This is a genomic window from Micromonospora sp. D93 (genome assembly GCF_018070365.1).
In the GTDB taxonomy this organism is placed as follows: Bacteria; Actinomycetota; Actinomycetes; order Mycobacteriales; family Micromonosporaceae; genus Micromonospora; species Micromonospora ureilytica.
Map to the genome: position 1 here is coordinate 1 of NZ_JAGPXW010000012.1, position 114,198 is coordinate 114,198.

The 114,198-nt window shown below is 71.4% G+C and carries 106 protein-coding genes, 2 tRNA genes and 1 pseudogene; 47 read left to right on the forward strand and 62 right to left on the reverse strand.

Translation table 11 applies throughout. The features are described from left to right. Positions 1–10: 10 nt before the first annotated feature. Positions 11–571, reverse strand: coding sequence for a TetR/AcrR family transcriptional regulator (locus KBX71_RS15645; RefSeq protein WP_210818781.1), 561 nt, complete (start codon positions 569–571; stop codon positions 11–13). 83 nt (positions 572–654) lie between these two features. On the opposite strand from KBX71_RS15645, the gene KBX71_RS15650 reads away from it, so the two are divergent. The 4 genes from KBX71_RS15650 to KBX71_RS15665 are packed head-to-tail and all read left to right on the forward strand — an operon-like array spanning position 655 to position 5,411. Beyond that, the gene (locus KBX71_RS15650; RefSeq protein ID WP_210818783.1) at positions 655–1,101 is read left to right on the forward strand and encodes a DoxX family protein; all 447 of its coding nucleotides are present in this window, start codon (positions 655–657) and stop codon (positions 1,099–1,101) included. 25 nt (positions 1,102–1,126) lie between these two features. Next, positions 1,127–1,609, forward strand: coding sequence for a MarR family winged helix-turn-helix transcriptional regulator (locus tag KBX71_RS15655; RefSeq protein ID WP_124823088.1), 483 nt, complete (start codon positions 1,127–1,129; stop codon positions 1,607–1,609). After that, entirely contained in the window at positions 1,603–3,336 is a 1,734-nt protein-coding gene (locus KBX71_RS15660) for an ABC transporter ATP-binding protein (protein ID WP_210818785.1), read from the forward strand. Before KBX71_RS15655 ends, KBX71_RS15660 begins: the two co-directional genes overlap by 7 nt. Beyond that, complete coding sequence (locus tag KBX71_RS15665) at positions 3,333–5,411, forward strand: ABC transporter ATP-binding protein (RefSeq protein WP_374102604.1); 2,079 nt, start codon at positions 3,333–3,335, stop codon at positions 5,409–5,411. The genes KBX71_RS15660 and KBX71_RS15665 overlap by 4 nt, the downstream gene beginning before the upstream one ends. Before the next feature lie 39 nt (positions 5,412–5,450). Here the strand turns inward: KBX71_RS15665 and thrS are convergent, their stop codons facing one another. Further along, complete coding sequence (gene thrS, locus KBX71_RS15670) at positions 5,451–6,668, reverse strand: threonine--tRNA ligase (RefSeq protein ID WP_210818787.1); 1,218 nt, start codon at positions 6,666–6,668, stop codon at positions 5,451–5,453. Positions 6,669–7,176: 508 nt separating this feature from the next. On the opposite strand from thrS, the gene KBX71_RS15675 reads away from it, so the two are divergent. From KBX71_RS15675 to KBX71_RS15690, 3 genes are all read left to right on the forward strand, one after another. Next, entirely contained in the window at positions 7,177–7,803 is a 627-nt protein-coding gene (locus KBX71_RS15675) for a DedA family protein (RefSeq protein WP_210818789.1), read from the forward strand. A gap of 44 nt (positions 7,804–7,847) precedes the next feature. Next, the gene (locus KBX71_RS33735; protein WP_247683548.1) at positions 7,848–8,546 is read left to right on the forward strand and encodes a type II toxin-antitoxin system RelE/ParE family toxin; all 699 of its coding nucleotides are present in this window, start codon (positions 7,848–7,850) and stop codon (positions 8,544–8,546) included. A gap of 152 nt (positions 8,547–8,698) precedes the next feature. Next, the gene (locus KBX71_RS15690; protein ID WP_210818791.1) at positions 8,699–9,319 is read left to right on the forward strand and encodes a DUF998 domain-containing protein; all 621 of its coding nucleotides are present in this window, start codon (positions 8,699–8,701) and stop codon (positions 9,317–9,319) included. Here KBX71_RS15690 and KBX71_RS15695 read toward each other — a convergent pair. Then, on the reverse strand, positions 9,297–10,700 hold the full coding sequence (locus KBX71_RS15695; protein ID WP_124823081.1) for an NAD(P)H-quinone dehydrogenase: 1,404 nt from the start codon (positions 10,698–10,700) through the stop codon (positions 9,297–9,299). The genes KBX71_RS15690 and KBX71_RS15695 overlap by 23 nt on opposite strands. A gap of 106 nt (positions 10,701–10,806) precedes the next feature. On the opposite strand from KBX71_RS15695, the gene KBX71_RS15700 reads away from it, so the two are divergent. After that, on the forward strand, positions 10,807–11,262 hold the full coding sequence (locus tag KBX71_RS15700) for a gamma-glutamylcyclotransferase (protein WP_124823080.1): 456 nt from the start codon (positions 10,807–10,809) through the stop codon (positions 11,260–11,262). Between the two features lie 75 nt (positions 11,263–11,337). Here KBX71_RS15700 and KBX71_RS15705 read toward each other — a convergent pair whose 3' ends face one another. The 4 genes from KBX71_RS15705 to KBX71_RS15720 all read right to left on the reverse strand — a co-directional run bounded on the left by KBX71_RS15705 (position 11,338) and on the right by KBX71_RS15720 (position 14,825). Then, the gene (locus KBX71_RS15705) at positions 11,338–12,297 is read right to left on the reverse strand and encodes a GNAT family N-acetyltransferase (protein ID WP_210818799.1); all 960 of its coding nucleotides are present in this window, start codon (positions 12,295–12,297) and stop codon (positions 11,338–11,340) included. Positions 12,298–12,365: 68 nt separating this feature from the next. Continuing rightward, entirely contained in the window at positions 12,366–13,100 is a 735-nt protein-coding gene (locus tag KBX71_RS15710) for a hypothetical protein (protein WP_210818801.1), read from the reverse strand. Between the two features lie 104 nt (positions 13,101–13,204). Beyond that, positions 13,205–14,188, reverse strand: coding sequence for a hypothetical protein (locus KBX71_RS15715; RefSeq protein WP_210818803.1), 984 nt, complete (start codon positions 14,186–14,188; stop codon positions 13,205–13,207). Between the two features lie 4 nt (positions 14,189–14,192). Then, complete coding sequence (locus KBX71_RS15720) at positions 14,193–14,825, reverse strand: MBL fold metallo-hydrolase (protein WP_210818804.1); 633 nt, start codon at positions 14,823–14,825, stop codon at positions 14,193–14,195. Between the two features lie 93 nt (positions 14,826–14,918). On the opposite strand from KBX71_RS15720, the gene KBX71_RS15725 reads away from it, so the two are divergent. Continuing rightward, the gene (locus KBX71_RS15725; protein ID WP_210818805.1) at positions 14,919–15,878 is read left to right on the forward strand and encodes a DUF4349 domain-containing protein; all 960 of its coding nucleotides are present in this window, start codon (positions 14,919–14,921) and stop codon (positions 15,876–15,878) included. Here KBX71_RS15725 and KBX71_RS15730 read toward each other — a convergent pair. Continuing rightward, complete coding sequence (locus KBX71_RS15730) at positions 15,835–17,094, reverse strand: amidohydrolase (RefSeq protein ID WP_124822621.1); 1,260 nt, start codon at positions 17,092–17,094, stop codon at positions 15,835–15,837. The genes KBX71_RS15725 and KBX71_RS15730 overlap by 44 nt on opposite strands. A gap of 483 nt (positions 17,095–17,577) precedes the next feature. After that, a complete protein-coding gene (locus tag KBX71_RS15735) occupies positions 17,578–19,161 on the reverse strand; it encodes a methylmalonyl-CoA mutase (RefSeq protein ID WP_210818806.1) in 1,584 nt (527 codons plus the stop codon). Between the two features lie 206 nt (positions 19,162–19,367). On the opposite strand from KBX71_RS15735, the gene KBX71_RS15740 reads away from it, so the two are divergent. After that, positions 19,368–21,437, forward strand: a complete 2,070-nt coding sequence (locus KBX71_RS15740; RefSeq protein WP_210818807.1) for a serine/threonine-protein kinase — start codon at positions 19,368–19,370, stop codon at positions 21,435–21,437. A 48-nt stretch (positions 21,438–21,485) separates the two neighbouring features. Further along, positions 21,486–23,204 (forward strand): phospho-sugar mutase, encoded by a 1,719-nt coding sequence (locus tag KBX71_RS15745; RefSeq protein WP_210818808.1) that lies wholly within the window; start codon positions 21,486–21,488, stop codon positions 23,202–23,204. 4 nt (positions 23,205–23,208) lie between these two features. Here the strand turns inward: KBX71_RS15745 and KBX71_RS15750 are convergent, their stop codons facing one another. Continuing rightward, on the reverse strand, positions 23,209–23,886 hold the full coding sequence (locus KBX71_RS15750; protein WP_210818809.1) for a GPP34 family phosphoprotein: 678 nt from the start codon (positions 23,884–23,886) through the stop codon (positions 23,209–23,211). A 74-nt stretch (positions 23,887–23,960) separates the two neighbouring features. Next, positions 23,961–24,593 (reverse strand): uracil phosphoribosyltransferase, encoded by a 633-nt coding sequence (upp, locus tag KBX71_RS15755; protein ID WP_124822626.1) that lies wholly within the window; start codon positions 24,591–24,593, stop codon positions 23,961–23,963. A gap of 133 nt (positions 24,594–24,726) precedes the next feature. On the opposite strand from upp, the gene deoC reads away from it, so the two are divergent. From deoC to KBX71_RS15805, 10 genes are all read left to right on the forward strand, one after another. Beyond that, complete coding sequence (gene deoC, locus KBX71_RS15760; RefSeq protein WP_124822627.1) at positions 24,727–25,686, forward strand: deoxyribose-phosphate aldolase; 960 nt, start codon at positions 24,727–24,729, stop codon at positions 25,684–25,686. Between the two features lie 6 nt (positions 25,687–25,692). Beyond that, positions 25,693–27,123: an aldehyde dehydrogenase family protein gene (locus KBX71_RS15765; RefSeq protein ID WP_210818810.1), complete on the forward strand. Its 1,431-nt coding sequence runs from the start codon at positions 25,693–25,695 to the stop codon at positions 27,121–27,123. Continuing rightward, complete coding sequence (locus tag KBX71_RS15770) at positions 27,116–27,940, forward strand: aldehyde dehydrogenase family protein (RefSeq protein ID WP_210818811.1); 825 nt, start codon at positions 27,116–27,118, stop codon at positions 27,938–27,940. The genes KBX71_RS15765 and KBX71_RS15770 overlap by 8 nt, the downstream gene beginning before the upstream one ends. A gap of 314 nt (positions 27,941–28,254) precedes the next feature. Further along, positions 28,255–28,728, forward strand: a complete 474-nt coding sequence (locus KBX71_RS15775; protein ID WP_210818812.1) for a BlaI/MecI/CopY family transcriptional regulator — start codon at positions 28,255–28,257, stop codon at positions 28,726–28,728. Between the two features lie 10 nt (positions 28,729–28,738). Then, positions 28,739–29,644, forward strand: a complete 906-nt coding sequence (locus KBX71_RS15780; protein WP_210818813.1) for a M56 family metallopeptidase — start codon at positions 28,739–28,741, stop codon at positions 29,642–29,644. A 503-nt stretch (positions 29,645–30,147) separates the two neighbouring features. Beyond that, positions 30,148–31,401, forward strand: a complete 1,254-nt coding sequence (locus KBX71_RS15785; RefSeq protein WP_210818814.1) for a cytochrome ubiquinol oxidase subunit I — start codon at positions 30,148–30,150, stop codon at positions 31,399–31,401. A 10-nt stretch (positions 31,402–31,411) separates the two neighbouring features. Next, on the forward strand, positions 31,412–32,419 hold the full coding sequence (locus KBX71_RS15790) for a cytochrome d ubiquinol oxidase subunit II (RefSeq protein ID WP_210818815.1): 1,008 nt from the start codon (positions 31,412–31,414) through the stop codon (positions 32,417–32,419). Then, entirely contained in the window at positions 32,416–34,092 is a 1,677-nt protein-coding gene (gene cydD, locus KBX71_RS15795; protein WP_210818816.1) for a thiol reductant ABC exporter subunit CydD, read from the forward strand. Before KBX71_RS15790 ends, cydD begins: the two co-directional genes overlap by 4 nt. Next, on the forward strand, positions 34,089–35,879 hold the full coding sequence (cydC, locus tag KBX71_RS15800) for a thiol reductant ABC exporter subunit CydC (RefSeq protein ID WP_210818817.1): 1,791 nt from the start codon (positions 34,089–34,091) through the stop codon (positions 35,877–35,879). Before cydD ends, cydC begins: the two co-directional genes overlap by 4 nt. Positions 35,880–35,947: 68 nt before the next feature. Further along, the gene (locus tag KBX71_RS15805; protein WP_124815225.1) at positions 35,948–36,622 is read left to right on the forward strand and encodes a permease prefix domain 1-containing protein; all 675 of its coding nucleotides are present in this window, start codon (positions 35,948–35,950) and stop codon (positions 36,620–36,622) included. A 56-nt stretch (positions 36,623–36,678) separates the two neighbouring features. Here the strand turns inward: KBX71_RS15805 and KBX71_RS15810 are convergent, their stop codons facing one another. Continuing rightward, positions 36,679–37,017, reverse strand: a complete 339-nt coding sequence (locus KBX71_RS15810) for a PadR family transcriptional regulator (protein WP_112680778.1) — start codon at positions 37,015–37,017, stop codon at positions 36,679–36,681. A gap of 160 nt (positions 37,018–37,177) precedes the next feature. Here KBX71_RS15810 and KBX71_RS15815 point away from each other — a divergent pair, with 160 nt between their 5' ends. Both KBX71_RS15815 and KBX71_RS15820 read left to right on the forward strand, forming a co-directional pair. Then, positions 37,178–38,140, forward strand: coding sequence for a DNA primase (locus tag KBX71_RS15815; RefSeq protein ID WP_210818818.1), 963 nt, complete (start codon positions 37,178–37,180; stop codon positions 38,138–38,140). Between the two features lie 39 nt (positions 38,141–38,179). Next, complete coding sequence (locus KBX71_RS15820) at positions 38,180–40,672, forward strand: transposase (RefSeq protein WP_210818925.1); 2,493 nt, start codon at positions 38,180–38,182, stop codon at positions 40,670–40,672. A 267-nt stretch (positions 40,673–40,939) separates the two neighbouring features. On the opposite strand, the gene KBX71_RS15825 is transcribed toward KBX71_RS15820, so the two are convergent. From KBX71_RS15825 to KBX71_RS15840, 4 genes are all read right to left on the reverse strand, one after another. Beyond that, complete coding sequence (locus KBX71_RS15825) at positions 40,940–41,533, reverse strand: ATP/GTP-binding protein (protein WP_007455465.1); 594 nt, start codon at positions 41,531–41,533, stop codon at positions 40,940–40,942. A 1-nt stretch (position 41,534) separates the two neighbouring features. Beyond that, positions 41,535–41,909, reverse strand: a complete 375-nt coding sequence (locus tag KBX71_RS15830; RefSeq protein WP_124820399.1) for a DUF742 domain-containing protein — start codon at positions 41,907–41,909, stop codon at positions 41,535–41,537. 98 nt (positions 41,910–42,007) lie between these two features. After that, a complete protein-coding gene (locus KBX71_RS15835) occupies positions 42,008–42,412 on the reverse strand; it encodes a roadblock/LC7 domain-containing protein (RefSeq protein WP_030329023.1) in 405 nt (134 codons plus the stop codon). Next, positions 42,409–46,065: a sensor histidine kinase gene (locus tag KBX71_RS15840; protein ID WP_210818819.1), complete on the reverse strand. Its 3,657-nt coding sequence runs from the start codon at positions 46,063–46,065 to the stop codon at positions 42,409–42,411. The genes KBX71_RS15835 and KBX71_RS15840 overlap by 4 nt, the downstream gene beginning before the upstream one ends. A gap of 502 nt (positions 46,066–46,567) precedes the next feature. On the opposite strand from KBX71_RS15840, the gene KBX71_RS33740 reads away from it, so the two are divergent. Then, positions 46,568–46,861 (forward strand): hypothetical protein, encoded by a 294-nt coding sequence (locus tag KBX71_RS33740; protein WP_247683552.1) that lies wholly within the window; start codon positions 46,568–46,570, stop codon positions 46,859–46,861. Positions 46,862–46,863: 2 nt separating this feature from the next. On the opposite strand, the gene KBX71_RS15850 is transcribed toward KBX71_RS33740, so the two are convergent. Next, positions 46,864–47,937, reverse strand: coding sequence for an adenosine deaminase (locus tag KBX71_RS15850; RefSeq protein ID WP_124820391.1), 1,074 nt, complete (start codon positions 47,935–47,937; stop codon positions 46,864–46,866). A 52-nt stretch (positions 47,938–47,989) separates the two neighbouring features. Next, positions 47,990–48,406 carry a PPOX class F420-dependent oxidoreductase gene (locus KBX71_RS15855; RefSeq protein ID WP_210818821.1) on the reverse strand — a complete coding sequence of 139 codons (417 nt, stop codon included), beginning with the start codon at positions 48,404–48,406 and terminating at the stop codon, positions 47,990–47,992. Between the two features lie 57 nt (positions 48,407–48,463). On the opposite strand from KBX71_RS15855, the gene KBX71_RS15860 reads away from it, so the two are divergent. Beyond that, a complete protein-coding gene (locus KBX71_RS15860; protein WP_210818822.1) occupies positions 48,464–48,961 on the forward strand; it encodes a MarR family winged helix-turn-helix transcriptional regulator in 498 nt (165 codons plus the stop codon). Between the two features lies 1 nt (position 48,962). Further along, positions 48,963–49,841 (forward strand): putative RNA methyltransferase, encoded by an 879-nt coding sequence (locus KBX71_RS15865; RefSeq protein WP_210818823.1) that lies wholly within the window; start codon positions 48,963–48,965, stop codon positions 49,839–49,841. 2 nt (positions 49,842–49,843) lie between these two features. Here the strand turns inward: KBX71_RS15865 and KBX71_RS15870 are convergent, their stop codons facing one another. The 3 genes from KBX71_RS15870 to KBX71_RS15880 all read right to left on the reverse strand — a co-directional run bounded on the left by KBX71_RS15870 (position 49,844) and on the right by KBX71_RS15880 (position 52,755). Beyond that, a complete protein-coding gene (locus KBX71_RS15870) occupies positions 49,844–50,524 on the reverse strand; it encodes a DUF4272 domain-containing protein (RefSeq protein WP_124820390.1) in 681 nt (226 codons plus the stop codon). Positions 50,525–50,634: 110 nt separating this feature from the next. After that, positions 50,635–51,915 carry a thymidine phosphorylase gene (locus KBX71_RS15875; protein ID WP_210818824.1) on the reverse strand — a complete coding sequence of 427 codons (1,281 nt, stop codon included), beginning with the start codon at positions 51,913–51,915 and terminating at the stop codon, positions 50,635–50,637. 135 nt (positions 51,916–52,050) lie between these two features. Then, positions 52,051–52,755 carry a cytidine deaminase gene (locus KBX71_RS15880; protein WP_210818825.1) on the reverse strand — a complete coding sequence of 235 codons (705 nt, stop codon included), beginning with the start codon at positions 52,753–52,755 and terminating at the stop codon, positions 52,051–52,053. A 191-nt stretch (positions 52,756–52,946) separates the two neighbouring features. On the opposite strand from KBX71_RS15880, the gene KBX71_RS15885 reads away from it, so the two are divergent. Beyond that, positions 52,947–53,180 carry a DUF397 domain-containing protein gene (locus KBX71_RS15885; protein ID WP_374102610.1) on the forward strand — a complete coding sequence of 78 codons (234 nt, stop codon included), beginning with the start codon at positions 52,947–52,949 and terminating at the stop codon, positions 53,178–53,180. A gap of 154 nt (positions 53,181–53,334) precedes the next feature. Here KBX71_RS15885 and KBX71_RS15890 read toward each other — a convergent pair whose 3' ends face one another. The 6 genes from KBX71_RS15890 to KBX71_RS15915 form a co-directional block, all read right to left on the reverse strand. Next, the gene (locus KBX71_RS15890) at positions 53,335–54,615 is read right to left on the reverse strand and encodes an ABC transporter permease (protein WP_124820386.1); all 1,281 of its coding nucleotides are present in this window, start codon (positions 54,613–54,615) and stop codon (positions 53,335–53,337) included. Between the two features lie 3 nt (positions 54,616–54,618). After that, positions 54,619–56,001, reverse strand: a complete 1,383-nt coding sequence (locus KBX71_RS15895; protein ID WP_210818826.1) for an ABC transporter permease — start codon at positions 55,999–56,001, stop codon at positions 54,619–54,621. After that, complete coding sequence (locus KBX71_RS15900; protein WP_247683572.1) at positions 55,998–57,659, reverse strand: ABC transporter ATP-binding protein; 1,662 nt, start codon at positions 57,657–57,659, stop codon at positions 55,998–56,000. Before KBX71_RS15900 ends, KBX71_RS15895 begins: the two co-directional genes overlap by 4 nt. Before the next feature lie 190 nt (positions 57,660–57,849). Further along, on the reverse strand, positions 57,850–58,917 hold the full coding sequence (locus tag KBX71_RS15905) for a BMP family protein (RefSeq protein ID WP_196930301.1): 1,068 nt from the start codon (positions 58,915–58,917) through the stop codon (positions 57,850–57,852). A gap of 277 nt (positions 58,918–59,194) precedes the next feature. Beyond that, positions 59,195–59,536 (reverse strand): hypothetical protein, encoded by a 342-nt coding sequence (locus tag KBX71_RS15910; RefSeq protein WP_091397247.1) that lies wholly within the window; start codon positions 59,534–59,536, stop codon positions 59,195–59,197. An 89-nt stretch (positions 59,537–59,625) separates the two neighbouring features. Further along, positions 59,626–60,348 carry a glycosyltransferase family 2 protein gene (locus tag KBX71_RS15915; protein ID WP_210818827.1) on the reverse strand — a complete coding sequence of 241 codons (723 nt, stop codon included), beginning with the start codon at positions 60,346–60,348 and terminating at the stop codon, positions 59,626–59,628. Positions 60,349–60,556: 208 nt separating this feature from the next. Here KBX71_RS15915 and KBX71_RS15920 point away from each other — a divergent pair, with 208 nt between their 5' ends. After that, positions 60,557–61,603, forward strand: coding sequence for a LacI family DNA-binding transcriptional regulator (locus tag KBX71_RS15920; RefSeq protein ID WP_210818828.1), 1,047 nt, complete (start codon positions 60,557–60,559; stop codon positions 61,601–61,603). Positions 61,604–61,903: 300 nt separating this feature from the next. Here the strand turns inward: KBX71_RS15920 and KBX71_RS15925 are convergent, their stop codons facing one another. After that, complete coding sequence (locus KBX71_RS15925; protein ID WP_210818829.1) at positions 61,904–62,341, reverse strand: hypothetical protein; 438 nt, start codon at positions 62,339–62,341, stop codon at positions 61,904–61,906. Positions 62,342–62,451: 110 nt separating this feature from the next. Next, positions 62,452–63,024: a hypothetical protein gene (locus tag KBX71_RS15930; RefSeq protein ID WP_210818830.1), complete on the reverse strand. Its 573-nt coding sequence runs from the start codon at positions 63,022–63,024 to the stop codon at positions 62,452–62,454. 236 nt (positions 63,025–63,260) lie between these two features. On the opposite strand from KBX71_RS15930, the gene KBX71_RS15935 reads away from it, so the two are divergent. Together KBX71_RS15935 and KBX71_RS15940 are read left to right on the forward strand one after the other, a co-directional pair. Then, positions 63,261–63,731, forward strand: a complete 471-nt coding sequence (locus tag KBX71_RS15935) for a hypothetical protein (protein ID WP_210818831.1) — start codon at positions 63,261–63,263, stop codon at positions 63,729–63,731. An 87-nt stretch (positions 63,732–63,818) separates the two neighbouring features. Next, positions 63,819–66,731 carry a hypothetical protein gene (locus KBX71_RS15940; RefSeq protein ID WP_210818832.1) on the forward strand — a complete coding sequence of 971 codons (2,913 nt, stop codon included), beginning with the start codon at positions 63,819–63,821 and terminating at the stop codon, positions 66,729–66,731. A gap of 82 nt (positions 66,732–66,813) precedes the next feature. On the opposite strand, the gene KBX71_RS15945 is transcribed toward KBX71_RS15940, so the two are convergent. From KBX71_RS15945 to KBX71_RS15965, 5 genes are all read right to left on the reverse strand, one after another. Continuing rightward, positions 66,814–67,182 (reverse strand): GntR family transcriptional regulator, encoded by a 369-nt coding sequence (locus KBX71_RS15945; protein WP_374102605.1) that lies wholly within the window; start codon positions 67,180–67,182, stop codon positions 66,814–66,816. Positions 67,183–67,199: 17 nt separating this feature from the next. Continuing rightward, positions 67,200–68,126 carry a YhjD/YihY/BrkB family envelope integrity protein gene (locus KBX71_RS15950; protein ID WP_210818833.1) on the reverse strand — a complete coding sequence of 309 codons (927 nt, stop codon included), beginning with the start codon at positions 68,124–68,126 and terminating at the stop codon, positions 67,200–67,202. 78 nt (positions 68,127–68,204) lie between these two features. Beyond that, positions 68,205–68,786 (reverse strand): 2'-5' RNA ligase family protein, encoded by a 582-nt coding sequence (locus KBX71_RS15955; RefSeq protein ID WP_124820378.1) that lies wholly within the window; start codon positions 68,784–68,786, stop codon positions 68,205–68,207. 13 nt (positions 68,787–68,799) lie between these two features. Next, a complete protein-coding gene (gene trpS, locus KBX71_RS15960) occupies positions 68,800–69,825 on the reverse strand; it encodes a tryptophan--tRNA ligase (RefSeq protein WP_210818834.1) in 1,026 nt (341 codons plus the stop codon). Between the two features lie 33 nt (positions 69,826–69,858). After that, entirely contained in the window at positions 69,859–71,028 is a 1,170-nt protein-coding gene (locus KBX71_RS15965; protein WP_374102606.1) for a transporter associated domain-containing protein, read from the reverse strand. Positions 71,029–71,277: 249 nt separating this feature from the next. Between KBX71_RS15965 and galE the strand changes: the two genes are divergently transcribed. Together galE and galK are read left to right on the forward strand one after the other, a co-directional pair. After that, positions 71,278–72,207, forward strand: a complete 930-nt coding sequence (galE, locus tag KBX71_RS15970) for a UDP-glucose 4-epimerase GalE (RefSeq protein WP_247683575.1) — start codon at positions 71,278–71,280, stop codon at positions 72,205–72,207. After that, complete coding sequence (gene galK, locus KBX71_RS15975) at positions 72,204–73,373, forward strand: galactokinase (RefSeq protein ID WP_210818836.1); 1,170 nt, start codon at positions 72,204–72,206, stop codon at positions 73,371–73,373. The genes galE and galK overlap by 4 nt, the downstream gene beginning before the upstream one ends. 110 nt (positions 73,374–73,483) lie before the next feature. Here the strand turns inward: galK and KBX71_RS15980 are convergent, their stop codons facing one another. The 8 genes from KBX71_RS15980 to KBX71_RS16015 form a co-directional block, all read right to left on the reverse strand. Next, on the reverse strand, positions 73,484–74,812 hold the full coding sequence (locus KBX71_RS15980) for a sulfate adenylyltransferase subunit 1 (protein WP_374102607.1): 1,329 nt from the start codon (positions 74,810–74,812) through the stop codon (positions 73,484–73,486). After that, positions 74,812–75,723 carry a sulfate adenylyltransferase subunit CysD gene (cysD, locus tag KBX71_RS15985; RefSeq protein WP_210818837.1) on the reverse strand — a complete coding sequence of 304 codons (912 nt, stop codon included), beginning with the start codon at positions 75,721–75,723 and terminating at the stop codon, positions 74,812–74,814. Before cysD ends, KBX71_RS15980 begins: the two co-directional genes overlap by 1 nt. A 75-nt stretch (positions 75,724–75,798) precedes the next feature. Further along, positions 75,799–76,629, reverse strand: a complete 831-nt coding sequence (locus KBX71_RS15990) for a 3'(2'),5'-bisphosphate nucleotidase CysQ (RefSeq protein WP_210818838.1) — start codon at positions 76,627–76,629, stop codon at positions 75,799–75,801. Positions 76,630–76,762: 133 nt separating this feature from the next. After that, positions 76,763–77,353, reverse strand: coding sequence for an aminoacyl-tRNA hydrolase (gene pth / locus KBX71_RS15995; protein WP_210818839.1), 591 nt, complete (start codon positions 77,351–77,353; stop codon positions 76,763–76,765). A gap of 94 nt (positions 77,354–77,447) precedes the next feature. Continuing rightward, positions 77,448–78,137, reverse strand: coding sequence for a 50S ribosomal protein L25/general stress protein Ctc (locus KBX71_RS16000; protein WP_210818840.1), 690 nt, complete (start codon positions 78,135–78,137; stop codon positions 77,448–77,450). A gap of 333 nt (positions 78,138–78,470) precedes the next feature. Then, positions 78,471–79,451 carry a ribose-phosphate diphosphokinase gene (locus tag KBX71_RS16005; RefSeq protein WP_030329105.1) on the reverse strand — a complete coding sequence of 327 codons (981 nt, stop codon included), beginning with the start codon at positions 79,449–79,451 and terminating at the stop codon, positions 78,471–78,473. A gap of 58 nt (positions 79,452–79,509) precedes the next feature. Continuing rightward, positions 79,510–81,069 (reverse strand): bifunctional UDP-N-acetylglucosamine diphosphorylase/glucosamine-1-phosphate N-acetyltransferase GlmU, encoded by a 1,560-nt coding sequence (gene glmU, locus KBX71_RS16010; RefSeq protein ID WP_210818841.1) that lies wholly within the window; start codon positions 81,067–81,069, stop codon positions 79,510–79,512. A 110-nt stretch (positions 81,070–81,179) separates the two neighbouring features. Continuing rightward, a tRNA-Gln gene (locus tag KBX71_RS16015) sits at positions 81,180–81,251 on the reverse strand. 313 nt (positions 81,252–81,564) lie between these two features. On the opposite strand from KBX71_RS16015, the gene KBX71_RS16020 reads away from it, so the two are divergent. Together KBX71_RS16020 and KBX71_RS16025 are read left to right on the forward strand one after the other, a co-directional pair. Then, positions 81,565–82,530, forward strand: coding sequence for an acyl-CoA desaturase (locus KBX71_RS16020; RefSeq protein ID WP_124820368.1), 966 nt, complete (start codon positions 81,565–81,567; stop codon positions 82,528–82,530). 225 nt (positions 82,531–82,755) lie between these two features. Then, positions 82,756–83,463 carry a TetR/AcrR family transcriptional regulator gene (locus tag KBX71_RS16025; RefSeq protein WP_210818842.1) on the forward strand — a complete coding sequence of 236 codons (708 nt, stop codon included), beginning with the start codon at positions 82,756–82,758 and terminating at the stop codon, positions 83,461–83,463. A 6-nt stretch (positions 83,464–83,469) separates the two neighbouring features. Here the strand turns inward: KBX71_RS16025 and KBX71_RS16030 are convergent, their stop codons facing one another. The 7 genes from KBX71_RS16030 to KBX71_RS16060 all read right to left on the reverse strand — a co-directional run bounded on the left by KBX71_RS16030 (position 83,470) and on the right by KBX71_RS16060 (position 90,007). Next, positions 83,470–83,946, reverse strand: coding sequence for a DUF4383 domain-containing protein (locus KBX71_RS16030; protein WP_124820366.1), 477 nt, complete (start codon positions 83,944–83,946; stop codon positions 83,470–83,472). A gap of 202 nt (positions 83,947–84,148) precedes the next feature. Next, the gene (locus KBX71_RS16035; protein WP_210818843.1) at positions 84,149–84,604 is read right to left on the reverse strand and encodes a DUF4383 domain-containing protein; all 456 of its coding nucleotides are present in this window, start codon (positions 84,602–84,604) and stop codon (positions 84,149–84,151) included. 100 nt (positions 84,605–84,704) lie between these two features. Further along, positions 84,705–86,510 (reverse strand): ABC-F family ATP-binding cassette domain-containing protein, encoded by a 1,806-nt coding sequence (locus tag KBX71_RS16040; protein ID WP_210818844.1) that lies wholly within the window; start codon positions 86,508–86,510, stop codon positions 84,705–84,707. A gap of 120 nt (positions 86,511–86,630) precedes the next feature. Then, the gene (locus tag KBX71_RS16045) at positions 86,631–87,578 is read right to left on the reverse strand and encodes a 4-(cytidine 5'-diphospho)-2-C-methyl-D-erythritol kinase (protein WP_210818845.1); all 948 of its coding nucleotides are present in this window, start codon (positions 87,576–87,578) and stop codon (positions 86,631–86,633) included. After that, positions 87,575–88,159, reverse strand: coding sequence for a Uma2 family endonuclease (locus KBX71_RS16050; RefSeq protein ID WP_307847103.1), 585 nt, complete (start codon positions 88,157–88,159; stop codon positions 87,575–87,577). Before KBX71_RS16050 ends, KBX71_RS16045 begins: the two co-directional genes overlap by 4 nt. A gap of 32 nt (positions 88,160–88,191) precedes the next feature. Continuing rightward, positions 88,192–89,061, reverse strand: a complete 870-nt coding sequence (rsmA, locus tag KBX71_RS16055; RefSeq protein ID WP_124820362.1) for a 16S rRNA (adenine(1518)-N(6)/adenine(1519)-N(6))-dimethyltransferase RsmA — start codon at positions 89,059–89,061, stop codon at positions 88,192–88,194. Between the two features lie 46 nt (positions 89,062–89,107). Beyond that, complete coding sequence (locus KBX71_RS16060) at positions 89,108–90,007, reverse strand: TatD family hydrolase (protein WP_210818846.1); 900 nt, start codon at positions 90,005–90,007, stop codon at positions 89,108–89,110. Between the two features lie 75 nt (positions 90,008–90,082). Here KBX71_RS16060 and KBX71_RS16065 point away from each other — a divergent pair, with 75 nt between their 5' ends. Then, on the forward strand, positions 90,083–91,330 hold the full coding sequence (locus tag KBX71_RS16065; protein ID WP_210818847.1) for a hypothetical protein: 1,248 nt from the start codon (positions 90,083–90,085) through the stop codon (positions 91,328–91,330). Positions 91,331–91,373: 43 nt separating this feature from the next. Here KBX71_RS16065 and metG read toward each other — a convergent pair whose 3' ends face one another. Further along, positions 91,374–93,206 (reverse strand): methionine--tRNA ligase, encoded by a 1,833-nt coding sequence (gene metG / locus KBX71_RS16070; RefSeq protein WP_210818848.1) that lies wholly within the window; start codon positions 93,204–93,206, stop codon positions 91,374–91,376. Between the two features lie 149 nt (positions 93,207–93,355). Here metG and KBX71_RS16075 point away from each other — a divergent pair, with 149 nt between their 5' ends. Continuing rightward, positions 93,356–94,417 carry a hypothetical protein gene (locus KBX71_RS16075; protein ID WP_247683556.1) on the forward strand — a complete coding sequence of 354 codons (1,062 nt, stop codon included), beginning with the start codon at positions 93,356–93,358 and terminating at the stop codon, positions 94,415–94,417. A gap of 31 nt (positions 94,418–94,448) precedes the next feature. Here KBX71_RS16075 and rsmI read toward each other — a convergent pair whose 3' ends face one another. Further along, entirely contained in the window at positions 94,449–95,288 is an 840-nt protein-coding gene (rsmI, locus tag KBX71_RS16080) for a 16S rRNA (cytidine(1402)-2'-O)-methyltransferase (protein WP_247683580.1), read from the reverse strand. Between the two features lie 92 nt (positions 95,289–95,380). On the opposite strand from rsmI, the gene KBX71_RS16085 reads away from it, so the two are divergent. The 3 genes from KBX71_RS16085 to KBX71_RS16095 all read left to right on the forward strand — a co-directional run bounded on the left by KBX71_RS16085 (position 95,381) and on the right by KBX71_RS16095 (position 99,521). Further along, the gene (locus KBX71_RS16085) at positions 95,381–97,090 is read left to right on the forward strand and encodes a dolichyl-phosphate-mannose--protein mannosyltransferase (protein WP_210818850.1); all 1,710 of its coding nucleotides are present in this window, start codon (positions 95,381–95,383) and stop codon (positions 97,088–97,090) included. Positions 97,091–97,455: 365 nt separating this feature from the next. Further along, on the forward strand, positions 97,456–98,739 hold the full coding sequence (locus KBX71_RS16090; protein WP_210818851.1) for a VWA domain-containing protein: 1,284 nt from the start codon (positions 97,456–97,458) through the stop codon (positions 98,737–98,739). Further along, complete coding sequence (locus tag KBX71_RS16095) at positions 98,739–99,521, forward strand: peptidase (RefSeq protein WP_210818852.1); 783 nt, start codon at positions 98,739–98,741, stop codon at positions 99,519–99,521. The genes KBX71_RS16090 and KBX71_RS16095 overlap by 1 nt, the downstream gene beginning before the upstream one ends. Positions 99,522–99,566: 45 nt before the next feature. Here KBX71_RS16095 and KBX71_RS16100 read toward each other — a convergent pair whose 3' ends face one another. After that, positions 99,567–99,836: a hypothetical protein gene (locus tag KBX71_RS16100; RefSeq protein WP_124819948.1), complete on the reverse strand. Its 270-nt coding sequence runs from the start codon at positions 99,834–99,836 to the stop codon at positions 99,567–99,569. A gap of 198 nt (positions 99,837–100,034) precedes the next feature. On the opposite strand from KBX71_RS16100, the gene KBX71_RS16105 reads away from it, so the two are divergent. Together KBX71_RS16105 and KBX71_RS16110 are read left to right on the forward strand one after the other, a co-directional pair. After that, positions 100,035–100,691, forward strand: coding sequence for a 4'-phosphopantetheinyl transferase (locus KBX71_RS16105; RefSeq protein ID WP_210818853.1), 657 nt, complete (start codon positions 100,035–100,037; stop codon positions 100,689–100,691). 202 nt (positions 100,692–100,893) lie between these two features. Further along, positions 100,894–101,661, forward strand: coding sequence for a DUF4352 domain-containing protein (locus KBX71_RS16110; protein ID WP_210818854.1), 768 nt, complete (start codon positions 100,894–100,896; stop codon positions 101,659–101,661). A gap of 8 nt (positions 101,662–101,669) precedes the next feature. Here KBX71_RS16110 and KBX71_RS16115 read toward each other — a convergent pair whose 3' ends face one another. After that, positions 101,670–102,755, reverse strand: coding sequence for a Gfo/Idh/MocA family protein (locus KBX71_RS16115; RefSeq protein WP_210818855.1), 1,086 nt, complete (start codon positions 102,753–102,755; stop codon positions 101,670–101,672). 59 nt (positions 102,756–102,814) lie between these two features. Between KBX71_RS16115 and KBX71_RS16120 the strand changes: the two genes are divergently transcribed. Further along, a complete protein-coding gene (locus KBX71_RS16120; protein ID WP_210818856.1) occupies positions 102,815–103,528 on the forward strand; it encodes a hypothetical protein in 714 nt (237 codons plus the stop codon). A 46-nt stretch (positions 103,529–103,574) separates the two neighbouring features. Further along, entirely contained in the window at positions 103,575–104,174 is a 600-nt protein-coding gene (locus tag KBX71_RS16125) for a hypothetical protein (protein ID WP_210818857.1), read from the forward strand. A 72-nt stretch (positions 104,175–104,246) separates the two neighbouring features. Here the strand turns inward: KBX71_RS16125 and KBX71_RS16130 are convergent. The 6 genes from KBX71_RS16130 to KBX71_RS16155 all read right to left on the reverse strand — a co-directional run bounded on the left by KBX71_RS16130 (position 104,247) and on the right by KBX71_RS16155 (position 111,104). Beyond that, positions 104,247–104,320 (reverse strand) — tRNA-Ala (locus KBX71_RS16130). Positions 104,321–104,710: 390 nt separating this feature from the next. After that, positions 104,711–105,487, reverse strand: a complete 777-nt coding sequence (locus KBX71_RS16135) for a hypothetical protein (RefSeq protein ID WP_372432708.1) — start codon at positions 105,485–105,487, stop codon at positions 104,711–104,713. A gap of 209 nt (positions 105,488–105,696) precedes the next feature. Then, positions 105,697–106,344, reverse strand: a complete 648-nt coding sequence (locus KBX71_RS16140; protein ID WP_210818858.1) for a GNAT family N-acetyltransferase — start codon at positions 106,342–106,344, stop codon at positions 105,697–105,699. A gap of 111 nt (positions 106,345–106,455) precedes the next feature. Continuing rightward, the gene (gene glp / locus KBX71_RS16145; RefSeq protein WP_124819958.1) at positions 106,456–107,769 is read right to left on the reverse strand and encodes a gephyrin-like molybdotransferase Glp; all 1,314 of its coding nucleotides are present in this window, start codon (positions 107,767–107,769) and stop codon (positions 106,456–106,458) included. Beyond that, the gene (locus tag KBX71_RS16150) at positions 107,766–108,728 is read right to left on the reverse strand and encodes a UTP--glucose-1-phosphate uridylyltransferase (RefSeq protein WP_124819959.1); all 963 of its coding nucleotides are present in this window, start codon (positions 108,726–108,728) and stop codon (positions 107,766–107,768) included. The genes glp and KBX71_RS16150 overlap by 4 nt, the downstream gene beginning before the upstream one ends. A 9-nt stretch (positions 108,729–108,737) precedes the next feature. Then, the gene (locus KBX71_RS16155) at positions 108,738–111,104 is read right to left on the reverse strand and encodes a diguanylate cyclase (protein ID WP_210818859.1); all 2,367 of its coding nucleotides are present in this window, start codon (positions 111,102–111,104) and stop codon (positions 108,738–108,740) included. An 85-nt stretch (positions 111,105–111,189) separates the two neighbouring features. Between KBX71_RS16155 and KBX71_RS16160 the strand changes: the two genes are divergently transcribed. Further along, positions 111,190–111,867 (forward strand): 5-formyltetrahydrofolate cyclo-ligase, encoded by a 678-nt coding sequence (locus tag KBX71_RS16160; protein ID WP_210818860.1) that lies wholly within the window; start codon positions 111,190–111,192, stop codon positions 111,865–111,867. Next, positions 111,864–112,070, forward strand: a pseudogene (locus KBX71_RS33745) (FmdB family zinc ribbon protein); the annotation flags it as partial. The gene KBX71_RS16160 and the pseudogene KBX71_RS33745, both read left to right, overlap by 4 nt. A gap of 14 nt (positions 112,071–112,084) precedes the next feature. On the opposite strand, the gene KBX71_RS33750 reads toward KBX71_RS33745, so the two are convergent. Beyond that, positions 112,085–112,285 (reverse strand): hypothetical protein, encoded by a 201-nt coding sequence (locus tag KBX71_RS33750; protein ID WP_247683606.1) that lies wholly within the window; start codon positions 112,283–112,285, stop codon positions 112,085–112,087. 296 nt (positions 112,286–112,581) lie between these two features. Here KBX71_RS33750 and KBX71_RS16170 point away from each other — a divergent pair, with 296 nt between their 5' ends. Beyond that, a complete protein-coding gene (locus tag KBX71_RS16170) occupies positions 112,582–112,866 on the forward strand; it encodes a hypothetical protein (protein WP_210818862.1) in 285 nt (94 codons plus the stop codon). On the opposite strand, the gene KBX71_RS16175 is transcribed toward KBX71_RS16170, so the two are convergent. Further along, entirely contained in the window at positions 112,834–113,016 is a 183-nt protein-coding gene (locus KBX71_RS16175; protein ID WP_210818863.1) for a hypothetical protein, read from the reverse strand. The two genes, KBX71_RS16170 and KBX71_RS16175, sit on opposite strands and share 33 nt — an antisense overlap. Positions 113,017–113,121: 105 nt before the next feature. On the opposite strand from KBX71_RS16175, the gene KBX71_RS16180 reads away from it, so the two are divergent. Beyond that, positions 113,122–113,541, forward strand: a complete 420-nt coding sequence (locus tag KBX71_RS16180; protein ID WP_210818864.1) for a hypothetical protein — start codon at positions 113,122–113,124, stop codon at positions 113,539–113,541. A 28-nt stretch (positions 113,542–113,569) separates the two neighbouring features. Here the strand turns inward: KBX71_RS16180 and KBX71_RS16185 are convergent, their stop codons facing one another. After that, a complete protein-coding gene (locus KBX71_RS16185; protein WP_210818931.1) occupies positions 113,570–114,052 on the reverse strand; it encodes a DUF2231 domain-containing protein in 483 nt (160 codons plus the stop codon). Between the last annotated feature and the right edge of the window lie 146 nt (positions 114,053–114,198).

A 114,198-nucleotide genomic window follows, 5' to 3' on the forward strand; every position in this document is an offset into this window, starting at 1 on the left:
GGGTGGGGGTTTAGGTTGATAGGCGGCGCAGGACGGTGCGGGCTGCTTCGCGGGGGTTGTCGCCCACTCGGTCGGGTAGGGCGCCGGCCAGCCAGAGGGTGGCGAAGCCGTGCGCGATCGACCAGGCCGCGAGCGCGTCCCGGTCGGTGTCGGCGGGTGCGCCGCCGGTGGGTAGTGCCGCCACCCCGGAGCGGAGCGCGGCACCGGCCCGGCCCCGGGCGGCGATCAGCTCGGCGTCGTCGGCCCGGTGGAGTTCCGGTCGGAACATCACCTCGAAGTACGCGCGGCGCGTGACGGCGAAGTCGACGTAGGCGACACCGGCCTCCAACAGGTCGTCAGCCGCCTCGGTCAACGTCTGGGCCAGCAGGTCGAAGCCCTGTGCGGCGAGTGCGGTGAGCAGGCCCGCCTTGTCGCCGAAGTGGTGTGCGGGCGCGGCGTGCGAGACACCTGCCCGACGGGCCAGGTCGCGCAGGCTCAGCGCGGCGGGTCCGACCTCCTCGATGGCCTCCAGCGCCGCGGCGAGCAGGGCGCGGCGCAGGTCGCCGTGGTGGTAGGCGCGCGTGTCGGTCATCCGGGAATCCTAACTTGCCATTGACAAGATCCTCCCCTGGCGGGCAATCTTGTCACTGGAAAGTTTCACAGAGGAGGATTCCGATGGCACCCCTGATCGCCTTGATCGTCGGCACCGCGCTGGCCCGACTGGCCGGCCTGGCCGGCATCTCCGCACTGGACGACTGGATTGGCGCGCTGCGCGTCGGACTGGCCGTGATGTTTGCGCTGACCGCCGTCGCGCACTTCGCCGGCCAGCGCCGCGCAGACCTGATCGCGATGGTTCCGCCCCGACTGCCCCGGCCGGACCTGCTGGTCACCGTCACCGGCGCGCTGGAAGTGATCGGCGCGGTCGGCCTGCTGGTGCCGGCGACCAGCCGGGTGGCTGCGGCCGGGCTCGGCCTGCTCATGCTCGCCATGTTCCCGGCCAACGTCTCGGCCGCCCGCCGGAGGCTGACCCTCGGCGGACGTCCGGTGACCCCGCTGGCACAGCGGACGCTCCTCCAGATCGTGTTCGTCGCCACTGCTGCGGCAATTTCGTTTGGCCCCTGACTATCAGGGAGCTAATGTGCACGTCGTGGAACTCGTGACCCTCCAGGACGTGCCACTCGGCCGGCTGTTGTTGGTGGCCGGGCACCTCGTCGAACAGCGGTGGAACCGCTATCTCGCCGAGGAGCACGGCCTCACCCATGCCGGCATGGTGACCCTGATGACGCTCGCCCGACACGGCGAGCTGCCGCACCGGGCGGTCGCCGAGAAGGGGTTCGTCCGCCCGGCGACCCTGACCGGCATCGTCGACACGCTCGAGCGCGACGGTCTGGTCGAGCGGCAGCGCGACGACAGCGACCGGCGCAGCATCCGACTCGCCATCACCCCCGCCGGTCGGGAGCGGGTGGCGGCACTCAACGCCATGATCCACTCCGGGCGCCCCATCACCTCGGTCGACGCCGACCCGGTGAAGGCCCAGGTGATCCGGGAGTTCCTGCTTGAGGTCATCGGCAGCGGAGACGACCCGCGGATGACCGGACGCCCTACCGAAACGAAGGACCCGGCGTGCTGATCCGACTCCTGCGCGGCCAACTGCGCACCTATCAGAGACCGTTGCTGGCGGTCGTGCTGCTCCAGTTCGTGGGCACCATGGCCTCGCTCTACCTGCCCAGCCTCAACGCGGACATCATCGACCAGGGCGTGGCCAGGGGCGACACCGACTACATCGTCCGCACCGGCGGCTGGATGCTGCTGGTCAGCCTGATCCAGATCGTCTGTTCGATCGCCGCCGTCTACCTGGGCGCCCGGGTCGCGATGGGCTTCGGCCGCGACGTGCGCGCCGAACTGTTCGGCCACGTGAACCGCTTCTCCGCCCGCGAGGTGGCCCGGTTCGGGGCGCCGTCGCTGATCACCCGCAACACCAACGACGTGCAACAGGTGCAGATGCTCGTGCTGATGAGCTGCACGATGCTGGTCGCCGCACCGATCATGAGCGTCGGTGGCGTGTTCATGGCGCTGCGCGAGGACGTCGGGCTCTCCTGGCTGATGCTGGTCAGCGTGCCGGTGCTGGCCATCGCGCTCGGCGCGATCATCCGTCGTATGGTGCCGGGCTTCCGGCTGATGCAGACCCGGATCGACACGGTCAACCGGGTGCTGCGGGAGCAGATCACCGGCATCCGGGTCGTTCGCGCGTTCGTCCGCGAGCCGTACGAGACGGACCGTTTCGGCGTCGCCAACGCCGACCTGACCGCCACCGCGCTGCGTACCGGGCGGTTGTTGGCGTTGATCTTCCCGGTGGTCATGCTGGTGCTGAACGTCTCAAGCGTGGCGGTGCTCTGGTTCGGCGCGCAGCGGGTGGACGCCGGCGCGATCCAGATCGGCGCGCTCACCGCGTTCCTGCAGTACCTGATGCAGATCCTGATGGCGGTCATGATGGCCACCTTCATGCTGATGATGGTGCCGCGGGCGGCGGTCTGCGCCGAGCGGATCGTCGAGGTGCTGGACACCGACTCCTCGGTGGTCCCCGCCGCCGAGCCGGTAACCGAGCTGCCCACCCGGGCCGAGTTGGAGCTGCGCGGGGTGCGCTTCCAGTACCCGGGCGCGGTGGACCCGGTGCTGCGCGACATCTCCTTCCGGGCGACCCCGGGCACCACCACGGCGATCATCGGCAGCACCGGCGCCGGTAAGACCACCCTGCTGTCGTTGATTCCCCGCCTGGTCGACGTCACCGACGGCGCGGTGCTGGTCGACGGGGTGGACGTGCGGGAGTTGGCGCCGGACGAGCTGTGGCGGCGCATCGGCCTGGTGCCGCAACGGCCGTACCTGTTCACGGGGACGGTCGCCAGCAACCTGCGCTACGGCAACCCGGACGCCACCGACGAGGAGCTGTGGACGGCGTTGGAGATCGCCCAGGCCCGGGACTTCGTGGCCCAGATGCCCGGCGGGCTGGACGCCCCGATCGCCCAGGGCGGCACCACCGTCTCCGGTGGGCAACGGCAGCGCCTGGCCATCGCCCGAGCCCTGGTCCGGCAGCCGGAGATCTACCTCTTCGACGACTCGTTCTCCGCGCTCGACCTGGGCACCGACGCGCGTCTGCGAGCGGCACTGCGGCCGGTCACCGCGCAGTCGGCGGTCGTGATCGTGGCCCAGCGGGTCTCCACGATCATCGACGCCGACCAGATCATCGTTCTTGAGGACGGAGGGGTCGTCGGAGTGGGACGACATGCCGAGTTGTTGGACACCTGCCCGACGTACGCCGAGATCGTGGCCTCGCAGCAGACGACGGAGGTGCCGGCATGAGCGAGCGTGACGAGCCGCGCACCGTGGCCGTACCCAGTCAGAAGCCGGCCGGCGACGAACGGACGCCGGGAGGCGACCCGCAACAGCCTGGCGGCGAAGCGACGCCGAAGCGACTGCCGCCCGGTCGGCAGGGCGGTGGCCCGGGATGGATGAGCGCCGGGATGCCCGCCGAGAAGTCGATGAACTTCGGGCCGTCGGCCCGACGGTTGCTCGGCCGGCTGCGCTCGCACCGCCTGCACCTGGCCGCGATCATCACGTTGGCCCTGGTGAGCGTCGGGTTCAGCGTGGCCGGGCCGAAGATCCTCGGCCACGCCACCGACCTCATCTTCAGCGGGGTGATCGGCCGGCAACTGCCCGCCGGCACCACCGCCGAGCAGGCCGTCGCGGCGGCCCGGGCCAGCGGCAACGACAGCTTCGCCGACATGCTGGCCCGAATGGACGTGGTGCCCGGGGTGGGCATCGACTTCAGCGCCCTGAGTCGGGTGCTGCTGCTGGCGCTCGGGCTCTACCTGGCCGCGAGCCTGCTGTCCTGGTGGCAGGGCTGGCTGCTCAACGGGGTGGTCCAGCGCACCGTGCTGCGGCTGCGCGCCGAGGTGGAGGAGAAACTCAACCGGCTACCGCTGCCCTACTTCGACAGGCAGCCGCGCGGTGAGTTGCTCAGCCGGGTCACCAACGACATCGACAACATCTCCACAAGCCTCCAGCAGACCCTCAGCCAGCTGCTCACCTCGCTGCTGACAGTCGTCGGCGTGCTGGCCGTGATGTTCTGGATCTCGCCGGTGCTGGCGCTGGTGGCCCTGGTCGCGGTGCCGCTGTCGGTGCTGGTCACCCAGCGCATCGCCAAGCGCTCGCAGAAGCAGTTCATCGCACAGTGGAGGCACACCGGCGAGTTGAACGGCCAGATCGAGGAGGCGTACACAGGTCATGAGCTGGTGAAGGTCTTCGGCCGGCAGCGTGAGGTCGAGGCCGCGTTCCACGCGAAGAACGAGGAGCTGTTCCGAGCCAGCTTCGGGGCGCAGTTCATCTCCGGGATCATCATGCCGTCGATGATGTTCATCGGAAACCTGAGCTACGTGGCGATCGCCGTGGTCGGCGGGTTGCGGGTCGCCTCCGGCACGATGAGCCTCGGCGACGTGCAGGCGTTCATCCAGTACTCCCGGCAGTTCACCCAGCCGCTCACCCAACTCGCCTCGATGGCCAACCTGCTCCAGTCCGGGGTGGCCTCGGCCGAGCGGGTCTTCGCGGTGCTCGACGCGGACGAGCAGACCCCCGACCCGGTCGCGCCGGCCCGGGTCACCGACCCGCACGGTCGGGTCGAGTTCGACCACGTCTCGTTCCGCTACGAGCCGGACAAGCCGCTGATCGACGACCTGTCGCTGGTCGCCGAGCCGGGGCACACGGTGGCGATCGTCGGCCCGACCGGTGCCGGCAAGACCACCTTGGTCAACCTGGTGATGCGGTTCTACGAGTTGGACGCCGGCCGGATCACGCTCGACGGGGTGGACATCACCACGATGCGCCGGGACGACCTGCGCGGGCGGATCGGCATGGTGCTCCAGGACACCTGGCTGTTCGGCGGCACCATCCGGGACAACATCGCCTACGGGCGGCCGGACGCGACCGAGGAGGAGATCCTCACCGCGGCCCGGGCCACCTTCGTGGACCGGTTCGTGCGCAGCCTGCCTGACGGCTACGACACGGTCATCGACGAGGAGGGCAGCAACGTCAGCGCCGGCGAGAAGCAGCTCATCACCATCGCGCGGGCGTTCCTCGCCGAGCCGTCGCTGCTGATCCTCGACGAGGCCACCAGTTCGGTGGACACCCGCACCGAGGTGCTGCTGCAACGGGCGATGGCCGCGCTGCGCTCGGACCGGACCAGCTTCGTCATCGCGCACCGGCTCTCCACGATCCGCGACGCCGACCTGATCCTCATGATGGAGAACGGTCGGATCGTCGAGCAGGGAACCCACGAGCAGTTGCTCGCCGCCCAGGGCGCGTACCACCGGCTCTACCGCTCGCAGTTCACCGGTGCGGTGGTCGACGAGGAGCCGGCCGCCCAACCGGCGTCGGTCTGAGGTCGGGCGGCCGTGCGCGCGAGACGATCGGTGGGCGTGTCAGTCGGGCGGCAGCAGGTCGGTCGCGCGGGCGGCGACCTGCCCGCCGATCAGGGCGAGCGCGGCGTCGGCGGGCATCGGCGCCAGGGCGCGGCCGCCGCGCAGGCGCAGCGCGAGGCGACCGTCGGCCGCCTCCCGAGCACCCAACACCCCGAGGTACGGGACGCGGCGGCGGGCCGCGTCCCGGACCCGGGCGCCCAGCGAGCCGGAGACGTCGACCTCGGCCCGCAGGCCGGCGTCAACCGCCCGTCGGGCCAGGTCGGCGGCCGCGTGGACCTGACCGTCGTCGACCGGCAGCAGCACCAACTGGACTGGCGCGTACCAGGCCGGGAACGCCCCCTCGTGCACCTCGATGAGGTACGCGAACAGCCGCTCCATGCTGCCGACCAGGCTGCGGTGCAGCATGACCGGGCGACGTCGGCTGCCGTCCGAGTCGGTGTACGACAGGTCGAACCGTTCCGGCTTGTCGAAGTCCACCTGGATGGTGGAAATGGTCGACTCCCGGCCGGCGGCGTCGAGAATCTGAATATCGATCTTCGGGCCGTAGAAGGCTGCCTCCCCCGGCGCCTCGACGTACTCCACCCCGGTCAGCGCCTCCCGGAGCAGTTCCTCGGCGCGGGCCCACTGCGCGTCGTCGCCGACGTACTTCTCGCCCGGCCCGCGCAGCGACAGCCGGAACCCGGCCGGCCGGACGCCGAGCGCGGCGTGCGCGGCACGGATCAGCCCGAGGATCTCGACGACCTCGGCGCCGACCTGCTCGGGGGCGCAGAAGGTGTGCGCGTCGTTGAGCGAGATGGCGCGGACCCGGGACAGCCCGCCGAGCACGCCGGAGCGCTCCGATCGGTACATCCCGCCCAGCTCCGCGATTCGCAACGGCAGCTCCCGGTAGGAACGACCCCGCGCCCGGAAGACCAACGCGTGATGCGGGCAGAGCGCCGGCCGGAGCACGAACTCGTCGTCGGCGCTCAGCCGCATCGGCGGGAACATGTCGTCGGCGAAGTAGCCGAGATGACCGGAGAGTTCGAAGAGTTCCCGCTTACCCAGCGGCGGCGAGTAGACGTGCTGGTGGCCGGAGCGGCGCTCCAACTCCCGGACGTACTCCTCGACGGCGTGCCGGGCGGCGGCGCCGGCCGGCAGCCAGATCGGCAGGCCGGCGCCGGCCAGCGGATCGGAGACGAAGAGGTCCAGCTCGCGGCCGAGCCTACGGTGGTCGATCATGTCGGGCTCCTGGATCGGGTACGACCCGGAGGCGACCTGAGCTCCGAACGGCGCGCTGCCCTCGGGGGCGGATCGCCCCGGGGCCTGGTCGACGGTGGTTACGTCAGAGCGGCGCGCCGGGGACACCCGGCGTCGTGGTCATCACTACCGCGCTGCGCATACGGCGACCGTACCCGCCCGACGATCGGGGACGCACCCGGATTTACGGCTGAGGGGTGGGCCGCCGGCGCGGGACCCGCCGGCGGCCCTGGCGGCCGAATCGTCAGGAACGGGGGACCCGACGGGCGTGGCCGCGCCGCCAACGGTACGCCGATGAACGCCGTTCCGCCGCCCTCCTCGGACGGGTGCAACAGCCTCCGAACCCGTCACCCGGCAGCGATCGGCCTCGTTGTAGCTGGGTGGCCCAGTCGTGTCGACGGTCACGACGGGCCGGGGCCGTCCACCGTGACGCCGGACACGGCGTCAGGCTCAAGACACCCAATCGGCCGCATCCGGCGAGGTGGCAGGCGTGCCCGAACTTCTGACTGACGTCGCGTCGCCGACGTGGGCGTACCTGGTGCTGCTCGCTCTGCTGATCGCGGACGCCTTCGTGCCGGTGATCCCCACCCAGATCGTCATGATCACCAGCGGTGCGCTCACCGTCTACGGCGGGCTCAGCCTGCCGGTCACCATCGCCGTCGGCGCGCTCGGTGTGTTCGCCGGCGACCTGGCCTGCTATTTGCTCGGGCGGAGAGCGCCGGACCGGCGGCCACCCCGGCACGCCGAGCTGAGCCGGGCCCGCCGGGTGGCCAGCCGGGTCACCCAGGGGCTGCGACAACCCGGGCCACTTGTCATCCTGCTCTGCCGGTTCGTGCCGGGCGGCCGGATGGCGGCCTGCTTCTCGGCCGGGCGCAGCCGCTACCCGTACCGACTGTTCGTGCTCTACGAGGCCGTCGCCGCGCTGGGTTGGGCCACCTACGGCGCCCTGGTCGGGCACCTGGGCGGCACCGCGCTGACCGAGTCGGCCTGGCGGCTGGCCATCATCGCCACCGCCGCGGCAGCCGGCTTCGCCGCGGCCGGATGGGCTATGACAGTGGTCAGCGCCCGCCACGCCCGCGCCGCCGCCGCAGTCGCAGTCGACGTCCCCATCGACTGAGTGTCGTTGGATCTGCGGGTATAAGCTTCACTTATATTGACAGCATGTGGGACGTCAAACTTCATCCTGAGGTCGAGGAGTGGTTCCTCAATCTCTGCAAGACGGAACCCGCCAGCGCCGACCTCATCAGCGAGGCCATCGACCTCCTCGCCGAACACGGGCCGGCGCTCGGGCGTCCCCTGGTTGACCGCCTCAAGGGCAGCATCTTCCACCACATGAAGGAGTTGCGGCCTGGGTCGACTGGCTCCACGGAGATCCGCATGATCTTCGCTTTTGATCCCGTTCGAGAAGCTGTTTTTCTGGTCGCTGGCGACAAGTCGGGCCAGTGGCAGACTTGGTACAAGACGGCGGTCCCGTTGGCGGACGACCGGTTTTCAGGAGCACCTCTCCAGGCTGAGGGAAACATAGAGATGACCGATGGAGCTGACTGGCAGGACGTCAAGGCGAAGGCCCGCGCACTCGATCCATCCTGGGCAGATCCAGACCGGGTCTCCCGGCGCGCTCAGCACCGTGAGCAGATGCTGGCAGCGGTCAGTGGTGCGCAGCTGGCAGAGATCCGCAAGCACCTGGGTATGACTCAGGTCCAACTGGCCGAGGCGGCGGGGCTGACGCAGGCGAGGATCAGCCAGATCGAGAATGGTGAACACACCAGCCTGGAATCACTCCGCGCCTACGTCACCGGCCTGGGCGGTCATCTCGACGTCGTCGCCCGCATCGGGAACATCCAGCTGAACGTCGCCTGACCTGGCGAAGGTCTTCTCGACCATCGGAAGTTCACGGATGCGCGAAAGCACATGACGGCCAACTGCCGGAAGGCATCTAGGGGTGGTCCCGGGGGACGATTTCCGTGGTCGTCCCGGATTCGGCTGGGGTGTCCGCGGCGACAGGCTGAGGCATGCCTGTTACCCGGAGTACCGGCCTGCTGGCCCTGGGCGGGATCGCCCTGGCGGCGCTGCTCACCGTGATCGGCCACCTCGAAGTCAACGACGACCTCAACCCGTGGGCGTTGACCATCAGCGACTTCGCGGTCTCCGACCGGGGCGGTGTCATCGACGTCGCCATGGTGGTGCTCGCGCTCGCCACAGTGGCGCTGCTGTACGGACTGCGCCGCACCGGCCCACCCCGACCACGCTCCGGTCGAACGGCCGAGCTGCTGCTCGGCGCATGGGTGGGTGGGCTGCTGCTGGCCGCCGTGGTGCCGACGAACGAGCCGGGCACCGCCATGACCACCGCCGCCTACCTGCACCGGTACGCGTCGGTGGTCGCCTTCCTGGCGTTGCCGGCGGCCGGTTGGTTGCTCGCCCGCCGACCCGACCTGACGCGCGCCGCCGGGACACTACGCGCTCTGGTCCTGCTGAGCCTGGCCCTGGCGGCGGCGATGATCTGGTCCGCCTACCCCGGCGACCGGATGCTCCTCGGCCTGGCCGAACGCCTGCTCATCCTCACCGAGGTAGCCGTCCTGGCCACCGTGGCGCTGATCTACGCCCGGCAGGTCACTCCAGCGCGTGCAGCATGAGCTGGCGGGCCGCCTCGGTGATGGAGCCGGAGAGACTCGGGTAGATGGTGATGGTCTGCGCCAGCTCGTTGACTGTGAGGTTGTTCTCCACCGCCATGGTGATGGGCAGGATCAGCTCGCTGGCCTTCGGAGCGACCACCACACCGCCGATCACCTGACCGCTGGCGGGCCGGCAGAACAGCTTCACGAAACCGTCGGAGAGGTCGTCCATCTTGGCGCGGGCGTTGCCGGACAGCGGCAACATGACCTGCCGGGCCGGGGTCTTGCCCGCGTCCACCTCGTCCTGCGAGACACCCACGGTGGCCAGCTCCGGATCGGTGAAGACGTTCGCCGCGACGGTACGCAGCCGCAGCGGGCGGACCGCCTCGCCGAGCGCGTGCCACATGGCGATCCGGCCCTGCATGGCGGCGACGCTGGCCAGCAGCAGCACGCCCGTGCAGTCGCCGGCGGCGTAGATGCCGGGCACGTTGGTCCGGGAGGCCCGGTCGACAGTCAGGTAGCCGCCCCGACCCAGCTCCACCCCGTACTCGGTCAGGCCCAGGTTGGCGGTGTTCGGGATCGAACCGACGGTGATCAGCGCGTGTGAGCCGGTCACCTTGCGCCCGTCGGACAGCTCCACCTCGACGCCGTCGGCGGTGCGCCGGACCGCGTCGGCCCGGGAGTTGTTCAGGATCTCCATGCCCCGGTTGCGGAACACCCGCTCGATGGCGGACGCGGCGTCGGCGTCCTCGTGCGGCATCACCCGGTCCCGGCTGGAAACCAGTGTCACCTCGACCCCCATCGCCAGGTACGCGCTGGCGAACTCCGCGCCGGTCACGCCGGACCCGACCACGATCAGGTGCTCGGGCAGTTCCGGCAGGTCGTACACCTGTCGCCAGGTCAGGATGCGTTCACCGTCCGGTACGGCGGTGGGCAGCTGGCGGGGTGTCGAGCCGGTGGCCACCAGCACGGTGGACGCGTCGATCGAGTACTCCTCGCCACCGTCATTGGGGGTGACGACGACCCGGTGGGTGTGCCCGAGCGAGTCCTCGCCGAGCCGGGCGGTGCCGGCCACGAAGGTGACCCCCGCCTTCAGCAGCTTGGCGTGGATGTCCGCGGACTGTGCCAGGGCCAGCCGCTTGACCCGCTGGTGCACCGCCCGGGCGTCGACGGTGACCGCCTCCAGGCCGTCCGAGTGCACCCCGAACTCCTCGGTGTCGCGGTAGCCGGTGACCACCTGCGAGCTGGCGATGAAGGTCTTCGACGGTACGCAGTCGGAGAGTACGCAGGCGCCACCGGCACCGTCGGCCTCCACCACTGTGACATCGGCGTCCAGCTGGGCGGCGACCAGTGCCGCCTCGTACCCGGCCGGCCCCCCACCGATGATCACGATCCGGCTCACAGCGTTCGCCCTTCGTCCATGGTCACAGTGACTTTCTTCTCCCGAGCGCATTCGACACGCACTGTCGTATTCTCCCCCACCCGTCTGCCGGGCTATCGTCATCGCCGTGCGTCATCACGCCGCCTACGGCTCAAATCTCGACCCTGCCCGGATGCGTGCCTACTGTCCGCATTCGCCGATGGTGGGCACCGGCTGGCTGGAGGGCTGGCGGCTGACCTTCGCCGGGGCGGACGTGATCGGCTGGGAGGGTGCGGTGAGCACCCTTGTCGAGTCCCCCGGTGACCGGGTCTTCGTGGCGATCTACGACATCCACCCGTACGACGCGGGCCAGCTCGACGAGATCGAGGGGGTGACCGCCGGCACGTACCGCAAGCTGCACGTGCGGGTCTCCACCCTCGACGGCGACGTGACCGCGTGGATCTACGTCTTCAACGGGTACGAGGGCGGCCTGCCGACCTCGTGGTACCTGTCGGAGATCGCGAACGCCGCCGAGAAGGCGGGCGCCCCGGACGACTACGTCACCGAGCTGCGGGCCCGCCCCACCGGCACCGCGTCGGCGTAACAGGGCGTATCGCACGCCTCCAGTCTGCTACCGCTGTCGGTCGGAGCGCCGGTCGGGCCGGACCGGGGTCGTCAATCACACACCGGCCGCCGGAACGGAGAGTTCGTACATGTCGGTCCACTGGGTTTCCCGCAGGCCCACCGACCGGTAGAGCGACAGCGGGGCGGTCGGGTTGGTGAGGTCGACGCCCAGGCCGGCCGCTCGCCGCCCCTTCTCGGCGTAGCGGGCGAAGGCGCGGCGCAGCAACGCCGCACCCACACCCCGGCGACGGTACGCGGACCGCACCGACAAACTCTTCACCCAGCCCGACTGCTGGTCGAGCGCCTGATCCGAGGACTGCAACGCGCCGACCGGCACCCCGTCCACCTCGGCGACGAACCACTCGTCCCAGGCGGTCAGGTCGCCGATCCGGGCCCGCCACCGCTCGTACGACAGCGGCTCGTGGTCCGGGGTGTCGCCGAAGGCAGCCTCGTAGATCCGGTGGAACTCCACCAGGTCGGTTTCGTCGTCCGGGCGGACCTGTCGCACCGTCACGGCCGATGGACCGGCCGGCTCGTCGGGCAGGTCGTCCAACGGCCGGCTCATCCGGACGTACCGCTTGACGAGGGCGAACCCGAGCCGGCGCAGGGCCTGTTCCCAGTCACGTTCGGGGGCGAGGACCGCGCAACGCACTGTGAGCGACGGCAGCCCCCGCTCGGCGGCGCGCTCGGCGACCCGGTCCAGTTGGCGGACCAGCAACGGCGCGCGGACGGCGGCGGCCCGTACCGGATCGACGTAGACCTCCACGAACTCCCGGCCCACAGCGGTCGGGTTGTCCACCGTCGCCCAGCCGACAAGTGTGTCGTCCGGGTCGATCGCCACCCAGGAGTCCTGGGTCGGGTCGAAGTAGGGGGCGGTCAGCGACGCCACGACATCCTCGGCGTCGAAGTCGGGATGGCCGAGGGCGAAGGTGTCGGCGGCGTGCACCACCGCGAGGATCGCCGGCACGTCGTCGAGGGTGGGCCGGCGCGTTGTCCAACCAGCGGGAAGGGTCACGGCAGGACATCCTGGCAGCCGATCTGCTCAGGCGCCGCCCATTTTCTGGCCGGCGGGAGGCGCAGGCCCTAAGCGAGGTCGACCCGGGTGCGATGCAGCAACTCCACCAACTCCGCGCCGTCGGCGGGACCGAGGGCCGTGAACGCCGGCGCGGCCAGCCGGTTGGTCACCGCCTCCGCCCAGAGTCGGCGGCGCACCAGGGGCCCGATCGGCGGGTACGGCGGCGGCCAACCGCAGGCCACCGCCCCGGCCTCGCCCTCCGGTCCGGCGAGCACGGCCTCCAGCGGGGTCATCCCGGCGGCGCGTACCGCCAGCAGGTAGGCGCCGGTGAAGTGTTCCCGGAGCAGCCGCAGCCCGGCGGCGCTGCGGGCACCGGGCGAGAGATCCGGAAGCGGCATGGCCCGCCACGCGGCGAAGAGCGGCATCCCGCTGGCCTCCGCCGCGACCACGGCCCGCTCGACGAGCGCCGACAGGCGTTCGGTGCCGGGCAGGGAGCCGAGCTGCTGCGCCCCCCACCGGCAGCATTCGGCGAGACTCGCGGCGGCCACCTCGAACGGCGGGACGACCCGGGCGGCGGCGTCCCAACCGTCGGCGACCGCGTCCGGGGCGACGAACCCGAGGGCGGCGGCGGCCGTCTCGGCCCGCACATCGCCGAGCGCGCCGGCCCGGCCACTGATGTAGAAGGCCCAACCGGAGATGCCGAGAAGTCGGGCCCGACGCAACGTGGTCGCGTCCCGGCTGAAGGCGTCGCCCAGGTCGAGCACGACGGGCTTGCTGGCGGCCGCGACCTGCTCCGGAGTCACCGGAGTGTTCCCCTCGGGCAACCCGACCCGCCGGCCACGACCACGGCCCGGCCCGGGGCCACCCGCCGTGTACGACCCACGCACTCGTCGTCGTCCATCGATGGTCAGTCTGCCGCGCCACCGCCCGCGTCCGCATCCCCCTCTTCGGCCGCCAGTGCCTCGACCGCCGCCTCGACCTCACCGGCGCGCCGCCGAGCCACGGTGACCGCCCGCTCGGCGGCCCGCCGGGCCAGCTTGGCCCGGCTGAGATCCTGCTCGGCGACCGCGCGCCGCCGCTCCAACTCGGCCAGCTCAGCCTCAAGGCCATCGAGTACGGCCGAACCGTCGCGCTCCTGCCCGGTCGCCTCGGTCAGCTCGGCCTCGGCCCGCTCCTGGTCGGCCTGGGCCTTCGCCAACTCCCGGTCCAGGGCGCGGCGCTGCCGGGCCCGCTCGGCTCGGGCCGCCCGGTGCGCGGCCCGTTCGGCCTGCTCGGCGCGCTCGGCCGCCCGGTCCGTGCGGGGCGCCGCCTCGGGGCGGCCTCGCTGAGGGCCGGGCCGGCGGGCCGGACGTTCCTCCTCGCGCTCCTCGTCATCGCCGGTGACCAGCCGCAGTTGTGGCCGGGGCACCTCACCGAAGCCGGCGTAACTGGCCGCCCGCAGCAGGCGGCCCGCCCGCACCTGCTCGGCGACCTCGACGTCGGAGAACGCCGCGTTCAGCGTCGCCTCCACCTCGGCCAGGGGCAGCCGGCTCGCCGGTGGCGCGTCCGGCTCGGCCGCGGCGAGCTTGCGAACTTCGGCGACCAGGGCGCCGACCACCGCCCGGCGCTGCGCGGACAGCTCCCGCAGTCGGGGCCCGCGCAACTCCCGCTGAGCGACTCGCAGGGCGTCGGCGAGCTGCACCAGATCGGCGACCAGCTCCGGACGTCGGATGGCGAGCAGGTTCACCAACCAGGCGGCCACCGTCGGACGACGCAGCCGGGCCAGTTCACGGGCGGCGGTCGGGTCGCCGGCCCGGCGGGCCTCGGCCACGGCGGCGTCCCGGGCGGCCACGAACCGGTCCGGTGGGGTGCGGTAGAGCTGCTGCACCAGCTCCGCGGAAAGGCCGGGCATCGGGTCAGACGTCCACCCGGCTACCGGGCTCCAGCCGCTGGTATTCGGTGCCGGACAACGCTGTGTACTGCCGGTCGAGCACACCCAGCCCGTTGTCGTTGAGCAATGCGTCGTGCAGGGCGTACGCGCGCCGCGGTGCGACCGCGCGGATGAAGTCGACCACTTCGGAGAACTTCGACCAGGGGGCGTGGATCGGCGCGAAGAGCGTGTCGACGGGGGTCTCGTCGGGCACCACCAGGGAGTCGCCCGGGTGGTAGACGACGTCGTTGATCAGGTAACCGAGGTTGTCGATCACCGGGATGTCGGGGTGGATCACGGCGTGCCGCCCCCCGTACGCGCGTACGGCCACCCCGGCGGCGGTGAACGACTCACCGGCGTTGACCGGGCGCAGCACCTCGGCGGCGTCGCCCAGGGCCCCGGCGAGCGAGGCGGGGCCGTGGATCGGGATCGGCTGCCGGTCGAGCCGACGGCGTACCGCTGCCAGGTCGAGGTGGTCGGGGTGTTCGTGGGTGATCAGCACCGCGTCCGCACCGTCCAGCGCCGCCGTGGCGTCGCTGAACACCCCGGGGTCGACGACGAGCACTCCCCCGTCGTGTTCCACCCGAAGGCAGGAGTGGGCGTACTTGGTGAGCCGCATCGTGACTCCTCGATTATCGAATCGTGACGTCCTCAGCGCAGTCTGCCGGAACCAGCCGGTGTGTGCGTCGCGTCCGAGCTATCGCCACACCGGTTGACGACGATGGGAGCGGGGATGGACGGACAGGTGGGACGACGCCGCGGTGCGCTGCTGGCGACGACGGCACTGGCGGCGGCACTGGCGCTGTCGGGATGCGGCGCCGGCGACAGCGGTGCGCAGGACAGCGCCGGCTCGGCGGCCGAGGCGCCGGCGGCCAAGGGCGGCGACGCGAATCGGGACGCCGCCGCGGGCGCACCGGAGGGGGCCGGCGCCGGCGCGCCGGACCTGCGGGTCGACCAGCGGGCGATCATCTACACCGGAACGATGCGGGTGCAGGTGAACGAAGTGGACTCCGCCGCTCGCGACGCCGCCGCCGTGGCCACCCGGGCTGGTGGCTTCGTCGGTGGCGACGTGCGGCGCAGTGCCGCCGACGACGACGCGGTGGCGGAGCTGGAGCTGCGGGTGCCGGCGGCGAAGTTCACCGACGTGGTGGAGGAGATCGCGAAGCTGGGTCGGCAGCAGAGCCGGGAGATCGACACTCAGGACGTCACCGAGGAGACCGTCGACCTGGATGCCCGGATCACCAGTCAGCGTGCACGGGTGGAGAGCGCCCGCCGGTTGCTGGCCCGAGCCACCTCGATCACCGACCTGGTGTCGCTGGAGAACGAGTTGGGTCGCCGGGAGGCGGACCTGGCCGCACTGGAGGCCAAGAAGCGACGCCTGGCCGACCTGACCGCCCTCTCCACGATCACCGTGTCGCTGGCCGGACCAGCGGCGAAGACCACCGAGGACGAAACCGGCTTCCTGGCCGGGCTCAAGGGCGGCTGGAAGGCGTTCGTCGTCTCGATGACCGTCCTGCTCACGGTGCTGGGCGCGTTGCTGCCGTTCCTGGTGGCGCTCGGCGTACCGCTGGCGGCGCTGGTGGTGGTGCTGCGCCGACGGCGTAAGCCTCCGGCGCTGGTCGCGCCGGTCAGTGCGCCGCCGCCAGTGCCCGCAACGCGGTCTGCACCATGACGCGGACGCCTACCGGGATGGCCCGCTCGTCCACGTCGAAGCTCGCGCGGTGCAGGTCGACGTTGGGCCCGGAACGACCCACGCCGAGCCGGGCGAGGGCCCCGGGGACGTACTCCAGGTACCAGGAGAAGTCCTCGCCGCCCATGCTCTGCGGTGTCTCGGCGATCCCGTCCGGGCCGAGTGCGGCGGCGGTGGCGGCGGTCAGCACCTGGATGGCACGGGAGTCGTTGCACACCGGCGGCCGGCCGCGCAGGTATTCCAGGTCGACGGTGGCACCGGTCGGCGCGATCACGTCCCGCACCACCTGAGCGACGATCTTGGGAGCCTGCTCCCAGGTGTCGCGGTCCATCACTCGGAGGGTGCCGGAGGCGCTCGCCTCGGACGGGATGACGTTGTAGCGGGTGCCGGCCGAGGCGTGGCCGAAGACCAGCAGCAGGCCGCTGTTGGCCGGCACCCGGCGGCTGACCAGGGCGGGCACCTCGGTGATCAGCCGACCGAGCGCGTCGACCAGGTCGACGGTCAGGTGCGGGCGGGCGGTGTGCCCGCCCGGGCCGGAGAGTCGGACGGTCACGTTGTCGGCCGCCGCGGTGATCGGCCCGACCCGCAGGCCGACCTGGCCCACCGGCAGGTTCGGGTCGCAGTGCAGCGCGAAGATCTGCACCACGTCGTCCAGGCCACCGGCCTCGATGACCTCCAGCGAACCGCAGGGCAGGATCTCCTCGGCGGGCTGGAAGATGAGCCGGACCCGGCCGTCCAGCTCGCCGAGGTCGGCGAGTTGGGCCAGCAGCATGCCGACGCCGAGCAGGATCGAGGTGTGCACGTCGTGCCCGCAGGCGTGGCAGACGCCCTCCACGGTCGACCGGTACGGGACGTCCTTGGGGTCGTCCAGCGGCAGGGCGTCGATGTCGGCGCGCAGCGCCACGACCGGGCCGTCCGGCCTGCCGTTGACGTCGCAGATCACGCCGTTGCCCTTGGGCAGCAGGCGTGGGTTCAACCCGGCCAGCGACAGCTCCCGGGCGATCAGCGCGGCCGTCTCGAATTCGTTGCCGGAGAGCTCAGGGTGCGAGTGGAGGTGACGGCGCGTAGCGATCAGCCCCGGTACCCGGAGCGCGAGGAGGTGGTCCAGCTCGCGGGGCAGCGGCTGGGATCCGGGTGGCGTCTCCGGCCAGGACGACGCCAGCTGGCCACCTGTGGGCAGCGTCAACGCACTCGTCACGTCGAATTCTCGATCACTAGGAATGGATGGATCATCGGGGACAGCAGACAGCCTAGACCTCCGACGGTGACGCTGCGCAACCTCGTTACGGTAATGATCGGACCGCGCAGAGTCACGTATGCCCTGCTGAGGACGCTCGTCAAGGCGGGGGACAGCAGGTAGATCACGGTCGAATGCCGTCATCAGCCCCTCACCTCCTACAACGCGTAACCGATCGCGGCGGTCACGAATCCCGGCGCCAGCCGGGGTCCCGTTGCCAAATTGTCGCATTAGTCGGTGTAGTGAACTGACACTCCGACAATTAGCCGACCACACTCCGCAACGAGCCGGATAAGGACGCTCACATGCACCCACCCACCGTGGGCGCACACGGTGTGCGTCCCGGCTCAACCGACCGGATACCCGCTGAGCCCGCTGGACACACCGCGTCCCGGGAGCCGCAGTGACGGCCGCGTCCCGGGAGCCGCAGTCGCGGCCTAGCGCTCAGAAGCGGTCGGTGGGCCGGTACAACCCCCACACCTCGCGCAGCGTCCCGCAGACCTCACCGACGGTCGCCCGGGCCCGCAGCGCCTCCTTCATCGGGTACAGCACGTTGTCGGTGCCCTCCGCAGCGGCCCGAAGCTCGGCGAGCGCTCGCGTCACCGCCTCGGCGTCCCGCTCCGAGCGCAGCCGGGCCAGCCGGTCGGCCTGCGCCGCCTCGATCGTCGGGTCCACCCGCAGCGGCTCGTACGGCTCCTCCTCGTCCACGGTGAAGCGGTTGAGCCCCACCACCACCCGCTCCCCCGAGTCGATCTCCTGGGCGATCCGGTACGCGGACTGCTCGATCTCCCGCTTCTGGAACCCGGCCTCGATCGCGTCCACCGCCGAGCCGTGGTCGGCCACCCGCTCCATCAACTCGACGGCGGCGGCCTCGATCTCGGCGGTCATCGCCTCCACCACGTACGAGCCGGCGAACGGGTCGACGGTGCCGGTCAGGTCCGTCTCGTAGGCCAGCACCTGCTGGGTACGCAGCGCGAGCCGGGCCGCCTTCTCGGTGGGCAGCGCGATCGCCTCGTCGAAGCTGTTGGTGTGCAGCGACTGGGTGCCGCCGAGCACGGCCGCCAACCCCTGCACCGCCACCCGGACCAGGTTCACCTCCGGCTGCTGGGCGGTGAGCTGCACGCCCGCGGTCTGGGTGTGGAACCGCAGCATCATCGACTTCGGGTCCTTGGCGCCGAAGTCGTCACGCATCAGCCGGGCCCAGATCCGCCGGGCCGCACGGAACTTCGCCACCTCCTCCAGCAGCGTGGTGCGGGCCACGAAGAAGAACGACAGCCGGGGCGCGAAGTCGTCGACGGCGAGCCCGGCGGCCAGCGCCGCCCGTACGTACTCCACGCCGTTGGCCAGGGTGAACGCGATCTCCTGCGCGGGAGTCGCGCCGGCCTCCGCCATGTGGTAGCCGGAAATGGAGATGGTGTTCCACTTCGGCACCTCGCTGCGGCAGTACGCGAACGTGTCGGCCACCAGGCGCAGCGACGGCTTGGGCGGGAAGATGTACGTCCCCCGGGCGATGTACTCCTTGAGGATGTCGTTCTGGATGGTGCCGTTGAGCGCCGTACCCGGCACCCCGTTCTCCTCGGCGACGAGTTGGTAGAGCAGCAGCAGCACCGAGCCGGGCGCGTTGATGGTCATCGAGGTGGACACCTTGTCCAGTGGGATGTCGGCGAAGAGCAGCCGCATGTCCTCGATGGAGTCGATCGCGACGCCCACCTTGCCGACCTCGCCGTGCGCGATCGGCTCGTCCGAGTCGTAGCCCATCTGGGTCGGCAGGTCGAACGCGACCGAGAGGCCCATCGTGCCGGCCCGCAACAGCTGGTGGTACCGCGCGTTGGACTCGGTGGCGGTGCCGAAGCCGGCGTACTGGCGCATGGTCCACGGGCGGGAGGTGTACATGGTGGGGTAGACACCCCGGGTGTACGGAAACTCGCCGGGGCTGCCGAGCCGGGAGTCCAGGTCCTCCGGAAGGTCGGCCTCCGTGTAGACGCCGTTGATCGGGAAACCGGACTCACTTGACCGCCGTTGGTTCATCCCCGGATGGTAGGACGCCTGGCCACGGCGTCGGGTGAGGGATACCGCACAGTGCGTCCCGACCGGTCGACACCAGGTGAACGACAGGGCACGTTCTGTCGACTTCGACAAACGTCCGTCGCGTCGGCTTTCGCATCGGGCGTCGGAACCAGCAAGATAGGGGGGTTGTGTCCCAGCCCCCCTCGATTTCCCCCGGTGGCTTTTCTGTGACTCAGATCCCGACGTGGAGCGGCGGACCAGTTAGTCCCGCCAACGGACGAGCGGCGCCCGGCACCACAATTGGTGGCCGGTACTCGCTGCGGTCCTCGGTGGGCAACGGCGGCATGGGCACGGTGTGGCGCGCCACAGACACGCTGCTGCGCCGTGACGTGGCGGTGAAGGAGGTCGTCCTGCCCCCGGGGCTGGCCCCCAGCGACCGCGACGCGATGTACGAACGCACCCTGCGCGAGGCCCGCGCCGCCGCCGCCATCCAGCACCCCGCCGTGGTGCAGGTGTACGACGTGGTCACCGAGGCAGGCCGGCCGTGGATCGTGATGGAGCTGCTGGACGCCCGCAGCCTCGCCGACATGGTGATCGAGGACGGCCCGGTCGCGCCCCGCGCCGTCGCCAAGATCGGCATCGCGCTGCTCGGCGCGTTGGAGGTCGCGCACGCGATCGGCGTGCTGCACCGCGACGTCAAACCGGCCAACGTGCTGATCTGCACCGACGGGCGCTGCGTGCTGACCGACTTCGGGGTGGCCCGGATGCCCACCGACGTGCAGCTCACCACCCCCGGCATGGTGCTCGGCTCTCCGCACTTCATCTCGCCCGAGCGGGCCATGGGCCAGGAGTTCGGCCCGCCCAGCGACCTCTTCTCGCTGGGTGTGACGCTCTACACCGCTGTCGAGGGGCGGCCCCCGTTCGACAAGGGCGACCCGATCGAGACCATGCACGCCGTGGTGGAGGACCCGCCCGCCCCGCCGCAACGCAGCGGTCCGCTGACCCGCGTGCTGATGGGTCTGCTGGAGAAGGACCCGGCACGCCGACTCGACGTGCACACCTCCCGGGCGATGCTGCGCGAGCTGCTCGCCGGCCCGCTGGGCAGCACGGCGACGGCTGTGCACTCGGTCACCGACCCGTACGCCGTGGTGCCGGTGCAGCAGCGGCCCATCCCCGTCCTCCCGCCGGCCCAGCCGGAGCCGAAGCCGGACAGCCAGATCGGTGGCAAGGCGATGCTGGCCCCGGGTGAGTCCCTGACCGACCGGCTGGCCTCGCTGCGCCGGGGCGAGCGTCCCCAGACAGCCCGCGCGGCCGGCACCGCCGGTGGGCTCGACGAGACCAGCGCCGACGCGTTGGCCGGCCCGCTGCACACACCGACCGGCGCGATGCCGACTCCCGGCCGACCCGCGGCCGGGCGCACCTACGGCGGCAACGCGGACGCCACCCAGCGGGTCGACGCCGGCGGGCACCCCGACGCCACCCAGCGGGTCAGCTACGGCAGCCCGGCCGACGCCACCCAGCAGGTCGGGTACGGCGGCGCAGCACCGGAGGCCACCCAGCGTGTCGGCGGCACCTACGGCGGCGGTAACCAGTGGTCGGTCCCGGGCACCGGCCAGCCCTGGGCCACCGCTCCCGCCGCTTCGTCGGGCGGCAGCCCCCTGGACAAGGTCCGGGCCACCGGGGGTCAGCTCGTCAGCACGGTCAAGGGCTGGCCGCGCAAGGTGCAGCTCGCCGCGGCCGGCGGGTTGGTCGTCGTGCTGCTGATCACCGCTGTGGCGCTGTCCGGGGGCGACGAGCCCCCGCCGAGCACCCCGGCGGCGCAGCCCACCACGTCCGCCCCGGCGGCCCCCACTGTCGAGATGCAGGAGCACGCGGCCCGCGGCATCCAGGTCATGGTGCCGAAGGGCTGGAAGAAGTCCACCGGCGGCTCGTACACCGACTACGTCGACCCGGCGGACAGCGGCCGCAAGGTCCGCATCATCACCGAGAAGTGGACCAGCAGCTCCACCCGGTGGGCGGAGACGGCCGAGAACGGCCTCAAGACCCGGAGCACCTCCTGCGTCAAGCCTTATGCCCAGGTCAGCGCTACCGAGACCGAGCTGGCCAGCAAGCCGGCCGCCGAATTCGAGTACACCTGCGGCGAGGGCGACGCCATGCGGCACGGCGTCTGGCGGGGCGTGGCGCAGGGCGGCAAGGCGTACTCGTTCTACCTCACCGCCACGGACGCCAAGTTCGCGGAGAGCAAGCCGATCTTCGAGGAGATGGCGCGGACGTTCCAGCTCACCGGAAACGGCTGAGCCGGAGGGAACCCACAGGGGTGATCCGTCGCCGTGCTATCAAGGGGCATGGCGGCGGACACCACTGACATCGACGACATTCGCGAGCAAGCCCGGCGCTGGCTGGCCGACGACCCCGACCCGGTCAGCCGGGACGAGCTGGCGGCGGTGCTCGACGGGCTGCCGGCGAGCGCCCCGGAGCTGGCCGACCGGTTCGCCGGCCCGCTGACCTTCGGCACGGCGGGCCTGCGCGGCCCGCTGCGCGCCGGCCCGAACGGCATGAACCTCGCCGTGGTCACCCAGGCCGCTGCCGGCCTGGTCACCTGGCTCGCGGCCCAGGGTGGCACCGGCCCGCTGGTGATCGGGTACGACGCCCGGCACGGCTCCCGGCAGTTCGCCCAGCGCACCGCCCAGGTGGCCACCGGAGCTGGCCGCCCGGCGCTGCTGCTGCCCAGCCCGCTGCCCACCCCGGTGCTGGCGTACGCCGTGCGGCACCTCGGCGGCGTCGCCGGAGTGATGGTCACGGCCAGCCACAACCCGCCGCAGGACAACGGCTACAAGGTCTACCTCGGCGCGGAGCTGGGTGGCGAGTTGGGCGCCGGCGCGCAGATCGTGCCACCCGCCGACGCCGGTATCGAGGCGGCCATCCGATCGGTCGGGCCGCTGACCCAGGTGCCGCTGGGCCCACCCGGGCAGGTGCTCGGTGACGACCTGGTCGCCTCGTACGTGGAACGGGCCACCGCCGTGATCGACCCGGAGGGGCCCCGGGACCTGACCGTGGCGTACACCCCGCTGCACGGGGTGGGCGCGGCGGTGCTCACCGCCGCCTTCGCCAGCGCCGGTTTCCCGACCCCGGGTGTGGTGCCCGACCAGGCCGAGCCGGACCCCGCGTTCCCCACCGTGTCGTTCCCCAACCCGGAGGAGCCGGGTGCGGTGGACCGGCTGATCGCCCTGGCCGACTCCACCGGGGCGGACCTCGCCATCGCCAACGACCCGGACGCCGACCGTTGCGCCGTGGTCGTCCGGGACGGCGTGCGGCCTGCGAGGAGTGAGCTTGCGAGCCCCGCAGTCGCGAGCGAAGACAGATACGGCTGGCGGATGCTGCGCGGCGACGAGGTGGGTGTCCTGCTCGCCGACCACCTGATGCGCCGCGGGGTGACCGGGCTCTACGCCACCACCATCGTGTCGTCGTCACTGCTGCGGGCGATGTGCGCGGCCCGGGGCCTGCCCTACGACGAGACGCTGACCGGCTTCAAGTGGATCGTGCGGGCCGGCGGCGGGAGCGCTCCGCTGGTCTTCGGCTACGAGGAGGCGCTCGGCTACTGCGTCGCCCCGGAACACGTCCGGGACAAGGACGGCATCACCGCCGCGCTGACCGTGGCCGAGCTGGCGGCCGGCCTGAAGACGCAGGGTCGTACGCTGACCGACCGGCTGGACGAGCTGGCCGCCGAGTTCGGCGTGCACCACACCGACCAGCTCTCCGCCCGGGTGGACGACCTTCGGGTCATCGCCGACGCGATGGCCCGGATCCGGGCGGCCACCCCGGCCACCCTGCTCGGACAGCCGGTGGACAGCGTCCGGGACCTGCTGCCCGAGTCGGACGTGGTGATCCTGCGGACCGCTGTGGCCCGGGTGGTGATCCGGCCCTCCGGGACCGAGCCGAAGCTCAAGGCGTACCTCGAGGTGGTGGAACCGGTCGTGGACGGCGACGTCCAGACGGCCCGCAGCAGGGCGGCGTCGGCCGTCGCGGCGCTCCGCGCCGAGGTCAGCGCCGCCCTTGGCATCTGAGCGGTCAGCGGCGCGGGCCGAGGGCCTGGTCGACGGCCGTGGCGAGGGCGGCGACGACCAGGCCGACCGACGGACGGACCACCGAGTCGTCGGTGCTCACCTCGCCGGAGAACCCCGCGCCGGTGGCGATCTCCGTCAACCGGCGGCGGGCGTCGGCGGCGGCCTCACCGCTCACACCGAGCGCGGACTCCATCCGGAGCACCACGACCAGGGTGGCCAGCGCGGCGGTCCGCTCGTCCGGGGCCGCCGCGCCGGTCAGCGCCTCGGTCAGCCGCTGCCGGGTCTCCGCCTCGACGGAGGAGTCCATGACCGGGTAACGGTGCACGTGGATGAAGCCCAACTCGGTCTCGTCGACGTCCTGGACGACGCCCTGCCGGCACAGGTCGGCGAGGATCCGGTCGCGCAGGCCGTGCCGCAGGCGCTGCACCCAGGACGCCGGGGTGTGCGGAGTGTCGGCGGCGATCCGGCTGAGGACGTCGTCACTGAACGGTTCGCCGGTCGGCGTCGGGTCGATCACCGCCAGGGATCCGTCGGCGTACGCGATCCGGCCGGCCAGGGCCAACTCGACAAGCACTGCGGCGGCCATGCCCAGGTCCAGGCTGATCCGTGGCATGGTCGCCTTGCCGGTCGTGTCGTCGTAGGCGAGGAGCAGCAACTCCTCGGCGAGCGCAACACCAGTCATGGCCGAGAACGGTAGCGGGTCCGCGCACGAGTGCGCGCGGACCCGCCGGACCCGGCACCGACCGGGGTGTCACCTCAGAACCGGGGCATGCCACCGAACTGGCGGTCACCGGCGTCGCCGAGCCCGGGGACGATGAACATGCGGTCGTTGAGCCCCTCGTCGATCGAGGCCGTGACCAGGCGCAACGGCAGGCCGGAGCGTTCCAGCCGCTCGATGCCGACCGGGGCGGCGAGCACACAGAGCACTGTGATGTCGGTGCAGCCCCGGTCGGCCAGCAGCCGACAGGAGTGCTCCAGCGAACCACCGGTGGCCAGCATCGGGTCCAGCACCAGCACCGGCAGCCCGGCCAGGTCGCGCGGCAGCGACTCCATGTACGCGCGCGGCTCGTAGGTCACCTCGTCGCGGGCCAGGCCCACGAACCCCATCGACGACTCGGGCAGCAGGCTCAACGCGGCGTCCGCCATGCCCAGGCCGGCCCGCAGCACCGGGACCAGCAGCGGCGGGTTGGCCAGCCGGGTGCCCTCGGTGCCGGTGACCGGCGTCTGCACCGGGTACCGCTCGACGGGGAAGGTGCGCGCCGCCTCGTACACCAGCATGGTGGTCAGTTCGTGCAGCGCCGCCCGGAACGTCGAGGAATCGGTGCGCGCGTCCCGCATGGCAGTCAACCTGGACTGGGCCAGCGGGTGGTCAATGACGTGTACGTCCACGATCGCTCAACCTACCGGTCCGTAGCGGGCGGCGGTGCGGGTGCGGTCGGACCAGGGACGCCGCTCACGTCGGAGCGTCACCGAGCGCTCGTGAGCAAGATCACTCGGCGGTCCGGTGCGTAGACTTCTCGGCATGACGGCGACAACGACGTCGGCCCGGTCGGAGCTCTCCGAGCTGGGACGATCCGAGACCGCTCTGCGGACCTTCCTGCACGGGCTTCCCGGCGTGGACCAGGTCGGCGCGGAGCAGCGGGCGGCACAGCTCGGCACCCGATCCATCAAGACCACCGCCAAGGCCCAGGCGATCGACCTGGCGATCCGGATGGTCGACCTGACCACCCTGGAAGGGGCGGACACCCCGGGCAAGGTGCGCGCGCTCGCCGCGAAGGCGCTGCGCCCGGACCCGGCCGACCCGTCCTGCCCGCACGTCGGCGCGGTCTGCGTCTACCCGGCGATGGTCCCCCACGTGGCCGAGGTGCTGCGCGGGAGTGACGTTCACCTGGCCAGCGTGGCGACCGCGTTCCCGTCGGGTCAGGCGCCGTTGGAGATCAAGCTGGCCGACACCCGGGCCGCCGTCGCGGCCGGCGCCGACGAGATCGACATGGTGATCAACCGGGGGGCGTTCCTGGCCGGGCGGTACAAGGAGGTCTACGACGAGATCGTGGCCACCAAGGAAGCCTCCGGGGATGCCCACCTCAAGGTGATCCTGGAGACCGGCGAGCTGGCCACCTACGACAACGTCCGGCGGGCCTCCTGGCTGGCCATGCTCGCCGGCGGCGACTTCATCAAGACCTCCACCGGCAAGGTCCCGGTCGCGGCGACGATGCCGGTGACCCTGGTGATGCTGGAAGCGGTCCGTGACTTCCGCGAGGCGACCGGGCGGCAGGTGGGCGTGAAGCCCGCCGGTGGCATCAAGACCACCAAGGACGCGATCAAGTACCTGGTGATGGTCAACGAGACCGTCGGCCCGGACTGGCTCGACCCGGACTGGTTCCGCTTCGGCGCGTCCAGCCTGCTCAACGACCTGCTGATGCAGCGCACCAAGCTGACGACCGGCACCTACTCCGGTCCCGACTACTTCACCCTGGACTGATAGCCGATGTTCGAATACGCACCCGCCCCCGAGTCCCGCTCGGTGGTGGACCTCAAACCCTCGTACGGGCTGTTCATCGACGGTAAGTTCGTCGACCCGACCGACGGTGGCAGCTTCAAGTCGATCAACCCCGCCTCCGAGGAGGTGCTGGCCGAGGTCGCCGAGGCCGGCGCCCAGGACGTGGAACGCGCGGTGCGGGCCGCCCGCAAGGCGTACGACAAGGTCTGGGGTCCGATGCCCGGCCGGGACCGGGCGAAGTACCTGTACCGGATCGCCCGGCTGATCCAGGAGCGCTCCCGCGAGCTGGCCGTCCTGGAATCGCTCGACAACGGCAAGCCGATCCGCGAGAGCCGCGACGTCGACCTGCCGCTGGTCGCCGCGCACTTCTTCTACTACGCCGGCTGGGCAGACAAGCTGGAGCACGCCGGTTTCGGTGCCAACCCGCGCCCCATCGGCGTGGCCGCGCAGGTCATCCCGTGGAACTTCCCGCTGCTCATGCTGGCCTGGAAGATCGCCCCGGCGCTCGCCGCGGGTAACACGGTGGTGCTGAAGCCGGCCGAGACCACCCCGCTGACCGCGTTGCTCTTCGCGGAGATCTGCCAGCAGGCCGAACTGCCGGCCGGTGTGGTCAACATCCTCACCGGCGCCGGCGACACCGGTCGCGCGTTGGTCGAGCACCCCGGCGTGGACAAGGTGGCCTTCACCGGCTCCACCGACGTGGGCCGGGCCATCGCCCGGTCGGTCGCCGGCACCCGCAAGAAGCTCACCCTGGAACTGGGCGGCAAGGCCGCCAACATCGTCTTCGACGACGCACCCGTCGACCAGGCCGTCGAGGGCATCGTCAACGGCATCTTCTTCAACCAGGGGCACGTCTGCTGCGCCGGCTCCCGACTGCTGGTCCAGGAGAACGTGGCCGACCGGGTGCTGGAGTCGCTGAAGCGGCGGATGGCCCAGCTCCGCGTCGGCGACCCGCTGGACAAGAACACCGACGTCGGCGCGATCAACTCGGCCGCCCAGCTGGAGCGGATCCGCGAACTGTCCGACGCCGGCTCGGCCGAGGGCGCCGAGCGCTGGTCACCGCCGTGCGACCTGCCCGACCGGGGCTTCTGGTTCGCACCGACCATCTTCACGGGCGTCACCCAGGCACACCGCATCGCCCGCGAGGAGATCTTCGGGCCGGTGCTGTCGGTGCTCACCTTCCGCACGCCGGCCGAGGCCGTGGAGAAGGCCAACAACACGCCGTACGGGCTGTCGGCCGGGATCTGGACCGACAAGGGCTCCCGGATCCTGTGGATGGCCGACCGGCTGCGCGCCGGCGTCGTCTGGGCCAACACCTTCAACAAGTTCGACCCCACCTCGCCGTTCGGTGGGTACAAGGAGTCGGGCTACGGTCGCGAGGGCGGCCGGCACGGGCTGGAGGGCTACCTCAATGTCTGAGCGGGTCGCGGTACGCAAGACGTACAAGCTCTTCATCGGCGGGAAGTTCCCGCGCAGCGAGTCGGGACGGTCGTATCTCGTGCAGTCCTCGAATGTGTCACTGGCCTCCCGCAAGGACGCCCGGGACGCGGTGGTCGCCGCCCGCGCCGCCGTCAAGGGCTGGGCCGGCGCGACCGCGTACAACAGGGGTCAGATCCTCTACCGGGCCGCCGAGATGCTGGAGGGCCGCCGCGAGCAGTTCGTCGCCCTGGGCATCCCCGGCGACGAGGTGGACGCTGCGGTCGACCGCTGGGTCTGGTACGCCGGCTGGGCCGACAAGCTCGCCCAGGTGTACGGCGGCGCCAACCCGGTCGCCGGCCCGTACTTCAACATCTCCGCGCCCGAGCCGACAGGCGTGGTCGCGGTGGTCGCCCCGGAACGCCCGGCGCTGCTCGGCCTGGTCAGCGTGATCGCCCCGGCGATCGTCACCGGCAACACGGTGGTGGTGGCCGCCTCCCCGAGCGAGCCCCTGGCGGCGGTGACGCTGGCCGAGGTGCTGGCCACCTCCGACCTGCCCGGCGGTGTGGTCAACATCCTCACCGGCGCGATCACCGAGACCGCGCCGACGCTGGCGGCGCACATGGACGTCAACGCGATCGACCTGACCGGCGTCACCGACGCCGCGCTCGCCACCGACCTGGAGGTCAAGGCGGCGGAGAACCTCAAGCGGGTGCTCCGACCGGCCCCGGCCGACCACGACTGGACGGCGGACCCGGGGGTGGCGCCGATGACCGCGCTGCTGGAGACGAAGACGGTGTGGCACCCCAAGGGGGTGTGAGTCGTTCCCGGCCTTTGGGTTTTCCGGGGGACCCCGCCCACTCCGGGCGGTCAGGCTTGATCCCTGCGTGGTCGGGCTCCCCCGGAAAACCTGACGTGGGCCCTGCCCGTCGGGAGGGTCAGCTCACGGGTTCTGCCTCGGGTGTGGTTGCCGCTCAGCGGGGCATCAGCCGCCCCGCCGGTCTCGGCTGGTGATCATGGGATTGGCGGGGTGTTTGATCTCGCTCAGCCCGGCCAACCTCATGATCACCACCGGTGGGGTGGGTGAGGGCGTCTGGGTGGGTGGGGCTCTACTACCGGGGGTAGGATTGGCTTGTGACTCGGTTGGGCGATCTTGAGCGTGCGGTGATGGACGTGCTGTGGGACGTGGTTCCCGGCACGTCGGACGGAGTGACCGTGCGCGAGGTGGCCGACGCGCTCGATGGCCGCGAGCTGGCGTACACCACGGTGATGACAGTGCTGGACCGGCTCGCCGGCAAGGGCATGGTGCAACGGGAGCGGGAGGGCCGGGCCTGGCGGTACCGGCCGGCGGCCAGCCGCGAGGCGCACATCGCTCAACTCATGCTCGACGCCCTCGACCTGGGTGGCAGCCGGGACGCCGCGCTGGTGCGCTTCGCACGCTCGGTGACCGGCACCGAGGCCGAGGTGCTGCGGGCGGCCCTGGGCAGCGAAGCCGGCCTGACCGGGCCGGACGCCGCCGGCGGCGACGCGGGCGGGGCCGACGCCCTGACCGACCGGGTGGACGGGCCGGCGGGCCGACGACCCGCCGGCGAGGCAGCGGAGCGGTAGGGCGCACGCCATGGCCTACGCCGTGCACTTCGCCGCCACGATGCTGGCCTGCTATCTGACCGCCCAGGTGTTGGCCCGCTCCACCTGGACGTGGCGCAGCCCCCGGGTGGCGATCGTCTGCTGGCAGGCCGTCGGGTTGGCGCTGGGCCTCTCGGCGATGGGCCTGCCGATGGCGCTCGGGTTGAGCGCGTACGACAGGTCGACAGGTGGCGCACTACTCGCCCTGGCCAACGACCTCGCCCACGGCGCCCTGCCGATCGGGGTGGGCACGTTCCACCTGGCCGGCGTCGGCGTGGGCTTCGGCATCGGGGCGGTGCTGGTCACGACGACAGTGCGCAGCATCCACGGCACCGTACGCGCCCAGCGTCGCCACCGGGACCTGCTCTCCCTGGTCGCCCGGAACGACCCGGCTGCGCCGGGCGCGCTGGTGCTGGATCATCCGAGCGCCGCCGCGTACTGCCTGCCGGGCGTGAAGCCGCAGGTGGTGGTCAGCGCCGGCACCCTGAGCCTGTTGGACCGAGCCGAGCTGGCCGCGGTACTCAGCCACGAGCGCGCGCACGCCCACGAGCGGCACGACCTGGTGCTGCTGCCGTTCACCGCGCTGTGCCGGGCGTTGCCGTGGTTCGGCTGGGTGCGCGACGCGCACGAGCGTGTCGCCCTGCTGGTCGAGATGCGCGCCGACGACAAGGCCCGCGAGCTGCACGCCGAGGCCCCGCTGGCGGGAGCACTGCGCCGGTTCGCCGCCGCCGGGCACCGGATCACCCCGGCCGGCGCGCTGGGTATGGGCGACCGGGATCTCGACGTACGCGTCCAGCGCCTGCTCGTGGCCGACCGGCCGCCCCGGGCACTCGGCGCGACAGCCCTCGCTGTGGCCGCCACCCTGGTCGCCCTCCCGGTCACCCTCTTCCTGAGCTGACGCACAGGCACCGCTGAGCCACGCGGCAGCGCCACGCGGCAGCGCCACGCGGCAGCGCGCCCCCTCGCGCCCCTTCGCGCCCCTTCGCAAGATCGCACTCGATCCTGGATCGAGGGGCATCCCGGTGCCGCGAGACCACTACATCCAGGACAACACCGTTGCGTTTGCCGGAACGGCTGTTCGCCAACCGGCACCAGGCACCACCTCGCCGATAATGGAGTTGTGGTGGGCAGCAAAGCGCCCGGAAATGGTCAAAACAGGCACCACAACTCCATGATCGACGGCGTCCAGACTCCCCCTGCTCGGCGATCTTGCACTTTCTGTCGCGACACAACAGGCATTCCACTCGTATTGACCACCGAAACTGCATGATCGGCGCGACCTTCCTCCATTACTACGTGTCGTAGTAGCGTTAGCTACGACAGGGCGTAGTAGGCAGACATGTAGCGAAGCTACGTGTAGGGTGGCTACGACAAGGGAGCCAACGCCTTGGAGGGCTGGTCATGGACACCCTGCTCCTCGCCCGCCTGCAGTTCGCCACCACCACCTCGATCCACTTTCTGTTCGTGGTCGTCACGCTCGGGCTGGTCACCCTGCTGGTCGGCATGCAGACCGCCTGGGTGCTCACCGGCAACCCGAAGTGGGAGCGGCTGACGCGCTACTGGGGTCAGCTCTACGTGATCAACTACGTGCTGGGCATCGCCACCGGGATCGTGATGGAGTTCCAGTTCGGGCTGAACTGGAGTGGCCTGTCGCGCTACGTCGGCAACGTCTTCGGGGCGCCCCTGGCCATCGAGACGCTTGTGGCGTTCTTCCTGGAGTCCACGTTCCTCGGGATGTGGATCTTCGGCTGGCACCGGCTCGGCAAGGGCGTCCACCTCGCGCTGCTCTGGGGCGTGGCGATCACCGCGTACGCCTCGGCGTTCTGGATCATGGTGGCCAACTCGTGGCTTCAGAACCCGGTCGGGTACGAGGTCCGCGACGGGATCGCCCACCTCACCGACTTCGGCGCGCTGCTCACCAACCCCAGCCTCGGCATGGCCTTCGGGCACGTGGTCTCGGCGGCGCTGCTGGTCGGCGCAATGCTGATGGCGGCCGTCAGCGCCGGGCACCTGATCCGGCGTACCGCGGACTTCGCGCTCTTCCGCACCTCGCTACGGATCGGCCTGGTCACCGCGGCACTGGCCATCACGATGGTGCAGGGTTTCGGTTTCGCCCAGTTCGGCCCGGTCGGCTCGGTGCAGCCGACCAAGTTCGGCGGCGACGGCCCGGAGAGCCGGGCCCTGATCGCCGAGTGGACCACGCGGTTCGGCCCCGGCGACTACACACCGCCGGTGCTGGCCAGCGTCGGGCTGGGCTTCATGATCCTGATCGGCTTCACCCTCGGCTGTCTCTGGTTGCTGCTGCCCCTGCTCTTCCGGGACTGGATCATCCGACTGCGATTCCCGCTCTGGTTGATCCTGCTCGCCCTGCCGCTGCCGTTCATCGCGGTGATCCTCGGTTGGATCTCCCGGGAGGTCGGCCGTCAACCCTGGGTGGCGTACGGGCTGCTCCCCACCGAGCAGGCCGTCTCCCCGGTCAGCGCGCCGCTGATGCTCACCTCGCTGATCGGGTTCAGCCTGCTGCTGGGCGCCCTCGCCGTCACCAACTGGGTGCTGCTCGCCCGGCACGCCAGGCGCGGCGCGGCCGACCCGGCGCTCGGCCGCCCATCGACGCCGCCCAGCGAGCCGGCCCACCCCGAACCCGCCCTCCTCTGAGGAGTAGACAGTGGACCTCGCCTGGTACGCCCTGCTCGGCCTCTTCTTTGCCAGCTACCTGGTGCTCGCCGGCTACGACTACGGCGTCGGGCTGCTGCTCGCCCGGGGCGTCGGTCCGGCCGGGCGGCGGGAGGCGCTCACCGCCCTCGGCCCGTTCTTCCTCGGCAACGAGGTCTGGTTGGTGGCCGCCGTGGGCATCCTCTTCGGCGCGTTCCCCCTCCTGGAGGGCGAGTTGCTCGCCGGCTGCTATCCGGTCGTCGTCGGCGCCCTGGTCGGCGTCATCCTGGTCACCGTCGGGGTGCAACTGCGCAGCCGACCCGACGACGAGCGGATCCGGGCCCGCTGGGACCGCGTCGTGGTCATCGGCAGCGCCCTCGCCGCGCTGGGCTGGGGCGCGCTGCTCGCCGCGCTGTTGCAGGGCGTACCCCTCCAGGCCGACGGGCACGTCGCCGGCGTGACACACCTGGCCACCCCGTTCGCGGCCGCCGCCGGGCTGGCCATGGTCACACTGGTCGCGGTGCACGGGGCGACCTTCCTCGCCCTGCGCCTGTCCGCCGAGGCCGCAGCCGTGGTCGGCCGGACGGCCCGCCGGCTGATACCGGTGGCGCTCATCGCGATCGCCCTGGCCACCGTCGTGGGCCTGCTCTCCGCCCGGGTACGCGACGCGGTCCAGCGGCCGGCGGTGGCCGTACTCCTGCCGGTGCTGCTCGTGGCGGCGCTGCTGGCGGCCCGCGCGGCGCTGACGCGGGGGCGACCGGGGTGGGCTCTGGTCGCCACCGGCGCGGCCCTGGCGCTGCCGGTGGTGCTGGTCGGAGCCGCTCTCTGGCCCTACGTGCTGGTGTCCACGACCGACCCGGACGCCTCGCTGCGGGTGGCCGACGCCGCCGCCAGCGCGCCGACACTGCGGCTGCTGGGCTGGGTGGCGCTGCCGCTACTTCCGGCCCTACTAGGCTTCCAGGCGATGTGCTGGTGGGTTTTCCGAGGACGGATCGACGGTAGGGCACCGGTGTACTGGTGAGCCGCCGTCCATTCGACCCGCGTCTGCTGCGCCGGGTCCCTGCGGCCCGGGGCGATCTTGCCGTGCTCGCGCTCCTGGGGGTGCTGGCCGCCGGGTTGATCGTGGCGCAGGCCACCGCGCTCGCGTCGGTGCTGGCCACCGCGATCGACGGCCGACTGGACAGACCGGCGCTGGCCGGCTTCGTGGTCACGGTCGCCGCCCGCTCGGCACTGGTCTGGGCGCAGGGCACGGTCTCGGCCCGGGTCGCCGCCACGGTCAAGGCCACGCTGCGGGCCGACCTGCTCGGCGCTGTGGGCCGGCACGGGCCCGGCTGGGTGGCCGGGCAACGGGCCGGTGAGATCGCCACCCTGGCCGGCCGTGGGTTGGACGCGCTGGACGCGTACTTCACCGGGTACCTGCCGCAGCTGGTGCTCAGCGTGACGGTGCCCCTGGCGGTGCTGGCCCGGGTCGTCTTCGCCGACTGGAGCTCGGCGGTGATCATCGCGCTGACCCTGCCACTGATCCCGGTCTTCGGAGCGCTGCTCGGCTGGCAGGCGCAGGCCGCCACGGAACGGCAGTGGCGGCGGCTCGCGCTGCTCGGCGGGCACTTCCTGGACATGGTGGCCGGGCTGCCCACCCTGCGCGCGTTCGGGCGGGCCCGCGCACAGACCGACGTGGTGCGCCGGATGGCCGACGGTCACCGCGTCGCCACCATGAAGACGCTGCGGATCGCGTTCCTCTCCGCGCTGGTGCTGGAGTTGGTCGCCACCCTCTCGGTGGCGCTGGTCGCGGTGCCGGTCGGCATCCGGTTGCTCGGCGGCGGGCTGGCCCTGCAGACCGCGCTGCTGGTGCTGCTGCTGACCCCGGAGGCGTACCTGCCGCTGCGGGCCGCCGGCAGCCGCTTCCACGCCAGCATGGAGGGGCTGGCCGCACTGGACGAGGCACTGACCGTCTCCGCCGCGCCCGCTCCGCCGCGGGCCGCCGAGGGCGCGTCCACGCCGGACGCGCGGGCCGAGATCCGGTTCGAGGGGGTGACCGTGGAGTACGAGCGGACCACCGCGCTGCGCGACGTGACACTGACCATCCGGCCCGGCGAGCGGATCGCCATCATCGGGCCCAGTGGCGCCGGCAAGAGCACCCTGCTCGGCCTGCTGCTCGGCTTCGTGACGCCGACCGGCGGCCGGATCACCGTGGGCGGGGTCGACCTCGCCACCGCCGACCCGGACGCCTGGCGTCGGCAGCTCGCCTGGGTGCCGCAGCGGGCGCACCTCTTCGCCGCCTCGCTGGCCGACAACATCCGCCTCGGCGCGCCGGACACCACGGCTGGCGCACTCACCGCCGCGGTGCACGACGCCGCCCTGGACGACGTGGTGGCCGGCCTGCCCGACGGCCTGGACACAGTGCTCGGCGAACGCGGCCACGGGCTGTCCAGCGGGCAGCGGCAGCGGGTGGCCCTGGCTCGGGCGTTCCTGCGGGCCGCCCCGGTGGTGCTGCTCGACGAACCCACCGCCCGACTCGACACGGCAGCCGAGGCTGTGGTGCTCGACGCCACCCGTCGCCTGGTCGCCGGGCGGACCGCGCTGCTGGTCGCGCACCGACCGGCGCTACTCGCCGACGCCGACCGGATCCTGCGCATCGAGGACGGTCGGGTCACCGAGTTGACGCCCGAACCGACCGGGAAGACCACCCGATGAACAGGGAACACGGGCCGGCGGCGGTGGCCGACGCGGCACCGGTCGGGCGGGCCGCCGCCGAGCGGGCCGTGCTGCGACTGGCCCGGCCGTACCTGGGCCGCCTGGTCGGAGCCGGGCTGTTGGCGGCCGCCACCGAGTTCGCCGGGCTCGCCCTGATGGCCACGGCCACCTGGCTGCTGATGAGCGCCGCCGGTCAGCCTCCGCTGGATCGCCTCACAGTGGCGATCGTCGCGGTCCGGGCGCTGGCGATCAGCCGGGGCGTGTTCCGCTACACCGAACGGCTCGCCGGGCACGACGCGGTGCTCCGCATGATCACCGACGTGCGGGCCCGGGTCTTCGCCACCCTGGCGGCCCGCCGTGGCACGGCGCACCGCTCCGGGGACGTGCTGAGCCGCCTGGTCTCCGACGTGGAGGCCGTCCAGGACCTGTTGCTGCGGGTGCTGGTGCCCGCTTCGGCGGCGGCAGTGGTCGGTGTGTCGGCGGTCGCCGTGGCGGCGCTGATCTCGCCACCGGCCGCCGGCGCGCTCGCCCTCGGGCTGCTGGTTGCCGGGGTGGCGCTGCCCGCACTGGCCACCGCTGTCACCCGCCGCAGCGCGGCCGAGGTGGCCCCCCTGCGGGGCGCGCTGGCCACCGACGCGATCGACCTCACCCACGGCGCGGCCGACCTGGCCGCCTTCGGGGCGACAGATGTCGTGCTGCGCGCCGCCGAGCAGCGCGCCCACCGGCTGGCCCGGCTGGAACGTCGGCTGGCCGCCACCGGGTTCGCGGTGGACGCGGCCGGGGTGCTGACCGCCGGTGTGACCGCCGCGGCGGTGGTGCTGGTCGCGCTCGCCGCCGACGTGTCGGGGGTGCTGGTGGGCGTCCTGGCCGTCGGCGCGCTGGCCGCCGTCGAGGTGACGCTGGCGCTGGTCACGGCGGCCCGGCAGTGGACGCAGCTGCGGCAGGGCCTGACCCGGGTGGCCGACCTGCTCGACACGGCCCCGCCGACCCCGCCGCCCGCGAACGGCCCAACGGACCTGACCGGCCCGCACGACCTGCGCTTCGTCGACGTGACAGTGCGATACCGGGCCGGCGCTGCCCCCGCCCTGGACGGCGTCAGCCTGTACCTGCCGGCGGGACGCCGGATCGCGGTCGTCGGCCCGAGTGGCGCCGGCAAGAGCACAGTGGCCGCCGTGCTCACCGGCACCGTCCGGCCCGCGTCCGGCCGGGTCACCCTGGACGGTCACGACCTCTCGGCGTACGCCGAGGAGGCGTTGCCCCGCGCGGTCGGCGGGCTGCTGGCCGAGGCGTACGTCTTTCACGCCACGGTGCGGGAGAACCTGCTGCTCGGGCGTGCCGGAGCAGGCGAGGAGGAGCTGACCGCAGCCACCGCCGCCGCCGGCCTCCTGGACTGGGTGCACGCCCAGCCGGCGGGCTGGGACACGCTTGTCGGCGAGGAGGGCGGGCAGCTCTCCGGCGGGCAGCGGCAGCGGCAGGCGCTCGCCCGTGCCCTGCTGGCCGCGCCGCCGGTGCTGGTGCTCGACGAGCCAACCGAAGGTCTGGACCCGGCCGCCGCGGACGCGGTGCTCGCGTCCGCCCTCGCCGCCACCCCCGCCGGGCACTCGGTGCTGCTGATCAGCCACCGGCTCAGCGGGCTGGCCGAGCTGGACGAGATAGTGGTCCTGGACGGCGGCAGGGTGATCCAGCGCGGTCGGCACGCCGAGCTGGTGGCCGCACCGGGCTGGTACCGGGACCAGTGGCTGCTCCAGGCCGCTGCCGAACGGGGTTACCTGGCGCTCGCCCCCTGACCGGCCTCGGGGGCCGACCAGGGTTCTCCCGGACGTCGACCCGTCGGAGTCCGTGGCACTGTGGTGCCATGGCGCGCGCTGAGGATGTGTTGGTCGACGAGCACCTGCGGGATCTGGGCGCTCGGTTGCAGGGGCCGGCGCGACTCAAGTCCGAGCTGCTGACCGAGGCCCGGCACGGGCTGCTGGACGCCGTCGAGGCGTACCGCGAGAGCGGGGTGCCGCCCACCGAGGCGCAGCGCCGGGCGGTGGCCGAGTTCGGCTCGCCGGCGCAGCTGCTCCCCTCCTGGCAGGCCGAGCTGGCGGTGGCCGCCCTGCGTGGGCTCTCCCTGCGGATGCTCGCTGTCGCGGGGGTGGGGGTGGCCGCCGGCGATCTGACCTGGCGTGGGGCGAGCTGGAGCAACGGCCCCCGCCCGCCCGCCGGCTACCTGCTGCTCTCCAACTCGGTCGACTGGATCTGGATGAGCACACTGCTGCTCTCGGTGGCCGGTCTGCTGGTGGTCTGGGCGAGCGCACGGGCACCCCGGCCGGGCCTGGCCCTGGCGCAACGCGCGGTTGGCGCCGGCCTGACCGGCCTGCTGGCTCTCGCCATGCTGACCGGCTGCGCCCTCTTCACCTGGTCCCTCAACCTCTGGGACGCGGCGCTGCACTGGCCCCCGATGATCATCGGGGCGGTGTTGGTGGGCGGCGGATACTTCTCGCTGACCCGCGCGGCGCGCGGCTGGTTGCGGGCCACCGCCCGCTGATCGGCGGCCCGGCCCGAGGGGGTCACACCGCTGCTTGGCGGCCCGGCCCGAGAGGGTCAGGCCGGCGTGGGCGGGCTGCCGGGGTCGAGGAACCGGCCGACGGTCAGTTGGAACTCGCGCCAACCGGCGCGCTCCCCGGCCAGCGCCCGCCGGCCGGAGTCGGTGAGCTGGTACGTCCGCCGTTCCCGGCCGCTGACCGTGCTCCAGGTGCTCGCCACGTGGCCGGCGCGTTCCAGGCGACGGAGCGCCGGATAGATGGTGCCGGTGGGTAGGTCCAGGTTGCCGTCGCTGCGGGCACGCAGCGCCTCGATGATCGCGTAGCCGTGCAGCGCGCCCTGTTCGAGAACGGCGAGCAGCAGAGCGTCGAGATGGCCGTGCAACGCCTGGGCCTTCATGCGTAGCTACGCTACTTGTCGGACGGCCGCTTCGCCAGCGGTGACCACCAGCAGGTCGGACCCGTGCGCCAACCGGCCACCGGGGTGCGGGCATCGGTCACCCAGGGCCGCCGACTAGGGTATGTGCCCAGAGTCACTCGCCGGTCAGAGACCCCGGTGGGTGGGCAACCCGAAGCACACGGAGGTCAGCGTGGCCCGCCAGTCGCCCCAACGGCCCGACGCCGACGAGCCCGAGCTCGACGACACCACCGGCACGGCCGAGCCAGATGAGACCGAGGAGACCGACCGCCCGTCGGCGTCGATCGACCGTTCGCTCTGGGACGAGCTGCGCATCGACCCAGTGGAGATCGCGCTGCCCGCCGGCACCGGCTTCACGCTCCGGGCGTACCGGCCAGCCAGCGCGCTGACCCCGACCGACGTGACCGAGCGCGACCAGGACGACCCGTTCCTCGCCCGCCGCCAGGCGGTCGAGGAGGAAGAGGACGACGAGACCGTCGTCATCCTCGACGAGGAGCTGGCCGAGGAGTTCGCTGCCGAGGACGAGGACGACGAGTCGAAGCGCCGCCGCGGTGACGGCGCCGCCACCGCCGACACCGAAGAGGAGTCGGACGAGGCCGTCACGGACGAGGCGGACGACGAGGAGGTGCCGGTCTTCCTCAGCAACCGGGGCAAGCTGCTGCTGTTCAAGACCCCCGAGTCGCTTGTCAGTTTCATCCGTTCCGGTGCGCCCAACGATCTGTCCCAACTGGACAGCTGGAATGAATTGTCCGAACGGGTGGAGCCGGCAGATATCGCTCCGCTCGACGAGGACACCTATGAGCTGGACCTGGTCGTGGAGAACCTGCGCGGCGGGCACGACACGTGGGATTCGACCCTGCTGATCGAGGCCGGCGAGGCCGCGCGTGACCTCTCGTACGCATTGCGGCTGCCTGCGGTGCTCGACATGCTCTCGGCCGGCTCCAGCCTCGACGACCTGGACGAGGCGCTGCGTGCCACCGCCAACGGCGGGATCGGCGCGTTCATGGGTCGGCGACGGCTGAAGAAGATCGGGGCGCAGACCGCGAGTTTGGGTTGGCGCACCATTGTCGGCAAGATCTCTGCGGTGGTGGACTGGCGCGACTGACCCGTACCGGGGAGCATCAGTTGCTGGCAGAGGAAAGACCTGTCCCGGGAGGAGGACGACGCCGTGGCGCTCGTGCGCGTTTACTGCGGTCTGGCCTCGGCGGATCCGGCTGACCGACCGGCCTCCGCCGGTTCGACGCTGACGTCCGCTGTGGTCGACGACGCAGGCCGTCTGCTGCATGTCTGCGAGATCAGCGATGACGCCGCTGGCTACGCCCAGCTCGTCGCGCTGCTCGTGGAGCGGTCGGGCGGGCCGAGCGGTGCGGCCATCGCCGCCGACAGCGACGACCACACGGTCACCTCGCTGCTGAGCGCGGCGGGGCGACCCCTGGCGATCGCCGACGACGACTCGGTGGACGACTTCGCCGAGCGGTTCGCCGACGACGACTCCCTTGAGGAGATGCAGTCGCCTCCGGCCGAACGACGGGCGGTCGGCCTGGCCCGCGCGTTGCAGGCGGGGGCGCTCTCCGCCGTCACCCTGCCGGCGCCTCGGGACCTCGCCGGCTACAAGCAGGTGCTCTCCGCGCACGCCGCGCTTGCCAGCGGTCGACACTCCGCCGCCGTGGCGCTGCGCGAGGTTCTGCGGGAGCTCTACCCGGCGGCCCTGCGCGCCTACCCGGACCCGGCCGAGCCGGTCTCTCTGGCGGTGCTGGACGCGCTGCCCGAGCCGGGCATGCTCGGCGGCACCGTGGCCCGGGGCCGCGAGGTGTCGGTAGCGGCGGATGCCATCGCCGCGCACCTCGCCGCCGACGGGGTCGCCGACGCCGAGGAGATCAACGAAGCGGTCACCGCCCTGCGGGTCGCCATCTCCGAGACACCCCGACGCGCTGCGGTCAACCGGGCGCTCACGTCCGCGGTGGCCGAGACGGTCCGCCAGGCCGTCGCCTCCGTACGGGCCTGCGACGCCGGGTGTGAGGCGCTGGTCAGCGCGCTCAGCTCACGGGTCAGCACACCGGTCCAGGCGCCGGGCCGCCGGGCCGCTGCCCGCCGCGGCGAGTCCGTCGGCGAACTGACCGGTCTGGCCGGCACCAACGCCGGTCTGGCCGGTAGCAACGCCGGTTTGGCCGGTAGCAACGCCGGCCTGGCCGGCCTCGCCGGCACCAACGCCGGGCTGCGGTCGGTCCGACCCACCCCGGCGGGCGCCGAGCCGGCACCCGCCATCGGGCGGCGCAGCCGTCCCGAGCCGGTCCCGGGTAACGCGCCGCTGGCGTCGCCCCGCCCGCTCGGGCCACCGCCGGTCGCCCCGGCGCCGGTCACGCCACCGCCGGTCGCACCCGCGCCGATGACTCCGGCGGCGATGGCTGCTCCGCCGGCGTCCACGCTGCCCACCCGCAGCGAGCCGCTCCCCAGCCGGATCGACGGCCCGACCAACCGGCCGGTCTCCGCGCCGCCGCCCCCGCCGCCCGGGATCACCCCGATCGCGCCGGCACAGCGCGGCATGGTGCCCCCGGCCGAGGCCGGCGAGCCGTTCCGGCCGACGCTGACCACCGCCGCGATCAACAACGCGCGGGCCGAACGGCAGCGTACGGTCATTCCGCCCCGCCCCAAGACCAACGGTGAGCCCCGGCCGAGCCACCAGCAACGCCCGGTCGACGAGCCGCCCACCGGCGGGTTCAGCGCCACCGATCTCAGCATTCCGGTGCCGACCCCCCGACCCGGGCAGGAGTCCGCACCACCCGGCTCCCGTGCCAACTGGCCGCTGGTCAACAACCCGGAGGACCCGTCCGACAGCTCACCGAACAACCCGGTGGCCTACTCGTACGGCAGCCGCGGTGTCGACGCCCCGACCGATCCAGGCCGGGCCGACGGTCGGGCCGACGGTCGGGTCACCCCGCCCTGGTTGGCGGACGACCTGCCACCGGAGCCACCGATGCTGCGGCTCGTGGAGCCGCCGCCCCTGGCCGACCGGGCGCTGCGCGAGGGGCTCAACCCTCCCACGGACCAGCACCTGGAGACGCCCCCGCTGCGCCTGGTCGACCGCGAGCAGGCCGCTCGTAACGGTCGGGCTGCCGCCCGCACCGAGCGCGCCGAGCACCGGCCGCCGCCCCCGGTGGAGCACCGGCCGCCGCCGATGGAACACCGGCCGCCGCCGGTCGCCGACGAGGGCGACGGCGATCTGCTGATCTTCGCGCAGGCCAAGTCCGCCTGGTTCGTCGGGCAGCCCGAGGAGTCCGACCTGGACTGGTCGACCACGGCCGACACCGGCTGGCAGGCCGCCGAGCAGGCGGCTCGCCCGGCGGTGGGCGCCGAGACCAACGCCGGGCTGCCGAAGCGCGTGCCGCAGGCCAACCTGGTGCCGGGTTCCCCGATACGCGAGGAGCGCCCATTGCGGATAGTGCGTGATGCGGCAAGCCTCGCGGAGAACACGACAGGCTACTTCCGCGGCTGGCGTCGCGGGCAGGAGATCGGCGGTTTCGCGGTGGGTGGTCGGCCCGGTCGCGAGGCGGCCGGCGGCTGGGACTTCAGCCGCGACCACGGGGACCGCGACGACGACCGGGAGTACGAGTACCGCTCGGCGGGCTACCAGTCCTGACCCCTCTTCACACGCGAGAGCGCCCTCAGCCGGTTGGCTGGGGGCGCTCTCGCGTCGGCGGGTCGATCCCGGGTACGCAGAAGCCGCCTCCGAGGACCGTGGGTTGGCTTGTACCCCCGGGTAGGGGCTGACAGCTTCCAGGACGTCAGGAGGCGGCTAGGCGGCGCACCGGCCCGTCTGGCGACGGGCCAGCGCGGAGGACTGACCGGGGCGGCTGGCAACGCCCGGTGGCGGCCGGAGCCACCACCGGGGCGTGCAGCGCCGCGATCAGGCCGGGGCGACGGCGCGCGTACGGCGCATGGTCAGCACGTACTCGACCAGCGAGATCAGCACGTGCTTCGTCGACTCCCGGTTACGGGCGTCGCAGGCCACCACCGGCACGTCGCTCGAGATCGCCAAGGCGTCCCGGACGTCCTGCGGGTCGTGGTACTGCATCCCGTCGAAGCAGTTGATCGCCACCAGGTACGGCAGGCGTCGGTGCTCGAAGAAGTCGATCGCCGCGAAGCAGTCGGCCAGCCGGCGAGTGTCCACCAGCACGACCGCACCGATCGCACCCCGCACCAGTTCGTCCCACATGAACCAGAAACGGGTCTGACCCGGCGTACCGAACAGGTACAGGATCAGGTCACGGTCGATCGAGATCCGGCCGAAGTCCATGGCCACCGTGGTCGTCGTCTTTCCCGGCACCTGCCGGGTGTCGTCGACGCCCACGCCAGCGGAGGTCATGATGGCCTCGGTGGTCAGCGGCGTGATCTCCGAGACCGAGCCGACCAGCGTCGTCTTACCGACGCCGAATCCACCGGCGATAACGATCTTCGCCGACGTCACGCGGCCGCTCGGGTTCGGCGGGCGGTGCGACATGTCAGAGCCTGCGAAGTCCACTCAGCACCCTCTCCAGCAGTTCAGTGCCCACCGCGTCGTCGGAGTCGTCCAAAATGGTCGGCTCGTGGACCGCGACCAGGCCGTCCGTCGCCATGTCGGCGATGAGCACCCGGGCCACACCGAGCGGGAGCTGCATCCGCGCCGCGATCTCTGCGAGCGATTGCACGCGTCCGTCACACAGCGCGGCGATGTACTGGTGTTCGCGGCCACCACCGTTGCCATTGGCAGCGGTACGGCCGCGCACCGTCGTCTCGACGAGCGCCTCCAGCGCGATGTCGAGCCGGGGACGGGTGCGACCACGGGTCACGGCGTATGGACGGACCAACGCTCCGGTCGGTTCGTCACGATCGGCCATCTCGCCGCTCACCTCCTTCGCACCCGTTACCGGCTCCCACCGGTGAAACCCGTCGTTGTCGTTGTTGCGGTCGCGCCGACCTCACGATCGGCGAAACGTCAGCCCAGCATGCCCGCAGCCGCACGCGGCTGCGGGGTCAGTGCGTCGCCCACCCGGTCGACCAGCAGCGCCATCTCGTAGCCAACCTGGCCCACGTCGGAGCTGCGGGCTGCCAGCACGGCGAAGGACGAGCCGTCCGAGATGGACATCAGGAACAGGAAGCCATTGTCCATCTCCACGACGGTCTGCAACACCGCGCCTCCCTCGAAGCAGCGGGCCGCCCCCTGGGTCAGGCTGACCAGACCCGATGAGATCGCGGCGAGCTGGTCTGCCCGGTCACGCGGCAGATCCCGTGACGACGCGAGGAGTAGGCCGTCCGCCGATACGGCGACCGCATGCGCGACGCCGGGCACCCGGTCGGCGAAGTTGGCAAGCAGCCAACCAAGATCCTGCGTAGTTGTCATCCTTCTTGCTCCTTCTGCCCGCTCCCGGCCACCGGGCCTGAGCCAGACTGCGAGGATTGCCCTCCCGGAGTTGCCTCCGGGCTGGTCGGGTTGTCCGAGGTGCTACGCCCTCGCTGCACGCCCCGGTGGTAGGCGGAGAGCAGGCCACGGACCGCCTCCGGGGAGCGCCGCTGGACCGAGGTGGTGGGCTTCTCCACCGCGCCGGGCACCAGCTGCGCCATCGGCTTGCGTTTCGGCAGACCGGTCGTGGTGGTCTCGCTCACCGGCGTCGCGCCGGCCGCCGCGGAGGCAGCACGCCAGCCGTCGTCGGCGGCGGTCTGCCAGCCGTTGCTCTGCGGTTGGGGCCTGCGGTTCGGCAGGCTCTCGGCGAGGCTGGGGCGGGTGCCCTCGTTCGCTGTGGAGCCGTTGTCCCGCGGCGCTCCTCCGACCGTCGGAGTGTCTGCCATCGGTGTGTTACCTGTCGTCCCGGGTGGTGTCTTGTGGACTGCCCGACCGGTGGCCTCGACCGTGGCGAACTGCTGGGTCGCGGAGTCGCCGTTCGTCGCTGGCTGGCCGCCGGCCGCGGTCTCCTCGGAGCCGGGGCGACGGGTACGGAACCAGGCCGACTCGAGCTCCCGGAAGATCGGCAGCTCCATCGTCTCGTCCGCGTACCGCTGACGGTTCTGTGCCTGCGGCTGCTGCGGCGTCGGCCGAGTCTGCGGGGCCGGAGCCGGAGCCGGGGTCGGCGCCGGAGGCTGGGCTGCGGCCGGCTGCTCGCCGGGTCGCGGCACACGCGGCAGCTCCGTCGTCATGTCCAGCGCAGCGGCGAGCCGCTCGGGCACCGGTGGGGTGGCCGTGTCCCGGTCGCTACCCGGCACTGGCGGCCAGGCCGGCGGTGCCGGGGCACTGGCTGCCTGCGCAGGCGGTGCGGATCGGGGCGCGAAGCCACTGAACGACTGACCGGAGGCGGGCGGCGCCGAGTACGGCTGGTTCGAGTACGGCTGACCGGACGCCGGCGAGGCCGAGACCGGCGACGCCGACACCGGCGGACCGGCGTACGGCTGCCCGGACGCCGGAGCGGCGGACACCGGTGCGCCGCCGTACGGCGCACCCGAGTAGGGCTGCCCCGAGTAGGGCTGCCCCGAGTAGGGCTGCCCGGAGGCTGGCGAGGCGGAGACCGGCGCGCCGGAGTAGGGCTGCGCGGAGACCGGCGGCGCTGAGTACGGGCGCGCCTCGGGGCTGCTCGGCAGTTGACGCGGAATGGACGGCTGCTGGCCGGTGGCCGGGGTCTCGTCGCCGGCCCGGCGCTGCGGCAGCGGGTCGGTCCCCGGGCCGTTCGCCGAGCGGGGGGTGAACCCGTCGCCGCCGTTCGTTTCGGCCGCGCCGGTCAGGTCGGACCAGGCCGGCATCGAGCGGTACGCGCCGCCGTTGGCGGGGGTGCCGGCACCGTTTCGCGAAGCGGGGTCGAACGGACGACCGCCCAGGGTGACCTGGTTACCGGACTCGCTCGGGCGGGGGCCGTTGCCCAGCGCGGGCAGCGCGCCGAAGACCGGCGCGGGCCCACCGGACTGCGGACCACCGAACTGGGGAGCACCGGACTGCGGACCACCGGACTGCGGACCACCGAACTGGTGAGTACCGGCCGCCGGCAGCGCCGGAGGCTGCTGCACCCGACCGGACAGCGCCCGGGGCACCAGCACCGAGGTGGGCAGGCTCACTTCGGCGACCGTGCCGCGATCGCTGCCGGGGCGCAGCTCGACCCGGACACCGTGCCGCGACGCCAGCCGGGCGACCACGACCAGGCCCATCATCCGGGACACGGCCACGTCCACCTGGGGCGGCGTCGCGAGCCGCTCGTTGAGGTCGTGCAGCTGGTCGGCGCTGATGCCGATGCCGCGGTCCTCGACGTACAGCGAGGAGCGGTCGCCGACTCGGCGAGCCTCGACCATGACCTGCGAGTCGGGCGGTGAGAACGCGGTGGCGTTGTCGAACAGCTCCGCGACCAGGTGCACCAGGTCGTTGACCGCGTGCGCGGCGACCTCGATGTCGCGGTCGATGACACCGAAGTCGATCCGGGTGTAGTGCTCGACCTCGGACTGCGCGGCGCGCAGCACGTCGATGAGGGCGGCCGGCTCACGCTGCACACGGGTGGAGTCGGCACCGGCGAGCACCAGCAGGTTCTCGTCGTTACGGCGCATCCGGGTGGCCAGGTGGTCGAGCTGGAACAGCTCGGCCAGCCGGTCCGGGTCCTCCTCGCCGCGCTCGAGCCGGTCGAGGTGCCCGATGAGGCGGTCGACCAGGATCTGGGAACGGCGGGCCAGGTTGACGAACATGGTCGCGACGGAGGCACGCAGTGCTGCCTGCTCGGCGGCCGTGCGAACGGCTTCCAGGTGGACGGCGTTGAACGCCTCGGTCACCTGGCCGAACTCGTCCTTGCTCCGCACCGGCAGCGGTTCGGCGATCTGGTTGGCCAGCTGCACCGGGGAGAGCTGCCCGACGACCTGCGGGTCGCGCAGACGGGCCACCGCCTGTGGCAGGCCGTACTGGGCCACGGAGAGCGCACCCTGCCGCAGCTCACGGAGTGAGCGGGCCATCGAGCGGGCCACCAGGTAGGCGAAGAGGATGGCCAGCAGCAGCATGCTGAGCAGCAGGCCGGTCTCCAGGAAGACCTGGCGCTGGACGTCCGAGCGGAGGGTGTCGGCCTGGTCGACCACTTCACTGTCGAGCTTCACTTCGACGGTGCGGATCAGCTTGGCGTTGGCCGTCATGGCGGCTTCCCACTGGTCCGGGCCGAACGGCGCACCGCGCATGTCACCTGTGGTGTTGCCGTCGATCCAGCCGGTGTAGTTCTGTGCCTGCCGGCGGTCGCCGCCCGCGACAGTCTGGTCGTGGAACTTCGCGTCGTCCGGGGTGGCGACGGCCTTGAAGCTCTGCAGGGCCTGCTGCTGGCCGGTGTCACTGGCGACGTAGTCCCTGCGCAGAGCCGGGGTCAGGCGCTGTCGGCCCTGAACGCCCAGCGCGCGGTGCACGACGACCCGGCGTACGGCCAGGAACTCCTTCTCCCGGGCGACCGCCGCGGCGGCGCGCATCCGGTCGCTCAGTTGGTTGTCACCGGCGAGCTGCGTGGACGAGTCGCGGATGGCGAGCAGGTCGCTGATCAGACCCTCGTACGCCTGCACGGTCTCGGTGAGCGCGAGCTTTCCGTTGAACACCTGGCTGCGGACGCCCGACAGGTCCTGCAGGTTCTGGTCGATGCTGTCGAGCAGACCCTCCAGGCTGCTCGGCAGGTCCTCGACCTCGGCCCGCTGCTGCCGGTAGGGGGCCGCGTCCTGATCCACCCGGGAGTTCACCCGGTTGTAGGCCTCCTGGTACTGCGCCGTCGGCTGCGTCCCGTTCGCGCCCAGCAGCAGCACGGCGGCGGTCCGCTCGTCCTGCAGGCTGTCGACCAGGTCACCTGAATAGCTCGACAGGTTCGCCAGATCGCCAGCTCGGTTGGCATTGTTGAGCGTCTCCACGTGGTCGACGAGACCACTGGTGCCCACCACGACCGTGGCGATGGTCGGCACGATCATGATGAGACCGAGCTTGGACCAGATCGGCATGTCCTGGAGCCGACTGGCCGGCCGGCCCAGCCGCGACAGGAAGGAGCCCGCCGTCTTTGGCCGTTTGCTCACGTCACCGCCCTCGCGATTACAGCTTGAACGCGTTGCCCCGGGCAACGCCCAGCGACCGACCCGGCGGGTCGGACCCCCGAGATTCCATCACGCCGGTGGACAAGAAGAAAGCCCAGGTTGTCCCCAACCGAAGGTGTGATGAGATGTTGATGCGATTTGATAGCAGTCTGTCTGGCCGGAGTAACTGAAGGTAATGGAACATCCGCACCGAGTTGTCCTACTGGCCGGCCCATCTGGGTCCGGAAAGTCGTACATAGCGCAGCAAACCGGGTTGCCGGTGCTCTGCTTGGACGACTTCTATAAAGACGGCGATGACCCTACGTTGCCCAGACGAAACGGGCAGGTGGATTGGGAATCACCGCAGTCCTGGGATGCCCCCACTGCGGTCGAAATCATTGCCCGACTTGCCCGCGAAGGTCGGGCCGATGTGCCGGTTTATGCGATCGGCGCGGATCGACGGGTAGCCACCCGGCCATTTGATGTCGCCGGATCGCCACTTTTCGTGGCCGAAGGGATCTTCGCCGCCGAGATCGTGGAGGAGTGCCGTCGCCGTGGCCTGCTCGCCGGGGCGTACGCGCTGCGCCGTCCGCGCGGGGCGACCTTCCTGCGCCGACTCGCCCGTGACCTGTCCGAACAGCGCAAGGCGCCCCGGGTGCTGATTCGGCGCGGGGTGGCGCTCCTGCGGGCCGAACCCGCGGTGCTACGTCGGCAGATGGGCCTGGGCGCGGAGGCGGCCAGGGCCCGGGAGGTGCTGCGCCGGGTGGCCGGCCTGCTCTCCGGCCACCCACACGGCTGAGCTCAGGCCAGCAACTTCGCGTACGCCGGCTTGATCACCTCATCGATGATCCGCAGCCGCTCGTCGAACGGGATGAAGGCGCTCTTCATCGCGTTGATGGTGAACCACTGCAACTCCTTCCAGCCGTAGCCGAACGTCTCCACCAGCAGCGACATCTCCCGCGACATCGAGGTGCCGCTCATCAGCCGGTTGTCGGTGTTGACCGTCGCCCGGAAGCGCAGGTCCCGCAGCAGGCCGATCGGGTGGTCCGCGATCGAGGCCACCGCGCCGGTCTGCACGTTCGACGAGGGGCACAGCTCCAGCGGGATCCGCTTGTCCCGGACGTACGCGGCCAGCCGGCCGAGCGAGCCGTCGGGGGCGATGTCGTCGACGATCCGCACCCCGTGGCCGAGCCGGTCCGCTCCGCACCACTGGATCGCCTGCCAGATCGACGGCAGACCGAACGCCTCGCCGGCGTGGATGGTGAAGTGGAAGTTCTCCCGCTGGAGGTACTCGAAGGCGTCCAGGTGCCGGGTGGGCGGGAAGCCCGCCTCGGCGCCGGCGATGTCGAAGCCGACCACCCCGACGTCCCGGTGCCGTACGGCCAGCTCCGCGATCTCCTGCGAGCGGGCGGCGTGCCGCATCGCGGTCAGCAGGGTGCCCACCCGGATGCTCAGGCCCGCCTCGACCGCCTGGGCGGTGCCCTCGGCGAACCCGGCCAGCACCGCCTCGACCACCTCGTCCAGGCTCAGGTCCCGTTCCAGGTGCTGCTCCGGGGCGAAGCGCACCTCCGCGTAGACCACTCCGTCGGCGGCCAGGTCCAGGGCGCACTCACGGGCCACCCGACGCAGCGCGGGCGCGGTCTGCATGACCGCCACGGTGTGCGCGAACGTCTCGAGGTAGCGCTCCAGCGAGCCGGAGTCCGCCGCGTCCGCGAACCAGCGTCCGAGCGCTTCCGGATCGGTGGTGGGCAGCTCGTGGCCCACCTCGGCGGCCAGGTCGACGATCGTCGCCGGCCGCAGACCGCCGTCGAGGTGGTCGTGCAGCAGCGCCTTCGGGACCTTGACAATGTCCTCGTACCGGATAGTTGCGACCATGCTCAGACCCTAGTCAGCGGCCTGGGCGCACCTGTACGGGACCGGCCGGGCGTCACGGCCGCCAGCCGTACACCCGGTGCACGTCGAGGCGGATCACGAGCCGTCCGTCGGCAACCATGGCGGAGCGGTAGTCCGCCCAGTCCGGGTGGTCGCCACGAATTCGGCGGTAGACCTCGACCAGTTCGTCGACCGTCTCGTCGGTGGTGGCCACGGCCGGCTCGCTGAGGGTCACGGTCCCCTCCGCGACCGCGTACGCGCCGCCGTCCGGGGTGGTCACGTAGAAGCTGGCCCGGGGATCGCGGCGCAGGTTGCGCACCTTCGCCCGGTCCCCGGTCGTGGAGCAGCGGATCAACCCCGGCTCGGCCAGGTAGTCGAGGTTGGACAGCTGGGGCCGCCCGTCCCGGCGCACTGTGACCAGCACCCCGCGCCCCCGCTGACCGAACAGCTCCCACAGCTGGTTTGTTGACATGTCATCGAACGTAGGGGGCTTTCGATGACATGTCAACAAGATGGCTAGACTGGGAACATGGACGCACCCCGGTGGCTGGACGCGCGGGAGGACCGCGCCTGGCGCGGCTACCGCCGGATGCGTCGCCTGCTCGACCTGGAACTGGCCCGGGAGCTGACCCACGACGCCGGCCTCTCCGAGCCGGACTACGACGTGTTGTCCGACCTCTCCGAGACACCCCAGGGGCGCCTGCGCCTCAGCGAGCTGGCAAACAGGATGCTGTGGTCACGTAGCCGGCTCTCCCACCACCTGAGCCGGATGCAACAGCGTGGCCTGGTGACCCGCGAGGAGTGCGCCGACGATGCCCGCGGCTCGATCGTCGTGCTCACCCCGGCGGGCCGGCAGGCCATCGAGTCCGCCGCACCCGGTCATGTGGCCGCCGTCCGCCGGCACCTGATCGACCTGCTCACCCCCGCGGAGGTCGACGCCCTCGGCGCGCTCACGCACCGGGTGGTCGACCATCTCGCCGACCCGGGCCCGCGGGCCACCCGGCCGCAGCCCGCAGCGGAGGCCTGACGTGGACCCCCGCATCCTCGACCGACTGCGCTGCCCGGTCTGCGGCGAGCCGCTGACCGAGGCGACCGCCGGCACCACAAGTGCGCTGCGCTGCCTGCGCCGGCACAGCTTCGACATCGCCCGGCAGGGCTACGTCAACCTCCTCACCGGTCGAGCGCCGCACGTCGGTGACACCGCCGAGATGGTCGCCGCCCGCGCCGACTTCCAAGCCGCCGGCCACTACGACGTCATCTCCGCCGCCCTCGTCGACGCCGCGACGGAAGCCGTCGGCCGGCTCCGCGCGACGCCGACGCCCCACTTCGGGGCGTACCCCCTGGTGGTGGATGCCGGCGCCGGCACCGGCCGGTACCTCGGCGCGGTGCTGGCGGCGCTGCCGGACGCCGTGGGTCTGGCCCTGGACGTGTCCAAGCCGGCGCTGCGCCGCGCGGCCCGCGCGCATCCCCGGGCCGCCGCCGCGCTCGCCGACACCTGGCAGCGGCTGCCGCTCGCGGACGCCTCGACCGCCGTGCTGCTGAACGTCTTCGCCCCGCGAAACGGCACCGAGTTCCACCGGGTGCTCGATCCGACCGGGACGCTGTTGGTGGTCACGCCCGACACCGACCACCTCGCCGAGTTGGTGGATGCCCTCGACCTGCTGCGGGTGGACCCCGACAAGGCCGACCGGGTGGCCGACAGCCTGGGCGGGCACTTCACGCTGGTCAGTTCGGCCGGGCACCGGGCGGAGCTGGCGCTGACCCGGCCGGAGGTCGCCACAGTGGTCGGGATGGGCCCCAGCGCCTGGCACACCGACCCGGTCGCGCTCGCCGCCCGGCTGGCGGCCCTGCCCGAGCCGGTCCGGGTGACTGTGGCGGTCCGGGTGGACGCGTACCGGCCCCGCTGACCTCAGGTGGAGAGGTCGACCTCTTCCCAACCGGGCGGCTCGTCGTGGTACGGCCCGCGCAGGATCACCGCCCACTCCAGCGCCCAACGCCGCTGCCCGATCGCGTTCGCGTCGACCAGACCCGGCGCCCGTCGGCCACCGCGCTCGGTCTCCAGGTACGCCCAGTCCAGGCAGTAGTGCAGGTCGAGCAGGGCGGCCGCGTCGGCCGGGTGCTGAGGCGCCGTGAGGATCCGGGAGCGCCAGTGCGGGAAGGTCTCCCCCTCGGCGATGTGCGGCAGCCGCTCGACCAGCCGCTCGTCGACGGCCAGCGTCGGGTCGAGCTGCTTGCTCAGCCCGAGCACCCAGGCCAGCGCGAAGAGCGCGTCGTGGTGCAGCACGAACGACCTGTGGTCGCCCTTGCCACCCATCACGAACTGCCACTCCGGCGGGGTGACCATGTCGACCAGGTGCGAGCCGAGCAGCCAGCTCATCGCCGCCTGCGGGGGCATCCCGAAGCAGCGGGCCAGGATCAGGTGCAGCACCGCGATCCGCGCCTCGATCTCCGCGGTCGGGCGCAGGTCGATCTGGTCACCCGGCTCCCAGACGAGGGGAAACTGGGCCGGCGGCAACGGCAGGCCGAGCCGGGACAGCTCGTCCAGGCTCGCCTCGCGCACCTCACGTGGATCGGGGGCAGCAACGGTCACGGCGGATCTTCCTGTCTGCTCGCGCCGGCGCAAGGCCGGTTGTCCCCCCTTGGCCTGCGACAATAGCGCTCCCAGGTGACCGGCACCACGCCAGGGCGACGCCGGATCGATCAGCCGATGCGTTCGATGACCAACGACGTCGCCGCCGGGGCCGTCGGCGCGATCCGCACCGCGTTCGCGGCCTCGGCCAGCGCGGCCGGAATCCGCGTCGCGTCCTCGGCACGCAGCTCGTAGAGCGGGTCACCGGCCCGCACCTCGTCACCCGGCCGCCTGTGCAACACCACACCGGCCGGCACGCTGACCGGGTCCTCCTTGCGCGCCCGACCCGCGCCGAGCCGCCACGCCGCAACCCCCATGGCGTACGCGTCGACGGCCGCGACGTACCCGTCCCGCTCGGCGCGGACCACCTCCACCTCGGCGGCCGTCGGCATCGGCGCGTCCGGGTCGCCGCCCTGCGCCCGGATCATCGCCCGCCAGGAGTCCATGGCCCGGCCGTCGCGCAGCGCCGCCGCCGGATCGGCGTCCGGCAGACCGGCGGCGTCGAGCATCTCCCGGGCCAGCGCGAGGGTCAGCTCCACCACGTCGGCAGGTCCACCACCGGCCAGCACCTCGACCGACTCGGTCACCTCGACCGCGTTGCCGATCGCCAGGCCGAGCGGAGTGGACATGTCGGTGAGCAGGGCGACCGTCCGCACACCGTGCGCGCCGCCCAGCTCGACCATGGTGCGCGCCAACTCGCGGGCCTGGTCGACGGACTTCATGAAGGCGCCCGAGCCGACCTTGACGTCGAGGACCAGCGCCCCGGTGCCCTCGGCGATCTTCTTGCTCATGATCGAGCTGGCGATCAGCGGGATCGCCTCCACGGTGCCGGTCACGTCGCGCAACGCGTACAGCTTGCGGTCGGCGGGGGCGAGCCCGGCACCGGCCGCGCAGATCACCGCACCGACCTCGTCCAGCTGGGCGATGAACTCGTCGTTGCTCACCGTGGCCCGCCAGCCCGGGATGGACTCCAACTTGTCCAGCGTGCCGCCGGTGTGCCCGAGACCCCGGCCGCTCAGCTGCGGTACTGCCGCGCCACACGCCGCCACCAGTGGGGTGAGCGGCAGAGTGATCTTGTCGCCGACGCCGCCGGTGGAGTGCTTGTCGACAGTCGGCCGGCGTACCGCCGACAGGTCCAACCGCTCACCGCTGGCGATCATCGCGGCGGTCCACCGGGCGATCTCCGGCCCGGTCATGCCGTTGAGCAGGATCGCCATCGCCAGAGCGGACATCTGCTCGTCGGCGACAACCCCCCGGGTGTACGCGTCGACCACCCAGTCGATCTGCGCGTCCGACAGCACACCCCCGTCCCGCTTCACCCGAATAACGTCAACCGCAGCAAACCCACTCATCAATTGATCTTTCTTAGTCGTGTGCAGATCCCGACCCACGGACAGCGAGCACCGAGGGATTGGGCCGACCGTGCCCGGCGGAGGGATCAAGCCTGACCGCCCGGAGCCGGGCACGGTCGGCCCAATCCCCACAGCTCAACCCCATCGCACCGGGATCTCAGCCGGCGGCTCACCCTCGCCGGCCCAGAAGATGGTGCCGGTCGCGTCGACCACCACCACACGGGGAGTCCGGGCCAGGCCCCAGGTGATCGCCTCGGCCGGGTCGTCCCAGCTCGGCGCCTCCTCCAGCACCCCGGTCTCGGCGCCGGCGTCGTCCCCGGCCGACCGCTCCCAGTACGCCGTCCAGACCTGCTGGCCGGCGGACATGTCCGGGTGGACGAAGACGGTGCCCCGCCCGCGCCAGGCGGCGAGCCGTTCCGGGACCACCGGCACCGGCGTCTCCCCGGTGACTGCCTCCAGGTCCTCCACGCCGAAAGCGTGTGGCAGCAGCTCGGCCATCCGCAGTGGCCGGGTCTTGCTCTCGATCAGGCACTCCGGCCCGCCGTTCTCCCAGAGCAGCTGCCGGCAGCGACCACACGGCATCAACGGCTCACCGGTGGCGTCGACGCAGGACAACGCGACGAGTCGGCCTCCGCCGGTGGCGTGGAGGCTGGAGACCACCCCGCACTCGGCGCACAGCGTCACCCCGTACGCGGCGTTCTCCACGTTGCAGCCGACCACCACACGGCCGTCGTCGACCAGCGCGGCCGCGCCGACCGGAAACGTCGAGTACGGCGCGTACGCGTGCCGCATCGCCTCGGTGGCGGCGGCACGCAGCCGCGCCCAGTCAATGTCGGTCATGCCACCATTCTGCCCAAGGAGCCCAGGTCAGAAGCGGGCAGGGCCGGGTACACAGGCACCCTTCGGAGACTCGGCCGCGCCACCGCACCCGCTCCGGTGATCAGGTGATGAAAAGTAGGTCAGAGACGCCCTCTGACACCTACTTTTCATCACTTGATCATGGGAGCGGACACGTGTCACTGCGGCGATCGGTGCACTTCCGCGACCTTCTACCCTCACCGGTCGCCGGTGATCGGCCTGCGGAACGGACTCCAACCCCCGAAGCGGGCGAACAGGTCGCGCGGGCTGGGGCCGTAGCCGACAACCTGCCCGCCGTCGTGCTCGTGCGCGACAGCAAGGACCGCGATGGCGGCGTCCTTCAGTTCAACCCACAGACGTGGCGGTCGTTCGTCGACCTGGCCAAGCAGATCGGGCCGCTCGGCTGACCCTGCAACGACAGCAGCGGACGCTCGCCGCTGGCCTTCATTGCGTCTGCACAGCTGTTTCGCGATGCGCCACGTCTGGGCGTACTCCTGGGAGGGTCTGGATGGGCGCGGGGCGCGCCCGGCGGGGAGGCCCGCCGGGGCGCGCCTGCGGGCGTCAGCCCTTGATGTAGGGCTTGCCGTCGGCGGCCGGTGCCCGGACCCGGCCGACCAGCCCGGCGACGGCCAGGATGGTCGCCAGGTACGGCAGCATGGCCAGGAACTGGCTGGGGATCGAGCTGCTGATCGCGCCCAGGTAGGTGGCGAGCTGGTCGGCGAAACCGAAGAAGAGCGCGGCGAGCAACGCGCCTGTCGGGTTCCACCGGCCGAAGATCAGCGCGGCCAGTGCGATGAAGCCCTTACCGCCGATCATGTTCTTGGTGAACGAGTAGAGCGCCAGCGTGTAGGACGCCCCGCCGATGCCGGCGACCACGCCGGCCAGCAGCACGTTGCGGTAGCGCACCCGCAGCACCTTGACGCCGAGCGTGTCGGCGGCGATCGGGTGTTCGCCGACCGAGCGGGTGCGCAGCCCCCACCGGGTGCGGAACAGCCCGATGTGGATCACCAGCACCAGGAGCAGCCCGACGTAGAGGAAGATGTTGCCGCGGAACAACGCCGGTCCGAGCACCGGGATGTCCTTCAGCAACGGGATCTCCCAGTTGCTGAAGCGGGGAGCGCTGTTGTACTTCGCGGCGTCGGTCTGCATCAACCGCTCGTAGAGGAAGCCGGTGACGCCGACCGCCAGCAGGTTCAGCACGATGCCCATGACGACCTGGTCGACCAGGTAGCGGATGGCGAAGACGGCCAGCAGCAGCGAGATGAACGCGCCACCGAGGGCGGCGGCGACCAGGCCCACCCAGACGCTGCCGGAGAGGCTGCCGAACAGGGCACCGCTGAACGCGCCCATCAGCAGTTGGCCCTCGATGGCCACGTTGACCACGCCGGAGCGTTCGCAGAGCACCCCGGCGAGCGCGCCGAAGATCAGCGGCAGGGCCAGGATGAACGTGCCCCGGATGATGTTGACGAGTGGCATGAAGTTCTGCCCGGCCGGCGCGGCGGAGACCTGCCAGCAGAGGAACGACAGCACGAAACCGACGAGCCCGACGCCGAGAACGGGAAGGAACCACCGCTTCGGCACACCGGCGAGCAGCGCCGCGCCGGCGGCGATCGTGATGATCCCGAACAGGATCGCCCCGATCGTGCCGTTGATCTCCAGTGCGGCGCCGGCCGCGTCGTCGCTGAGCGTGAACCGGGCCTGCTGGTCGGTGGCGAGCGCGCCGAAGAGCACAGCGGACAGCAGACCGAGCCCCAGCAGCGTGAGGCCGACCTTTCGGCTACGGGTCCAGAAGCCCTCGTCGACGGGGGCGACGGCGATGTCGGGGACAGCCATGGTGGACATGAGTTACCAGCCCTTCGCCAGGCTCGTCTGCAACCGGGCGGCGCGTGCGGCCCGGAGCTGGAAGATCGCCTTCACCAGGGCCGGCGCGGCGATGAAGATGACGATCAGCGCCTGGAGCACGGTCACCAACTCCAGCGAGATCCCGGAGTACGACTGCATCCGGTTACCACCGGCCTGCAGCGCCCCGAACAGCAGCGCGGCGAGCAACACCCCCCAGGGCTTCACCCGCCCCAGCAGTGCCACCAGGATGCCGTCGAAGCCGATCTGCGCGACCACCAGCGGGGTCAACGCGCTGGCGGTGGAGCCGAGCACCATGTTCGAGCCGCCGAGGCCCGCCAGGATGCCGGCGAAGACCATGATCAGGATGTACGTCCGGGTGACGCTGATGCCTGCGGTCCGGGCGGCGTCCGGGTTGGCGCCGACCGCGCGCAGCTCGAAGCCGAGCGTCGAGCGGTTGAGCAACCAGGCGACCGCCCAGGTAGCCAGCACGGCGAGGAGGATGCCGGCGTGCACCCGCAGGTTGTCGCCGAGCAGTCGGGGCAGCTGGGCGGAGGTGTCCACCGCCTTGCTGATCGCGTCGGTGCGGGTCGGGTCCTGCACGCCGTTCTGCACGATCAACCAGGTGAGGAAGTACGTGGCGACGTAGTTGAGCATGATCGTGTTGATCACCTCGTGCGCGCCGGCACGGGCCTTGAGGATGCCGGGGATGAAACCCCAGATCGCTCCACCCAGCGCGCCGGCCAGCACCGCCACCAACAGGTGCAGGCCGGGCGGCAACGGCAGCAGGAAACCGGCCAGCGCCGCCATGATGACGCCGATGGTGGCCTGCCCCTGGGCGCCGATGTTGAACAGGCCGCCACGGAAGGCCAGCGCCACCGACAGACCGGTGAAGACCAACGGCGCCGCGTAGGTCAGCGTCTCCGAGATCGGCGCGAGCACGGCCTGCCAGCCGTTGGCGCCGTCCAACCAGCCGGAGAACGCCTCGGGGTCGAAGATCGAGCCCTTGAACAGGTTCGCGTACGCCTCGCTGACGAGCGTCCAGCTGGAGTTGATCGCGTCGGACGGGCGGGAGGTGATGTACGAGTAGGTGGAGAGCACTGCCGGATCAGAAATGATCATCAGCACCGCGCCGACCACGATCGCCAGCACCAACGACAGCAGCGTCACGGTGAAGGTGTTGGCCGCCCAGAGGTTGTCCAGGAACAACCGGCCCAGGCTCGGCCTCGACTCCGGCTCCGGGTCCGGGTCCGGCTTCGCCACCGAGCGGTCCGGCTCGGTCGCCACCTCGGCCCGTTCGGTGTTGCCGAGCGCGTTCTGCGCGGCCTGCGCCTCGCTCGCCGGCTCCTTGTCCGGCGAGCCGGACTGCGGGTTGGGGGGATTGGTCATGCCTTGTCCTCGCTCGCGGAGCCCGCGTCGCCTGCCGGGCTCCCGTCTGGCACGCCGGGCTTGTCGGCGGCGGACGCCGTACCGGGCTTGTCGGCGGCGGATGCCGCATCGGGCTTGTCGGCGGCGGGTGCTGCGGTGGCGTCGTGGGCCTCGTCCGGGCTGATGCCGGCCATCAGCAGACCGATCTCCTCGCGCGGAGTGCCCGGTCCGACGATGCCGATGATCCGACCGCGGTACATCACCGCGATCCGGTCGGCCAGCCCGATCACCTCGTCGAGTTCGCTGGAGACCACCATGACGGCGGTGCCGACGTCCCGCTCGCGGATGATCTGGCTGTGGATGAACTCGATCGACCCGACGTCGACGCCACGGGTCGGCTGGGCGGCGATGAAGAGCTTCAGCGGCCGGGACAGCTCCCGGGCCACGATCACCTTCTGCTGGTTGCCGCCGGAGAGGGTGCCCACCGCCGCGTCGGCCGATGAGGTACGGACGTCGAACTGCTCGATCCGCTCCTTCGCCGAGGCGGCGATCGCGTCCGGCTTCAGCGCGAGCCCGGCCCCGAACGGCGGCCGGTCGTAGATGTCCAGCACCAGGTTCTCCGCGACGCTGAACTCCTTGACCAGGCCGTCCACGCTGCGGTCCTCGGGCACGTAGCCGACGCCCGCCCGGAGCACCTTCTTGGGCTTCCAGCCGTCGATCCGGTCGCCGGCCAGGCTGACCGTGCCGGCGAGCACCGGGCGCAGGCCCATGATCGCCTCGATCAGCTCGGTCTGACCGTTGCCCTGTACGCCCGCCACGCCGAGCACCTCGCCGGCGCGCACGGTCAGGTCGATGCCGTCGACAGCGCGGATCTGCCGGTCGTCGTCGACGACCAGCCCGGCCACCTCCAGCACCGGGTCGCCCGGCGTGGCCGGGGTCTTGTGCACGGTGAGCCGGACGTTGCGCCCGACCATCAACGCGGCCAGCTCGTCCCGGCTGGCCTCCGGCGAGGCGGTGCCGACGGTCTTTCCGCGTCGGATCACGGTGATCCGGTCGGCGATGGCCTTGACCTCGCCGAGCTTGTGGGTGATGAAGACGATCGACTTGCCGGCCGCCTTGAGCGACCGCATGACCGTCAGCAGTTCCTCGGTCTCCTGGGGGGTGAGCACCGCGGTCGGCTCGTCCAGGATGAGCAGGTCGACGTCGCGGGTGAGCGCCTTGACGATCTCGACTCGCTGCTGGATGCCGACCGGCAGGTCCTCGATCACCGCGTCCGGGTCGACCCGCAGGTTGTAGCGCTCGGACACCTCGGTGACCTCGCGCCGGGCCCGACGCCGGTCCAGGAAGCCGGCGATGCCGCCCCTGACCTGCTCCGCGCCGAGCATGATGTTTTCGGCGACGGTGAAGACCGGCACCAGCATGAAGTGCTGGTGCACCATGCCGATCCCGGCCCCGATCGCGTCGGACGGGCCCTTCAGCTTCAGCGGCTTGCCGTCGACCAGGATCTCGCCCTCGTCGGGCTGGTACAGCCCGTAGAGCACGTTCATCAGTGTCGACTTGCCCGCGCCGTTCTCGCCGAGGAGGGCGTGAATCTCTCCAGGCTCCACCGTCAGGTCGATGTGATCGTTGGCGACCAGATCACCGAACCGCTTGGTGATGCCGCGCAGTTCGAGTCTCAGCGCAACCTCCTGGAGTGCGAGCGATGGTGCAGCCTAGCTGCCGTGGAACCGGCCGGATCGGACCGGCCGCCGTGGTGCGCGATCGGCCGCTCCGACCCCGCGGGGCACCCGCGGAGCCGAAGCGGCCGATCGGTCGTACCTGTCCCCCGCCGACCCTCCCGATGATCGCACCGGAGGGGCCGGCCGGTCGTCACTTGGTCGGCTGGGCCTTCGAGGTGACGGTGATGGTGCCGGCGGCGATGTCCGCCTTGATCTTGTCGACCTCGGCCTTCAGCTCGGCCGGAACCTTGCTGTCGAAGTCGTGGTACGGGGCGATCGAGACACCGTTGTTGGCCAGGGTGCCGACGAAGCCCGGCTTGGCCGGCAGCTTGTCACCGGCGGCGGCCTTCACCACGGCCTCCTTGACGGCGTCCGGGATGTTCTTGACCACCGTGGTGATGATCGCCGAGCAGTCCGGGGTGCTCTCGCAGCCGTCGACGTCCACCCAGATGGTGCTGTACTTGCCACCCGACGCCTTGGCCGCGGCAGTGGTGCCGAGGCCGGAGCCACCGGCGACCGGCATGATGATGTCCGCGCCCTGGGCGACCAGCGCGTCGGAAACCTTCTTGCCCTCGTCCTGCTTGGCGAAGTCGTTGGTGAAGGAGCCCTTCTGAGTCTCCTTGTTCCAACCCAGCGCCTGGACGTTCTTGCCCTTGGTGGTGTTGAAGTACTTCACACCGTCGACGAAGCCGTCCATGAAGATGGTCACCGGCGGGATCGGCAGACCACCGTAGGTGCCCACCTTGCCGGACTTGCTCATCCCGGCGGCCAGGTAACCGGCCTGGAACGCGGCCTGGGCGGTGTCGAACTGCATCGGGTAGACGTTGGCGTCACCCGTGTTCGCGTCGACGATGCCGAACTCCTGGTTCGGGTTCGCCTTGGCGATCTTCGAGGTGGCGTTGCCCATCAGGCCACCGACCGCCAGGATGAAGTCGCACTTCTGGTTGACGTACTGCGTCAGGTTCGGCTCGTAGTCGGCCTCCGCCTTCGACGCGACGAACTTGATGTCGATGTTGTCGTTGGCGGCCTTGGCCTCCTGCAGACCCTTCCAGGCCGAGGTGTTGAACGACTTGTCGTCGATGCCGCCGACGTCGGTCACCATGCAGGCGCTGAACTTCTTGGCGCCACTGCCGGCGTTGTTGTCATCCTTGGGCGCCTCGCCACAAGCGGCGGCGGTGAGCGCGAGCCCACCCACCGCGAAGATCGAGGCGATCCGCATCCCACGCACCGAGCGCAAGACGTCTCCTTCCCATTGCACACCGCGCCTTGTGCGGTGGCAGCCCATCAGCCGACCTGCGGGTGTGCCGCCGGCTGTCCCACGTTACGGACGGGAGCGTACGCCCGCGCCCACCCACCGGCCGACAATCGTGCACGACTGTTGAGCGCCTGTTACCCGGGTGTAACCCTTGCGTGGGGCACGTCACTCTTCGTGCTGGTAACCGAGCGCCGGGGCGTCCGCAACGTCCGTTTTCTGGAGGCGATTTCCTCCTCGGACGTTACCGCCAAAAGACCGCGACCGCCGCGTTGACCAGGGTCAGACCGACGATCGCGAGGAAATGACCCCGGTTGACCACGTCCCGCTTCCGGGAGAAGAAGACCATGACGAAGATCAGCAGCGCGATCACCAACTTCGTCACAAGTTTTGCCGGTGCCGGCTCGTCGCCGTCGCGCAACGGCGCGGACAGGCCCAGCCCGGTCAGCAACTGGATCACCGCGCCCCACAGCATGGCCGGGTTGATTCGCAGCCGACCGCTCGCGTACTGCGCGATCGAACCGCCGAGCAGCAGGGCGAACCCGATCAGATGGACGTAGAGAAGGATGAGTCTGAGAGCTTCCACGGTCGCCATACTTCCCTATGAACGACGGATCGTAGTAGTGGGAACCGCCGACGGGCGTGGATCAGCCGGGTCCCGGTGCCTCGTGGTCGTCATCGATCAGCAAGCGTCTGGGCGGGGACGACGCCGGGACGACGCCGGGCGCGTTCCCGGCCCAGGATCCACAACGCCTCGACCCCGTTCCGCCAGGTGACCTTCTTGCCCTCGGCGCGACCCCGCGCCCGGTAGGTGATCGGCACGTCGTAGGGGCGGATCCGCCTCCGCAGCAGTTTGCCGGTCACCTCGGCCTCCATGCCGAACCCGCGGGACCGGATGTCCAGCGACCGGTACAGCTCCACCGGCATCAGCTTGAAGCACGTCTCCAGGTCAGCGATGTAGGTATTGAACAAAACGTTCGCCGCCGTGGTGACCCCCCGGTTTCCGACCACGTACCAGAAGCTGTAGGCGCTGTGGCTGCCGAAGGTGCGGTTGCCGTAGACGACTGTCGCGTGCCCCTCCAGCACCGGCGCCAACAGCTTCGGAATGTCCTGTGGGTCGTACTCCAGATCGGCGTCCAGGATCACCATGTACTCGCCGCGGGCGCTGTCCACGGCTGTCCTGATCGCCGCGCCCTTGCCCGCGTTACGCGGGTGCGTCACGACCCGCAGCCGCGCGTCATCCATCCGAGCGAGGATCCCCGGGGTCTCGTCCGTACTACCGTCGTCCACCACCACGATCTCGATCTCGCACGGGTACCGCACGGCGAGAGCCTGCTTCAGGGCCTCGGCGACGCGTTCCGCCTCGTTGTAGACCGGCATCAAGATCGACAGTTGCACGAGAGTCTCCCGGGAACAGCACCGGACGCGAATGAGGGCGAAGGGGACCACCAGCGGCTAGTGAAGCAGGCGCGCCACAGGTTCGCTGACCCGCTCTCGCTGAGCGACGTCGGCGCCAGCCCTCAAGGTCAACCCATGCCATTGCCAAACTATGGAAGGGCTTGCAGGACACCCCGCAAGAACTTGCCGGTGGGCTAAAGTGCCCGCCATGCGCGCTCGACTGTCCGACATCGCCCAGCAGGCCCAGGTCAGCGAGGCCACGGTGTCGCGGGTGCTCAACGACCGCCCCGGCGTGGCGGCGGAGACCCGGCAGGTCGTCCTCACCGCCCTCGACGTGCTCGGGTACGAGCGCCCGGCCCGGCTGCGTAAGCGCAGCGCCGGGCTGGTCGGCCTCGTGGTGCCGGAGCTGGACAACCCGATCTTCCCCGCCTTCGCCCAGGTCATCGAGTCCACTTTGGCGCAGAGCGGGTTCACCCCGGTGCTCTGCACCCAGACCGCCGGCGGCGTGACCGAGGACGAGTACGTAGAGATGCTGCTGGACCGGCAGGTCTCCGGGATCGTCTTCGTCTCCGGCCTGCACGCGGACACCGCAGCCAACCACGACCGCTACCGGGCGCTGCTCGCCCGGCCGTTGCCGGTCGTGATGATCAACGGGTACGTGCCCGGCATCGGTGCACCCTTCGTCTCCTGTGACGATCGGGAGGCGGCCGAGCTGGCCGTCGCCCACCTGGTCGCGCTCGGGCACCGACGGATCGGCCTGATCACCGGCCCGGACCGGTTCGTCCCGGTGCAGCGCAAGGTGGCCGGCTGGCGTTCCGCGATGACCAGGCTGGTCGGTGTCGCCGAAGCCGACCTGGGCCCACTGGCCGAGCTGTCACTGTTCGGAGTGGAGGGTGGCGAGGCGGCGGCCGGCCGACTGCTGGACCGCGGCGTAACCGGCGTGGTGTGCGGCTCCGACCTGATGGCGCTCGGCGCGATCCGAGCCGCCCGCCAACGCGGGCTCGACGTGCCCGACGGCCTGTCCGTGGTGGGTTATGACGACTCACCGCTGATGGCCTTCACCGACCCGCCACTGACAACCATGCGGCAGCCGGTCACCGCGATGGCGGTGGCCGCCGTCCGCGCCCTGGTGGACGAGATCAACGGGCACGGTGCCCCGCACTCGGAGTACCTGTTCCGACCGGAGCTGGTGGTGCGCGGCTCCACCGCGGTCGCGCCGAGTGCCGCACGCCTTTCTTACGCAAGATCTGCTTGACTCTTGCAGCGACAGGCCGGCATATTGCTCGAATGATCAGCGCCCTGGCCCGCCGCACGACACCGGTCGCCGGCGACGAGGTCGCCGAGCAGGGCCCCGGCCATCTGCTGCCAATTGACGCGGCAGCCTGGTTGGAACAGCGCTGAACGGGTAACTCGTTCCCGACCTGGTCGTTCGTCGTGCCCCGCGCCGACGGGCGACTGGGCTACCGACCCCTTGTGGTGGGGGGTGAGGTGCCACCGGCGCCACGCGGAGCCCGCTCCGCGTGGCGCCGGTGTCCGTGCACTCCACCCCAGGTCGTCACTTCGCGGTGAGCAACGCCGCGATCCGGGTCCAGCCGGCGCGTACCTCGGCCTCGTCCGGCGGTTCGGCGGGCTCACCGTGGCCCGCCTCGTCGGCCGCCGCGTCCAACTCGTCGTCGATCACGTCCTCGAAGTCCCCGTACAGATCGGCACCCTCCACCTGACGGGCCTCATCCTCGGCGGCGACCTGCGCGGCGGCGATCTCGCCGCGGATCTCGTCGGGAGACAGAGCCGGCAGCAACGGCTCCACCACGGCCACCAACTGCTCCTCCGCCACCACCGCCTCGGCCAGGGCCAACGCGTGCGGTCGCTCGTACGGCCCGCAGACCACCGGCTCCCACTCGTCGAGATCACCGAGCGGACCGAAGGTGATGATCCACGGCAGGCCGAGGAGCGGTGAGTCCGCCGGCAGGTCAAGTGTCATGAGTGCGCCCACCGGCTCATCATGGTCCGCGAACGCGAGCATCGGTGCCGTTCTGCTCAGTTACCGCCTGTCCGGCGCTCGATCGGCGGCCGTTCAGTGGCCGGACGACGCACCGCCCCGAATCAGCGCGCGTTCAGGGTGAGCGCGAAGTTCTCGTCGGAATTGTGGTTGGCGAGGAGTTCGTACCCGGGGGTCTGCCGAAACTGGTGGTTCGGGGTGGAGAAATCCACGCCGACCAGCCAGTTGAGGACCGCCTTGCGCTCCTCGGCCCCGAGGACGGGGCCGATGCATCCGTCGACAAGGGCCTGCAGCAGGGGCCGCTTCACGGCGCCGTGAAGTTTGACCATGCAGAAGACGTGGCCCACCTCGTCCCGGCGGTCCTTCGAGGGCTGACCCACTGCGGCCGCCAGGCGGTCCTTCGTGTTCGGCAGGGTCACCTGGATGGTGCGCAGGGCACCCTCCTCAGTCACCGGGCCGGGCCATCGCGCGGCCCAGGCGTCCGTCACCTTGCTCGGAGTCAAGCCGTCGAACGCCGGCGCCGGCCCGGAGGCACTGGCGGCCGGTGACCTGGTTACGTACTCCCCGGGTTCGCCTCTGCTGCCCTGCGAGGCGGCGGGACGCGGTGTCGAACCATGATCCCGCACCACCACACCCACGAGCGCCGCCAGCAGCAGCGCCACAACAGGCACCGCCACCAGAAGCCATCGTCTCGACGTCGTCCCACGACCCACCGGAGGAGATCCGGCTTCCCGTTCGGTCTCGCTCACATCGTGCTCCCCGTGTCACAGCTGAACGGCAGTGGCGTCGCCACACCACTGGCCGCCTCGCAGGGTACTCACAGATACAACGTCGGTCAATATTGCACATTCATCTACATCTCTGGAACCCTGTAGCCTGCGGCAACAAACGCAACAACCACGGGGAGGCACATGTGAGGAAACTGCGAACAGCTACGCTGACCGCGCTGATTTGCGCAAGCGTCGTCGGCATCCTATCGCCGGGCGCAGCGGCCGTAGCGGCGGGATGCACTCGAACCAGCTGCAACGGAAAAATGGCGTCAGCAAATGGTTGCCTGAGTGGAGCATACGCCATTTCCAGCTTTACCCGCGTCGACGGCAACGACCCGAACGGCACCGTGGCGCACGGTGACCTCTGGTACTCACCGACGTGCGCAGCCATGTGGGGTGACTACACCACCGCGTACTTCGCAGACAGTTCCACCGTGCGGCTGGACTTTCAAGCCACGTACGGGGGCATGACCCAGAACGCGACCTCGGTGCGGGTGAACGGCACCGGCAATTACGTCACCACGATGGTCAGCTGGGAACATTCCGTGCAATTGTGCGCCTCGTCAGCCACGGCAAATCCTGACGGCAATGACACCTGCAGTGCGTGGCGCTGACCGAACACTTCGCACGACAAATTCCGGCACCGATGGGTGTCAATTGTGAACGGGGGCACGTTGAAAAGAACAAGCGGAAAAGTATGCGTGGCGCTAGCCGCGCTCATCACATTCACCGGCACCGCCGACCCGATACCGGCCTCGGCGTCGAAACCTCAACCGGCAGGCGTCTCCGCCACGGATCCGTCTGCGGTCCGGGAGCCGGACGCGGCACTGGGCAAGGGCTGGTCCGCCTCGTCCGACGTCCTGGTCACCGGAGTGGGCGACAGCAACGGCTTCCACCTGTACGTGGCACGGGAACGGGACGCGTTCGCCTGGTCGACGCTCGCCACCCTGTCCGCCTCGTCGCTGGACATGGGGCCCTGGATGGGTGAGACCTGCGTGACCGGCTCCGGCCGGTACGCGGTGGTCGTGTTCGCTCCGAAGATGGCGGCCAACAAGCCGGCACTGGTCCGGGGTGGAGGAATCGCCGCGGTGGTCGACATCGCCAGCGGCAGGGCGACCACGGTGGCGACGGGCCTGCAACTGGCGTACTTCAACCCGGCATGTGGACCCGATGACCGGGCGCTGCTCACCCGGGCCGTCGGCGAGGACATGCAGCGGACCGAACTGCTCACCGTCGACGCGGCCGCGCATCGGGTCACCCAGACCCGCCGGATCGCGGCCCAGCTCACGACCCCGACCGCTGCTGCCGATGGCGACTACGGCATCGCCCGGGGACGGCTGGTGAAGGTCGGCCCCACCGGTGCGCTCACCGAGGTCGCCCGGCCGGCCGGCCCGGTGTCCACGTTACGCGGCACCGCGCACAACGGCATCGACCTGGTCGCCATCAAGGGTGAGCAGGCCGTGGCGCAGCGGTACGAGGCCGGTCGGCTCCAGACCGTCGTCGTCGGCCAGAAGGGCCACCTGCAACTGATGGGCCAGGCCGGAGGTCGGAACGTGCTCGTCGGCACCGCAGCGGCCCCGACCAGGAGCTGGCCGGAACTGGCGATGGTCCAGTCAAGCAAGTCGGTCCGGGCCGTCTCCGCGCAGGGACATCTGCTGGCCGAGGAGATCGGCACCGCGCAGGGCGAGAAGGCGGTACGCGTGCCGCTGTCGCCCGCCGATCGGGCCGACGCCGGTCAGGTGCGGGTATCGGTGCAGGCGACCGCCAGCGGTCGCCGCTCCAGTGTCACGTTCGAGACGGCGCGGACGGCACCCCGGCTGGACGCGTTGCCCAGCAGCGCGGCGGCCGCGCCGACGGTGGGCGCACAGGCGGTCGACCCGAAAATCTCGAACCCGAAGTGCGCGGTACGGCGCAACGACCCGAAGGTGCAGGCGCAGCAGCCAAGCGCGAACATGGTCGAGTGGGCGGTGGATCGCGCGGTGCACGGCACCCTCACCACGTCCCGGCCGGCCAACTACCTGAAGTCGGGCCTGCCCTCGTACAGCCCTCAGGGGCTCTTCCCGAGGCGGGCGGTGGCTGGCGGCGGCAAGGTGCCGGCGCAGCTGATGCTGGGAATCCTGGCGCAGGAGACGAACCTTTCGCAGGCTTCCTGGCACGCCGTTCCCGGCGACCTCGGTAACCCGCTGATCGCCGACTACTACGGCAACGTCGGAGCCAGCGTGGACGTCATCGACTACTCGAAGTCCGACTGCGGCTACGGCGTCGGCCAGGTGACCACGGGGATGAGCGTCAGCGATGGGGTCTACACCCGGAATCAGCAGGTCGCGATCGCGATCGACTACGCGGCCAACATCGCCGCCGGACTCAACATCCTGATCGACAAGTGGAACCAGATCTACAACGAGCCGCTCGGCCGGAGCACCCTCAACAACAACGACCCGGCCTGGATCGAAAACTGGTACCTGGCCGTCTGGGCGTACAACAGCGGCTACCACCCGAGCAGCGAGGCCGGGAGCAACAACGGCCGGTGGGGCATCGGTTGGCTGAACAATCCGGCCAACCCGTCCTACGACCCCGCTCGACCAGGCTTCCTCCGGGACACCTACGCGGACGCGGAGACGCCGAACCACTGGTCATACCCGGAACGAATCATGGGCTGGGTGGAGACACCTCAGCTGAAGGGCTTCCCGATCGCGACGGTCGCGTACGCCGAGCCGACGTACGGTGCCAACTCCCCGGACTACCCGAGTCGCTTCACCAAGGTGCTCTCCCTGCCGGGCGTCTACACGTTCTGTTCACCGAACATCAACAGTTGCACTCCGGACATCTTGAGCCCGTGCCCGGCCGACAGCGAGCTGTGCTGGTGGCACGGCAACGCGACCTTCGCCAACTGCCCCGGCGGTGAGTGCGCCAAGGAGAAGCTGACCTACGGCTCGTCCTCGGCGGAGCCCGGGGTGCAACGAATCTACGATCGGGACTGCTCGGTCTTCACCGGCAACTCCGACCCGGACAAGGACGCCACCCGCAGGTCCAGCATCGTCTACACCACGATCGACTCCTCGCAGTACGCCCTGGGGTGCTCCACCGATCCGAACGACGGCAAGTTCACACTGCGGGCCGGTTATCCCACCGGCAGCACCAACGCGCTCTACGCCGACATCGACCTGCACCAGGTGGGCTCCGGCTACCAGGGGCACATGTGGTTCAGCCACGTCTACCCGACGGTGAACGGAAATCCCAACCCGAAGCACCACCTGGTGGGCGCCTGGACCCCCAACCTGGACCTGCAACCCGGGGAGCGGATGAACTTCGACGTCGTCGTGCACCTGCCGAGCCACGGCGGCGAGTACGACGACGCGGAGTACGTCATCCGCGGCGGCAACGACGGCAGCGAGTACTACTGCACACTGGACCAGAGCACCGGCCTGCCCGGGATCAACGGCCACGACAAGTGGGTCTACCTGGGCGCGTACAACATGGGCCGCGGATCACAGGTGCTGCTGAACAACATGGGCAACTCGACATCCGGCGGTGACGTCGACATCGCCTGGGACGCCATGGCGTTCGTCCCGATCGGCAATCGCGGCGGACACGACTGCGACGAATCCTACTAGCAGCGGTCCGACCCCTAGCCTTCACGAAGCGCCCCCTGTCACCCGCGCGATGCGGTGGCGGGGGCGCTTCCCCGTCCTCGACTCAGTCGTGCCGGGTGGCGTCGACGGCAGCGCGGACGAGCCCGACAGCACGATCCGGGGGGACGCCCAGCCGCCGGGCCTCGGCGGCGTACTCGACGGCAACCCGGTGCAGCCGGTCGACGGCGTCGTCCCGCCCGGGGGCGACGAAGGTGCCGTTGCGCCCCCGGGTCTCCAGCAGCCCGGCCGCCTCCAACTCCCGGTAGGCGCGGGCCACCGTGTTCGCGGCCAGCCGCAGGTCGGCGGCGAGCTGCCGGACGGTGGGCAGTCGGTTGCCCACCGGCAACCGGCCGTCGCCGATCAGCTCGGCGAGCTGCACGCGCACCTGCTCGTACGGGGGAACCGACGAGTCCGGGTCGACCGAGATCAGCACCTGCACACCTTCCGTCGTCAACCCGCACCACCCGGCGTACCAGGGTCGGTGTCCTCGTCGACCACCCTGGCCGGCGCGGGGGTCTCCGCCAGGTCCACGACCCGGCCGTTGGTGCTGGTCGCGAGGAGCGCCGCGCCGAACAGCACCAGCTGGTTGAGCAGGTAGAGGTAGAGCAGCAGACCGACGGCGCCGGCCACCACTGTGTACGCCGGGTTCCGCTCCGTCCGCACCACGTAGTAGCGCCCGACGGTGTTCAGCAGCGTGATACCGATCGCCACCAGCAACACCACCGGGCGCAGTCGGGAGCGGCTCATCCGCAGCCGGGGCACGGCGAGCAGCAACGCGGCGGCGAGCACGGTGTTGACCAACACGCTGAGCACCGCGCTGATCGTGGTCAGACCGACCGAGCCGGTGCTCCGCAGCAGGAAACGCAGCAGCGACTCCAGCGCGTCCACCGCCGCGACCGAGAGGCCGAGCAGCACGAACACGCCGATCATCACACCCAGGTCGACGAGCCGCCGCATCACCAGATTGCCCGGCTGCTGGTTGAGCGCGTACATCAGCCGCTGCGAGGACCGGATGGCCTCCACCCAGCCGATCCCGGTGAAGACCAGGATGATCAGGCCGACCACACCGACCGTGCCGCTGGAGTTGGCGATCTGCTCGGCGTCCAGGAACGGCAGGTTCTCCTTGAGGAAGTCGGCTGCCGCCGCGCTGACCTCGTCGTTGTCCTCCAGGATCGCGCCGAAGATGGAGAACGCGACAAGAGCGAGAGCGAACACCGCGAAGAAGCCGTAGTAGGCGATCGCGGCGGCCAACCGGCCGGCCAGCACCTCGCCGTACAGCACGCCGGCCCGCCACACATGATCGAACAGCCCCGACCGGTGGCGCGCGGCGCTCACCCAGCGGTCGATGCCCGCCTCGATCTGGCCGATCACGTTCACGCGATCATCCTCGCCGATCTCCCACCGCTGTAGTGGCAACCGGCTTCCGATGCTCGCCGGCCGGCGCGTCGCCGCGCTTCAGTTGCCGAGGCAGAAGTCCCGACGCGGCTGCCACCTGGCCTGCCCGCTGTGCGAGAAGAGGGTGAACGCGTCGACCTCGAACATCGCGGAGAAGTCCGCCAGGTCCTCGTACACCCTGTCCAGGGCCTCCGGCGCAACGTCCTGAGCCACGGTGACGTGCGGATGGTACGGGAAGCGAAGCTCGCGGTGCAGGCCCGGCGCCGCGGCGATGGCCGCGGCCAGCAGCTCGCATTCACTGATCCCGGCCGCCACCGCCACGAACACCACCTGGGTGACCGGGCGGAACGTGCCGGTGCCCCGCAGGTGCAGCGTGAACGGCAGGTGCGCGGCGGCGACAGCGGCCAGGTGCCGTTCGACCGCGGGCAGGTTGGCCGTCCGGATCTCGGTGGGTCCGAGCAACGTCACGTGCGCGGGCACCGCCAGCGGATCACCGGCCTCGACCCGCCGCCGGGTGAGCTGGGCACCCCATGGTTCGGGGATGTCCACCGCGATGCCGATCTGGATGGTGTCGCCGGTCGGCGGCACCCCGCCACTGCGATCCACGCTTCGCGCCGCCCCTCCGAGCACCGACCCGTCCACGTCTATCGCGGAGCTACTCGCCGCGCACGGGCGGGAAGAACCCAACCCGCTCGTACACGGACCGCAGGGTCGTCGCGGCCACCGCACGGGCCTTCTCCGCGCCGGCCGCGAGCAGCTTGTCCAGCTGCGCCGGATCGTCGAGGTAGGCGCGGGTACGCTCCTGGATCGGACGGACGAAGTCCGTCACCACCTCGGCAAGCTCCTTCTTCAGATCGCCGTAACCGCGGCCCGCGTACGCGGGCACCAGCTCGTCGATGCTGCGGCCGCTGAGCGCCGAGTGGATGGTCAACAGGTTGGACACACCCGGCTTGGTCTCGGCGTCGAAGACGATCTCCCGACCGGTGTCGGTCACCGCCGAACGGATCTTCTTCGCGGACCGGGCCGGATCGTCGAGCAGGTCGATGATGCCGGCCGGCGAGGACGACGACTTCGACATCTTCGCGGTCGGGTCCTGCAGGTCGGTGATCTTGGCAGTGTCCTTGACGATGTGCGGCGCGGGCACCGTGAACGTCGCGCCGAACAGCGAGTTGAACCGCTGGGCCAGATCCCGGGAGAGCTCCAGGTGCTGGCGCTGGTCCTCACCGACCGGCACCGCGTTGGCCTGGTAGAGCAGGATGTCGGCGGCCTGCAGGACCGGATAGGTGAACAGACCGACGCTGGCCCGCTCGTTGCCCTGCTTCTGCGACTTGTCCTTGAACTGGGTCATCCGGCTGGCCTCGCCGAAGCCGGTGATGCAGCCGAGCACCCAGGCCAACTGCGGGTGCTCGGGCACCTGCGACTGGACGAACAGGGTGCTGCGTTCCGGGTCGAGCCCGACCGCGAAGAGCTGCGCCGCGGCCACCCGGGTCCGCTGGCGCAGCAGCGCCGGGTCGTGCCCCGCGGTGATGGCGTGCAGGTCCACCACGCAGTAGAACGCGTCGTGCGTGTCCTGTAGTGCCACCCAGTGCCGCACCGCGCCCAGATAGTTGCCGAGGTGGAACGAGTCGGCTGTCGGCTGGATGCCGGAGAAGACGCGGGGCCGGGCGGGAACGTCGGACATGGCGATAATTCTGTCAGCAAGCAACCCGGTCCGTCATGACGGGCCGGCGGGTCGGCTTCGGCCCGCCGGTGCCGGGGCGCTGACCTCGCGTGGTTCGCCCGCGCCGACCCGGCGCGTCGGCCCGACCGCGACCCGGCGGTGCTGCCCTGCCACCGCCTCCCGGGCCGACTCCGCGCCGCCCGCCGAGGCCGGCGCGGCGTCGTGCTCGCGGCGCTGCTCGGTGCTCGGCTCGCGGCGTTGCTCGGTGGTGCGGGCGGCGGAGACGGCGAGTTGGGCCACCCGGCGGCCGTCCAACGCGAGCACCCGCAGCAGCCAGCCGGCCGGCAGCTCGGCCGGATCGGGCGCGCCGACGGCGGCGGGCTCGGCGGGCACCGGCACCTCGTCGCCGGTCACCGGGAGTCGGCCCAGCGCGGCCATGACGAACCCGCCCACCGTCTCGTACGGTCCGGCGGGTAGTGCCACCCCGGTCCGCTCGGCGAAGTCGGCGAGGTTGAGGCGGCCGTCCACCACGGCGGGCAGGCCGGCGTGTACCGGGTCCGGGGTGGCGTCGTACTCGTCGTGGATCTCACCGATCAACTCCTCGATGAGGTCCTCCAGGGTGACGATCCCGGCCGTGCCCCCGTACTCGTCGACCACCACCGCGAGGTGCTGTCCCTCCCGGCGCATCTCGGTCAGCGCGGCGAGCACGCGTTTGCTGCCGGGGAGCCGCTTCACCTCCCGGGCCAGCTCGCCGACGGTGACGCACGGGTCGGTGTCCGGGCGCAGCAGGACGTCACGGAGGTGCACGAAGCCGACCACGTCGTCGTGGGTGCCGTCGGTGACCGGGTAGCGGGTGTGCGTTTCGGCGCGGACCAGTCGGGCGGCTTCGACGATGGTCAGCCGCGCCGGCAGGAAGACCACCTCGGTGCGCGGCATCATCACCTCGCGGATCAGACTGGCGCCGGCCACCAGGACCTCGTCGATGATCCGCCGCTCGTCCGGGTCGAGCACCGTGTTCGCCGCGACCAGGTCCCGCAGATCGGCCTCCGAGATGCGCTCCCGGCCGGCCGTCGGACCGGTCCCGAGCAGATCGGTGACGAGACGGGTGGCGCCATCCGCGGCGCGGACCAGCACCCGGGCGACGGCCCGGGCAAGCGGGCCGGGGTCGCGGCGGGGGTGTGCCCGCACGCGTCGCCGGAGCCCGGTACGGGCCACTTCCCGCATGACAGAGATGGTAGACACCGTGGGCCCCCGGCACCCAGGATCACGCGGAGCGGCCCACAGATGTTCGGCTCTGTTTAATCATGAGAGATTATGATGAAATGGGCTTGACGGTGGCATCGGCTCGGATGCCGGCCACCGCCCTAGTGTGATCACCGAAGGGCCACGTCCCGCGCGGGCCAGGCAGGAGGCAACGACGTGAAACTGCTCGTCACCGGTGGCGCCGGCTTCATCGGAAGCGTGGTCACCCGGATGCTGCTCGACGCGGGTCACCAGGTGGTCATCCTGGACGACCTGCGCACCGGCCACCGCGAGGCCCTCGCCCCGGACGCCACCCACGTGGAGGCGTCCATCCACGACGCCGCCCGCGTCATCACCGCGGAGGCCGGTTTCGACGGGGTGCTGCACTTCGCCGCCCTGATCGCCGCCGGCGAGTCGATGGTCAAGCCGGAGCTGTACTGGCACAACAACACCATCGGCACGCTCGCCCTGATCGACGCGGTCCGGGCCGCCGGGGTGCCCCGGATGGTCTTCTCCTCCACCGCCGCCGTCTACGGCAACCCCACCGAGCTGCCCATCACCGAAAACGCGGTCAAGGCGCCCACCAACACGTACGGCGCCACCAAACTCGCCGTCGACATGGCACTCACCTCCGAGGCGATCGCGCACGGGCTGGCCGCCGTGTCGCTGCGCTACTTCAACGTGGCCGGCGCCCACCTCGACGGCGACATCACGCTCGGCGAGCGGCACGACCCGGAGACGCACCTGATCCCGATCGCGCTGGACGTCGCCGCCGGCCGGCGGGAGAAGCTCCAACTCTTCGGGGACGACTACCCCACCGTCGACGGCACCTGCGTCCGCGACTACATCCACGTCGCCGACCTGGCCCGCGCGCATCTGCTGGCGCTGGACGCGGCCACCGGCGGCCAGCACCGCATCTACAACCTGGGCAACGGCAACGGCTTCACCAACCGGCAGGTCGTCGACGTGGTCCGCGAGGTCACCGGGCACCAACTGCCCGTCGAGGTCGCGCCGCGCCGCGAGGGCGACCCGGCCGAGTTGGTCGCGTCGTCGGCGCTGGCCCGCGACGAGCTGGGCTGGGTGCCACAGAAGCCGACCCTGCACGACATGGTCGGCGATGCCTGGGCGTTCTACCGCACGCACATCCTGGGGCAGTCATGATCCACCCGACCGATGACGTCGCCGAGCGGGCCGCGGCCGGCTTCTCCGCACAGTTCGGCGGCCAGGCTTCCGGCCGCTGGGCGGCCCCGGGCCGGGTCAACCTGATCGGGGAGCACACCGACTACAACGACGGTTTCGTGCTGCCGTTCGCGCTGCCGATGCGCACCGTCGCCGCCGCCGACCGGCAGGACGGGGAGCGCTGGACGGTCTGGTCCGAGCTCTCCGGCGAAGCGATCACCTTCGGCGCGGACGACGTCGCCGAGCCGGGTCGGGTCACCGGCTGGGGCGCGTACGTCGCGGGTGTGGTCTGGGCGCTGCGGGAGGCGGGTCATCCGGTGCCGGGTGCCCGGCTGGCGATCGCTTCCGACGTGCCGTTGGGTTCCGGGCTCTCCTCCTCGGCCGCGCTGGAGTCGGCAGTGCTGGCTGCCCTGCTCGACCTCGGCGGGCTGGAGCTTGCCCCGGCACTGCAGCCCCGGCTGGCGCAGCGGGCGGAGAACGTCTACGTGGGCGCGCCGACCGGCATCATGGACCAGTCCGCCTCAATCCGTTGCCGCGCGGGGCACGCCCTCTTCCTCGACTGTCGCGACGAGTCGGTCGAACACATCCCGTTCGACCTGGAGGCCGCCGGGCTGGCTGTGCTGGTCATCGACAGCCGGGCGCCACACCGACACGCCGACGGGGAGTACGCGGCCCGCCGCCGCTCCTGCGAGGCCGGGGCCAGCGCGCTCGGCGTCGCCGCGCTGCGGGACGTGGGCATCGACCAGCTCGACGCCGCGCTGGCGCAGCTCGACGACGAGGAGACCCGGCGACGGGTCCGACACGTGGTGACCGAGGATCAGCGCGTACTGGACACGGTGGCGTTGCTCCGCGCCGCCCGGGTCCGCGACATCGGCCCGCTGCTGACCGCCTCCCACGTCTCGATGCGGGACGACTTCGAGATCACCGTGCCGGAGATCGACACCGCGGTCGAGGCGGCGTTGGCGGCCGGTGCGCTGGGCGCCCGGATGACCGGTGGCGGCTTCGGCGGATGCGTGCTCGCGCTGGTCGAGGCCGACAGTGCCGATGCGGTGGCCGCCGCCGCAACCGAGGCGTACGCCGAACGAGGCTTCACCGCCCCCGGCACCGTGACGGTCCTGCCCTCCCCCGGCGCCACCCGCCTGCCCTGACTGTGCGGCGGGAGAGGCCCCTGCCGCGCCGATCTTGCAGTTTCCGTTGTCGACATGGGTTGGTGTGCCCCTTATGTCGGGACAGAAAGTGCAAGATCGCGGGACAGGGGTTAGCTGGCTTCGACGATCATGGCGGCGCCTACCGTGCGGTTGGTCGCCTCGTCGATGATGACGAAGCCGCCGGTGGTGCGGTTGCGGCGGTACTCGTCGGCCAGCAGCGGCACCGTCGTACGCAGTCGCACCCGGCCGATCTCGTTGAGCCGCAGCTCGTCGGCCGACTCGTCGCGGTGCAGCGAGTTGATGTCCAGCCGGTAGTGCAGCCCGCGCACGATCGCCCGAGCCGACCGGGTGGTGTGCTTGATCGCGTACCGGCCGCCGACCCGCAGGGGGGCCGTCTCGTCCATCCAGCAGACCATCGCCTCGATGTCCTGAGCCACCGCCGGTGCGTTGTTCGGCCGGCAGATCAGGTCACCCCGCGAGATGTCGATCTCGTCGGCCAGTCGTACCGTCACCGACATCGGCGGGAACGCCTCCTGGACCGGCCCGTCGGCGGTCTCCACGGCGGCGATCCGGCTGGTGAACCCGGAGGGCAGCACCATCACCTCGTCGCCCGGCTTCAGCACACCGGAGGCGACCTGGCCGGCGTAGCCGCGGTAGTCGGTGACAGTGGTGGACTGCGGTCGGATCACGTACTGCACCGGGAACCGGACGTCGACCAGGTTGCGGTCGCTCGCGATGTGCACCCGCTCCAGGTGGTGCAGCAGCGAGGGGCCCTCGTACCAGGGCATGTTGTCCGACCGGGTGACGATGTTGTCGCCGCGCAACGCGGAGATCGGCACCACGGTCAGGTCCGGTGCGTCGAGCTTCGCCGCGAACGCGGCGAACTCGTCGGCGATCCGCTCGTAGACCTCCTGCGACCAGTCGACCAGGTCCATCTTGTTGACACAGAGGACCAGGTGCGGCACTCGCAGCAGGGAGCAGAGGAACGCGTGCCGGCGGGACTGCTCGACGAGGCCCTTACGTGCGTCCACCAGGATCAACGCCAGGTCCGCCGTCGACGCCCCGGTGACCATGTTGCGGGTGTACTGGATGTGGCCCGGGGTGTCGGCGATGATGAACTTGCGCCGGGGGGTGGCGAAGTAGCGGTACGCCACGTCGATGGTGATGCCCTGCTCCCGCTCGGCACGCAGACCGTCGGTGAGCAACGCCAGGTTGGTGTATTCGTCACCGCGGGCCGCGCTGACCGCCTCCACGGCGGCCAACTGATCGGTGAAGAGCGACTTGGTGTCGTAGAGCAGCCGCCCGATCAGGGTCGACTTCCCGTCGTCCACACTGCCGGCGGTGGCGAACCGCAGCAGGTCCATCGCCCGGGCCTCCGGCCCGGCCCCGGTAACAGCCGGGGCCTCCGCATTCGCGGACGCCACGATCTCGGTGCTCATCAGAAGTAGCCCTCCCGCTTGCGGTCCTCCATGGCGGCCTCACTGACCCGGTCGTCACCACGGGTGGCGCCGCGCTCGGTGATCCGGGTGGCCGCCACCTCCTCGATGACCTTCTCCACGGTGTCCGCGTCGGAACGGACCGCGGCGGTGCTGGAGGCGTCGCCGACGGTGCGGTAGCGCACCTGCGCCTTGAACCGCTCCTCACCCGCGCGGGGGCGGAAGAACTCGTTGACGGCGTAGAACATGCCGTCCCGTTCGATCACCTCGCGCTCGTGCGCGTAGTAGATCGAGGGCAGCGGGATGCGTTCCCGGGAGATGTAGTGCCAGACGTCCAGCTCGGTCCAGTTGGACAGCGGGAAGGCCCGGATCGACTCGCCCGGGTGGTGCCGGCCGTTGTACAGCGACCACAGCTCCGGCCGCTGGTTCTTCGGGTCCCACTGACCGAACTCGTCGCGGAAGCTGAACACCCGCTCCTTCGCCCGGGCCTTCTCCTCGTCCCGGCGGGCGCCACCGAACAGCGCGTCGAAGCGGTGCTTCTCCACCGCGTCCAGCAGCACCGGTGTCTGGATCCGGTTGCGCATGCCGTCAGCGGACTCCCGGACCATGCCGCTGGCCAGGGCCTCCGGCACGCTCGCCACCACGAGTTGCAACCCCAGCTCGGCAACCCGTTGGTCGCGGTATTCCAGGACCTCGGGGAAGTTGTGCCCGGTGTCGACGTGCATGACCGGGAAGGGAACGTTGGCCGGGGCGAACGCCTTCTGCGCCAGCCGCAGCATGACGATCGAGTCCTTGCCACCGGAGAAGAGCAGCACCGGGCGTTCCATCTCGGCGACGACCTCGCGCATCACGAAGATGCTCTCCGCTTCCAGGGCGTCCAGGTGGGAGACCTGGTACGCCGCGGGGGTGGTCATGACACCGGCTCGATTCGCTCGCTCATCCGATTTCCAGACCTTTCCGGTCGGGCATGTCAAGAAAGTTCGCTCAGGTTACCCGGAATGTCTCTGCAGCGCTGCAAGCAACCGGGTGGCGAGATCCTTGCGACAGACCAACAGGTCGGGCAGGCGCGGATCCGCCTCGTTGTATTTCAGCGCAGAACCGTCGATCCGGGAAGCGTGCAGTCCGGTGGCCGTCGCCACAGCGATCGGGGCCGCCGAGTCCCACTCGTACTGCCCACCTGCGTGGATGTACGCGTCCACCTCGCCGGTGACCACGGCGGCGATCTTCGCTCCGGCCGAGCCCATCGGCACCAGGTGCGCCCCGACGTCCTCGGCCAGATCGGTCAGGAAGACCGGCGGCCGGCTCCGGCTCGCCGCCAGGCGGATCTTCCGCTCGCCGGCCGCCGCCGCCTCCACAGTCATCTGCGGGTACGCCGGCGGGTAGTCCGTGCCCAGCACCCGGTCCTGCGCGGGCAGCCCCACCGCCCCGGCGACCAGCCCGTGCGGACTCGGCGCGTTACGCGCCCAGAGCGCCACGTGCACCGCCCAGTCCGAGCGGCCCTCCTCGGCGAACTCCCGGGTGCCGTCCAACGGGTCGACGATCCACACGCGGTCCGCGTTCAACCGCGACACCGCTCCGGTGTTCACCTCCGCGGCCCAGGCCAACCGCGAGCCCTCGTCCTCCTCGGAGAGCACCGCGTCATCCGCACGCCACTTCGCCAACTCGGTGCGGATCAGGTCGTGCGACACCTTGTCCCCGGCCGACTTCAACGCGCCGGCGTCGGCGAAACCCATCTCCGTGCGCAGGTCGAGCAGCGCCTGCCCGGCCCGGGAAGCCAACCACCGGGCGAACGCGCCATCGATCATCGGAGGACTGCTCATCTGCCCGCTCCCGTCGCCTCGCCGCGCTGCCCGCAGGGGCACGATCCGCCGCGACTCGCGCCGCCGGTCGCGGCACGCCGAAAGGCGCAGACTACCGGCCCGCTGTTTCCGATTCGGGTACGCCCCGCCCGGCTCAGCTGCCGTGGTAGAGGTTCTGGGTCGGCTCCACGCCCTTGATGATCACCGACTCCACGACGTCGGCAGCCCGGTCCACCAGGAAATCCAGCTCCTTGCGCTCGGCCGCGCCGAAATCCGACAGCACATAATCCGCCGGATCCTGCCGCCCCGGCGGTCGGCCGACGCCGAACCGCACCCGGGCGTAGTCCTTCGTCCCCAGCGACTTCGACATCGAACGCAGGCCGTTGTGCCCGCCCTCGCCACCGCCGAACTTGATCCGCACCTGACCGAACTCGATGTCCAGCTCGTCATGCACCGCGATCACCTGCGTTGTCGGCACCTTGTAGAACTGCGCCAACGCCGCGACCGGCCCGCCGGAGAGGTTCATGTACGTCAGGGGCTTCACCAACACCAGCTTCGGCCCACCGAACCCCAGTCGCGCCTCGGCGACCTCGGCCACCGCCCGCTTGTGCCGGCCGAAACGCGCACTCATCCGCCCGGCCAGCAGATCGGCCACCATGAACCCGACGTTGTGCCGGTTCCCGGCGTACTCACGACCCGGGTTGCCCAGGCCGACCACCAACCACGGCCCCGCCTCGTCCGTCACGACCCGTCCCTTCCGACGCCCATCCCACCGACTCCCGATATGCCGACAGGCGCCCCCGAACATTCGGGGACGCCTGTCGCACAGTACGAACCGATCAGGCCTCGCTGCGCGCCTCGGTCGTCTCGGCGCCCTCGGTGGTGTCCGCGCCCTCGGAACCCTCGGTGGTCTCGCCGACCTCGGCCTCGGCCTCGTCGGTGGCGGTCTCGACCTCGGGCAGCGTCGCCTCGAGCTGCTCGGCGGTCGGGGCGGTGGTGATGGACGCGACGGTCAGCTCCGAGTCGACGGCCAGCTCGACGCCGGCCGGCAGCTCGACGTCACCGGCGGTCACCAGGGTGCCCGCCTCCAGGCCCTCGATCGACGCCTCGAGGTGGTCCGGAACCTTGGTGGCGTCCGCGGTCACCGAGAGGGTGTCGTGGTCGTGCACGATCAGGGTGTCCCGTGCGGCCTCGCCGGTCAGCTGGACCGGAACGTCGACGGTGACCTTCTCGCCCCGGCGGACCAGGATCAGGTCGACGTGCTCGAAGCTGTCGCGGATCGGGTCACGCTGGATCGCCTTCGGCAGCGCCAGCACCTGGGTGCCGTCGGTGATGTCGATCGCGAAGAGCTGGTTGGCACCGCCCTTGCGGATCGCGGCGGCGAACTCCCGCGACGGCAGCGCGATGTGCTTGGGCTTCTCGCCGTGGCCGTACAGCACGGCGGGCACCTTGCCGGCCCGGCGGGTACGGCGGGCACCACCCTTGCCGAACTCGGTGCGGGGCTCGGCGCTGATCTTTACCTCGGACACGGGGAAACTCCTGATGCTTTTCGCTGCGGCGGCTTGTCGTCTAACGGTGCTGGGGCGAGGGGCTCGCTGGGGCTCATGCGTCATGAACGACTGCCCGGAGCACCGCGTCGATGACGGTGCCTCCGTGCGGCGCTTTTCAGCGGCCCGCCGGGCACCCTCGCCGTGGCAACCGCACCAGTCTACCCGAGCTGTTTCCAGGGTTTCCGGCAGTCCCCGATCACGGCTCAAGACCGGCGCGTCGGTGGTGCTCCCACCAGCGTGCCGGCCCCGTTTCCACCAGTTTGCCAGCCCCGCCCCCGCCAGCGTGTCGAGTGGCGGAAACGGGGCTCAGGCTCAGCTCAGGCCACCGAAGAGGGTGGTCACCGAGCCGTCGTCGAAGACCTCCCGGATCGCCCGCGCCAGCAGCGGCGCGATCGACAACACGGTGAGCTTGTCCAACTGCTTCTCCGGCGGGAGCGGCAGGGTGTTCGTCACCACGATCTCGCTGATCGAGCTGTTCTTCAGCCGCTCGGTGGCCGGGTCGGACAGCAGCGCGTGGGTGGACGCGACAACGATCTCCGCAGCGCCCGACTCCTTGAGGATGTCGGCGGCCTTGGCGATCGTGCCCCCGGTGTCGATCATGTCGTCGACGATCAGGCAGACCCGGCCCTCCACCTCACCGACCACCCGGTTCGCCACGACCTGGTTCGGCTTCATCGGGTCACGGGTCTTGTGGATGAACGCCAGCGGGCAGCCGCCCAGCCGGTCGGTCCACCGCTCGGCCACCCGCACCCGGCCCGAATCCGGAGCCACCACTGTCATCGGCCGGCCGGCGTACTTGTGCTCCACGTACTCGGCCAGGATGTCCATCGCGAAGAGGTGGTCCACCGGACCGTCGAAGAAGCCCTGGATCTGCGCGGTGTGCAGGTCGACGGTGAGGATGCGGTTCGCGCCGGCGGTCTTCAGCAGGTCCGCGACCAGGCGGGCCGAGATCGGCTCCCGGCCGCGGTGCTTCTTGTCCTGGCGCGCGTACGGGTAGAACGGCAGCACCACGGTGATCCGCTTGGCCGACCCCCGCTTCAGCGCGTCCACCATGATCAGGGTCTCCATGACCCAGGTGTTCACCCCGTGCGTGACGGACTGCACCACGAAGGCGTCCGAACCACGTACCGAGTCCTTGAACCGTACGAAGATCTCGCCGTTGGCGAACTCGTACGCGTCGGCCGGGGTCGGCGCGACGCCGAGCACCTCGCCGATCTCCTTGGCCAACTCCGGAAAGCCACGTCCGGAAAAGAGCATCAGGCTTTTGCGGTTTTCGGCGACGATGCTGCCCATGGGCCCGTCTGCTCCCGTTATGTCGGCGGTACCCGACCCGGTGGTGGTGGGTCGGGGACTATTCGGTTGCAGTATCTCCCGCGCCGGATGCGCCGCCCACCGTCTCGGTCGCCCCGTGGATTGCCTCACTGTGGCTTGCGGCACCAGTCGTACCGGACGCACCCTTCGCGTCGCCGTCTCGCTGCGCATCCTTCGCGTCGCGGGCCCGCTGCGCCGCCTCCGCTGCGGCGGTTCCGGCGCGCCGCATGACCACCCAGCCCTCGATGTTGCGCTGGCGGGCGCGGGCGACCCCCATCGCACCTGCCGGCACGTCGTCGACGATCACCGAACCGGCCGCCGTGTACGCCCCGTCGCCCACCTCGACCGGGGCCACGAACATGTTGTCCGCACCGGTCCGCGCGTGGCTGCCGATCACCGTGCGGTGCTTGTTGACCCCGTCGTAGTTCACGAAGACCGACGCGGCGCCGATGTTGGTCTGCTCACCGATCGTCGCGTCGCCGACGTACGTCAGGTGCGGCACCTTCGCGCCGGCGCCGATCTGCGAGTTCTTCACCTCGACGAACGTGCCGACCTTCGCCTTCTCGGCGAGCTGGGCGGCCGGCCGCAGGTACGCGTACGGCCCGACGGTTGCGCCCGCGCCCACCTCGGCGCCGACGGCGTGGCTGCGGACCACCGACGCGGCGGGGCCGACGATCGTGTCGACAAGCGTGACGTCCGGCCCGATCAGTGCGCCCGCGCCGACCACAGTGCCACCGCGCAACTGGGTGTTCTGGTCGACGACCGCGTCCCGGTCCAGTGCGACGGTCACGTCGATCCAGGTGGTGGCGGGGTCGAGCAGACTCACGCCGGTGCGCATCCACGCCTCGTTGATCCGGTCGCGCAGCAGCCGGCGCAGCGTCGCCAGCTCCACCCGGTCGTTGCAGCCCAGCGTCTCGACGTGGTCCACGGCGACGTGCACCGCAACCGGCTCGCCGGCCGAGCGGAGCAGGCCGAAGACGTCGGTCAGGTACTCCTCGCCCTGGTCGTTGTCGGTGGAGAGCTTGCCCAGCGCCTCGCGCAGCCGCACCGCGTCGAACGCGTAGATGCCGGCGTTGATCTCCCGAATCGCGCGCTGCGTCGGGTCGGCGTCGCGCTCCTCGACGATCTGCTCCAGGCGGCCGTCGGCGTCCCGGACGATCCGCCCGAGGCCGGTCGGGTCGGGCACCTCGGCGGCCAGCACGGTGGCCGCCGCGGCGGCCTCCTCGTGCGCGGTCACCAGCGCACCCACCGTCTCGGGGCGCAGCAGGGGCACGTCCCCGTTGATCACCACGACCGTGCCGGCACCGTCCGGTACGGCCTCCAGCGCGATTCGCACGGCGTGCCCGGTGCCGAGTTGCTCGGCCTGGAGCACCGGCGTGGCGTCCGGGGCGACGTCGGAGAGGTGCGCCCGGACCTGGTCGGCGCCGTGCCCCACCACGACGACTGTGCGGTCCGCGTCCAGCGGGGCGGCGGCGCTCAGCACGTGACCGAGGAGCGTCCGGCCGAGCAGGGGGTGCAGCACCTTGGGCAGTGTCGACTTCATCCGCTTGCCCTCACCGGCGGCAAGTACGACGACGGTACGGAGGTGGGGCTGGGGCACGACGTGGCTCCCGTCGGGACGGCGGACACTCTCGCGGCCATGCTAGCCGCGAGGCCCGGCACGGTCCCCGCTTACCCCCACCGGACCCTAAAACGGACGTAGGTGGGCAGCTCGGCCGCCAGGGTTCGAACCTGAAATACGGGTACCAAAGACCCGGGTGTTGCCAATTACACCACGGCCGATCAGCGACGCGAGGACGTCGCGCGAGGGATCAACATCCCGCCGCTACACCTTAGCGCCCCGGCCGTCGGATGCCAGCGCTCATCCCGCCGCACGGCGAGCGATCGATGCCGTTGACCTTCTGCGGGTGGTCGGCCCGCACCTCGGCCGCCCGCTTCCCGGGTCGGTCAGGTACCCGCCACCGGGCCCGCTGACCTGCGACTTCGAGCAGTTACGCGAAGGCGATTCGAAACTTCCCCGTGCGATCTACGGTGCCGTAAGTTACGGTGACGTAGGCGTAGCTTCGTGATCGTTACCATCCCCCTGCGAGGTCCCATGTCCACTGCTCTGCTCGATTCCAACACCGCCGGACCCGGCCCCAAACCACTCACCGACGGCAGCCAGTCCCCCGGCATCCTGGCCGCCCTCTGGGCCTTCGTGGTGATCCCCTTCGTCGCCCTGCTGGTCGCCGTGCCGGTGGCGTGGGGCGGCTGGCTGGGCTGGAGCGATGTGCTCATCGGCCTGGTCTGGTACGTCGTCTCCGGGCTCGGCATCACCGTCGGCTTCCACCGCTACTTCACCCACGGCTCGTTCAAGGCCAAGCGGTGGCTGCGGGTGACCCTGGCGGTCGCGGGTTCGCTGGCGGTGCAGGGCGAGATCATTCAGTGGGTCGCCGACCACCGGCGGCACCACGCCTTCTCCGACCTGGAGGGTGACCCGCACTCGCCGTGGCGCTTCGGCACCAGCTTCTGGGCGTTGACCCGGGGCCTGTTCCACGCACACGTGGGCTGGCTGTTCCGCCGGGAGCTGTCCAACCGGGAGCGTTTCGCACCGGACCTGATCGCCGACCGGGACATCAGCCGGGTCGATCGACTCTTTCCCGCGCTGGTGATCATCTCGCTGCTCGGCCCGGCGCTGATCGGCGGCCTGGTGACCTGGTCCTGGCAGGGCGCGCTTACCGCGTTCTTCTGGGCCGGGCTGGTCCGGATCGGCCTCCTGCACCACGTCACCTGGGCGATCAACTCGGTGTGCCACGTCTACGGCGAGCGGCCGTTCGCGATGCGCCAGGGCGACCGCGCGTCGAACTTCTGGCCGCTGGCGATCCTGTCGTTCGGCGAGAGCTGGCACAACCTGCACCACGCCGACCCGACCAGCGCCCGGCACGGCGTGCTGCGCGGTCAGGTGGACATCTCCGCCCGGGTGATCTGGTTGTTCGAGAAGACCGGCGCGGCAACGCAGGTGCGCTGGCCAAAGCCGGAGCGCCTCGCCGCCAAGCTCGTGAAGCCGGTCGCACCCCGCTGAAACCGGGCGGATGCACGGGGGCGCCGCCTGGCAGGATGGCCGGGTGACCGAGCCATGCGGGGGGACCAGGCGGCTCGGCGGACGGGGGGCCGGGCCCGATCCGGGTACGGTCGGACGGCGCGGCAGGGTGGTCTTACCGCCCGACAGTGAGGCGACGACGTGAACGGGCACAGCGGAGGAACCATTCCACGGCAGGGCGTCACCGAGCGCCAGCGAGGCGGCGACATGCCTGAGGTCAGCGACGACGCGGGGGCGGTTGTCGGCGGCCGACGGTCGACGCCGGCGGCGGCGGCGGCGGCACCGAAAGCCAAAGCTCCCTCCCGGGTCCGCATGTCGGCGGCCCAACGCCGGGAGCAGTTGATCGCGACCGGCCGGCAACTCTTCGCCGAGCGCGGTTTCGACGCCACCTCCATCGAGGAGGTGGCGGCCCGCGCCAAGGTCTCCAAGCCGGTGGTGTACGAGCACTTCGGTGGCAAGGAAGGGCTCTACGCGGTGGTGGTGGACCGGGAGGTCCGGGCCCTGTTGGACCGGATCACCACGGCGTTGACCGCCGGGCATCCGCGCGAGCTACTGGAGCAGGCGGCGCTCGCCCTGCTGACCTACATCGAGGAGGAGACCAGCGGTTTCCGGGTGCTGGTCCGCGAGTCGCCGCTGATGTCCGGCACGGCCACCTTCAGCAGCGTGATGAACGACGTGGCGCACCAGGTCGAGCACATCCTGGGCGCCGAGTACAAGAGCCGCGGATACGACCCGAAGCTCGCCGAGCTGTACTCGCAGGCCCTGGTCGGCATGGTGGCACTGACCGGCCGCTGGTGGCTGGAGGTGCGTAAGCCGCGCAAGGAGACGGTGGCGGCGCACCTCGTCAACCTCGCGTGGAACGGGTTGTCGCACCTGGAGGCGAAGCCGACGCTGATCACCGCCCGGCGTCACTGACCCCGATCAGCTGCGGTGCACGTCGGCCACCGGGTGCTTGCGGTGCTCCAACTCCGCCTCGGCGGATTCCGGTGGGCCGACCTTGTCGTACAGACCGGTGCCGAGCAGGATCAGGCCGAACAGCATCGACACGACAACTGTCGACATCGAGAAGTTGAGGAAGTTCGCGTCGGTCTGCAGCACCGACATCATCAGGATGCTGGTCACCAGGAACACCACGCCGGCGGTCAGGTTCATGTAGTGGCCGAGGTTGGTGCGCCGCGAGGCCCCGATGATCAGGACGACCCCGAAGACCACCGAGGCGAGCGAGAAGGCCAGGTTGGTCCGGAGCCCGAGGGCCCAGGTACTGGTGCGGGCAAAGAGCGGATCGCCGATCGTCTCGGCGACACCCCAGACGCCGAAGACCAGGATGTAGACGCCGATCAGCCCGGAGAGGACCCGGTAGAGCGGCCGTGCCGGATGGTTGACCGGAAAGTGCGGCATAGCCCAGACCCCCAAGATAACCGTTTCAGGGGAATTGTCACCCAAGGCAGAGCCAACTGTCCGAAGAACAACAAAGCCGAAAGGGTCTGCCGGAGGCTGGACCAAGGTCAGGTTTTCGCCGGAGCCCGAGCTGCGCAGGGATCAAGCCTGACCGCCCGGAGCAGCTCGGGCTCCGGCGAAAACCCACGGCCGCAACCAAAGATCAGAGAACCAGGCGAGCCTTCTGGAACGCCTCCGCCTCGTCCTCCGTGCCGACCTTGCCGTACATACCGACCATGAGCAGCACCAGGGCCGCCGTCATCACCACGATCACCGTGGTGATGCTGAAGTTGAAGAGGTTGGCGTCGGTCCGGATGAACGCGAGACCGGCCAGGCTGACCACCATGAGGCCGTACGCCATCCACTGGTTGATCGCCACGTCGATGTTGCGGCCGAGCGCGGTGCCGACCAGCACGACGAGCCCGAGCAGCACGCTGAGCAGCGAGAAGCCGAGGTTCGTGCCCTGACCGAGCACGCGGGTGTCGTCCTGGGCGAGGAACTCGTTGCCGGTGCTGGCGATGATGCCGAGCACACCGAAGACGACCAGGTACAGACCGGTCAGCCCGCCGATCGCCCGGTAGATCGGCCGCGCGGGGTGGTTGACGGGGGTGTGGGCCATGTCTGTGTCTCCAACGCCGTGGGGTACGTGTCGCCGACGATTGTCTCGCATGTGGTGGTGTGACGCCGCACACGGGGGCCGGGCCGGCGCGCCCGGCCGGTCAGCTCTCGGGCAGGTCCTCGGCGAGGGTCATCCAGCTCTCCTCGATCCGCTCCCGTTCGGCGCGCAGATCCTTGAGCTGGGTGTCCAACTCGGCGACCCGGGCGTAGTCGGTGGCGTCCGCCGCGAGCTGACCGAGCAGCGTGGTCTCGCGCTGGTCGAGCTTGCCGAGTTGCCGCTCCAGCCGGGACAGCTCCTTGCGTGCCTGACGGACCTCGGCGGCGGACATGCCACCTCCCGAGGGGGCAGCGGGCGCGGAGGTCGAGGTGACGCCCACCCGAGGAGCGCCGGCCCGCTCGGCGGTCCGCGCGAGGTATTCGTCCACCCCGCCCGGCAGGTGCACCAACCGACCGTCGCCGAACATCCCGTACGCCGTGTCGGTGACCCGCTCGATCAGGTACCGGTCGTGGCTGGCCACGATGATCGTGCCGGGCCACGAGTCGAGCAGGTCCTCCAGCGAGGCGAGGGTGTCCGTGTCCAGGTCGTTGGTGGGCTCGTCGAAGAGCAGCACGTTGGGCTCGCCGGCCAGCAGCCGCAGCATCTGCAACCGGCGGCGTTCCCCACCGGAGAGGTCAGTGACCGGGGTCCAGAGGCGGCGGTCGTCGAAGCCGAACACCTCGGCGAGCTGCGAAGCGGAGACCTCCCGGTCGCCGAGCTGAACCCGGCGGGCGACCTCCTCCACCGCCTCCAGCACCCGCAGGTGCCCGGGCAGCTCGGTGAGCTCCTGGGACAGGAAAGCGGGCCGCACGGTGGAGCCGGTGCCGAGGCGACCGCCATCGGGGCGGGTGATGCCGGCGAGCATCCGCAGCAGCGTGGTCTTGCCGGCGCCGTTGGCACCGAGGATGGCGATCCGGTCGCCGGGGCCGACCAGCCAGGTGACGTCGCGCAGGATCTCCTTCGGGCCGGCGTGCAGCTCGACGTTCTCCAGGTCGTACACCTGCTTGCCCAGCCGGGAGGTGGCCATGCGCTGCAACGACATGGTGTCGCGCGCCGGCGGCACGTCGGCGATCAACGCGTTCGCGGCGTCGATGCGGAACTGCGGCTTGGAGGTCCGGGCGGGCGGGCCACGGCGCAGCCAGGCGATCTCCTTGCGGAGCAGGTTCTGCCGGCGGGCCTCGGTGGCGGCGGCTACCCGCTCGCGCTCGGCGCGGGCGAGGGTCCAGGCGGCGAAGCCACCCTCGTAGGCGCGGACGGTCTGGTCGGCGACCTCCCACGTGTTGGTGCAGACCGCGTCCAGGAACCACCGGTCGTGGGTGACCACGACCAGGGAGCCCTTGCGGCCAACCAGGTGCCGGGCCAGCCAGTCGACACCGCCGACGTCCAGGTGGTTGGTGGGCTCGTCGAGGATGAGCAGGTCGGAGTCGCGGACGAGCAGCGCGGCGAGCGCCACCCGGCGGCGTTCGCCACCGGACATCGGGCCGACCGGCTGATCGAGGCCGAGGTGCGGCATGCCGAGGCCGTCGAGGATGGCCCGCACCCCGGAGTCGCCGGCCCACTCGTGCTCGGCGCCCATGCCCTCGGCGAGCCAGGCGGTGCCGAGCACCACGTCCCGGACGGTGGCCTCGGGGGTGAGGGTGAGCTGCTGCGGCAGCCAGAGCACGCGCAGATCACGGCGGTGGGTCACCCGGCCGTCGTCGGGGTCCTCCTGCTTGGTGAGCAGCCGCAGCAGGGTGGACTTGCCGGCGCCGTTGAGGCCGACCACGCCGATCCGGTCGGCGTCGTCCAGGCCGAGCGAGACGTCCGTGAGCAGCCGCCCGGCGGCGCCGTACCCCTTGGACACCCGGTCCAGATTGACGATGTTCGCCACGTTCCACCCTTCATGATCAAGGCGTCCCGGTGCCGGCGGGCACCTGGACGCCTGTCCCAAGGGTACGCGGACGCCCCGAACGCCCGCGCCGCGCGCCGGCAGCCCCGCTGGGACGTCTCGTCAGCCGACGCGGGCGCCGGCGACCGGACCGTGCGCGACCCGCGCCTCCCGGCAGACGCCCGCAGCTGTCAGCTCGGCGGAGATCCGCTCCGCGTCGGCAGCGTCGGCGGCGAGAAACACGCAGGTCGGGCCGGAGCCGGAGACGATGCCGGTGAGCGCGCCGGCCGCCTCGCCGGCCTTGAGCGTGTCGGCCAGCGCCGGTCGCATGGCCAGGGCGGCGTCCTGGAGGTCGTTGCCGAGGGTTCGGGCGAGCACCCGGGGGTCGCGCTGGCGCAGCGCGCCCAGCAGGGCGTCGGTGCTGCCCAGCGGGGCGCCGGCGGCACCGGAGTCGCGGAGCCGATCCAGCTCCCGGTACGCGGCCGGGGTGGACAGGCCGACGTCGGCGATCGCCACCACCCAGTGCCAGGAGGTCGACCGGGCCAGCACGGGGCTGATCGCCTCACCCCGGCCGGTGCCCAGCGCGGTGCCACCGTAGATCAGGAACGGCACGTCGGAGCCGAGGTCGGCGGCGATGCCGGCCAACTCGTCGCGGGACAGCCCGGTGCCCCAGAGCGCGTCGCAGGCCACCAGCGCGGCGGCCGCGTCGGCGCTGCCACCGGCCAGCCCACCGGCGAGCGGGATCTGCTTACGCAGGTGCAGTCGGGCGTGCGGCAGCACCCCCGCGTACCCGGCGAGGGCGTGCGCGGCGCGGATCACCAGGTTGGTGTCATCCAGGGCCAGCTCGCCGGTGCCCTCACCCTCCATGGTCAGCGCGAGGGTGTCGCCCCGACGGGCCGTCAGCTCGTCGTAGATCGAGATGGCGTGGTAGACCGTGTTCAGCTCGTGGTAGCCGTCCCGGCGCAGCGGGCCCACCCCGAGGTGCAGGTTGACCTTCGCGGGCACCCGCACCCGCACCGGGCCGATGGCCCCGCGTGGCTCGTCGTCGTCCGGTCGCCAGGCCTCGGTCACGGGGTGATGTCCCGCATGCGCAGGCGGATGTCGAACGGCTTGGCCACGATCAGCTCCTCGGCGGAGTCGGCGGCCAGCTCGTACCGGCCGTCGACCAGGTCGTACGCGTACACGTGCACCGGATTCTGCTCGATTCGCCAGTAGTGCGGGATCCCGGCATCGGCGTAGTCGGCCGGCTTCTCCAACCGGTCCCGGCGTCGGGTGCCGGACGAGACGACCTCGACTGCCAACATGACCTGCTCGGCGTCGAAGTAGTGGCTTGTACCGACAAGGGGCCGGCGTAGTAGCACCACGTCCGGTTCAAGGGTGTTGCGGTGGTTGAGCGCCACTCCGACGGCGGTAGCTGGCGACAGATCCAGCGGGGCGTGCTGTCGCAGCCACATCCAGAGCAGGCTGCTGATGTTCTGGTGGTCATAGGTGGGGGAAGGGACCACGACCAGGACTCCGTCACGTAGCTCGACGCGGGGGGCGTCGCCGGGCAGGGCCAGCACGTCCTCGATGGTGTGGTTGGCCAGTCGCTGCCGGACGGGATCCGGGCCCCACATCCCCTGGGCGGCGGGCTCGATCGGCTGCGCGGTCACTCGTACACCTCCTCGGCGGGCACGGCGTCAGCCTACTTCGCGGCCGGCGTACCGACCGGAGCCGACGCGGCGATTGCGGCGAACTGCTCGACGGTCAGTGACTCGCCACGGGCGCCGGGGTCGACGCCGGCGGCGGTGAGCGCGGCGGCGGCCCGGTCCGCACCGCCGGCCCAGCCGGCCAACGCGGCGCGCAGCGTCTTGCGGCGCTGGGCGAACGCCGCGTCCACCACGGCGAAGACCCGCTGCCGGGGTACGTCGGTGCGGGGCGGTTCGTGGCAGGTGAAGGCGACCAGGCCGGAGTCGACGTTGGGCACCGGCCAGAACACGTTCGGCGGCACCTTGCCCGCGCCCCGGGCCTGGGCGTACCAGGCGAGCTTCACCGACGGGATGCCGTACACCTTGGAGCCGGGACCGGCGACGAGCCGGTCGGCGACCTCCTTCTGCACCATCACCAGGCCGTGTCGCAGGGTGGGCAGCACGGCGAGCAGGTGCAACACCACAGGCACGGCGACGTTGTAGGGCAGGTTCGCCACCAGCGCGGTCGGTGGCGGGTCGGCCAGCTCGGCGGCGGCGATGCGCAGCGCGTCCGCGCGGTGCACGGTGAGCCGGGCGGCGTCGGCCCCGGCGTGCCGCGCGACGGTCTCCGGCAGCGCCCCGGCGAGCACCGGGTCGATCTCCACGGCGTGCACGTGCCCGGCGACCGGCAGCAGCCCCAGGGTCAGCGAGCCGAGCCCCGGCCCCACCTCCAGGGCCACGTCGTCGGGGGTGAGGCCGGCGGCGGTGACGATCCGGCGCACGGTGTTCGGGTCGTGCACGAAGTTCTGGCCCAGCTTCTTGGTGGGCGCGACGCCCAGCCGGGCGGCGAGTTCCCGGATCTCCGCCGGGCCGAGGAGACCGGTCATGGCTGGCAGCGTAGCGACGGGGTCGGTGTCGACCGTCGGGCCGGGCTCACCATGGGCCGAACGCCCGGTCGCCGGTGGCGGAGATGGCCGCGCACAGCTCGTCCAGGTCGCTGCCCGTGGTCGCCGCGAGCGCGCGGACGGTGAGCGGGATCAGGTACGACGCGTTCGGCCGGCCGCGGTACGGCATCGGGGTGAGGTACGGGGCGTCGGTCTCCACCAGCATCTGATCCACTGGTGTGAGCGCGGCGGCCTCGCGCAACGCCGTCGCGCTGCCGAAGGTGACGGTGCCGGCGAAGCTCAGCAGATAGCCGCGGCGGACACACTCACGGGCGAAGTCGGCGTCGCCGGAGAAGCAGTGCAGCACCACCCGGTCGGGGGCGCCCTCGTCGTCGAGGATCCGCAGCACGTCGGCGTGCGCGTCGCGGTCGTGGATGACCAACGTCTTGCCGTACCGCTTGGCGATGGCGATGTGCGCCCGGAAACTCTCCTCCTGCGCGGCACGCCCCTCGTCGCCGGTCCGGAAGAAGTCCATGCCGGTCTCGCCGATCCCCCGGACGCGGTCGCGGGCGGCGAGTGACTCGATCTCCCGCAACGCTTCGTCGAGGTCGTTCAGCCGGGGCGCCTCGTTGGGGTGCAGCGCCACGGTGGCCAGCACGGCGGGATACCGGTCGGCGGTGTCCGCGCCCCACCGGGAGGAGGCGACGTCCACCCCTACCTGGACCAGCCGGTCCACGCCGACCTTCGTGGCCAACTCGATGGCCACGGCAACCGGGTCGTCGGCCGTCCCGCCACCGGGCACACCTGCCTCGCTGACAGTGATGTCCAGGTGGGTGTGGCTGTCCAGCACCGCCCGGGGCAGCGACTCGGGGGCGGGCGGAAACTCTCCGGCCCGCCGGGCGGCACGCTCGCGGCGGGATTCAGTGGGCTCGCTCATCAGCGACAGCATCACACACCGGGCCTGTCCATCCGCCCGCCACCCGACGTTCACCTCGACTACGCCGCGCGACTCTACGGTCCCCGCATGAGCGTCACCCCCCAGGCCGACGGCACCGCCGGCGAACGGACCGGGCTGCACGTGGCGTTCGGCGGCGGCGTGTACCCGGCCGAGGAGATCGCCCGGGGCGCCGCGTACGAGTTGTTCAGCGCCGACGAGGTGGCCGGCTTCGAGTGGGCGCCCCGCCCGGGTAGCGCCCTGCCGTGGCGTCGTTTCGTGCACGTCACCGAGGTGACCGCTGTGCACGGGGCCACCGAGCCGGCCGACGAGCCGGAGACGCCGCTGCTGATGCCCGCCCACCGCGAGCGGGGTTGGGCCCACCTGCACCAGCTCAGCCAACAACCGGCGGCGGCGGGCGACCCGATGCTGGCGATGGCACGCGCGTCGGCGGTGGTCCGGCGGGGCACCCGGATGATGAAGGTGCTCTCAGCCCAGCAGGTCGCCGGCTACGTGCGGGGCTGGCTGCCGCACGGCTTCTGCTACCGCGAACACGATGTGGCGCACCTGCGTACGCCTGCGACGACGACTGTGCTGCGGAGCGACGGTGACGCTGGCCGGGACGGCCCGGAGGTGGCGTACGCGCTGCGCTGGCGCGCCTCCGACCCGGGCGACTACGACGTGCCGGTGGGCCCGGCGCACCGGGGCCTGACCGCGCTGGCCTCCCGGGACCGGCTCGGCGCCCCGGTGCTGGGCACGGGCTTCGTGCCGAGCAACGGTCAGCTCATCCCGGAGTTCATCACCCGGGACTTCGCCGACCTGCCGATGCCGGCGAACGCCGCCCTCGTCGCCTACCCGGCGGAGGGGGTGGAGGTGGTGCTGTACACCTACCAGGCCGAGCAGCGCGGGTGGCTGCGGATGGTGGGCCCGCAGTGGCGGCACCTGCTGGCCGCGGTGCCGGGCCTCTCCCCGGACCAGGAGTACGTGCCGAACGGCGACGCGCCCCGCTCCACCCAACTGGTCGGCATGTACGGCGACACCGAGTACGAGGCGGTCGCCGACCTGCCCGGCGGGTTCCGGGTGCTGGCGATGACCCGGGCGGCCCGGTACCCGGTGGACGCGGTGGCCCGTCGGGTCCGGTTCGCCCAGTGGCGGGGGACGCCGTGTCTGGTGCTGCGGGAGGAGGCCGGCTGGCTGCGGGTGCGCCTGCGCTACCCGAACCCGGACACCGTGGTCACCACCGGGGCGCAGTGTCAGGAACGTGGTATCTACGAGGCCTGGGCGCCGGGCGCCGAGGTGACCGACGACCAGGTGATGGACACCCGGTACGCGATGTGACGGCGCGCGGCGGCAGGGCACCCCGCCGCCGCGCGTCGTGCATTCAGTCGGCGAGCCGGGCCAGCTCCTCGTCGACGATCGACGGGTCGAGCTTGCGGAACACGGGCTTCGGCGTGGCCAGCGGGCGGCCCGCCTCGATCGGCACCGACTCCCAGCGCGCGCCGACGGTGTAGTCCCCGGTGAGCACCGGGTACGCCGGGCCGCCGTCCAGGTCGTCGACCTGCTCGATCACCGGCATCGGCGCGTGCACGCCGGTGCCCCCGAGCAGCTCGTGCACCTGCTGCGCGGAGTGCGGCAGGAACGGGGTGAGCAGCGTGTTGGCATCGCTGATCACCTGAAGGGCGACGTGCAGGATGGTGCCCATCCGGGGCTTGTCGGCCTCGTCCTTGAGCTTCCAGGGCGCCTGCTCGGAGAGGTACCTGTTGGCCTCGGCGACCACCTTCATGGCCTCACCGATGGCCTGCTTCTGCCGGTGCCGACCGATCAGGTCGCCGACAGTGGTGAAACCGGTCCGGGCGACGGCGAGCAGGGCCTCGTCGGCCTCGGTGAGCCCGGCCGGGTCGACCGGCGGGATCTCCCCGAAGTTCTTAGCGGCGATCGAGACGGACCTGTTGACCAGGTTGCCCCAGCCGGCGACCAACTCGTCGTTGTTGCGGCGGAGGAACTCGGCCCAGGTGAAGTCGGTGTCGTTGCTCTCCGGGCCGGCGGCGGCGATGAAGTAGCGCAGCGCGTCGGCGTCGTAGCGCTCCAGGAAGTCGCGAACGTAGATGACCACCTTGCGGGACGACGAGAACTTGCGCCCCTCCATGGTCAGGTACTCGCTGGAGACCACCTCGGTGGGCAGGTTGAGCCGGCCCAGCTCGCCCGGCTCGCCGTCGCGGGAGCCCTCGCCGGAGTAGCCGGAGAGCAGCGCCGGCCAGATCACCGAGTGGAAGACGATGTTGTCCTTGCCCATGAAGTAGTAGGACTGGGCGTCGCCGCCGACTCCGTCGGCCGATGGGACGCTGCCGGCGCCGTCCTTGGAGTTCCAATACCTGCGCCACGCCTCGGGGTCGCCGGAGCGACGGGCCCACTCGATCGAGGCGGACAGGTAGCCGATCACCGCGTCGAACCACACGTAGATCCGCTTGTCCGATCGGTCGCGCCAGCCGTCGAGCGGGATCGGCACGCCCCACTCCAGGTCACGGGTGATCGCCCGGGGCTGGAGGTCGTCGAGCAGGTTGCGGGAGAACCGCAGCACGTTGGGCCGCCACCCCTCGCGGGTGTCCAGCCACTGCCGCAGCACCTCGGCCAGGGCCGGCAGGTCCAGGAAGAAGTGCTCCGTCTCGACGAACTTCGGAGCCTCCCCGTTGATCCGCGACTTCGGGTCGATCAGGTCGATCGGGTCGAGCTGGTTACCGCAGTTGTCACACTGGTCACCGCGGGCGCTGTCGTACCCGCAGATCGGGCAGGTGCCCTCGATGTAGCGGTCGGGCAGGGTGCGCCCGGTGGACGGGGAGATCGCGCCCATGGTGGTCTTCGGCACGATGTAGCCGTTGCGGTACATCCCCTCGAACAGCTCCTGCACCACCGCGTAGTGGTTGCGGGTGGTGGTGCGGGTGAACAGGTCGTAGGAGAGACCGAGGCCGTGCAGGTCCTCGACGATCACCCTGTTGTACCGGTCGGCCAGCTCGCGCGGGGTCACCCCGTCGGCGTCGGCCTGCACCTGGATGGGGGTGCCGTGCTCGTCGGTGCCGGAGACCATGAGCACGTCGTGGCCGGCCATCCGCATGTACCGGGCGAAGACGTCGGAGGGTACGCCGAAACCGGAGACGTGGCCGATGTGGCGGGGGCCGTTGGCGTACGGCCAGGCCACTGCCGCGAGAACGTGACTCATGAGCAGTGAGCCTAGTGACAGGTCCGGGGCGTCCGCGAACCAATGGGGGGTGCCCGACCGGCGGACCGGGCCGACCACCTCGCCCGTTGGTCCGATTTGTCGCCGACACGCGGCTCAGCTGCCCGTTTCGCCTCCGGGAGCGGTGTGCAATGAACCTCGTGATGGGCAGACGAGCGGCGCGGGACCACGAGGACCGTCCCAGCGGACCGGCGGTCGGCGACGACCCTGGGCCCGAGCCCGCCGTGCCCCGGGTCGGCGGGCTCGCGCCTCAGCCCCGGCTGGTGCCAGGCGCAGACCCGGGCGTGCAGCGGCCCACCCCGGCGGGGAGGTCCGCCACCCCGGCCCGCCCCACGCCGGCGGCGCCGTCGCCCACTCCGGCCCGTCCGACCCCGGCGGCACCCGTACCCAGCCCGGCCCGGCCCGGGTTGTCGGGTCCGCCCGCCGGCTCGGCGCCCGCCGGCTCGGAGGCCGTCGAGGTGGAGCCGACCACCGGCGCGCCGGTGGACGCGGTGCCGCGTCGGGTGCCGGTCCGGCAACAGGGTCGCCGGGAGCGGGGCCTGCGGTCCGACGGCGACACGCCGGACGACGACGGCGGCGCCTTCTGGGCACCGATCGAGCAGGTGCACTGGGACGGAACCCCGGTCCGCAAGGACCCGGCACCGGAGCGGTTCCGCGGCTTCCGGCTGGCACGCCGCCGGGCACCCAGCCGCACGCCCCCACCGCCGGATCCGCTGCCCGGGCTCGCCGCGCTGGTGGCGCTGAGCCTGGTCGCGGCCTTCTTCGCCTGGGTCAGCGCCGGCCCGTTCTGGCTCGCGGTCGGGCACGCCCGAACGGGCACGGTGGTGATCGACGACTGCTCCGGCGGCGGGCTCACCCAACGGTGCCGGGGGATCTTCACGGCCGAGGACGGGCGGTTCATCGCCCATGGTGTCCGGGTCAGCGGCGTGCCCGCCGAAGGCAGCGCGACGGGCGCCTCGCTGCCGGCGCGGATGACCGGCCCGGACAGCGGCACCGCGTACGCGGACCTCGGGGTGGGCAGGCACCTGCTGTGGCTGCCCGGTCTGCTGGTGGTGCTGGGCTGCACCGCCGGCATCGTCAGGTGGACCGGATCGGCCCGACTGCCCGGTCGCCGGCACCGCCGCTGGGCGGTCGCCGCCGCCATCGCCGGCCCCACACTGATCACCGTCGGCTTCCTGGCCGCCGCGTGGTGACCCCGCCGTCAGGCGAGCCCGACCACAGTGGTCAGCTGTGCACGATCGTGTAGACGTCCCGGCGGCGCAGCGCGTACTCGGTGGCGACGTCGGTGATGGCGTCCCGGCGGGACCGGCCGGCGGCCTCCCGCTCGGCGACGGCGGCGCGCAGGGTGTCGTCGTCGGGGCGTTCGGCGGCGGTCACCGGAGCTCCGGCCACCACCAGCGTGATCTCTCCGCGCGGGTCCCCCTCGGTGGCCCACCGGGCCAGCTCGCCGAGGGGGCGGCGGAGCACCTCCTCGTAGGTCTTTGTGAGTTCGCGGCAGAGCGCGGCCGGCCGGTCCGCCCCGAACGTGTCGGCCAGGTCGGTGAGGGTCGCCCCGATCCGGTGCGGCGCCTCGAAGAAGACCAGGGTGCGTTCCTCGGCGGCGAGCGCGCGTAGCCGGGATCGGCGGCCGCCGGGGGTGCGGGGCAGGAAGCCCTCGAAGCAGAACCGGTCGCAGGGCAGCCCGGAGACGGCCAGCGCGGTGGTGACCGCGCTCGGCCCGGGGGCGACGGTGACCGGCGCCCCGACATTCACCGTGGCACGGACCAACCGGTAGCCGGGGTCGGAGACGCTCGGCATCCCTCCGTCGGTGACAAGCGCCACCACGTACCCGCCGAGGATGGCCTCGACCAGCTCGGGGGTGCGCCGCTCCTCGTTGCCCTCGAAGTAGGAGACGATTCGACCGCCGACGGTGAGGTCGAGGTCGCGGGCCAACCGGGTGAGCCGGCGGGTGTCCTCGGCGGCGACCACGTCGGCGCTGATCAGCACCTCCCGGAGCCGGGCCGAGGCGTCGGCGGGGTTGCCGAGCGGAGCACCGAGCAGAATCAGGCGCCCAACTTCGGACATTTCACCCACGGATTCGTCTCCTTCATTGCTGGGAATACCGGTATCAGGGACGACGGACGCCACCGGACACCTTGGCAGCCTACGATCGCCGGGTGACGAGTGCGTCGACAGCGCAGAGCCCGAGCGCCGATCCGGACAAGATGATCCAGGTGACGGGCGAGCCCAGTGCAACCCAGGAGCCGACGGCACCGAGCGCCGAGAGCGGCGGGGTGGCCGCCGCGGTCCGGCGACGGTTCGCCACCGTCGACACCCAGGTGGACCGGTTCTCGTGGTTGGCCACGGCAGTGGTGGTGGCCATCGCCGCGATCGTGCGCTTCGTCGGGCTGTCCAGCCCGAAGGGCAAGATCTTCGACGAGACGTACTACGCCAAGGACGCCTACGGGCTGATCTCCCGTGGTGTGGAGTGGAACTACAAGGACAACGCCGCGTCGTACGTGGTGCATCCTCCACTGGGCAAGTGGTTGATCGGCCTCGGCGAGTGGGCCTTCGGCTATCAGGACGCGGATTCCAAGGTCTCCGTCCCCGGGCACCTGATGACCACCGCACCGGAGTTCGGCTGGCGATTCTCGGCGGCCGTGATCGGCACGCTGTCGGTGCTGCTGCTGGTCCGCATCGGTCGGCGGATGTTCCGCTCGACGGTGCTCGGCTGCGCGGCCGGCCTGCTGCTCGCCCTGGACGGCTTCCACCTGGTGCTGTCCCGCGCGGCCCTGCTCGACATCTTCCTGCTCTTCTTCGTGCTGGCCGCGTTCGGCGCGCTGGTGCTCGATCGGGACGCCCGCCGTCGGCGCTGGGCACGGGCTCTGGACGACGGGCTCGATCCGAGCCAGCCGGGCCGGGCCGGCCGGCCGCCGACCGGTTGGCGCACCTGGCCGTGGTGGCGGCTGGCGGCCGGGGTGCTGATCGGCTGCGCCTGCGCCGTGAAGTGGAGCGCCCTGTATTTCGTGCCGGCCTTCGCACTGCTGGTGATCTTCTGGGAGGTCGGCGTCCGCCGCTCGGCGGGGGTCCGCCGGCCCTGGCGGGACACGCTCGTCGACGAGCTGCCCTGGCTGGTGCTCGCCGGCGTGCTCATGGTGGGCACCTACGTCGCCACCTGGTCGGGCTGGCTGCTCACCGACGACGGTTACTACCGGCTCGCGTCGTCCTACCCGAGCGCCCCGCTCAGCGACCGCCCGGTGATCGGCCCGCTGATCAACCTCTTCGAATACCACCGCGCGGCGTACGGCTTCCACGCCCAGCTCGACGACGCGCACAAATACCAGTCGTGGCCGTGGCAGTGGCTGCTGCTCGGTCGCCCGGTGGCGTTCCACTGGTCCGGCGACGGCGCCTGTGGCGCGCCGAGCTGCGCCTCGGAGATCCTGCTGCTCGGCACCCCGCTGCTCTGGTGGTCGTTCCTGCCCGCCCTGGTGGCGCTGGTCTGGCTGGGTGTGGCCCGTCGGGACTGGCGGGCCGGCGCGATCCTGCTCACCGTGGCCGCCGGGCTGCTGCCGTGGTTCTGGTTCGCCCTCGACGGCCGGACGATGTTCTCGTTCTACGCCGCGCCGGTGGTGCCGTTCCTGGTGCTGGCCGTGGTGTACGTGCTGGGCGCGCTGATCGCACCCGCCGGGGGTGACGTGGGTACGGTGGCGCCGCTGGTGCCCGGTGACCCGAGTTACGAACGCCGACTGGTGGGCAGCATCGCGGCGGGGGCGTACGTGCTGTTGGTGGGGCTCTGCTTCGCGTACTTTTATCCGATCTTCGTCGGCCGGCTGATTCCGTACTCGGACTGGCTGTCCCGGATGTGGCTCGACGGTCGGTGGATATAAGCATCGACAGGCGACGCGCCGCACAGCGCGACGGAAGAAGGGCCCGCACGCCGAAGCGTGCGGGCCCTTCTTCACAAAGACGCGCGCCCCGATCGCCTGCCACGGGGGAAGCGGGCGATTGGGGCGCGCATGAAGAGCTTAACCACCGCGCACCACCGGCACAACGGGTCGACTTGAGTCAGATTTCCGACGGATGCTGGCCGGACCGAGACCTTCCCTCGCACAGTTGACCGAGGGTGACCCGCCGTGGACCCACAGCGCGGGCGCGGACGGTCAGAGGTGATTCCTGACCCGGCTGGAGTGGTCGGTCACGCACCCCTCCACCCAAACGATCATCCAAAGTGGATCTCACTACACTGCGGGTCGTGATCAACTTCAGACGATCGACGGCGGTCCTCTTCGGACTGTTGGCGACCACCGCGCTGGCCGGGCCCGCCCCGGCGCGGGCCGACGAGGAGCCGGCGCCCGAGCCGCCCCGGGTCGAGCTGGTGCTCGACGTCAGCGGGTCGATGCGCGCCGCCGACATCGACGGACGCTCCCGGATCTCGGTCGCCCAGCAGGCCTTCAACGAGGTCGTGGACGCGCTACCCGAAGAGACACAGCTCGGCATCCGGGTGCTCGGGGCGACCTACCGCGGCAAGGACAAGAAGGTCGGCTGCCAGGACACGCAGCAGATCGTGCCGGTCGGCCCGGTGGACCGGTCCGCCGCGAAGGCCGCCGTGGCGACACTCCGGCCGACCGGGTTCACCCCGGTCGGGCTGGCGCTGCGCTCCGCCGCGCAGGACCTGGGCAGCGGGACCACCACCCGACGGATCGTGCTGATCACCGACGGCGAGGACACCTGCGCTCCACCCGACCCGTGCGAGGTGGCCCGGGAACTGGCCGCCCAGGGCACCAGCCTGGTCGTCGACACCCTCGGCCTGGCCCCCGACGAGAAGGTCCGTCAGCAACTGCTCTGCATCGCCAGCGCGACCGGCGGGACCTACACCGCCGCGCAGAGCGCCGAGGAGCTGACCGACCGGATCAAACAGCTCGTCGAGCGGGCCGGCGACACGCACACCCGGGCGCCGACAGTGGTCGGCGGCACCAACGCGTGCGACTCGGCGCCGCTGCTCACCCCCGGCGTCTACGCCGACCGGGAAGCGTTCTCCGAGCATCGCTACTACCGGGTGCCGATCCGCCCCGGCCAGGAGTTGCGGGCTTCGGTGAGCATGGCGTTGGACCGGGCCGTCAACCGGGACTACGGGGTGCTGCTGCGGGCCACCGCCGCCGACGGCCGGGAACTCGTCCGGGGCGCGGACGCCGGCAGCGGACGGGCCGACGTGCTCTCCGCCGGGCTGCGCTGGTCGGCCACCGCCGACGACGAGGACGCCGCCGAGACCGAGGAGAGCGCCGCGCCGGTCGTCGAACCCACCACCGTCTGCCTGGTGGTGAGCAACTCGTTCGCCCCGCGTCCCGGCACCGCGGCGACCCCGGGCATGCCTGTGGAGTTGACCATCGACGTGGTCGCCGCCGCACCCGCACCGGACGGACCGGACCTCGGCCGGGGCTGGGTGCTGCTGGCCCTGCTCACCGTCGCCGGGCTGATCACCGGTCTGCTCGCCGGACTGCTCACCCGCTGGTGGGTCGCCACCTGGAGGGAGAACTGATGCGTACCGCACTGTTCCGGTCGATGGCGGCGCTGCTCGCCGCCGGCGGGGCCGCTCTGCTCCCCGCTGCGGCCGTCGCCGCGCCGACCCCCTCCCCCGGTGCCACGCCGGTGAACCGTGCCGGCACGTCGTTCCTCAGCGCCACCCCGATCACCGCCGGACAACCGGTACGGGTGGACGCCTCGATCGGCGACCACCTCTACTGGTCGTTCCCAGCGACGGCCGGTCAGGTGCACGAGATCAACGCCACCGTCACCTTCCCGAAGGGACGCGGTGGCGCGTCCACCTGGACCGTGGACGTCTTCGACGGGCTACGCCGACGCCAGGCGTGCACGGCGGGGGCACAGACCCCGACAGTGGACGCGAAGGCGTCGAATGTCGTGTTGGGCTGCACGCTGCGCGAGGTGCGGCCGTGGGCGGAGCCCTGGTCGGCCGATCCACTGCCAGGCACGTACGTCATCCGGCTCTCCGTGATCGACCTGCCGGAGCCGGATCTGGGTGCGCCGATCGACGTGGACCTGCTGGTCGGCGCCATCGCCGACCGGGGCGCCTCGGCCGACGACGGCGAGTTGGCGGCACCGCTGGTGCCGAACACCAAGGCCGGCACGGTGCTCAACGCCGTACCCCCGGTGGACGCGGAGGCCGACGACGAGGGCGACTCGCTGACGGGCTGGTTGCCGGATCTCGGCTCGCGCTGGGTCTGGACCGGCATCGGCGGCGCGCTCGCCGCGGTGGCTGGCGTGTTCGGTTTCGCGGTCACCCGACGGCCTCGACGTCGCTGAACGCTCACCCTGGTGGCCCCGCCCAGCGGCGGGGCCACCAGAGGTTCAGCTACGCCGGGAGCCGCGCGGCAACCAGCCGATGAACCTGTCCTGGAGCGACATCACCGGGGCGGCGCGCAGATCCTCCGCGGCGGCGGCCAGGCAGGAGCCCAGATAGACGCTGAGCATCGCGCGATCACCCCCGTACTCCGCCAGCAGCCGGGTGCGCTTCGTCGCGCACGGCCATTCGTCACCGCAGGAGCCGCAGCTCCAGCAGGGGGTCTTCGGTGCGTGCTCGTCAGCCCGCACCCTCGGCCGTTCCGCACCATCGGTCATCGCACGTCCTTCCAGATGTCCACGGGACTGGCGGCTGCCGTGCCGGCCAGCATTGATGGTGGTCCCCCCGGAGCCATCAGGGAGGGCGCTGCAGGTCCCTCCGGTGTTACATCCTTGCGGTACCTTCAGCGGTCGTGGGAGTCGGAAAGTTGACGGTTAATTCGATGCGTCATTCCTACCGAGCAGTAGGTAACGGAGATGCGTGACCTGCTGCCATCGACGGTCGCCGTCGCCGTCGCCGGGCCCGAGGACTGGACGGGCGACCTGCTCCCCGCCGAGCAGGCATGTCTCAGCGAGCGGGCCGTGCAGACCCGTCGGCGGGACTTTGCCGCGGGGAGGAACTGCGCCCGCAGGGCATTGCGCGACCTCGGCCTGCCTACGGCCGCCGTACCGGCCGCCGCCGACCGCGCGCCGGTCTGGCCGACCGGGGTGGTCGGCACCATCACCCACACCGCCGGCTACTGCGCCGCCGCCGCGGCGCACACCACCGACGTCCGGTCCGTCGGGATGGATGCCGAGCAGCACCGCGAGATCAATCCGGGAGTACGCAGACTCGTGCTGCTGCCCGAGGAGGAGGCCGCCTGTGCGCGGTTGCCCGGTGACATCTCCTGGCCGGTGGTGCTGTTCAGCGCGAAGGAAACCGTCTACAAGGTGTGGTACCCGGTCGTCCGCAGCTGGTTGGACTTTCACGACGCCCGACTGGACATTGATCCGGATGCCGGCACGTTCACCGCCCGGATCGCACCGGCCCGGGTGGACGGGGCGGGGGTCGACGACCCGCCGGCGTCAATCACCGGCCGCTTCGTGATCGCCGACGGGCTGGTCCGCACCGCCGCCGTGCTCCCGCTGCGCTGACGTCGCCTGATTACTTATAGTGATGGATGCGATACCGGTCCACATTGGTGCCCGGTGACCGGCCAGACACCGTCCATGCTGGCCGGTGCGGTTTCGCGTCACCTTTGGTGAGACGCCCTCCGGCGCGGCGACAGGGCGCTCTGCCACCCACGGTAACGTCGACGAGTTCCCGCACGGCAGTATCGATGCGTCAAGGAGTACGGTGACCCACCGCCAGCCCTCCGCCGGGCCGCAGGATCTCCAGCAGTCAAGCTCGCAGCCGCCGAACCGCCCGTTCGTGGCGACGCCGCAGCCGCCGTTCTCGGGGGCCGCGTACCTGACAGCTGGCGGACACACGGAGGCTGGTGGCGGATATCGGGCACCCGGTGGTCAGGGCTACCCGATCATCGCACCACCACCTGCGCAGACGGACCGCGCCAAGAAGTCCGTGGTGGTCGTCGCGGTCACCGCGGCCGTGCTCACCCTGCTCACCTGCGCCGGCGGCATCGTGGCGGTCGTCATCGGCACCAAAGGCACCTCGACCACTGTGAGCGAGGCACAGGCCACCCCGACCCCGCCGCCGGCGAACGGCGACACCCGCGACCTGTCGCCGGGCGACACCCTGGTCGTCAACAGCGAGGCCGGCACCGTCGAGATCACCGTGACGAAGTTCAGCAGCGCCACCAAACCCTGCAAGTCCCACGGACTGAAGCCCGGCGAGGGCATGTACGTGATCGCCGACGTGACTGTGGCTGTCACCAAGGGCACCGTGTCGACGAACCCGCTCTACTTCCAGTGGGTCGCCGCCGACGGCACCAAGACCACGGCAATCGGTGGAGCCTTCTCCGGCTGCGGCAAACCGATGCCGGCCGTCGACGACCTGACCGCCGGCACCAGACGCACCGGCAGCGTGGTGTTCGACGTGCACGACACGTCGGGCGCGCTGGAGTACCAGGACCAGTTCCAGACCGCCGGTTCCTGGAGGCCGTAGCGGGCGGGCTACCGCCCCCATGCCTCGGTGGCGGTGACGACCGGCCGGCCGGTGCGTACCGAATCTTCGATGGCGAGGCTGATCAGGTGGTCCTGGCAGGCTTCGGCGAGGGAGTACGGAGCCGGGCCCTCCTCCCGCGCCCACGCCCCGGCGCGGGCGACGATGTCGGCCACCGCGATGTCGTCGTCGGACATCCCGCTGCCGACGAAGGGATTGCGGTAGACCACGTCGCCGTCGAAGCTGATGTGCTTCAGGTCGAGCCCCTCCAGGTTGAGGTCGAGACCCGTCTGGCGTCGCACGAGAGACGACTCCACAGGCGTGGTCGGGTCGATCAGGCGGATCACCCGGTCGTCCACCAGCTCACCGCGCGAGCCCCGCACCACCAAGCGGCGGGTACGCAGCGGGTTCCACCACTGGTTGTCGGTGAAGTCGTACAACCCCATCCGCCCGCCGAAGTCGATGGTCGCGAGGGTGGTGGGGAGCTGCTGCGGGGTGTCGTCGCCAGTCCAGCCGGCCGGCGAGAGCGGGTTGGCCAGCGGCGCGACGAAGGCACGCGCGCTGACCTCGGCGCTCTCGTGACCGACCCCGAGCAGACCACGGATCAGCGAGACCGCGTGGTACAGGTGGGTCGAGGAGATCTGGACCGAGGTCGGCTCGCCGAGCACCCCGGCGCGGACCACGGCCAGCCGGGCCGCGTGCCCCGGCATCAACAGGTACTGCTCGGCGACCTGCACCAGACCGCTGTCTCCGACGTCGGCCCAGAGCGAACGCAGACCCGCCAGGTCGGGGGCGGGCGGCGTCTCGGCGAGCACCGGTACGCCGGCCGCGACCAGTTCCCGGGTCGCCTCGGGCGTCACCGGCCACGGCACCGACACGATGACGAAGTCCGGCCGCTCGTGGGCGAGCAACTCCGCCGTCGTGCGGAAGGTCCGGACGCCCCACTCGGCCGTGACGGCAGCTCCCCGCGATTCGGTACGCGTCACCACCCCGGTCACCCGGAACCGCTCGGGGAGCAGCCGGGCCAGGCGAAGGAAGAACTCACCTCGCCAACCACTGCCGACGATGCCGAACCGGGTCTGGGCCACCGAAGTCATCTGGGCTCCTCACGTAGAGGTCCGGATGCTAACCGTTCTCCTTCGCTACGGTTGTGCCGATGACCGTCGAACCGATGCGCGCTGCGCCCGTGCTCCTGCCCGATGCGGGACCGCCCCTCGACTACTACCTGGTCGGCCACCGTGACGCGGCGACCACTGTGGAGGGCATCGTCGTCGAGGAGTTCACCCGCCACCGCGACTTCACCACCACGGGGCTGGACAGCGCGGGCTGGACGCCGGACGCCGGCTGGTGGAGTTCCGCCGCGCTGAGCCGCGCCATGCGCACCGACCCCGAGGTGCTGGCGCGGGTGCTTCCCACCTCCCGCCGGGAGGCCGAGGACGTCTACCGCGCGCTGGGTGGTGGGCAACTGCCGAACGAGTCAGCGCTTCGTACGCACTTCCTCGACCATCAACCGATCGCCACCGCCCCGCCGCTGCGGCTCGGCCCCGCACAGCCCCCGGCCGGCTTCCACGAGCGACGGGTGTACCGGGTCCTCTTCGCCAAGGACCTCGGGGCCGGGCAGGTGGCGAGCCTCCGGACGGCCTGGCGGACACCGGCGGGCGGCACGGGCGCGTCCGGTCGTCTCGACCAGCACGGCGACCAGATCACCTGGGATCTGCGCCGCGTCGGCCACTCCCTCGCCTGGTGTCTCGACGTGACAGCACTACTGAGGACCGACGCAACCATGGTGCTCGGCTCGACCCTGTCCGAGCTGACGAACGTCCTGCGCCAGCACGGCTTGATTCCCGTGACGACCGAACGCTTCTGCTAGGCCATGGCACTGGCCACCGGACCACCCGACGAGACCGGAGGCTCGAGTGTCAGTCGATCTTGAGGCAACGCTGGCCCGACCCATCTCGCTCGCCGAGATGGTGATCGCCGCGCGGGCCACCCTGGCCGAACTTCTCGGCCTGGACACGACACCCGAGCTGAGCGTGTTCACCGACCGACGTTACGAGCAGGGACGCCGCGTCGCATCCGGCCGCCGCCTCGACGCGGCGGAACTGCGGTCCACCACCATCGGCGACCGCCTTGAGCGCCAACCCAACGGAATGCCGGGCTCGATCCACCTTGAGATTGACGTCTCGGGTTCCGAGGACGGTGCCTGGCTCCTGGTCATCGACCACGAGCCGGAGACCGGCGGCGACCCCGATTGCGTCTTCAGCCCCTACCGCACGTGCGTGAGTGTCGTGGTAGCGCTGGCCATGGCACTTGCCGTCGCCGACCGCACCGGCGGACAGTTCATCGACGACCAGATCCAGCTGCTACGGCCGGGCCACACCCACCCGCGCCAGGTGGTCACTGTGACACGACTGCCACCCGAGCCGGGGGACTTCACCCAGAGGTGCGAGCGCTACCTTCGCCAGTTCACGAATCTGGGCGGGTGGCCACGCACCGTGTCGATGGGGCGTACTTGATGGGCGCGGCTTGGCACCCGAAAGATCGAAAAAGGCCGTCTCCGACTCACGGAAACGGCCTTTTGCCTGGGGTGGAGCTGAGGGGATTTGAACCCCTGACCCCCTCGATGCGAACGAGGTGCGCTACCAGTCTGCGCCACAGCCCCCCGCCGGCGAACCGGCTTCGGTCCCACCCGGCTTACACCGGGCGGGCCGGCAGCAAGGCTAACAGGTCGCCGGCCCCGACCGCGAATCCGCCCCCGGCCCGGCGCTCCGGCCCGCCCGAAGATCGACTCGGGCTCCCGGAAATCGGGGCATCCCGGACGCCGCGAACACCGCACCGCACCTCACCGCAAGATCGCACAACATCAAGGATGTAGTGGCTTCCGGGCGTTTCGTGGCCACTACATCCCGGTTCGAGCGTGATCTTGACGGCTGCCGGCGTGGCGGTGGTCGTCGTCAAGATCCGACTCAGAGCCACTCGAGTGGATCAAGCCGGTCGCCGCGACAGGCCAGGCCGGGCACGGCCGGGGCCGAGGCGCACGGCCGAGACCGCGTCAAGCGCCTCGGCCGGCCTCGTAGGGGCGACCGCGCAGGCCGCCCGACCGCCGGTACGAGACCGACCCGCCGTTGACCGCCGCCGGCAGGTCCCCCGGTCGGTCCAGGCCCATGGCGGCTCGGCGTACTCCCTCGCGCTGGGCGGCCAGCCGGCGCTGCGCCTCCCGGCGGGCGGCGGCCCGGCGGGCCTGTTCCCGACGCACCTCGGCCTGCCGGGCGGCCAGCCAGGCGGCCTCCCGGGCTCGGGCGCGGCGGCGGCGACGTCCGGCGAGGGCCTGACCCCGCAGGTGGACGACGTACAGGGCCAGGAGCAGGAAGGTTACGCCGAAGCCGACCCAGAAGCCGGGGCTGACGAACAGCACGCCGATCAGTTCGACGACGTTGAGGAGCAGCAGGGCGGCGAGCACCCGGCGACGCCGGTACACGGCGGGGGTGTGCTGTCGGCGCGGCGCCGGGCGTCGGCGGGACCGTTTCGGTGCTGGGGGTACGGCGCGCAGCCGACCGGAGCGGCGGGCGGCCGGGGGCGCGGAGACCGGCGCACTCAACGCACCGGTAGTCGCATTCTCACTGAGGGTGACGATCAGTGAGCGCGGAGGGTGAACGGGTCGCCGTCCCGGCACAGTACGGCGCCGTCGGCGGCGCTGGAGCACCCGCGCCGTCGACTGCGCCCGCTCCGCCACCAGCCGCTCGGTGGCGTCGTACCGGCGAACCAGCGCCGGGGCCAGGGCGAGCAGGCCGGCGGCGGCGAGGACGGCGAGGAGCACCGAGGTCGGCACCCTCACCCCTCCCGTCACCGAATTCGAAGCAACCGCCATCCGACCGCAGGATCTTCCACCGATCACGCCTGGGTGCGTGGATCGTCCGGCCGGGGAGCGCTTGCCGCAGCTTGCAGTTACTTGAGGTTACGGCGCACCGACCGGGATGCCACCGCGCCGCGCCGATCCCGTCCGTGGGACGAGTGGGAGGATGTCGGGAAATCCTCCCACTACGCGTTGGCGCGTATCCGGTGCCAGCGGGCCAGCAGGCCACCCTCGGCAGCGATCTCCTCACTCGTCATCGCGTACCCGATGTGGTCCCGCCAGGCGCCGTCGATGTGCATGTAGCGCACGTGGTACGACTCCTCGCGGAAGCCCAACTTCTCCACCACCCGCCGGGACGGTTTGTTCTCCGGACGAATGTTGATTTCCACCCGGTGCAGTCCGCCCGGGCCGAACGCGTGGTCCACGGCGAGCGCGAGCGCCGTCGGGATCACACCTCGGCCGGCGACCCGGGCGTCCACCCAGTAGCCGACGTAGCCGGAGCAGAGCGCCCGCCGCACGATGCTGCCCACGTTGATGTGCCCGACCAGCCGGTCCCGGTCGCCCTCACGCAGGCAGACGGCGAACGGCATGCCCTCGCCCTCGCGGGCCGAGCGCCGCTGGTCACGGTGCACCCAACGGAACGCGGCCGGCGAGTTCATCTCGTCCCAACCACCGGGCAGCGACGACTCCCAGGGCGCCAACCAGGCCCGGTTAGCCCGCCGTACCTCCGACCACGCCGCCGCGTCGGAGCGCCGGTAGGGCCGCAGCAGCACCGGGCCGTCGGCCAGCTCCACCGGCCATCCCGGTGACCGCGCGGGTCCGAAGAGACTCACCCGCACAGTCTCCCGCGCGGGACCGTGTCGCGCGCAAGTAGCCCCGCCGCGTTCACCGCACACGTCCGACTGTCACCCGACGCGGACCGCGAGCGGACCGGCCGGGACACGTCACCGGCGACGGTCCAGCAGCAGGACGTCCACGGTGGAGCCGGCTGCCGCCGTGGTGACCCGCTCGCCGAGCACCAGCAGCCCGTTGGCCTCAGCCAACCCGGAGAGGGTGAACGGCCCGCCGCTGAGCGGCTGGACCGTGTAACCACCGCCGCGGCGCTCGGCGACATGCGCCGGCCGGAACTCCCGCAGCCCCGTCGGGGACGACACGGTCTCCAGCAGGTGGGCCCGCACGCTGGGTCGGAACACCGGCTCGGCGCCGGCGAGCAGTTGGATGGCGGGGCGGGCCAACACCTCGAAGCCGATCAACGCGGCGCCCGGGTCGCCGGGCAGGCAGACCACCGGCACCTCCTCGGCGCCGACCGTGCCGAACCCGAGCGCGGTGCCGGGATAGAGCGCCACGTCGGTGAACGTGACAGGCCCGGCGCGACCGCCCTCGCGGCGGGAGAGGATCCGGCGCACCATGTCCCCGGGGCCGGTGCCGGTGCCCCCGGTGGTGATGATCAGGTCGGCGCGCAGCGTCTGGTCCTCCAGCAGGCCGCGCAGCCCCTCCGGGTCGTCGTCGCAGATTCCCACCCGGTACGCCAGTGCGCCCACCTCGGCCGCCGCAGCGGTCAGCGCGTGCGAGTTCGCGTCCACCACCTGGCCGGGCTGACTGCCCCGGCCCACGTCGACGAGTTCGTCACCGGTGGCCACGATGACCACCCGTGGGCTGGGCCGCACCACCACGTGCCCGATGCCGGTCGCCGCGAAGACGGCGACCAGGGCCGGGGACACGTAGGTGCCGGCCCGGGCGAGCAGGGTGCCGGCGGGCAGTTCCTCACCCGCTCGGCGTACCCCGTACCCCCGCTTGGGGGTGCGGAAGATCTCCACGGCGGCCATGCCCTGGTCGGTCCACTCCACCGGCACCACGACGTCCGCGGCGATCGGCAGCGGCGCCCCGGCGGCGACCGAGAAGCACGAGCCGGGGGTGAGTCGGACCGGCCGCCAGCTCGCGGCGCCGAGATCGCCGACCACGTTGAGCCGGATGGTGCGGCCGCCGGGCGTGCCGGAGGGGGCCGGGACGTAGCTCGGCCCCCGGCCCCCTCCGGAAATGTCCTCCCACCGCGCGGCGTAGCCGTCCACGGCCGCCTGGTCGAAGGCCGGGAAGGCGTGCGGCGCGACGACGTCCTCGGCGAGGACGTTGCCGTGCGCCTGGGTGAGGTCGAGGTCGAGTGGCGGCAGCGCGCGCAGCCTGCGCAGCACGCTGCCCAGGTAGTCGGCGAGCGGCGTCAACTCGTTCGCGGCCGCCTCGGCGTCGGCCGTCGCGGTCATGTACCAGATCCGCCTGCCGCGTCGGCCTTGACGAAGTCGGCCAGCCAGGACCGGAACTCGGCGCCCAGGTCATCGCGCTCGGCGGCGATCTGCACCACCGTCTGGAGGTACCCCAGCGGCATGCCCGTGTCGTAGCGGGTGCCCCGGTAGACGATCGCGTGCACCGGGGTGCCCTCGGTACGCAGCAGCTCCATCGCGTCGGTCAGCTGGATCTCGCCGCCGCTGCCCGGCTTGGTCCGCCGGATCGCGTCGAAGATCTTGCCCGGCAGGACGTAGCGGCCGAGCACCGCGAGGTTGCTCGGGGCGTCCTCCGGCTGCGGCTTCTCCACCATCCCGGTCACCTTGACGACCTCGCCGATGTCGGTCAGCTCCGACTCGGCCGGTTCGACGGAGGCGATCCCGTACCGCTTGGTCTCGGACGGGTCGACCTCGAAGAACGCGAGCACCACACCGCCGGTGCGGGCCTGCAACTCCAACATCGCCGGCAGCAGCGGCTCCGACGGCTTGACGAACTCGTCGCCGAGCAGCACCGCGAAGGGCTGGTCACCGACGTGCGACTCGGCGTACCCGACGGCGTGGCCGAGCCCGAGCTGCTCGGGCTGCCGCACTGTGTAGATCTCGGCCAGCTCGCTGGGCCGACGCACGGCGGCCAGCCGCTCGGTGTCGCCCTTCTCCTCCAGCCTGGTCTCCAGGTCGGGGCGACGGTCGAAGTGGTCCACCATCGACGTCTTACCCCGACCGGTGATCAGCAACACGTCACCGATGCCAGCCTGCGTGGCCTCCTCGACGATGTACTGCAACACCGGCCGATCCACCACCGGTAGCAGTTCCTTGGGCACCGCCTTGGTGGCCGGCAGGAACCGGGTGGCCAGTCCGGCGGCCGGGATGACGGCCTTGACCGCCAGGGGACGGCCGTTTGCGGCGACCGTCGATGAGGGGTTCGCTGAGTGCTCCGACATGCCGCGAGACTATCGGCCACGGCTCTGCCGCGGCGGGTGTGGCCCAGAAGACGCGCCGCCACCCGACCCCGGCCGCGCCGCGTCCGGGCCGGCCCGCGCCCCGCCCGTCGCGCTGTCCGGCGTGTCGTCGGCCGAATCCGGTCGGGCCTGCGCCGGGCCTGCCAGCGATGATTCTGGTACGCCCACAGCCGGGTCGGACCGGGCGGGCCCGCCCGGCTCCCGGGCGGCCTGCACCGGCTGGCCGGCGCGCGGCAGCCCGTCGGGTGGGCTCACCGCGCACGCGAGCACCGGGATCTCCCGGGTCGGCAGATCCGAGCGCACCTCGGCGACCCGGTACGTGTCGCGGCCCGCCGCCTTGGCCGCGTAGAGCGCGTCGTCGGCGGCCTCCAGCACCTCCCGGCCGGTGCTGCCGTGGTCCGGGAAGACGGCGATACCCACCGACACTGTCACCAGGACCGGCCCGGCGTACGCCTCGACGGCGATGGCCGTGTCGCGTACCGCCGCGCCGAGCCGCTCGGCCACGATCGCCGCACCCCGGGCGTCGGTCTCCGGCAGCAGCAGCACGAACTCCTCACCGCCCTGCCGGAAGGCCAGGTCGACCTCACGAATTTCCCCGCGCACCCGCCGGGCGAACTCGGCAAGCACGGTGTCCCCCGCGGCGTGCCCGTACGTGTCGTTGACGTCCTTGAACCGGTCGAGGTCCAACGCGAGGACGCTGAGCATCCGCCCGAAGCGGCTGGCCCGTTCCACCTCCCGCCGGATCGACTCGCGCAGGTAGCGGTAGTTCCACAGCCCGGTGAGCGGGTCGGTGAGGGAGAGCCGCTGTGCTTCCTCGTGCACCCGGACGTTGTCCACCGCCACTGCCGCGTGGCCGGCGAAGGTGCGCAGGGTGGCCAGGTCGTCGTCGTCGAACTCGTCAACGCCCAGCCGGTCGTAGAGGGCCAGCACGCCGAGCGCCGCCGCCGCGCCAGCCTCGTCGGACGACCCCGATCCTCCGGTTCCGGTTGCGCCGAGGGTGGTCGTGGCGCCGCCGCCCGGCGCAGCGAACGGAACCGCGACGTAGGTGCGGCAGCGTGGCTCGCCCGTGGGTGCCTCGGTCGGCTCTGCCCTGCCCCGCTGCGGTTCCCCGGTGGCGGCGACCGCACCGACCACGCCGACGCCGACCGGCACCCGAAGGGTCTGCGAAGCGTCCGCGCCCTCCTCCGGCCAGCGCCCGTCCAATCCCTCGGTGCACTGCGCGACGAGCACCCCGCCGGTCTCCACGAGCAGCACGGCACCGGCACGCGCGCCGGTGGCCCCGATGGCGCTACGCAGGATCACCCGCAGGATGCGTTGCAGGTCGTGCGTGCTGGCCAGGGTGTCGCCGAGCACCGCGAGGTGCCCCCGCAACTGGTCCCGGTTGCTGGTCAGCGCGGTGACGTAGGAGCCGGTCTCCCGGGTCATCCGGTTGAAAGCGGCGGCCAACCGCCCCAACTCGTCGCGACTGCGGACCGGCACCCGCGCGGTCAGGTCGCCCTGGGCCACCCGGTCGACCGCACCGGCCAACTCCGCCAGCGGCCGGGTGGTCACCCGGGCCAGCCGCCAGGCGGTCAGCACGGCGAGCAGCCCGGCCAGCACGACCACCCCGACCAGCGTGGCGTGCAGCGCCGGTGGCCGTTCACTGGGCACGGAGAGCACCAGTGCCAGCGGCTGCGCGTCGGAGGGCCCGAGCCTGCGCACGTACCGGCCCTCGTTGGTCTCGGTGACCTGCTCGCCGCTGCCGGCGACGGCGGCGGCCAGCACCGCGTCGCGTACGTCCCGGGACTCGGTCGTGTGGGTGACCCGCGCGGCGCTCGCCCCACTGTCGAGCAGGGTGACCGCCACCCCGGTCACCGCCGCCAGTCGGGCCACGAAGGCCGGGTCGACCAGTTGCGCGGCGGTCACAGTGCCCAGCCGGGCGCCAGCGGGATCGTGCAGGGCGACCTGGGCGGCCAGCGCACGGACCGGGCCTGTCGAGCCCGTGCTCGTGCCGCCGTTCGAGCCCTCGGTCGAGCCGGCGCAGTCCTGCCACGGGGTCGATGGCGCACCGGGCGAGACGTAGGTGATCTGGCCGGCCACGTCGGTGATCAGCACCGCGGCGGCCAGGCCCCGGCCGACCAGTTGCGCGGCGGCGACGGCCGGATCGGGGGTGAGCGCCACCGCGTCGGCGATGGCGCGCAGCTGCTGGCAGAGTGCGTCGACCGAGGTACGCACGGTGGACGCCGCCACCGCCAGCCGCTCGGTGGAACGGCTGCGGTCGACCGCCGCGACGGTGGAGGCGACGAAGAGCGCGCCGAGCAGGACCGGCCCGAGCACCACCACGAGGAAGGCTGCTGTCAACCGCCCGCGTAGCGTCACTCGGTCCCCCCGGAAGTTCCGCCTCCGTTGCTTGCGATGCTGACACAGAGCAACCGTGGGAGAGGCGTTGCGTCAGGAGTGTTGCGTGCCGGAATTTTCTGATGAAGCGGAAGTGACCCGAATGGCGAAGCGGGACACCCGCGTCGAGCTGCTCGCTCGCCGCCGGTCGCTGCCCGCCGCGACGAGGGCGGCCGCCGCCGGGCGCGTGCAGGCCGAGCTTGTCGCTCTGGTACGCCGGCTGCGCCCACAGCTGATGACTGCGTACGTGCCGGTCGGCTCGGAACCGGGCGGGGCCGACCTGCCCGAGGCACTGCGGGCGGCCCTGCCGTCGAACGCCGAGTTACTGCTGCCGGTGCTCCTGGCCGACCTGGATCTGGACTGGGCGGCATATATCGGGCCGGCTGCCTTGATCGCGGCGGGTCGGGGTATCCGAGAACCAGCCGGCGCCCGTCTCGGGGTGGCCGCCGTGGCGCACGCGGAGCTGGTGGTAGTACCAGCCCTCGCGGTCGACCACCACGGTCGGCGGCTCGGGCGCGGCGGCGGCTCGTACGACCGCGCCCTCGCCCGGGTACCCGAGGCAACCCTGACGGTGGTGCCCCTGCACGACGGTGAGCTGGTCGAGGTGCTGCCGGCGGAACCACACGACCGTCGGGTGCGCGCGGTCGTCACTCCCGCCGACGGGGTGCGTACGCTTGACGGCGGCCCCGGTGCGGCGCACGGTGTCGCGCCCCACACGTCCGCTGGACGAACCCGGGCCGAATGACGCACCATTGGCACTCGAATAGGTCGAGTGCCAACTGGCCGAGCCCAGATCCGGAGGAGAACGTGCCCACGTACCAGTACGCCTGCACCACGTGCGGTCACCAGCTCGAGGCGGTGCAGTCCTTCTCTGACGAGCCGCTGACCGAGTGCCCGGCGTGTCAGGGGCGGCTGCGCAAGGTCTTCAACTCGGTAGGCATCGTCTTCAAGGGTTCGGGCTTCTACCGCACCGACTCCCGGGCGTCCGGCTCCGAGACGACGGCCGGCGGCACGGCCACCAAGCCGGCGAAGTCCGAGTCGTCCTCCGGTGACAGCTCGTCCTCGTCGTCCTCTTCGGGGTCCTCGTCCGGGTCGTCCTCGGGCTCGTCGTCCTCCTCGGGGTCGTCTTCTGGGTCGTCCTCGGGTGGATCGGGCGGCGGCAAGGCGGCCGCGGCAAGCTCCGCGTCCTGATCGTCGAAGGCCCGGCCTCACGGGTCGGGCCTCGTCCACTCGGGTTTCAGGAAGTCGGCCTGTCCCTGTCGCTCCGACCGCCCGGTTTCCTTGATCCCGAGTCGATCACGGCGGTGCCGTAGCAGACCGAACCGACCGATGGGCGTTTTCCACAGGCCGGGCGGTTGTCCACAGGCATCGGCCGAGGGTCGGCCGCTGCGGTGGGAACTGCCTAGCCTCCCGTCCATGGGTGCCACCGCGGCGCTCGGGGACGGAAGGCGGCAGCGCGATGGTCGATCCGGAATCCGCGCGGGCGTTGCGCCCGCTGCGTCAGCTCACTCTGCCCGGCGGCCGCACCCTGCTCCGGGCCGGCCTGATCGCCGCGCTGCTCGGCCTGGCCGCCGCGGTTCTGCACACCCCGGCCGGATGCCCGCCGACCGCCGTCCCCTCCGACACGCCGTCCTCGCCAGTCGGCACGGCCCGGCAGGTCCGCGAGGGCCTGTCGGCCGACCCCAGGACAGGCTCTCCCGCGCCGCCGGGGTCAGTCCCAGTGCGGGGGGCGTTCGGCGAGTAGCCAGTCGTCGTTACCGCCCGACCGCTCGCCCCAACCACTGTCGGTGTCGTCAGAGGTCTGCTCGGGCAGCACCACGAAGTCTTCGCTCAGGTCGACGGCGCGGTCATCGTCTCCACGTGCGCCGCGCGTGCCGGGGTCTTCGGTGCTCACGAGCGGCAAGACTAGCGCAGCCACGGCGGCGGACCGGGCCGCCGACCGTGGGCTCACCGGCCAGAATCGACCGGACCACCGGCGGCGTTGGTAGCGTCGGACGGCGTGACGACCCCCAGCGGTGGCAGCACCCCGGACGACTACTGGCGACGGCCCGACAGCGGCGATGACGCGGTGGCGGACCAACCTCCCGCCGCCCCCGCGACCACACCACCGACCGCGCCCACCAACCAACCACCGACCGGGCCCAGCAACCCACCGCCGAGCGAGCACGCCGGCCCCGCATCGACGGGGCACCCTTCCAGCGGGTACTCCGGCCCGCCGCCGAGCCTGCCGCCGCCGGCGGGTTGGCGTCCACCCGTACATCTGCAGCCGGCGCCGCCGCGACAGTTGCCGCCGCAGGACATGGCCGACCTGGACGCTGCCGAGCAGCGCTCGCAGCGGGTCACCTACGGGTTCGGCGCGGCGGCCGGCGTGGTGTTGCTGGTTCTGCTCTGTCTGCTCTGCTCGCGAGTCATCTTCTGATGCCCGACCCCACCTGAGGGGCAGCAGCTCAGAGGGTGGTGCCCCAGACGGCCTCGGCGCCGGAGTGGCCGGTCAGGGAGACGTAGATCAGGGCGGCGATGGAGAGCCCCACGGCCGCTACCGCCAGCACGGGGATGACCAGCGCGGGTAGCTGCGGCACCCGGGGGTGTCCACTCGTTGCCACGAGCAGCAGGATGGCCACGATCCCGAGCGGCACCACGATGCGGAACAGGATGTCGCCGTAGCGGGAGTGCTCGAAGATCTGATCGAGGATCGGCCCCTGGAACCCCCGGGCTACCAGCGCGTCGGTGAGCGCCTCACCCGACTTGACCGCGACGTAGGCGGTCACCGGCGCGGCCACGGCGAGGAGGCCCAGGGCCCAGTCCAGCCGGTGCCGCCACCGCGGCAGCCCCACGTACGCGATGGCCAGCACCGCCAGCAGCGGCACGAACACGATGACCGCGTGGACCATCAGGGCGTGTACCGGTAGACCCAGGATCTCCTCGAACATCGAACCCTCCAGGTGGATCATGGTCAGGGGTGATCAGCCTATGGTCCGCCGATCGTCCCCAGGCTCTCGACCGGACACACGCGCGCCGCGTCGATCGGGTTCACTCTCCGGGCCGTACTCCCGATCTTGTCGGCCTGTGTCGGTGA

Coding starts and splice junctions, on each gene's coding strand:
- KBX71_RS15645 (WP_210818781.1), bottom strand. CDS start 571: ATGACCGACACGCGCGCCTACCACCACGGCGACCTGCGCCGCGCCCTG.
- KBX71_RS15650 (WP_210818783.1), top strand. CDS start 655: ATGGCACCCCTGATCGCCTTGATCGTCGGCACCGCGCTGGCCCGACTG.
- KBX71_RS15665 (WP_374102604.1), top strand. CDS start 3,333: ATGAGCGAGCGTGACGAGCCGCGCACCGTGGCCGTACCCAGTCAGAAG.
- thrS (WP_210818787.1), bottom strand. CDS start 6,668: ATGATCGACCACCGTAGGCTCGGCCGCGAGCTGGACCTCTTCGTCTCC.
- KBX71_RS33735 (WP_247683548.1), top strand. CDS start 7,848: ATGTGGGACGTCAAACTTCATCCTGAGGTCGAGGAGTGGTTCCTCAAT.
- KBX71_RS15690 (WP_210818791.1), top strand. CDS start 8,699: ATGCCTGTTACCCGGAGTACCGGCCTGCTGGCCCTGGGCGGGATCGCC.
- KBX71_RS15715 (WP_210818803.1), bottom strand. CDS start 14,188: ATGCCCGGCCTTTCCGCGGAGCTGGTGCAGCAGCTCTACCGCACCCCA.
- KBX71_RS15720 (WP_210818804.1), bottom strand. CDS start 14,825: ATGCGGCTCACCAAGTACGCCCACTCCTGCCTTCGGGTGGAACACGAC.
- KBX71_RS15735 (WP_210818806.1), bottom strand. CDS start 19,161: ATGAACCAACGGCGGTCAAGTGAGTCCGGTTTCCCGATCAACGGCGTC.
- KBX71_RS15745 (WP_210818808.1), top strand. CDS start 21,486: ATGGCGGCGGACACCACTGACATCGACGACATTCGCGAGCAAGCCCGG.
- KBX71_RS15750 (WP_210818809.1), bottom strand. CDS start 23,886: ATGACTGGTGTTGCGCTCGCCGAGGAGTTGCTGCTCCTCGCCTACGAC.
- deoC (WP_124822627.1), top strand. CDS start 24,727: ATGACGGCGACAACGACGTCGGCCCGGTCGGAGCTCTCCGAGCTGGGA.
- KBX71_RS15765 (WP_210818810.1), top strand. CDS start 25,693: ATGTTCGAATACGCACCCGCCCCCGAGTCCCGCTCGGTGGTGGACCTC.
- KBX71_RS15770 (WP_210818811.1), top strand. CDS start 27,116: ATGTCTGAGCGGGTCGCGGTACGCAAGACGTACAAGCTCTTCATCGGC.
- KBX71_RS15780 (WP_210818813.1), top strand. CDS start 28,739: ATGGCCTACGCCGTGCACTTCGCCGCCACGATGCTGGCCTGCTATCTG.
- KBX71_RS15785 (WP_210818814.1), top strand. CDS start 30,148: ATGGACACCCTGCTCCTCGCCCGCCTGCAGTTCGCCACCACCACCTCG.
- cydC (WP_210818817.1), top strand. CDS start 34,089: ATGAACAGGGAACACGGGCCGGCGGCGGTGGCCGACGCGGCACCGGTC.
- KBX71_RS15805 (WP_124815225.1), top strand. CDS start 35,948: ATGGCGCGCGCTGAGGATGTGTTGGTCGACGAGCACCTGCGGGATCTG.
- KBX71_RS15810 (WP_112680778.1), bottom strand. CDS start 37,017: ATGAAGGCCCAGGCGTTGCACGGCCATCTCGACGCTCTGCTGCTCGCC.
- KBX71_RS15825 (WP_007455465.1), bottom strand. CDS start 41,533: ATGTCGCACCGCCCGCCGAACCCGAGCGGCCGCGTGACGTCGGCGAAG.
- KBX71_RS15830 (WP_124820399.1), bottom strand. CDS start 41,909: ATGGCCGATCGTGACGAACCGACCGGAGCGTTGGTCCGTCCATACGCC.
- KBX71_RS15835 (WP_030329023.1), bottom strand. CDS start 42,412: ATGACAACTACGCAGGATCTTGGTTGGCTGCTTGCCAACTTCGCCGAC.
- KBX71_RS15850 (WP_124820391.1), bottom strand. CDS start 47,937: ATGGTCGCAACTATCCGGTACGAGGACATTGTCAAGGTCCCGAAGGCG.
- KBX71_RS15855 (WP_210818821.1), bottom strand. CDS start 48,406: ATGTCAACAAACCAGCTGTGGGAGCTGTTCGGTCAGCGGGGGCGCGGG.
- KBX71_RS15860 (WP_210818822.1), top strand. CDS start 48,464: ATGGACGCACCCCGGTGGCTGGACGCGCGGGAGGACCGCGCCTGGCGC.
- KBX71_RS15875 (WP_210818824.1), bottom strand. CDS start 51,915: ATGAGTGGGTTTGCTGCGGTTGACGTTATTCGGGTGAAGCGGGACGGG.
- KBX71_RS15880 (WP_210818825.1), bottom strand. CDS start 52,755: ATGACCGACATTGACTGGGCGCGGCTGCGTGCCGCCGCCACCGAGGCG.
- KBX71_RS15890 (WP_124820386.1), bottom strand. CDS start 54,615: ATGTCCACCATGGCTGTCCCCGACATCGCCGTCGCCCCCGTCGACGAG.
- KBX71_RS15895 (WP_210818826.1), bottom strand. CDS start 56,001: ATGACCAATCCCCCCAACCCGCAGTCCGGCTCGCCGGACAAGGAGCCG.
- KBX71_RS15905 (WP_196930301.1), bottom strand. CDS start 58,917: ATGCGGATCGCCTCGATCTTCGCGGTGGGTGGGCTCGCGCTCACCGCC.
- KBX71_RS15920 (WP_210818828.1), top strand. CDS start 60,557: ATGCGCGCTCGACTGTCCGACATCGCCCAGCAGGCCCAGGTCAGCGAG.
- trpS (WP_210818834.1), bottom strand. CDS start 69,825: ATGTCCGACGTTCCCGCCCGGCCCCGCGTCTTCTCCGGCATCCAGCCG.
- KBX71_RS15965 (WP_374102606.1), bottom strand. CDS start 71,028: ATGCGGGAAGTGGCCCGTACCGGGCTCCGGCGACGCGTGCGGGCACAC.
- galE (WP_247683575.1), top strand. CDS start 71,278: ATGCTGCTCGACGCGGGTCACCAGGTGGTCATCCTGGACGACCTGCGC.
- galK (WP_210818836.1), top strand. CDS start 72,204: ATGATCCACCCGACCGATGACGTCGCCGAGCGGGCCGCGGCCGGCTTC.
- KBX71_RS15980 (WP_374102607.1), bottom strand. CDS start 74,812: ATGAGCACCGAGATCGTGGCGTCCGCGAATGCGGAGGCCCCGGCTGTT.
- cysD (WP_210818837.1), bottom strand. CDS start 75,723: ATGACCACCCCCGCGGCGTACCAGGTCTCCCACCTGGACGCCCTGGAA.
- KBX71_RS15990 (WP_210818838.1), bottom strand. CDS start 76,629: ATGAGCAGTCCTCCGATGATCGATGGCGCGTTCGCCCGGTGGTTGGCT.
- KBX71_RS16005 (WP_030329105.1), bottom strand. CDS start 79,451: ATGGGCAGCATCGTCGCCGAAAACCGCAAAAGCCTGATGCTCTTTTCC.
- KBX71_RS16020 (WP_124820368.1), top strand. CDS start 81,565: ATGTCCACTGCTCTGCTCGATTCCAACACCGCCGGACCCGGCCCCAAA.
- KBX71_RS16025 (WP_210818842.1), top strand. CDS start 82,756: ATGCCTGAGGTCAGCGACGACGCGGGGGCGGTTGTCGGCGGCCGACGG.
- KBX71_RS16030 (WP_124820366.1), bottom strand. CDS start 83,946: ATGCCGCACTTTCCGGTCAACCATCCGGCACGGCCGCTCTACCGGGTC.
- KBX71_RS16035 (WP_210818843.1), bottom strand. CDS start 84,604: ATGGCCCACACCCCCGTCAACCACCCCGCGCGGCCGATCTACCGGGCG.
- rsmA (WP_124820362.1), bottom strand. CDS start 89,061: ATGACCGGTCTCCTCGGCCCGGCGGAGATCCGGGAACTCGCCGCCCGG.
- KBX71_RS16060 (WP_210818846.1), bottom strand. CDS start 90,007: ATGCTGTCGCTGATGAGCGAGCCCACTGAATCCCGCCGCGAGCGTGCC.
- KBX71_RS16065 (WP_210818847.1), top strand. CDS start 90,083: ATGAGCGTCACCCCCCAGGCCGACGGCACCGCCGGCGAACGGACCGGG.
- metG (WP_210818848.1), bottom strand. CDS start 93,206: ATGAGTCACGTTCTCGCGGCAGTGGCCTGGCCGTACGCCAACGGCCCC.
- KBX71_RS16075 (WP_247683556.1), top strand. CDS start 93,356: ATGAACCTCGTGATGGGCAGACGAGCGGCGCGGGACCACGAGGACCGT.
- rsmI (WP_247683580.1), bottom strand. CDS start 95,288: ATGTCCGAAGTTGGGCGCCTGATTCTGCTCGGTGCTCCGCTCGGCAAC.
- KBX71_RS16095 (WP_210818852.1), top strand. CDS start 98,739: ATGCGTACCGCACTGTTCCGGTCGATGGCGGCGCTGCTCGCCGCCGGC.
- KBX71_RS16100 (WP_124819948.1), bottom strand. CDS start 99,836: ATGACCGATGGTGCGGAACGGCCGAGGGTGCGGGCTGACGAGCACGCA.
- KBX71_RS16105 (WP_210818853.1), top strand. CDS start 100,035: ATGCGTGACCTGCTGCCATCGACGGTCGCCGTCGCCGTCGCCGGGCCC.
- KBX71_RS16115 (WP_210818855.1), bottom strand. CDS start 102,755: ATGACTTCGGTGGCCCAGACCCGGTTCGGCATCGTCGGCAGTGGTTGG.
- KBX71_RS16120 (WP_210818856.1), top strand. CDS start 102,815: ATGACCGTCGAACCGATGCGCGCTGCGCCCGTGCTCCTGCCCGATGCG.
- glp (WP_124819958.1), bottom strand. CDS start 107,769: ATGACCGCGACGGCCGACGCCGAGGCGGCCGCGAACGAGTTGACGCCG.
- KBX71_RS16150 (WP_124819959.1), bottom strand. CDS start 108,728: ATGTCGGAGCACTCAGCGAACCCCTCATCGACGGTCGCCGCAAACGGC.
- KBX71_RS16170 (WP_210818862.1), top strand. CDS start 112,582: ATGGTCGATCCGGAATCCGCGCGGGCGTTGCGCCCGCTGCGTCAGCTC.
- KBX71_RS16185 (WP_210818931.1), bottom strand. CDS start 114,052: ATGTTCGAGGAGATCCTGGGTCTACCGGTACACGCCCTGATGGTCCAC.